Origin of the sequence: Amycolatopsis sp. NPDC059235, assembly GCF_042754125.1 — a bacterium.
Lineage (GTDB): Bacteria > Actinomycetota > Actinomycetes > Mycobacteriales > Pseudonocardiaceae > Amycolatopsis > Amycolatopsis albidoflava.
The window spans coordinates 1-114167 of the sequence record NZ_JBHZAG010000015.1; the positions used below are offsets into that span (position 1 = coordinate 1).

107 protein-coding genes (1 of these 107 running past the window's edge) are annotated in these 114167 nt (G+C 69.5%); 46 read left to right on the forward strand and 61 right to left on the reverse strand.

Translation table 11 applies throughout. From position 1 onward, the window contains the following. Window positions 1-79 precede the first annotated feature (79 nt). Together ACFXI3_RS13090 and ACFXI3_RS13095 are read right to left on the reverse strand one after the other, a co-directional pair. Entirely contained in the window at window positions 80-1462 is a 1383-nt protein-coding gene (locus tag ACFXI3_RS13090) for a S8 family serine peptidase (protein ID WP_378399662.1), read from the reverse strand. Window positions 1463-1539: 77 nt separating this feature from the next. Further along, complete coding sequence (locus ACFXI3_RS13095; protein WP_378399663.1) at window positions 1540-1785, reverse strand: SCO4848 family membrane protein; 246 nt, start codon at window positions 1783-1785, stop codon at window positions 1540-1542. A 42-nt stretch (window positions 1786-1827) separates the two neighbouring features. Here ACFXI3_RS13095 and ACFXI3_RS13100 point away from each other — a divergent pair, with 42 nt between their 5' ends. Then, window positions 1828-3057, forward strand: coding sequence for a D-alanyl-D-alanine carboxypeptidase family protein (locus ACFXI3_RS13100; protein WP_378399664.1), 1230 nt, complete (start codon window positions 1828-1830; stop codon window positions 3055-3057). Between the two features lie 70 nt (window positions 3058-3127). On the opposite strand, the gene yhjD is transcribed toward ACFXI3_RS13100, so the two are convergent. The 5 genes from yhjD to ACFXI3_RS13125 all read right to left on the reverse strand — a co-directional run bounded on the left by yhjD (window position 3128) and on the right by ACFXI3_RS13125 (window position 8552). Beyond that, a complete protein-coding gene (gene yhjD, locus ACFXI3_RS13105; RefSeq protein WP_378399665.1) occupies window positions 3128-4141 on the reverse strand; it encodes an inner membrane protein YhjD in 1014 nt (337 codons plus the stop codon). A gap of 54 nt (window positions 4142-4195) precedes the next feature. Continuing rightward, window positions 4196-5452 (reverse strand): hypothetical protein, encoded by a 1257-nt coding sequence (locus ACFXI3_RS13110; protein WP_378399666.1) that lies wholly within the window; start codon window positions 5450-5452, stop codon window positions 4196-4198. A 42-nt stretch (window positions 5453-5494) separates the two neighbouring features. After that, entirely contained in the window at window positions 5495-6514 is a 1020-nt protein-coding gene (gene trpS / locus ACFXI3_RS13115) for a tryptophan--tRNA ligase (RefSeq protein ID WP_344270578.1), read from the reverse strand. A 392-nt stretch (window positions 6515-6906) separates the two neighbouring features. Continuing rightward, the gene (locus tag ACFXI3_RS13120) at window positions 6907-7323 is read right to left on the reverse strand and encodes a hypothetical protein (protein WP_378399667.1); all 417 of its coding nucleotides are present in this window, start codon (window positions 7321-7323) and stop codon (window positions 6907-6909) included. Window positions 7324-7736: 413 nt separating this feature from the next. Next, window positions 7737-8552 (reverse strand): exodeoxyribonuclease III, encoded by an 816-nt coding sequence (locus ACFXI3_RS13125; protein ID WP_344270743.1) that lies wholly within the window; start codon window positions 8550-8552, stop codon window positions 7737-7739. A gap of 64 nt (window positions 8553-8616) precedes the next feature. Here ACFXI3_RS13125 and ACFXI3_RS13130 point away from each other — a divergent pair, with 64 nt between their 5' ends. Beyond that, on the forward strand, window positions 8617-9348 hold the full coding sequence (locus ACFXI3_RS13130; protein WP_378399668.1) for an MBL fold metallo-hydrolase: 732 nt from the start codon (window positions 8617-8619) through the stop codon (window positions 9346-9348). Between the two features lie 391 nt (window positions 9349-9739). Here the strand turns inward: ACFXI3_RS13130 and ACFXI3_RS13135 are convergent, their stop codons facing one another. Then, window positions 9740-10051 carry an SH3 domain-containing protein gene (locus ACFXI3_RS13135; RefSeq protein WP_344270570.1) on the reverse strand — a complete coding sequence of 104 codons (312 nt, stop codon included), beginning with the start codon at window positions 10049-10051 and terminating at the stop codon, window positions 9740-9742. A 191-nt stretch (window positions 10052-10242) separates the two neighbouring features. Continuing rightward, entirely contained in the window at window positions 10243-11466 is a 1224-nt protein-coding gene (locus tag ACFXI3_RS13140) for an NADP-dependent isocitrate dehydrogenase (protein ID WP_344270567.1), read from the reverse strand. A gap of 229 nt (window positions 11467-11695) precedes the next feature. Here ACFXI3_RS13140 and ACFXI3_RS13145 point away from each other — a divergent pair, with 229 nt between their 5' ends. The 3 genes from ACFXI3_RS13145 to ACFXI3_RS13155 are packed head-to-tail and all read left to right on the forward strand — an operon-like array spanning window position 11696 to window position 13207. Beyond that, complete coding sequence (locus ACFXI3_RS13145) at window positions 11696-12172, forward strand: hypothetical protein (protein ID WP_378399669.1); 477 nt, start codon at window positions 11696-11698, stop codon at window positions 12170-12172. A 37-nt stretch (window positions 12173-12209) separates the two neighbouring features. Beyond that, window positions 12210-12575 carry a DUF2203 domain-containing protein gene (locus tag ACFXI3_RS13150; protein ID WP_116201667.1) on the forward strand — a complete coding sequence of 122 codons (366 nt, stop codon included), beginning with the start codon at window positions 12210-12212 and terminating at the stop codon, window positions 12573-12575. A 29-nt stretch (window positions 12576-12604) separates the two neighbouring features. Beyond that, window positions 12605-13207: a class I SAM-dependent methyltransferase gene (locus tag ACFXI3_RS13155; protein WP_378399670.1), complete on the forward strand. Its 603-nt coding sequence runs from the start codon at window positions 12605-12607 to the stop codon at window positions 13205-13207. Window positions 13208-13444: 237 nt separating this feature from the next. Here ACFXI3_RS13155 and ACFXI3_RS13160 read toward each other — a convergent pair whose 3' ends face one another. Next, the gene (locus ACFXI3_RS13160; protein ID WP_378399671.1) at window positions 13445-13858 is read right to left on the reverse strand and encodes a DUF2000 family protein; all 414 of its coding nucleotides are present in this window, start codon (window positions 13856-13858) and stop codon (window positions 13445-13447) included. Between the two features lie 50 nt (window positions 13859-13908). Here ACFXI3_RS13160 and ACFXI3_RS13165 point away from each other — a divergent pair, with 50 nt between their 5' ends. After that, on the forward strand, window positions 13909-14670 hold the full coding sequence (locus tag ACFXI3_RS13165) for an AraC family transcriptional regulator (protein WP_378399672.1): 762 nt from the start codon (window positions 13909-13911) through the stop codon (window positions 14668-14670). A gap of 27 nt (window positions 14671-14697) precedes the next feature. After that, on the forward strand, window positions 14698-15279 hold the full coding sequence (locus ACFXI3_RS13170; protein ID WP_378399673.1) for an HhH-GPD-type base excision DNA repair protein: 582 nt from the start codon (window positions 14698-14700) through the stop codon (window positions 15277-15279). 1 nt (window position 15280) lies between these two features. On the opposite strand, the gene ACFXI3_RS13175 is transcribed toward ACFXI3_RS13170, so the two are convergent. Both ACFXI3_RS13175 and ACFXI3_RS13180 read right to left on the reverse strand, forming a co-directional pair. Then, on the reverse strand, window positions 15281-15925 hold the full coding sequence (locus ACFXI3_RS13175; protein ID WP_370932104.1) for a spermidine synthase: 645 nt from the start codon (window positions 15923-15925) through the stop codon (window positions 15281-15283). Window positions 15926-15938: 13 nt separating this feature from the next. Continuing rightward, the gene (locus ACFXI3_RS13180; protein WP_378399674.1) at window positions 15939-17129 is read right to left on the reverse strand and encodes an MFS transporter; all 1191 of its coding nucleotides are present in this window, start codon (window positions 17127-17129) and stop codon (window positions 15939-15941) included. Window positions 17130-17238: 109 nt separating this feature from the next. Here ACFXI3_RS13180 and ACFXI3_RS13185 point away from each other — a divergent pair, with 109 nt between their 5' ends. Together ACFXI3_RS13185 and ACFXI3_RS13190 are read left to right on the forward strand one after the other, a co-directional pair. Continuing rightward, the gene (locus tag ACFXI3_RS13185; protein ID WP_378399675.1) at window positions 17239-17562 is read left to right on the forward strand and encodes an ArsR/SmtB family transcription factor; all 324 of its coding nucleotides are present in this window, start codon (window positions 17239-17241) and stop codon (window positions 17560-17562) included. A gap of 185 nt (window positions 17563-17747) precedes the next feature. Then, window positions 17748-18926 (forward strand): MFS transporter, encoded by a 1179-nt coding sequence (locus ACFXI3_RS13190; RefSeq protein ID WP_378399676.1) that lies wholly within the window; start codon window positions 17748-17750, stop codon window positions 18924-18926. Between the two features lie 26 nt (window positions 18927-18952). On the opposite strand, the gene ACFXI3_RS13195 is transcribed toward ACFXI3_RS13190, so the two are convergent. Next, on the reverse strand, window positions 18953-19264 hold the full coding sequence (locus tag ACFXI3_RS13195; RefSeq protein ID WP_344270535.1) for a DUF3017 domain-containing protein: 312 nt from the start codon (window positions 19262-19264) through the stop codon (window positions 18953-18955). Next, the gene (locus tag ACFXI3_RS13200; RefSeq protein ID WP_378399677.1) at window positions 19264-20118 is read right to left on the reverse strand and encodes a bifunctional methylenetetrahydrofolate dehydrogenase/methenyltetrahydrofolate cyclohydrolase; all 855 of its coding nucleotides are present in this window, start codon (window positions 20116-20118) and stop codon (window positions 19264-19266) included. The genes ACFXI3_RS13195 and ACFXI3_RS13200 overlap by 1 nt, the downstream gene beginning before the upstream one ends. Window positions 20119-20383: 265 nt before the next feature. Here ACFXI3_RS13200 and ACFXI3_RS13205 point away from each other — a divergent pair, with 265 nt between their 5' ends. Continuing rightward, complete coding sequence (locus ACFXI3_RS13205) at window positions 20384-24922, forward strand: glycohydrolase toxin TNT-related protein (protein ID WP_378399678.1); 4539 nt, start codon at window positions 20384-20386, stop codon at window positions 24920-24922. A gap of 59 nt (window positions 24923-24981) precedes the next feature. On the opposite strand, the gene ACFXI3_RS13210 is transcribed toward ACFXI3_RS13205, so the two are convergent. From ACFXI3_RS13210 to ACFXI3_RS13230, 5 genes are all read right to left on the reverse strand, one after another. After that, window positions 24982-25569: a pentapeptide repeat-containing protein gene (locus ACFXI3_RS13210; protein WP_378399679.1), complete on the reverse strand. Its 588-nt coding sequence runs from the start codon at window positions 25567-25569 to the stop codon at window positions 24982-24984. 90 nt (window positions 25570-25659) lie between these two features. Continuing rightward, window positions 25660-28992, reverse strand: a complete 3333-nt coding sequence (locus ACFXI3_RS13215; RefSeq protein WP_378399680.1) for an error-prone DNA polymerase — start codon at window positions 28990-28992, stop codon at window positions 25660-25662. 2 nt (window positions 28993-28994) lie between these two features. Beyond that, a complete protein-coding gene (locus ACFXI3_RS13220) occupies window positions 28995-29117 on the reverse strand; it encodes a hypothetical protein (protein WP_378399681.1) in 123 nt (40 codons plus the stop codon). A 59-nt stretch (window positions 29118-29176) separates the two neighbouring features. After that, on the reverse strand, window positions 29177-30763 hold the full coding sequence (locus ACFXI3_RS13225; protein WP_378399737.1) for a DNA polymerase Y family protein: 1587 nt from the start codon (window positions 30761-30763) through the stop codon (window positions 29177-29179). Window positions 30764-30813: 50 nt separating this feature from the next. Then, window positions 30814-31407, reverse strand: a complete 594-nt coding sequence (locus tag ACFXI3_RS13230) for a hypothetical protein (protein ID WP_378399682.1) — start codon at window positions 31405-31407, stop codon at window positions 30814-30816. 1426 nt (window positions 31408-32833) lie between these two features. Between ACFXI3_RS13230 and ACFXI3_RS13235 the strand changes: the two genes are divergently transcribed. Next, the gene (locus tag ACFXI3_RS13235) at window positions 32834-33352 is read left to right on the forward strand and encodes a GNAT family protein (protein WP_344270514.1); all 519 of its coding nucleotides are present in this window, start codon (window positions 32834-32836) and stop codon (window positions 33350-33352) included. A 43-nt stretch (window positions 33353-33395) separates the two neighbouring features. Here ACFXI3_RS13235 and purH read toward each other — a convergent pair whose 3' ends face one another. The 8 genes from purH to ACFXI3_RS13275 form a co-directional block, all read right to left on the reverse strand. After that, window positions 33396-34958, reverse strand: a complete 1563-nt coding sequence (gene purH, locus ACFXI3_RS13240) for a bifunctional phosphoribosylaminoimidazolecarboxamide formyltransferase/IMP cyclohydrolase (RefSeq protein ID WP_378399683.1) — start codon at window positions 34956-34958, stop codon at window positions 33396-33398. After that, window positions 34955-35572, reverse strand: a complete 618-nt coding sequence (gene purN / locus ACFXI3_RS13245; RefSeq protein ID WP_344270508.1) for a phosphoribosylglycinamide formyltransferase — start codon at window positions 35570-35572, stop codon at window positions 34955-34957. Before purN ends, purH begins: the two co-directional genes overlap by 4 nt. A gap of 74 nt (window positions 35573-35646) precedes the next feature. Next, window positions 35647-37215 carry a DUF6350 family protein gene (locus ACFXI3_RS13250; protein ID WP_378399684.1) on the reverse strand — a complete coding sequence of 523 codons (1569 nt, stop codon included), beginning with the start codon at window positions 37213-37215 and terminating at the stop codon, window positions 35647-35649. Window positions 37216-37370: 155 nt separating this feature from the next. Next, window positions 37371-38102 (reverse strand): DUF5336 domain-containing protein, encoded by a 732-nt coding sequence (locus ACFXI3_RS13255; protein WP_344270502.1) that lies wholly within the window; start codon window positions 38100-38102, stop codon window positions 37371-37373. 216 nt (window positions 38103-38318) lie between these two features. Continuing rightward, a complete protein-coding gene (gene sucD / locus ACFXI3_RS13260) occupies window positions 38319-39209 on the reverse strand; it encodes a succinate--CoA ligase subunit alpha (protein ID WP_344270499.1) in 891 nt (296 codons plus the stop codon). 1 nt (window position 39210) lies between these two features. Beyond that, window positions 39211-40380, reverse strand: coding sequence for an ADP-forming succinate--CoA ligase subunit beta (gene sucC / locus ACFXI3_RS13265; RefSeq protein WP_182894576.1), 1170 nt, complete (start codon window positions 40378-40380; stop codon window positions 39211-39213). A 118-nt stretch (window positions 40381-40498) separates the two neighbouring features. Continuing rightward, window positions 40499-40753 carry a hypothetical protein gene (locus ACFXI3_RS13270; RefSeq protein WP_378399685.1) on the reverse strand — a complete coding sequence of 85 codons (255 nt, stop codon included), beginning with the start codon at window positions 40751-40753 and terminating at the stop codon, window positions 40499-40501. A 62-nt stretch (window positions 40754-40815) separates the two neighbouring features. Continuing rightward, window positions 40816-42351, reverse strand: a complete 1536-nt coding sequence (locus ACFXI3_RS13275; protein WP_378399686.1) for a hypothetical protein — start codon at window positions 42349-42351, stop codon at window positions 40816-40818. Between the two features lie 1895 nt (window positions 42352-44246). Here ACFXI3_RS13275 and ACFXI3_RS13280 point away from each other — a divergent pair. Further along, a complete protein-coding gene (locus ACFXI3_RS13280) occupies window positions 44247-44936 on the forward strand; it encodes a M23 family metallopeptidase (protein WP_378399687.1) in 690 nt (229 codons plus the stop codon). A 1501-nt stretch (window positions 44937-46437) separates the two neighbouring features. On the opposite strand, the gene pcrA is transcribed toward ACFXI3_RS13280, so the two are convergent. Then, entirely contained in the window at window positions 46438-48849 is a 2412-nt protein-coding gene (pcrA, locus tag ACFXI3_RS13285) for a DNA helicase PcrA (protein ID WP_378399688.1), read from the reverse strand. A 134-nt stretch (window positions 48850-48983) separates the two neighbouring features. On the opposite strand from pcrA, the gene ACFXI3_RS13290 reads away from it, so the two are divergent. The 7 genes from ACFXI3_RS13290 (at window position 48984) to ACFXI3_RS13320 (ending at window position 56512) form a co-directional block, all read left to right on the forward strand. Then, window positions 48984-49418 carry a DUF1707 domain-containing protein gene (locus tag ACFXI3_RS13290; RefSeq protein ID WP_344270480.1) on the forward strand — a complete coding sequence of 145 codons (435 nt, stop codon included), beginning with the start codon at window positions 48984-48986 and terminating at the stop codon, window positions 49416-49418. A 164-nt stretch (window positions 49419-49582) separates the two neighbouring features. Then, the gene (locus ACFXI3_RS13295) at window positions 49583-49879 is read left to right on the forward strand and encodes a chorismate mutase (RefSeq protein WP_378399689.1); all 297 of its coding nucleotides are present in this window, start codon (window positions 49583-49585) and stop codon (window positions 49877-49879) included. A 57-nt stretch (window positions 49880-49936) separates the two neighbouring features. Then, the gene (locus ACFXI3_RS13300) at window positions 49937-50242 is read left to right on the forward strand and encodes a hypothetical protein (RefSeq protein ID WP_344270474.1); all 306 of its coding nucleotides are present in this window, start codon (window positions 49937-49939) and stop codon (window positions 50240-50242) included. A gap of 347 nt (window positions 50243-50589) precedes the next feature. Continuing rightward, the gene (locus ACFXI3_RS13305; protein WP_378399690.1) at window positions 50590-52323 is read left to right on the forward strand and encodes a hypothetical protein; all 1734 of its coding nucleotides are present in this window, start codon (window positions 50590-50592) and stop codon (window positions 52321-52323) included. 256 nt (window positions 52324-52579) lie between these two features. Next, window positions 52580-53479: a hypothetical protein gene (locus ACFXI3_RS13310; RefSeq protein WP_378399691.1), complete on the forward strand. Its 900-nt coding sequence runs from the start codon at window positions 52580-52582 to the stop codon at window positions 53477-53479. 212 nt (window positions 53480-53691) lie between these two features. Further along, the gene (locus ACFXI3_RS13315; protein WP_378399692.1) at window positions 53692-55329 is read left to right on the forward strand and encodes a protein kinase; all 1638 of its coding nucleotides are present in this window, start codon (window positions 53692-53694) and stop codon (window positions 55327-55329) included. Window positions 55330-55345: 16 nt separating this feature from the next. Then, complete coding sequence (locus tag ACFXI3_RS13320; protein WP_344270463.1) at window positions 55346-56512, forward strand: serine/threonine-protein kinase; 1167 nt, start codon at window positions 55346-55348, stop codon at window positions 56510-56512. Window positions 56513-56519: 7 nt separating this feature from the next. On the opposite strand, the gene ACFXI3_RS13325 is transcribed toward ACFXI3_RS13320, so the two are convergent. Next, complete coding sequence (locus tag ACFXI3_RS13325) at window positions 56520-57422, reverse strand: LysR family transcriptional regulator (protein WP_116206532.1); 903 nt, start codon at window positions 57420-57422, stop codon at window positions 56520-56522. A gap of 106 nt (window positions 57423-57528) precedes the next feature. Between ACFXI3_RS13325 and ACFXI3_RS13330 the strand changes: the two genes are divergently transcribed. Beyond that, window positions 57529-58437: a DMT family transporter gene (locus ACFXI3_RS13330; protein ID WP_378399693.1), complete on the forward strand. Its 909-nt coding sequence runs from the start codon at window positions 57529-57531 to the stop codon at window positions 58435-58437. Here the strand turns inward: ACFXI3_RS13330 and ACFXI3_RS13335 are convergent. After that, window positions 58434-59102, reverse strand: a complete 669-nt coding sequence (locus tag ACFXI3_RS13335) for a response regulator transcription factor (protein ID WP_344270453.1) — start codon at window positions 59100-59102, stop codon at window positions 58434-58436. The genes ACFXI3_RS13330 and ACFXI3_RS13335 overlap by 4 nt on opposite strands. A gap of 44 nt (window positions 59103-59146) precedes the next feature. Next, entirely contained in the window at window positions 59147-60406 is a 1260-nt protein-coding gene (locus ACFXI3_RS13340; protein WP_378399738.1) for a PspC domain-containing protein, read from the reverse strand. A 253-nt stretch (window positions 60407-60659) separates the two neighbouring features. Between ACFXI3_RS13340 and ACFXI3_RS13345 the strand changes: the two genes are divergently transcribed. The 6 genes from ACFXI3_RS13345 to ACFXI3_RS13370 all read left to right on the forward strand — a co-directional run bounded on the left by ACFXI3_RS13345 (window position 60660) and on the right by ACFXI3_RS13370 (window position 66045). Next, window positions 60660-62117: a hypothetical protein gene (locus ACFXI3_RS13345; RefSeq protein WP_378399694.1), complete on the forward strand. Its 1458-nt coding sequence runs from the start codon at window positions 60660-60662 to the stop codon at window positions 62115-62117. Between the two features lie 37 nt (window positions 62118-62154). Further along, window positions 62155-62646 (forward strand): hypothetical protein, encoded by a 492-nt coding sequence (locus ACFXI3_RS13350; protein ID WP_344270448.1) that lies wholly within the window; start codon window positions 62155-62157, stop codon window positions 62644-62646. A gap of 425 nt (window positions 62647-63071) precedes the next feature. After that, a complete protein-coding gene (locus ACFXI3_RS13355) occupies window positions 63072-63203 on the forward strand; it encodes a hypothetical protein (protein WP_378399695.1) in 132 nt (43 codons plus the stop codon). Window positions 63204-63688: 485 nt separating this feature from the next. After that, a complete protein-coding gene (locus ACFXI3_RS13360) occupies window positions 63689-64372 on the forward strand; it encodes a hypothetical protein (protein WP_378399696.1) in 684 nt (227 codons plus the stop codon). 151 nt (window positions 64373-64523) lie between these two features. Then, the gene (locus ACFXI3_RS13365) at window positions 64524-65822 is read left to right on the forward strand and encodes a PspC domain-containing protein (protein ID WP_378399697.1); all 1299 of its coding nucleotides are present in this window, start codon (window positions 64524-64526) and stop codon (window positions 65820-65822) included. Next, the gene (locus tag ACFXI3_RS13370; protein ID WP_344270437.1) at window positions 65815-66045 is read left to right on the forward strand and encodes a hypothetical protein; all 231 of its coding nucleotides are present in this window, start codon (window positions 65815-65817) and stop codon (window positions 66043-66045) included. Before ACFXI3_RS13365 ends, ACFXI3_RS13370 begins: the two co-directional genes overlap by 8 nt. A 45-nt stretch (window positions 66046-66090) precedes the next feature. Here the strand turns inward: ACFXI3_RS13370 and guaA are convergent, their stop codons facing one another. After that, a complete protein-coding gene (gene guaA / locus ACFXI3_RS13375) occupies window positions 66091-67647 on the reverse strand; it encodes a glutamine-hydrolyzing GMP synthase (RefSeq protein WP_344270434.1) in 1557 nt (518 codons plus the stop codon). 117 nt (window positions 67648-67764) lie between these two features. On the opposite strand from guaA, the gene ACFXI3_RS13380 reads away from it, so the two are divergent. After that, window positions 67765-68310, forward strand: a complete 546-nt coding sequence (locus ACFXI3_RS13380; RefSeq protein ID WP_344270432.1) for a DinB family protein — start codon at window positions 67765-67767, stop codon at window positions 68308-68310. Here ACFXI3_RS13380 and ACFXI3_RS13385 read toward each other — a convergent pair. Beyond that, window positions 68243-68890, reverse strand: a complete 648-nt coding sequence (locus tag ACFXI3_RS13385) for a rhomboid family intramembrane serine protease (RefSeq protein WP_378399698.1) — start codon at window positions 68888-68890, stop codon at window positions 68243-68245. The genes ACFXI3_RS13380 and ACFXI3_RS13385 overlap by 68 nt on opposite strands. Before the next feature lie 128 nt (window positions 68891-69018). Here ACFXI3_RS13385 and ACFXI3_RS13390 point away from each other — a divergent pair, with 128 nt between their 5' ends. After that, window positions 69019-70464 (forward strand): aldehyde dehydrogenase family protein, encoded by a 1446-nt coding sequence (locus ACFXI3_RS13390; RefSeq protein ID WP_378399699.1) that lies wholly within the window; start codon window positions 69019-69021, stop codon window positions 70462-70464. 5 nt (window positions 70465-70469) lie between these two features. After that, window positions 70470-70922 carry a GNAT family N-acetyltransferase gene (locus tag ACFXI3_RS13395; RefSeq protein ID WP_378399700.1) on the forward strand — a complete coding sequence of 151 codons (453 nt, stop codon included), beginning with the start codon at window positions 70470-70472 and terminating at the stop codon, window positions 70920-70922. On the opposite strand, the gene ACFXI3_RS13400 is transcribed toward ACFXI3_RS13395, so the two are convergent. Then, window positions 70910-72373 carry an FAD-binding oxidoreductase gene (locus ACFXI3_RS13400; protein WP_378399701.1) on the reverse strand — a complete coding sequence of 488 codons (1464 nt, stop codon included), beginning with the start codon at window positions 72371-72373 and terminating at the stop codon, window positions 70910-70912. The two genes, ACFXI3_RS13395 and ACFXI3_RS13400, sit on opposite strands and share 13 nt — an antisense overlap. Then, on the reverse strand, window positions 72370-73014 hold the full coding sequence (locus tag ACFXI3_RS13405) for a TetR/AcrR family transcriptional regulator C-terminal domain-containing protein (RefSeq protein ID WP_378399702.1): 645 nt from the start codon (window positions 73012-73014) through the stop codon (window positions 72370-72372). The genes ACFXI3_RS13400 and ACFXI3_RS13405 overlap by 4 nt, the downstream gene beginning before the upstream one ends. Window positions 73015-73089: 75 nt before the next feature. Between ACFXI3_RS13405 and ACFXI3_RS13410 the strand changes: the two genes are divergently transcribed. After that, window positions 73090-73536 carry an ester cyclase gene (locus tag ACFXI3_RS13410; protein WP_378399703.1) on the forward strand — a complete coding sequence of 149 codons (447 nt, stop codon included), beginning with the start codon at window positions 73090-73092 and terminating at the stop codon, window positions 73534-73536. Between the two features lie 2 nt (window positions 73537-73538). Here the strand turns inward: ACFXI3_RS13410 and ACFXI3_RS13415 are convergent, their stop codons facing one another. The 3 genes from ACFXI3_RS13415 to ACFXI3_RS13425 all read right to left on the reverse strand — a co-directional run bounded on the left by ACFXI3_RS13415 (window position 73539) and on the right by ACFXI3_RS13425 (window position 77227). Then, window positions 73539-74228, reverse strand: coding sequence for a maleylpyruvate isomerase family mycothiol-dependent enzyme (locus tag ACFXI3_RS13415; protein ID WP_378399704.1), 690 nt, complete (start codon window positions 74226-74228; stop codon window positions 73539-73541). A 14-nt stretch (window positions 74229-74242) separates the two neighbouring features. After that, entirely contained in the window at window positions 74243-75949 is a 1707-nt protein-coding gene (locus ACFXI3_RS13420) for a GMC family oxidoreductase N-terminal domain-containing protein (protein WP_378399705.1), read from the reverse strand. Between the two features lie 138 nt (window positions 75950-76087). After that, entirely contained in the window at window positions 76088-77227 is a 1140-nt protein-coding gene (locus ACFXI3_RS13425; RefSeq protein ID WP_378399739.1) for a GuaB3 family IMP dehydrogenase-related protein, read from the reverse strand. Between the two features lie 171 nt (window positions 77228-77398). On the opposite strand from ACFXI3_RS13425, the gene ACFXI3_RS13430 reads away from it, so the two are divergent. Continuing rightward, on the forward strand, window positions 77399-78634 hold the full coding sequence (locus ACFXI3_RS13430; RefSeq protein ID WP_378399706.1) for an MFS transporter: 1236 nt from the start codon (window positions 77399-77401) through the stop codon (window positions 78632-78634). Here the strand turns inward: ACFXI3_RS13430 and ACFXI3_RS13435 are convergent. Both ACFXI3_RS13435 and guaB read right to left on the reverse strand, forming a co-directional pair. Continuing rightward, window positions 78586-79005, reverse strand: coding sequence for a DUF3574 domain-containing protein (locus ACFXI3_RS13435; protein ID WP_344270389.1), 420 nt, complete (start codon window positions 79003-79005; stop codon window positions 78586-78588). The genes ACFXI3_RS13430 and ACFXI3_RS13435 overlap by 49 nt on opposite strands. Window positions 79006-79075: 70 nt before the next feature. After that, window positions 79076-80587 (reverse strand): IMP dehydrogenase, encoded by a 1512-nt coding sequence (guaB, locus tag ACFXI3_RS13440; RefSeq protein WP_378399707.1) that lies wholly within the window; start codon window positions 80585-80587, stop codon window positions 79076-79078. A 139-nt stretch (window positions 80588-80726) separates the two neighbouring features. On the opposite strand from guaB, the gene ACFXI3_RS13445 reads away from it, so the two are divergent. Beyond that, on the forward strand, window positions 80727-81122 hold the full coding sequence (locus ACFXI3_RS13445) for a DUF5319 domain-containing protein (protein ID WP_009072430.1): 396 nt from the start codon (window positions 80727-80729) through the stop codon (window positions 81120-81122). A gap of 136 nt (window positions 81123-81258) precedes the next feature. Here ACFXI3_RS13445 and ACFXI3_RS13450 read toward each other — a convergent pair whose 3' ends face one another. From ACFXI3_RS13450 to ACFXI3_RS13475, 6 genes are all read right to left on the reverse strand, one after another. Then, window positions 81259-81555 (reverse strand): hypothetical protein, encoded by a 297-nt coding sequence (locus ACFXI3_RS13450; protein WP_378399708.1) that lies wholly within the window; start codon window positions 81553-81555, stop codon window positions 81259-81261. A gap of 68 nt (window positions 81556-81623) precedes the next feature. Further along, on the reverse strand, window positions 81624-82565 hold the full coding sequence (locus ACFXI3_RS13455; RefSeq protein ID WP_378399709.1) for an anti-sigma-D factor RsdA: 942 nt from the start codon (window positions 82563-82565) through the stop codon (window positions 81624-81626). After that, the gene (locus ACFXI3_RS13460) at window positions 82566-83138 is read right to left on the reverse strand and encodes a sigma-70 family RNA polymerase sigma factor (protein WP_009072423.1); all 573 of its coding nucleotides are present in this window, start codon (window positions 83136-83138) and stop codon (window positions 82566-82568) included. It lies immediately after the preceding gene. Between the two features lie 324 nt (window positions 83139-83462). Then, the gene (locus ACFXI3_RS13465) at window positions 83463-84059 is read right to left on the reverse strand and encodes a response regulator transcription factor (protein ID WP_020662719.1); all 597 of its coding nucleotides are present in this window, start codon (window positions 84057-84059) and stop codon (window positions 83463-83465) included. Window positions 84060-84190: 131 nt separating this feature from the next. After that, complete coding sequence (locus tag ACFXI3_RS13470; RefSeq protein ID WP_378399710.1) at window positions 84191-85168, reverse strand: hypothetical protein; 978 nt, start codon at window positions 85166-85168, stop codon at window positions 84191-84193. A gap of 9 nt (window positions 85169-85177) precedes the next feature. Beyond that, window positions 85178-86083, reverse strand: a complete 906-nt coding sequence (locus ACFXI3_RS13475) for a MerR family transcriptional regulator (RefSeq protein WP_344270731.1) — start codon at window positions 86081-86083, stop codon at window positions 85178-85180. A 247-nt stretch (window positions 86084-86330) separates the two neighbouring features. Here ACFXI3_RS13475 and ACFXI3_RS13480 point away from each other — a divergent pair, with 247 nt between their 5' ends. Further along, window positions 86331-86633, forward strand: a complete 303-nt coding sequence (locus ACFXI3_RS13480; RefSeq protein WP_037816439.1) for a WhiB family transcriptional regulator — start codon at window positions 86331-86333, stop codon at window positions 86631-86633. A gap of 6 nt (window positions 86634-86639) precedes the next feature. Here the strand turns inward: ACFXI3_RS13480 and ACFXI3_RS13485 are convergent, their stop codons facing one another. After that, a complete protein-coding gene (locus ACFXI3_RS13485) occupies window positions 86640-87281 on the reverse strand; it encodes a TetR/AcrR family transcriptional regulator (RefSeq protein ID WP_378399711.1) in 642 nt (213 codons plus the stop codon). Window positions 87282-87375: 94 nt separating this feature from the next. On the opposite strand from ACFXI3_RS13485, the gene ACFXI3_RS13490 reads away from it, so the two are divergent. Then, window positions 87376-88116 carry an SDR family NAD(P)-dependent oxidoreductase gene (locus ACFXI3_RS13490; RefSeq protein WP_378399712.1) on the forward strand — a complete coding sequence of 247 codons (741 nt, stop codon included), beginning with the start codon at window positions 87376-87378 and terminating at the stop codon, window positions 88114-88116. Window positions 88117-88321: 205 nt separating this feature from the next. Here the strand turns inward: ACFXI3_RS13490 and groL are convergent, their stop codons facing one another. Further along, window positions 88322-89938: a chaperonin GroEL gene (groL, locus tag ACFXI3_RS13495; RefSeq protein WP_378399713.1), complete on the reverse strand. Its 1617-nt coding sequence runs from the start codon at window positions 89936-89938 to the stop codon at window positions 88322-88324. A 98-nt stretch (window positions 89939-90036) separates the two neighbouring features. Then, window positions 90037-90366: a co-chaperone GroES gene (gene groES / locus ACFXI3_RS13500; RefSeq protein ID WP_020662728.1), complete on the reverse strand. Its 330-nt coding sequence runs from the start codon at window positions 90364-90366 to the stop codon at window positions 90037-90039. A gap of 346 nt (window positions 90367-90712) precedes the next feature. Between groES and ACFXI3_RS13505 the strand changes: the two genes are divergently transcribed. Beyond that, on the forward strand, window positions 90713-92635 hold the full coding sequence (locus ACFXI3_RS13505; protein ID WP_378399714.1) for an N-acetylmuramoyl-L-alanine amidase: 1923 nt from the start codon (window positions 90713-90715) through the stop codon (window positions 92633-92635). 46 nt (window positions 92636-92681) lie between these two features. Here ACFXI3_RS13505 and ACFXI3_RS13510 read toward each other — a convergent pair whose 3' ends face one another. Together ACFXI3_RS13510 and xrtP are read right to left on the reverse strand one after the other, a co-directional pair. Then, complete coding sequence (locus ACFXI3_RS13510; protein WP_378399740.1) at window positions 92682-94010, reverse strand: glycosyltransferase; 1329 nt, start codon at window positions 94008-94010, stop codon at window positions 92682-92684. Between the two features lie 53 nt (window positions 94011-94063). Beyond that, window positions 94064-94600: an exosortase P gene (gene xrtP, locus ACFXI3_RS13515; RefSeq protein ID WP_377926188.1), complete on the reverse strand. Its 537-nt coding sequence runs from the start codon at window positions 94598-94600 to the stop codon at window positions 94064-94066. A gap of 347 nt (window positions 94601-94947) precedes the next feature. On the opposite strand from xrtP, the gene ACFXI3_RS13520 reads away from it, so the two are divergent. The 3 genes from ACFXI3_RS13520 to wecB all read left to right on the forward strand — a co-directional run bounded on the left by ACFXI3_RS13520 (window position 94948) and on the right by wecB (window position 97147). After that, window positions 94948-95715: a choice-of-anchor P family protein gene (locus tag ACFXI3_RS13520; RefSeq protein WP_378399715.1), complete on the forward strand. Its 768-nt coding sequence runs from the start codon at window positions 94948-94950 to the stop codon at window positions 95713-95715. 19 nt (window positions 95716-95734) lie between these two features. Next, the gene (locus ACFXI3_RS13525) at window positions 95735-95914 is read left to right on the forward strand and encodes an LPXTG cell wall anchor domain-containing protein (RefSeq protein ID WP_344270349.1); all 180 of its coding nucleotides are present in this window, start codon (window positions 95735-95737) and stop codon (window positions 95912-95914) included. A gap of 69 nt (window positions 95915-95983) precedes the next feature. Next, the gene (gene wecB, locus ACFXI3_RS13530; protein WP_378399741.1) at window positions 95984-97147 is read left to right on the forward strand and encodes a non-hydrolyzing UDP-N-acetylglucosamine 2-epimerase; all 1164 of its coding nucleotides are present in this window, start codon (window positions 95984-95986) and stop codon (window positions 97145-97147) included. Here the strand turns inward: wecB and tsaD are convergent. From tsaD to tsaB, 3 genes are read right to left on the reverse strand one after another with little or no spacing between them, the layout of a single operon-like run. Continuing rightward, window positions 97128-98174, reverse strand: a complete 1047-nt coding sequence (gene tsaD, locus ACFXI3_RS13535; RefSeq protein WP_378399716.1) for a tRNA (adenosine(37)-N6)-threonylcarbamoyltransferase complex transferase subunit TsaD — start codon at window positions 98172-98174, stop codon at window positions 97128-97130. The two genes, wecB and tsaD, sit on opposite strands and share 20 nt — an antisense overlap. Further along, window positions 98174-98656: a ribosomal protein S18-alanine N-acetyltransferase gene (gene rimI / locus ACFXI3_RS13540; RefSeq protein ID WP_344270343.1), complete on the reverse strand. Its 483-nt coding sequence runs from the start codon at window positions 98654-98656 to the stop codon at window positions 98174-98176. The genes tsaD and rimI overlap by 1 nt, the downstream gene beginning before the upstream one ends. After that, a complete protein-coding gene (tsaB, locus tag ACFXI3_RS13545) occupies window positions 98653-99318 on the reverse strand; it encodes a tRNA (adenosine(37)-N6)-threonylcarbamoyltransferase complex dimerization subunit type 1 TsaB (RefSeq protein WP_344270340.1) in 666 nt (221 codons plus the stop codon). The genes rimI and tsaB overlap by 4 nt, the downstream gene beginning before the upstream one ends. Window positions 99319-99399: 81 nt before the next feature. Here tsaB and ACFXI3_RS13550 point away from each other — a divergent pair, with 81 nt between their 5' ends. The 8 genes from ACFXI3_RS13550 to ACFXI3_RS13585 all read left to right on the forward strand — a co-directional run bounded on the left by ACFXI3_RS13550 (window position 99400) and on the right by ACFXI3_RS13585 (window position 107854). Then, the gene (locus tag ACFXI3_RS13550; protein ID WP_378399742.1) at window positions 99400-99963 is read left to right on the forward strand and encodes a DUF3558 domain-containing protein; all 564 of its coding nucleotides are present in this window, start codon (window positions 99400-99402) and stop codon (window positions 99961-99963) included. 112 nt (window positions 99964-100075) lie between these two features. After that, window positions 100076-100567 (forward strand): hypothetical protein, encoded by a 492-nt coding sequence (locus ACFXI3_RS13555; RefSeq protein WP_378399717.1) that lies wholly within the window; start codon window positions 100076-100078, stop codon window positions 100565-100567. 4 nt (window positions 100568-100571) lie between these two features. Continuing rightward, entirely contained in the window at window positions 100572-101171 is a 600-nt protein-coding gene (locus tag ACFXI3_RS13560) for a DUF3558 family protein (RefSeq protein ID WP_378399718.1), read from the forward strand. Further along, window positions 101168-102469: a hypothetical protein gene (locus ACFXI3_RS13565; protein WP_378399719.1), complete on the forward strand. Its 1302-nt coding sequence runs from the start codon at window positions 101168-101170 to the stop codon at window positions 102467-102469. The genes ACFXI3_RS13560 and ACFXI3_RS13565 overlap by 4 nt, the downstream gene beginning before the upstream one ends. Window positions 102470-102472: 3 nt before the next feature. Then, window positions 102473-103219: an ESX secretion-associated protein EspG gene (locus tag ACFXI3_RS13570; protein WP_378399720.1), complete on the forward strand. Its 747-nt coding sequence runs from the start codon at window positions 102473-102475 to the stop codon at window positions 103217-103219. Window positions 103220-103328: 109 nt separating this feature from the next. Next, window positions 103329-104750 (forward strand): acyl-CoA synthetase, encoded by a 1422-nt coding sequence (locus ACFXI3_RS13575; protein ID WP_378399721.1) that lies wholly within the window; start codon window positions 103329-103331, stop codon window positions 104748-104750. Beyond that, window positions 104747-106063: a carboxyl transferase domain-containing protein gene (locus tag ACFXI3_RS13580; protein ID WP_378399722.1), complete on the forward strand. Its 1317-nt coding sequence runs from the start codon at window positions 104747-104749 to the stop codon at window positions 106061-106063. The genes ACFXI3_RS13575 and ACFXI3_RS13580 overlap by 4 nt, the downstream gene beginning before the upstream one ends. 390 nt (window positions 106064-106453) lie before the next feature. Then, window positions 106454-107854, forward strand: a complete 1401-nt coding sequence (locus ACFXI3_RS13585; RefSeq protein WP_378399723.1) for an MFS transporter — start codon at window positions 106454-106456, stop codon at window positions 107852-107854. Between the two features lie 117 nt (window positions 107855-107971). On the opposite strand, the gene ACFXI3_RS13590 is transcribed toward ACFXI3_RS13585, so the two are convergent. The 7 genes from ACFXI3_RS13590 to ACFXI3_RS13620 all read right to left on the reverse strand — a co-directional run. After that, entirely contained in the window at window positions 107972-108538 is a 567-nt protein-coding gene (locus tag ACFXI3_RS13590) for a hypothetical protein (protein WP_378399724.1), read from the reverse strand. Window positions 108539-108808: 270 nt separating this feature from the next. After that, a complete protein-coding gene (gene tsaE / locus ACFXI3_RS13595) occupies window positions 108809-109264 on the reverse strand; it encodes a tRNA (adenosine(37)-N6)-threonylcarbamoyltransferase complex ATPase subunit type 1 TsaE (RefSeq protein ID WP_378399725.1) in 456 nt (151 codons plus the stop codon). Further along, on the reverse strand, window positions 109261-110349 hold the full coding sequence (locus ACFXI3_RS13600; RefSeq protein ID WP_344270310.1) for an alpha/beta hydrolase: 1089 nt from the start codon (window positions 110347-110349) through the stop codon (window positions 109261-109263). Before ACFXI3_RS13600 ends, tsaE begins: the two co-directional genes overlap by 4 nt. Continuing rightward, complete coding sequence (alr, locus tag ACFXI3_RS13605) at window positions 110346-111467, reverse strand: alanine racemase (protein ID WP_378399726.1); 1122 nt, start codon at window positions 111465-111467, stop codon at window positions 110346-110348. Before alr ends, ACFXI3_RS13600 begins: the two co-directional genes overlap by 4 nt. Before the next feature lie 29 nt (window positions 111468-111496). Continuing rightward, window positions 111497-112597 (reverse strand): sn-glycerol-3-phosphate ABC transporter ATP-binding protein UgpC, encoded by a 1101-nt coding sequence (locus ACFXI3_RS13610; protein WP_344270304.1) that lies wholly within the window; start codon window positions 112595-112597, stop codon window positions 111497-111499. Window positions 112598-112600: 3 nt separating this feature from the next. Next, the gene (gene xylB, locus ACFXI3_RS13615) at window positions 112601-114034 is read right to left on the reverse strand and encodes a xylulokinase (protein WP_378399727.1); all 1434 of its coding nucleotides are present in this window, start codon (window positions 114032-114034) and stop codon (window positions 112601-112603) included. Further along, a protein-coding gene (locus ACFXI3_RS13620) for a DeoR/GlpR family DNA-binding transcription regulator (RefSeq protein WP_378399728.1) crosses the window boundary here: on the reverse strand, window positions 114024-114167 show its end. Its footprint extends 681 nt past the window's final position; only the last 144 of its 825 coding nucleotides appear in the window; its start codon lies off the right edge, out of view; it ends in the stop codon at window positions 114024-114026. Before ACFXI3_RS13620 ends, xylB begins: the two co-directional genes overlap by 11 nt.

A 114167-nucleotide genomic window follows, 5' to 3' on the forward strand; every position in this document is an offset into this window, starting at 1 on the left:
GTCTCCCTCCGCCCCGCTGGCTAGTACGTGAGGGGAACCCTGAGGGACTCTGAGTCCCTCAGGGTTCCCCTCACGTACGTCAGTGGACTGCGTCTAGGGCGTTCACTAGGCCGCGGCCGTAGTACGAGTTGTTTCGGGCCGGTCCGGAGCACGCCGAAACATCGCAAGCCACCGGATCCGCTTCCGCGGTAAGCAAAGCCGCCAAAGCGCGTGGCGGCGCGTTCCGGTGCGTAGAAGCCAACAGAGCCGCAACCCCGGCCGCGTGCGGGGAAGCCATCGAGGTGCCGCACTTAGTGCCGTAAGCGCCGTTGAACACCGTCGACAGCGGGCACCCCGCGCCTTGCCCGGCAGGCGGCTTCTGCGCCGAATCCCCGCCCGGCGCGGTAACCGTGACTGAGCCGTAGTTGGAGTAAGCAGACTTCGTACCCGCGTAACCAACCGCAGACACCGTCACCACGCCGTCGATCGCCTTCGGCAGGATGCCGCACGAAGAGTCAATCTTGTGTGGACGGTTCGGGTCCACAGTCTGCGTACGCACGTCGAAGCCGGAGTTACCCGCTGCAGCGACATTGAGAGTCCCGCGCTGCGTCGAGTAAGTGACAGCGCGCCGTACGGCCTCGTACGCGGCAGCGTCGCCTGCTTCGTTGCGGCAGTAGAACATCCCGGGGTCGATGTAGTAGCTGTTGTTCGTCACCTGGAAGCCGTGCTGTCCGGCCCAGACGAAGCCACAGACAGCCGCCTCCGGGAAGATGTAGCCGTCGTCGTTCACCACCTTCACCGACGCCAAGCGCACGCCCGGCGCGATGCCGGTGAAGCCGCGCGCGGGGTCCTTGCCTGCGATGGTGCCCGCGACGTGCGTGCCGTGGTCGGAGTTCGTCGGCGTCCACGCGGAAGCGTCCGGTGCGCCGGTGACGCAGCCGGTCGACGACCGCGCGTCTACCGCGTGCGCGAGCGCGGGGTGATTGGCGTCGATGCCGGAATCCAGCACGCCGACGGTGACCGATCGCGAACCGGGGTTGATCTTGTTTGCCTCAGGAGCGTGGATGGCGCGCATGTCCCACTGCTGAGTCGACAAATCGTCACCGGCGGCGACGCTCTCCGTCCGCTCCAGCATGCCGACCGCCGAGCGCAGTCCGGCGCGGGCGGCGGCCTTCGCGGCGACGTCCTTGCCCGCCGAGTACGCCCGCTTCACGCCGAGCCGGTCGGCGAAGTCCGCGTTGCGCGAACTGGCGACCGCGACGCCGATCTCCGGGTAGTACGCGATCCGCTTGCCGCACTTGGCGCTCAGCTCCGCGTCGACCGAACGCTGCTTCTCGCCCGGTTGATACAGCACGACGTAGCTGTACTGCGTGCTGGTGGTGTCACACGACGGCGCGGGCGCGGCGGACGCTGGCACGGCCACCGCGCCGGCGGCGACCCCAGCCACCGCGATGGGGACGAGCAATCGACGTAAACGGGACATTTAGCCTCCATGGTCGGTCGCCCGAAACTAAGCCAGCCCCGGCACGCCTCGCCACCGACCAAAGGACGGTCACCGCATCAGGTGTTCGCGCGGTCCCGGGAAGTCGCCCGGATGCCGCGCCAGCCGAGCACCCCGATGGCGGTGCCGAGCACGAACGAAACAACCGTCAGCACCGCGTGCACGATGAAGTACCCAGTGGGTGAACCGTCGGCCGCCCAGGACTGGTTGCTGGCCCACAGGTTCTTGGCGAACGTGATCCAGATGATCCAGGACCAGATGCCGAAAGCGAACAAGGCCATCGCTGTACCTCGTGAAATGCGCATGTCTCGAGTATGCCGCCGGGCCATCGGCGCTAGATTGCGTGGGTGCACCCTGCTTTCGCCCGGTCGCTGCGAGCATTCGCCGCGCCACTCGCCGCAGCCCTCGTAGCCGTCGCCGCGCCTGTCGCCTTCGCCGCCCCGGCGTTGGCGGAGCAATGCACCGAGCACGCCGCGCCGCCGGCCCCGGTGGACACCTCGGAGAAGCCGAAGCCGGGACAGACCGTCCCGCCGCCGCTTCCGGTGCCCGCCCAGCCCGTCGGCGGCGACCGGTTGGGCGGCTGCGGCCCGATCCTCCCGCCGGGCGCGCCCGCGCTGCCCCCTGGCGACACCTCGGCGTCGTGGGTGCTGCAGGACCTCGACACCGGCGCGGTCGTCGCGGCGAAGGACCCGCACGCGCGGGAGCGGCCGGCGTCGCTGATCAAGACGCTGCTCGCGCTGGTGGTGGTCACCGAGCTGAAGCCCGAGCAGGGCATCGTCCCGACGAAGGAGGACGCCGAGCAGGAGTGCACCTGCGTCGGCATCGCCGCGGGCGGGCACTACACGATGGACCAGCTGCTGCACGGCCTGCTGATGCACTCGGGCAACGACGTGGCGCACGCCTTCGCGACCGCGCTGGGCGGCGCCGACGCGGCCGTCGCCAAGATGAACGCGCTCGCCGCCCGCATCGGCGCGACCGACACCCGCGCGGCGACCCCGTCCGGCCTCGACGGACCGGGCATGTCGACCTCCGCGTACGACCTGAGCCTCGTCTTCCACTACGCGATGAAGCAGCCGGAATTCGCCAAGGTGGTGGCGACGAAGAATTTCACGATCCCGGCGATTGACGGGAAGCCGCCGATTCCGGTGTTCAACGACAACAAGCTGCTCGGCGTGTATCCCGGTTTCCTCGGCGGGAAAACAGGCTTCACGGACGACGCGCGGCACACCTACGTCGGCGGCGCGGAACGCGACGGCCACCGCCTCGCGATCGTGATGATGCGGGCCGAACAGCGCCCGACGAAGGTGGTCGACCAGGCGGCGAAACTGCTCGACTACGGCTTCGCGCTGGAGAAGAACGGCGCGCAGCCAGTGGGCCAGATCGCCTACCAGCCGCTGAGCGCGGACTCCGCCCCGATGTCCGACAAGCAGGTCACCCCCGCGGGCGCGACTACCGCGGCCGCGGAGAAGCCGGATCCGTTCGGGACGACCGGCTGGATCCTGACGGTGATCGTGCTGGTGATCATCGTGGCCGGGTTCGTCATCAGCTATCAGCGGAAACGCAACTCCCGGGCATAGCGACCGGTTAGGTCCGTGAAGGGCCCCTTGAGGGAATCTCATTCCCTCAAGGGGCCCTTCACGGCTTCAGTCAGCCCTTTCGGCGGCCCAGCCAGGCCAGCAGCGCGCCCGCGCTGAACGCGCCGGCCACGGAGCCGAGCCCCAGCCCGTGCTGCACCGTGATCCGCGGCTCCAGCAACACCGGAGCGGGCGGCTGAACCACGCGGCGCTGGTTCTCCCGCGCGGTCGCCGTCCACGCCGTCACCAGCAGCAGGAACCGCGACACCAGGTTCGCGAACACCAGCAACCCGATCACCGGCCCGAAGATCGCTGCCGACGGGGACTTCGTGACGCTCGCCAGGTAGACCGTCGCGACCTGCTGCAAGACCACGAATCCGACCGCGGCGATGAGCGCGCCCTTGACCGCGCTCCGCAGCGCGACGTGCTCCCGCGGCAACCGCGCGATCACCCACAGGAACACCAGCGCGTTGGCGATCAGGCTGAGCACGATCGTCGCGAGGTGCAGCAGGAACTTCGCCCACCCCTGGCCTTCCAGCCCGACCAGCTTCAGCAGCAGTTCGCCGAGACCGCTGCCCGCCGCGGTGATCGCGAACGACACCACCAGCGCCAGCCCGAGACCGAGCAGCGACAGCAGATCCTTGATCGTCCGGCCGACGAACGGTTCCGTCTTCTTCTCCTGGCCCCACTGCGCGGTGAGCGCGTCGCGGAGGTTGGCCATCCAGCCGATGCCGGAGTAGAGCGCCAGCAGCAGCCCGAAGACCCCGATGCCGCTGCCGGACTTCAGCGCGGCGTCGGTGATCTGCTTGACCAGGCCGCGCAGGCCTTCGGGGACCGAACTGTCGATCCCGTGCGTGATCTGGTCGATCACCGCGGTGTTGTGCCCGAGCGCCATGCCGACGATCGCGAACGCCACCATGAAGATCGGGAACACCGACAGCACGCTGAAGTACGTGATCGCCGCCGCGTAATGGTTGCCGTAGTTTTCGTTGAAGGAATCGTTGGCGCGGATCAGGTGATCCAGCCACGGGTACTTCCGCCGCAGCCGGGGCAGCAGCTTTTCCTTGTCACCGGTCTCTTTCGCCACCGGAAAACGCTAACCACGGCGACCGGGCCCCGCAACGCGAGCGTGCCCGCGCGGTTACTGGTCGTGGAAGGCGGAGATCATCTTCTGGGCGGCGGGCACCAGCAGCCGGGTCGCGTCCGCGCCGCTGACGCCGTCCGGTGCGGCGTTGTGGTCGGCGAGGTAGAGCTTGAACACGAAACGGCCTTTGCGGAACAGCACCTCGCCGTGGGCCTGGCCCTTGCTGCGCACCTGCCCCTCGTCCCCGACCTGCGCGGGCGCGGACTGGCCGTCGTTCGGCGCGGATCCGAGGTAGCTCTTCGCCGCGTCTTCACCGAGGAAGCTGATCGCGGTCAGGTGCAGCGCGCGCCGGTCGATGCCGTTGTCGTGACCGGTGCCGCGCTCGCAGTCGATCTGCACGTAGTTGTGCTCGGTGCTGTTGGTCATGATCATGTCGCCGACAGCGGTGGCGGGGGTTTCGGCGACCATCGGCGAAACGTCGGTGCCGATCGCCGGGGTCACCGCGTCGGGTGTGAGCATCGGGCAGGGCTGCGCGACCGATTTCGGGAATGCCGCGCTGTCGTAACCGATGACGTTCGCCCCGGCCGGCGCGCTCACCTGCTTCGCGAAGTTCTCGGCGACCTTCTTGCCGAGATCCTGCAGCTTGCCCGCGCTCTTGTCCGCCTTCAGCTCGAAGTCCAAGTCGACCAGCGTGTCTCCCAGGACCAGCGCGGCGTCGCCGGAAGCGTCCGACGGGCTGTCCGTCTTGCGGCGCTTGGAGAAGATCTTCACCGGGCCGACTGTCAGGCTGGGATCCGCGTCGTCAAGGTAGGGCTTGGTGTTCACGGTCGGCACGTAGGCCGGCTGGGACACCGCGACCGCCAGGTGCTCGTGCGTTTGATTGCCCTGATTGTCTTGCAGGCTGTACACACAGTGGTTTACGCCCGAGGTCAGCGCCTTGGCGTAGGTGTTTTCGGACGAGCGCAGCGGTCCCGAACCGTCGCCGACCAGGTAGCGGCGCTCGAAGGTGGCCCCGTTCGGGTCCGGCCGCGAGTCGACCCTGATCCCGAGCGCGACGAGGTCCGCGACGGTCAGCAGGTTGCACGCCTGGACCACCGGCTTGCCGCCGATCCGCACCGCTTGCGGGTTCGCTTTTTCCTTGATCGGAGCGGGGTCCGGATACTGCGAGTTCGCATAACCCGGCCGTTGCACGGTCTGGCCGTCGCCGTTCGGGTCCTTCGCCTTCTCGCTGCCCGATCCGGACATTCCGCTGCACGACGTGACCAGCGCCAGCGTCGCGACACTGATCGGCCACAAACCAGTTTTGAATTTCACGCTATTCCGTCCCCCCTGGACTTTGTTGTGTGTGCGCCTCACTCAGCTCGCGGGCAGGAACCCGATCCGCTCGTAGACCGACGCGAGCGTGGCCGACGCGACCTCACGAGCCTGCCGTGCCCCAGCGGCGAGGATCCGGTCCAGCTCGGCGACATCGTCCAAATAGGACTGGACGCTTTCCTGAAGCGGCGTGACCCAGTCGACGAGCACCTCGGCGAGGTCCTTCTTGAGATCGCCGTAACCCTTGCCCTCGTAAGCGGTTTCGAGGTCGGCGACGGTGCGGTCGGTCAGCGCGGAGTAGATGGTGAGCAGGTTGGAGACGCCCGCCTTCTCCTCGCGATCGAACCGGACCTCGCGGCCGGTGTCGGTGACCGCGGACCGGATCTTCTTCGCCGAGCGCTTCGGGTCCTCGAGCAGTTCGACGAGCCCGTTGGCGGTCGCCGCCGACTTGCTCATCTTCGCCGTCGGTTCCTGCAGGTCGTAGATCTTCGCGGTGTCCTTGACGATGAACGGCTCGGGCATCACGAACGTCTTGCCGAACCGGCTGTTGAACCGCTGTGCGAGGTTGCGGGTCAGCTCGAGATGCTGCCGCTGGTCCTCGCCGACCGGTACCGCGTTGGTCTGGTAGAGCAGAATGTCCGCGGCCATCAGCACCGGGTAGGTGAACAGGCCGACGCTCGCGTGGTCGCTGCCCTGCTTGGCTGCCTTGTCCTTGAACTGCGTCATCCGGCCGGCCTCGCCGAAGCCGGTCTGGCATTCGAGCACCCAGCTCAGCTGAGCGTGCTCGGGCACGTGGCTCTGCACGAACAGCGCGCTGCGCGCCGGGTCGACCCCGATCGCGAGCAGCTGGGCGGCCGAGCGCCGCGTCCGCTCGAGCAGCACCTTCGGGTCCTGCTCGACGGTGATCGCGTGCAGGTCGACGACGCAGTAGAAGGTGTCGTGGGTGTCCTGCAGCCGCACCCACTGACGCAGGGCGCCGAGGTAGTTGCCGAGGTGGAAGGAGTCGGCAGTCGGCTGGATCCCGGAAAGCACCCGCAGGCGCCCGTTCTGTTCGTCGGACACGCCAGGATTCTTTCAGGCAGCGAAGCCGCCGCCGCCGCGGCCCCGCCGGTTCGCGGTGCGGCCGGGCAGCCGGGACGCCTTGACGGCCTCCACCCGAAGATCCGCTTCCGGGGAGGAGCCGCTGCTGGGCGATTTCCAGAGCCGCCGGGCTCCGGCCCCGAGTTGAGCGCGGTTCGGGGCGGCCGACGATCCAGCACCGCCGCGAGACCCCAGCTCCGAACTGCACGCAGCTTGGAGCCGCCGACGATTCAGCACCGCCAGGGATTCAGGTCCAGGCACGCTGCGAACTGGGCCGTGCCTCGTCGGGGCTGCTGGCGGCTCAGTGGCGACCAGGCCGTAAGAAAGTTCTGGCGGGGAAACTCACCGCCGCTGCCGGAGAATCGGCCAGGTGACTAGGACTGCCGCACGGGCAGCGCGGCCGGAGCCGGTTCCAGCGGGCGGGTCGGCTCCTCGTCGATAGTCCTGGCGGCGGCCACCGCCTCGATCGCCTTCGCGCGGGCCTTGCGCCGCTGCCGGACGACGCCCAGCGCCATCCCGATGATGCCGAAACCGACCGCGACCAGCCCGACCGGTCCGAGCATTCCGAACCCGGTCGAAGTCGTCTCCGCGCGGACGACACCGGTGTCCGCGAAAGCCGTCGCGCCCGTTCCGACGGCCGCGACCAGCATCGTCGCGAGCACCGCCAAGACTCGCCCGCCCGCGACCGCCCACGAGCGGCCGGAAGCGGCCGTACGGGTGCTGCCGCCCGCCAAATCGTCGCGCGCCGAGCCGCGAACCGGAGTCCGCTCGGCCGCCTCCGCGCCGGACACCCCCGATGGGGTGACGGACGCGTGAAGCGCTGGACGGCCAAGAGCCAGCGTGGACCGTGTCACGAACCGGCCTGGGTTGCGCACCGGAGTGCCTCCCGCGAGGTGACTGTTCTGAGTGAGCGTCTCACCCGTAAGGATGAGTTCTCGACGTGCTACTGGTCAGAAAACTACCGAGCGTGTCAAGACCTGTCGGATCTGATCAACTCGGGTGCCGAGGCTAGCGCCCACTCGGGGAGTAACCATGGGCACCCCTGCCGTCTCGGTGTCGTCGGTGGTCAGCGCCGTGCGCGGCTCGCGGGACCACGCACAGTGTCCTCAACCTCGGCGAAACCGGACAGAATCACCCCTCGGAACAAACCCGAACTACTCTCAGCAGGTTATTCACCAGCTAGTCACCAGCGGGACAACCCGGCTCAGCCGGGGAACGGCACGTCGTACTTCGCGGTGACCGGCGCGTGGTCCGACCAGCGCTGGTCGTAGGACTCTGCCCGTTCGACCACCACGGACGTCACCTTCTCCGCGAGACCGGGGGTCGCCAGCTGGCAGTCGATGCGCCAGCCCGAGTCGTTGTCGAACGCCTTGCCCCGGTAGGACCACCACGTGTACGGCCCGGGACCCTCGGCGTCGAGACGACGCTGGACGTCGCTGTAGCCCGCCTCGTAGACGCGGCCCATCCACTCGCGTTCCTCGGGCAGGAAGCCGGAGTTCTTCTGGTTGCCGCGCCAGTTCTTGAGGTCGACCGTGTCGTAGGCGATGTTCCAGTCGCCCACCACGACGACCTCCCGGCCCTCCGCGGCCGACTTCGCGCGCAGTTCGACCAGGTACGGCAGGAACGCGGCCATGAAGCGTTCCTTCTCGTCCTGGCGCTCGGTGCCGACGTCGCCGCTCGGCAGGTACAGGCTCGCCACCACCACGCCGGGCAGGTGCATTTCCAGATACCGCCCGCTGTCCTCGAACTCGGGCTCGCCGAACCCGGTCCGCACCTCGTCCGGCTCGACGCGGCTGTACAGCGAGACCCCGTTGCGCCCCTTCGCGGCCGAAGGCGCGTGCGCGGCGAACCACCCCTCCGGCGCGACGACGGACGCGGGCAGCTGCGCGGCCTCGGCCCGCACTTCCTGACACGCGACGACATCCGCCTCAGTGGCGGCCAGCCACTCGACGAAGCCCTTCTTGACGGCGGCCCGGAGACCATTGACGTTGACAGTGGAGACGATCAGCACCCCGCGCACGCTACCCGCCGGGTCCGACAATTTTCCGCGCACGGCAGGTCCGGCGAGGTCCAGAATGACTGCCATGCCCAGACTGACTGTCCTCGGCAGTTGCGGAGCCTGGCCGGAACCCGGCCGCGCCTGCGCCGGTTTCCTGCTGTCCCACGAGGATTTCCACGTCGCGCTCGACCTCGGTTACGGAGCCGCCGCCCAGCTCTTCCGGCACGTCCCCGCCGACCGGCTCGACGCGATCGTCGTGACCCACGAGCATCCCGACCATCTCGCGGACGTCAGCGCACTCGGCCGGGCCCGCCACTACACAACCGACCGCAAGCTCCCGCTGCACTGCACTCCCGGCACCGTGCACCGGCTCGCCGCGATGGAGCCCGATCCGGCCCCCGGCGAGAACTTCGACCTCCACAACCTCGGCCCGGAGACTGACCTCGGCCCCTTCCGGCTCACCGCCGCGCTCCTGCGGCACCACGTGCCGAACTACGGAGTCCGGCTCAACACGCCCGGCTACACCGTCGCCTACACAGGCGACACCGGTCCCACTCCGCAACTAGCCGACTTCGTCCACGACGCCGACGTCCTCATCTGCGAAGCCACCCTGCAGGGCGCACCGCCGGACGGTCCGCGCTACCTGATGACCGCCGCGGAAGCAGGCCGGCTTGCCGCCGCGGCGAATGTCCGGACGCTGCTGCTCACGCATTTCTGGCCCGGTTCCGACCGCGCGGTTTCGGTGGCCGAAGCCCGCGCCGAGTTCTCCGGAGAAGTGCTCGCCGCGGAAGAAGGACTCATGCTGAATCACGCATAATCGCGCACCGGATAAAAATCGCGATCACCCACCGCACGTTTCGCGCCGGTACCGAGCAGTTCGGAGAGCAAACCGAACCGGAGCGGGTGCCGTAAAGGAATCCGGCAATCGCGAAGGTTCCGAGCCGCACGGGGGCATCGGCTCGGCCGATCGGCGGCAATCCCGGTTGGACAACCGAAACCGTCCCACCACATGGGACGCACCAGCGAACGACCATCAGAGTCGAGACACCACACCGGACAACGCCCGGAACCAAGCTCAGCGACCGGCCGGTCCCAGCCGAACCACGCGCCGCATCGAACCCAGCAACCACACGAACCCAAGCGCGGCAAGCAGTCCGTGCGCACAGAGGACGATCAGCGCCTGACCCAGGCACCCGTACGAACCGGACTCAGCACTTGGCCCCTTGCACCGGCGTCACGAAGCTGTCCGCGACCCACTTGCCGTCGGCGATCTTCCGGAACCCGTTCTGCACCACGGGTTGTGCGTCGAATTCCGCGCCGCGCAGGTACTTCCCGATGACTTTCCCGTTACCCGCGGCGGTTTCCCGCGCGTTGAGCACGTCGGCGGTCACCGAGACCTTGCAGCCGGTCGGGGATCCCTGCGCGTCCGCCTGACCTTTCTGGCCGAACGCGTAGATGACCACGACCGCAGCGATGACGCCGATAATAATCAGTGTCTTCTTGGGCAAACCCAGAATCACGGCCGCTCCTCAGTCGCGAAAAACCCCTCGTCCAGAGTAGGCAGTCCGCCGTCGCCCGGACAGGTTTCCGACCCCATTCCACCCGGAGGTGCCAATCCTGTCACCGACACAACACGAAGAGTGACAAAAAAGAGAAGGGCACCTCGGAAGACTCCTCCGAGGTGCCCTTCTCTCAAACGGCTAAAGAAAGATCAGCCCTGCGCGATCTTCTTGGCCAGGTTCTCGTCCAGCGTCGCGAGGAAGTCCTCGGTCGTCTGCCATTCCTGGTCCTTGCCGACCAGCAGCGCGAGGTCCTTGGTCATCTTGCCACCTTCGACGGTGTCGACGACGACCTGCTCCAGCTTGTTCGCGAAGCCGATGAGCTCCGAGTTGCCGTCCAGCTTGCCGCGGTGCTCGAGGCCACGGGTCCACGCGTAGATCGAGGCGATCGGGTTCGTGGAGGTCGGCTTGCCCTGCTGGTGCTGGCGGTAGTGCCGGGTGACCGTGCCGTGCGCGGCCTCGGCCTCGACAGTCTTGCCGTCCGGCGTGCGCAGCACCGAGGTCATCAGGCCGAGCGAACCGAAGCCCTGCGCGACGGTGTCGGACTGGACGTCGCCGTCGTAGTTCTTGCACGCCCAGACGTAGCCGCCCTCCCACTTGAGCGACGCGGCGACCATGTCGTCGATCAGCCGGTGCTCGTAGGTGATGCCCTTGGCGTCGAAGTCGGCCTTGAACTCGGCCTCGAAGATGTCCTGGAACACGTCCTTGAACATGCCGTCGTAGGCCTTGAGGATCGTGTTCTTGGTGGAGAGGTAGACCGGGTACTCGCGGTCGAGGCCGTACTGCAGCGACGCGCGCGCGAAGTCCTCGATCGACTTGCGGTAGTTGTACATCCCCATCGCGACGCCGCCGCCCTCGGGGAAGTTCGCGACCTGGAACTCCATCGGCTCGGAGCCGTCTTCGGGGGTGTAGGTCATCGTCAGGGTGCCCGGGCCGGGGACCTTGAAGTTGGTGGCCTTGTACTGGTCGCCGTGCGCGTGCCGGCCGATGATGATCGGCTTGGTCCAGCCGGGTACCAGCCGCGGCACGTTCCGCATGACGATCGGCTCGCGGAAGATCACGCCGCCGAGGATGTTGCGGATGGTCCCGTTCGGGGACACCCACATCTTCTTCAGGCCGAACTCCTCCACGCGCGCCTCGTCGGGCGTGATCGTGGCGCACTTGACGCCGACGCCGTGCTGCTTGATGGCGTTGGCGGCGTCGACCGTGATCTGGTCGTCGGTGCGGTCCCGCTCCTCGATGCCCAGGTCGTAGTAGTCCAGGTTGACGTCCAGGTACGGGTGGATCAGCTTGTCCTTGATGAACTGCCAAATGATGCGGGTCATCTCGTCGCCGTCGAGTTCGACAACGGTGCCCTGGACCTTGATCTTGGCCATGAGCAGCGGTGCTCCTTCCGCGGATCTTCGCGTTCGCTTCTTCGCTCTCCGATAGCGGTACAAGCGTACTGCTTAACAGAGCTGGATGGTTCCAGAAGTGGTCGGAATCAAGTCTCTACCACCCTTGACGCGGCTCTCCGACCGGGCACGATCCGGGAGCCCGCTCGAGGGGAACCGGACGAGCCCGGCGATCATCCCATCGCGTAACCACAGCCTGGGAGGTCACACCATGTCGTACCCCGCGCCCTACCCCGCCCAACCGGCGATGGCCGGCCAGCCCGCCAGCCGCGCCGTCGCGCGCGTGCTGAGCGGACTGTGCGGGCTGGTCCTCACGCCCATCGCGGTCGGCGTGCTGGCCTTCGGCGGCTACCGCCAGCAGACGCAGGTGTCGGCGACCTTCGGCGAGCACGGCGACGGCCTCGGCACCGCGCTGATGGTGGTCGGCGCGCTGCTGCTGGTCGGAGTGGCCGCGCTCGGCGCGTGGTCGTCCGCCGGACCGATCGTCGGCGGAGTGGTCTGGGGCGTGCTGCCGGGGGTCGCCACGCTCGTGTCGCCGCGGACCGGAATCGACCTGCTGCGCCTGCTGCCGGGCGACGAGCTGGCGGCCGGATTCGGCGGCTGGCTGGTGTCCGGCGCGCTGCTCGGCGCCGGATTCCTGCTGGTCGGCACGGGCCTGGCGGCGACGCTGGCGCGACGACGCAGGTAGCGGCGAGACGGCGCGGGCCCGGTGAGACTATTTGCAGATGGGATTGTTCACCGTAGCCGAGGCCCGCACCGAACTCGCCCGGCTGCTTCCCGTTCTCGCCGAACTGATCCGGGTCCGCGCCGACGCCGCCGAGCTCGCCGCGTCCCTGCGTCCGGGCGGGCGGGACACCAGCCTCGGCGGCCTGCCGGAATGGAAGGCCGCGCAGGCCCGGCTGGACGACCTGATGACCGCGATCCAGGCGACCGGGGCCGAGTTGAAGGGGTTCGCCCCGCTGCTGGTGGACTTCCCGGCCTCGCTCGACGGCGACGACGTGCTGCTGTGCTGGCTCGAGGGCGACCGGGAGCTGACCTGGTACCACCGGGCCGACCTCGGTTTCGCCGGCCGTCGCCGATTGCCCGGATAATCACTGGTCAAGCCCACTACGGTGGCTGGGTGAGCACACTTTTCGACGCCGACGCGGCGGGATACGACGAGGACACCTTCCACCCGTATGTGGCCGAGCAGCTGATCGGCGGCCTGGCCCCCAAGCCCACCCTGCTGGTCGACGTCGCGGCAGGCACCGGCGCGGCTGCCTACGCGGCGCTCCGGCAGCTGGACCCGACCGCGGTGTTCGCGATCGACCTCTCCCCCGCGATGATCGAGATCGCCCGGGGCAAGGCCGCCGACCGCGATCCGGACGGCCGGATCTCCTGGCACGTCGGCTCCGCGGTCCCGCTGCCGATCGGCGACGGCGAGGCCGACGCGGTCGTTTGTGCCTCGGCACTGCACTTCCTGGGCGCGCGCGCCTTGGCCGACTGGCGGCGAGTGCTGCGCCCGGGCGGGAGGCTGGCGTTCAGCGTGGTGTCGTCGGAACGCTTCAAGCCGACCGGCAGGTTCGCCGACGTGTACCCGCGAGACCTGCGCGTCCCGGGCACCCTCGACGAAGCCGCCGCGCTGGCCACCGACGCCGGATTCAGCTCGGCGACGGCGCAGCACGTAACGCTCGATCAGGGCGACCGGGTGCGGCAGGTTTTCGCGGTTTTCGCGGAGGCCTAAGCGGCCAGGCGGGAAACGGTGAAATCGGCGGCCGCGCAGGCACCTCCGGGGTCTGCGCGGTCCCGCGAAACGCGATGAAGCTCGGCGTCGCGACCTGCGGCGAGTTCGGTTCTCGGACGCTGACGCCCGAGTAGGTGCCCTCGTGCAACTGTTGTCCGGCAGGCGCGCTGAGTTCGAGGCGTGCCCAGTCCCAGCCGTCTGGCAGGATTCCCTTTCGCTGCGGCGAAAATACTCCGTTCAGCCGTGCAGCTGCGCACCCTTGAGGATCTTGTCCACCGCGTTCTTCGGCCCGTGCACAGCCATCCCCGCCAACGCCAGTTTCTCCGTCGGCACCGCTCGCACCGCGGCGCGATTGTCGAGGTCATTGCCGGTCTGGAACAGCTCGTCGGTGAAGATCGAGAACCGCAGACCCCGCGTGAGCGCCCGGCTGTGCGCCAGCGCGAGCGTCTCGGCGGTGCCCGCGAACACGAGTACCGGCTGGCGGAACATCGGCAGGTACTCGGTTTCGTCGGCGTCGAGGTAGGGCTCGCCGATCAGTTCGGGCGTCGTGTGGGCCACGCCGCTCACCAGGAACGCCGTGACGTTCAGCCGTTGCCACGAGGCCAGGTCGTCCCGCAGCAGCACGGCGATCTTCGTGTCGAATCGGTTCATGCGAGACAGCATCGGCTCGGCGCCGCGCGCGGGTCTTGTACGTTTTGAACATGACGGTGTCGGCCTGGCGTCCTTCGGTGCCTGGGATCGCCGAGGCGTTCCACGCCCGGTTCACCGATCACGCTTACCCCGCGCACACGCACGACACCTGGACGCTGCTGATCGTCGACGACGGCGCGATCAGCTACGACCTCGACCGGCACCACCACGGCGCACTCGGCACGGCCGTCACGCTGCTGCCGCCGAACGTCGCGCACGACGGCCGCGCCGCCACAAGCCAGGGCTTCCGCAAGCGCGTGCTCTACCTCGACGCCGACGTGCTCGGCGTCGACCTGATCGGGGCCGCCGTCGATCAGCCGAGCCTGCCGGATCCGTTGCTGCGCACCAGAATCCACCAGTTGCACCAGTCGCTCGCCGAACCGCTGGAAGCCGAAAGCCGCCTCGCCCTGGTCGCCCAGCGGCTGCGGTTGCACCTCGGCCGCCCGGCCATCACCCCACCCGACCGCAGCCTGGCCGACGACCTGCGCGACCTCCTCGACGAACGCCTGCCGGATTCGCTGACGCTGGCCGACGCGTCCGCCGTCCTAGGCGCGCACCCGGTCCACCTGGTCCGCGCCTTCGGCCGCCGCTTCGGGCTGCCGCCGCACCGGTACGTCACCGGCCGCCGCGTCGACCACGCCCGAAGGCTCCTGCTCGACGGCACCCCGCCCGCCGCCGTCGCGACGACCGCGGGCTTCACCGACCAGGCACACCTGACTCGGCACTTCCGCCGCTACCTCGGCACCACCCCGGCGCGCTTCGCACGCGGCTGACCGGGCGGTTTGTGCGAAGATGGCACCATGCTGCGCGAACTGCACCTGACCGGCGACCCGGCGGCCGACAAGCTGCTCAACGACGACCCGTTCGCCCTGCTCACCGGGATGCTCCTGGACCAGCAGTACCCGATGGAGCACGCCTTCGCGGGCCCGCGGAAGATCGCCGACCGGATGGACGGCTTCGACCTCGCGAAGATCGCCGCGACCGACGTCGAGGCGTTCGTCGAGATGTGCGTGGTCCCGCCGGCAATCCACCGCTACGGCGGCTCGATGGCCCGCCGGGTGCACGCGCTGGCGCTGCACATCATCGAGAACTACGACGGCCGAACCGAGGGCATTTGGCTCGACGGCCGTCCCAAGCCGGACGGCGAAGAGGTGCTCAAGCGGCTCAAGGCACTGCCCGGTTTCGGCGAGCAGAAGGCGAAGATCTTCCTGGCACTGCTGGGCAAACAACGCGGTGTAGCCCCGAAGGGCTGGCGCGAAGCTGCCGGCGCGTACGGAGATCGCGGGTCCCGTCGGTCTATTGCGGACGTGACAGACGCGAAGACGCTCGGCGAGGTGCGCGCGTTCAAGAAGGCCGCTAAGGCCGCCGCCAAGGCGAACTGACTCAGCCCCGCGCGAACCAGACCACGTCCGGTTCCCCGCGCGGCACCGGAATCTCCACCACGTCCACCTCGGCGAACCGTTCCCGCAACCGAGCCGTGAACCCCGGTGCCGCGCCCGCGCTCCACACCGCCAGCACCCCTCCCGGACGAAGCAGCTGAGACAACCGGTCCAGGCCGGAAGCCGCGTACAGCGAGGCATTCCCCTCGGTGACCGTCCACTCTGGACCGTTGTCGATGTCCAGGCACAGCGCGTCGAACGTCTCGCCGGTCGTCCGCAGCCACTCCAGCAGATCCGCCTCGACCACGGTCACCCGCGGATCGTCCAAGGCCCCGCCGTGGACCTCGCGCAGCGGACCGGTGCGGTTCCACGAGATCACCGCCGGTTCGCGTTCCACCACGACCACGGAGCCGACCGCGGAATGATCCAGCGCGGCGCGCAACGAAAACCCGACGCCGAGACCGCCGATCAGCACCCGCGCACCAGGGGCGAGCCGGTCGGCCGCTCCGGTCACGAGCAGCCGTTCCGACTCGCCGTTTCGGGTGTCCATCAGGAACATCCCGTTTTCGATCACCTCGAACTCGGCGCCATCGCGCCGCAGCACCAGTTCTCCGCCGTGCCCGGGCACGGTCTCCAGTACCTCCGCCACGCCCGGCAGCTTCTCAGACCGCGACCTCCTCGCGGACCTCAACCCGCTTCCTCGTGCCCCAGAAGAACACGACCACCAGCGCGGCCGCGGCGGCGAGGATCGCGGCGATCTCCGGCAGGACAGTGGCCCCGGCCGAGGTCAGCACCGCGCCGCCGACGACGCCGGACAGCCCGACGCCCAGGTAAATCGCCGACGCGTTGAGCGACAGCGCGAGACCGGCGTGCCCCGGAGACAGCTCGATGAGCCGATGCTGCACCGGCGGGCTGAACGACCAGTTCGCCACGCCCCATACGAACAACGTGATTCCGGCCCCGACGACGGTCGTCGCGGTGAACGGCAGCAGCACCATCACAGCGGTGAACACGGCGAGGATGATCAGCAGCGGCTTGCGCGGGCCCCACCGGTCGGCCGCGCGGCCGCCGGCGAAGTTACCGATCGCGCCGCCGATGCCGTAGCAGAACAGCAGCACCGTGACCGTCCCGCCGGAAACCCCGGCCGTGGCGGACAGGACCGGCGACACCAGCGTGTAGACCATGAACGCGGCGAGGCAGGCGAGCGTGGTGGTGACCAGCAACGCGACGATCCGCTTGTCCCGGGCGACCGCGAACCGCTCGGCCAGCCCGACCGCCGGCGGCGGCGCGACCTTCGGCAACGCGACCCGCACCCCGAGCGCGCCGAGCGCCGAGAGGACGCCGACGAACAGGAACGCGCCCTCGTAGCCGAACTGCTGGGAGATCACGCTGCCCAGCGGGACGCCGAAGATCAGCGCGATAGTGAGCCCGCCGAACACCAGCGAAACGGCTCGGCCGCGACGGTCCGGCGTGGTCAGCTCCGCGGCGACCGCGGTGGCGGCCGGGGTGTAGACGGCGGCCCCGATCGCCGTGACGACCCGCGCGATCAGCAGCGTGGTGTACCCCGGCGCGACGGCCGCGAAGATGTTCCCGACCGCGGCCACCGCGAGCGCGGCGACCAGCAGCGTCCGCCGTTCCCACCGGCCGGTGGCGGCGGCGAACAACGGCGAGCCCACCGCGTACGCGATGGCGAACGAGGTGACGAGCTGCGCCGCGGCCGTCGCGGAGATGTGCAGCTCAGAAGTCAGCGCCGGCAGCAGCCCGGCCACGATGTAGCCGCTGGTGCCGACGCCGAAGGCCCCGAACGCGAGCACCGAGTTCCGGGCCGCCGCCGAGGACGAGACGCTGGACATGAATGTCCCCCCAATGAGACCTGAACGGATAGTTCGATGAACGTCGTAGTTCGATGACGACCGTACACGGCGGCATCGACAATTTCGACAGCCGTCGTACTATGGACGCATGCCCGCCTCCGCGCCGCTCCCGCCGCTCGCCTATCCGGACCGCGACGAGATCACCGTCGAAGCGGTGCTCCGCGCGCTGGCCGACCCGGTCCGCCTGGCGATGGTCCGGCAGCTCGCGAACTCCGAAACGGAGATCTCGTGCAGCGGTTTCGAGGTGCCGGTGACCAAGTCCACACTCACCCATCACCTCGCGACGCTGCGCCAGGCCGGGGTGATCGTCGGCCGCCAGGTTGGCACCACCCGGTACAACGCGTTGCGCCGCAACGATCTCGACGCGCTGTTCCCCGGCCTGCTCGACGGCGTGCTGGCCGCGCCGCGCTGAGCGGTCGCGCTACGTGGCGGGCCTCACCCGAATACCGGGATGACAAGGCCGCCCTCCATCGGTTCAACTAGAGCGAGACAGCACGACGACGTCGGGGCTGTCTAGTTTTTTGCCCTCGTTCTAAAGCGCTTCAGAAGCCTGCGACCCAGGCGCTGAGAAAACGATTTCTCCAGGAAGGGAGAGCCGTGCCCGTCGCGTTGCTCGCGCTCGCCGTCGGTGCCTTCGGCATCGGTACCACCGAGTTCGTGATGATGGGTGTGCTGCCCCTGACCGCCGCGGACTTCCACATCGACATCCCGTCCGCGGGCTACTTCATCTCCGCCTACGCACTCGGCGTGGTGGTCGGTGCGCCGCTGCTCACCGCGCTGGCCGTCCGGCTGCCGCGCAAAACCATGCTGCTGGCGATGATGGGCCTGTTCACGGTCGGCAACGCGCTGTTCGCGCTCTCGCCGAACCAGGACTTCGGCATCGCGTTCCGGTTCCTCGCAGGCCTGCCGCACGGCGCGTTCTTCGGGGCGGGCGCGGTCGTCGCGTCCAGCCTCGCGCAGCCGGGCCAGCGCGCGAAGGCCGTGTCGATGATGTTCATGGGCCTGACGCTGGCGAACGTCATCGGCGTCCCGCTCGGCACGCTGCTCGGCCAGCAGGTCGGCTGGCGCGCGACGTTCGGCGTCGTCGCGGTGATCGGCCTGCTCGCGATCGCCGCCATCGCGAAACTGGTGCCGCACCAGGGCCGCCCGGCGGACCCGTCGATCCGCGGCGAACTGGGCGCGTTCCGCCGTCCGCAGGTGTGGCTGGCGCTGGCGATCGTGATGTTCGGCCTCGGCGGCGTGTTCGCCTGCATGTCCTACATCGCGCCGATGCTGACCGACGTCGCCGGATACTCGCCCGCCAACGTCACGGTGCTGCTCTCGCTGGCCGGCGTCGGCATGACGATCGGCAACTACCTCGGCGGACGGCTCGCGGACAAGGCACTGATGCCGAGCCTGTACGTCGCGCTGCTCGCGCTGGCGACCGTGCTCGCGATCTTCACCGTGACCGCGCAGGGCAAAGTCGGCGCGGCGGTCACGATCTTCTTCGTGGGCGTCGCGGGCTTCATGATCGGCCCGATGATGCAGGCGCGGATCATGGAGAAGGCGGGCGGCACGCCGTCGCTGGTTTCGGCCGCGGTGCAGTCGGCGTTCAACATCGCCAACTCGATCGGCGCGTACCTCGGCGGCCTGGTCATCGCGGGCGGCCTCGGGCTGCTGGCCCCGAACTGGGTCGGCGCGCTGCTGGCTGTGCTCGGGGTGTCGATCGCCGCGGTGTCCGGATTGCTGGACCGGCGCGAGGCGCGGGTCCAGAAGGAACTCGCGCTCGCGTCCTGACCTGGTTCCTTTAGGACCCGGTTCCTTTAGGACGATGCGTCGAACGGGCCGCCGACGATCGACAGCGAGATGTAGAGCACCGCGGCGCACAGCGCGCCGTAGGTGAGGATGTCGACGACCTTGCCGCGGATCGCCAGCAGCCCGGCGCGCTCCTCCGGCAGCACCGCGCGCAGCACGCCGGCCACGAACAGTGCTACGCCGACCAGCGCCGCGCCCTCGCGCCAGTGGTACTGAAAGGCCCGCACCACAGCCACGGCCAGCAGCAGCATGATCACCGCGAACGGCATGTGGACGAGCCAGGGGCGAGCGCCGCGCTGCCGTGGACCGGTCATCGCCATCAGCGGGCGGCCGCGCGTTCCGCGGCCTCGACGACGTTGGTGACCAGCATCGCCCGCGTCATCGGGCCCACGCCGCCGGGGTTCGGCGAGATCCAGCCGGCCACCTCGGCGACCGCCGGGTCGACGTCGCCGGTGAGCTTGCCGTCCACATGGGAAACGCCGACGTCCAGCACCGCCGCGCCGGGCTTGACCATGTCCGGCTTGATGATCCCGGGCACGCCCGCCGCGGCGATCACGATGTCCGCGCGGCGCACCTCGGCGGCGAGGTCACGGGTGCCGGTGTGGCAAAGCGTGACGGTGGAGTTTTCGCTGCGCCGGGTGAGCAGCAGGCCGAGCGTGCGGCCGACGGTGATGCCGCGGCCGACGACGGTGACCTGCGCGCCGTTCAGCTCGACACCGTGCCGCTTGAGCAGCTCGATGATCCCGTACGGCGTGCACGGCAGAGCGCCCTTTTCACCGAGCACGAGCCGGCCGAGGCTGATCGGCGCGAGGCCGTCGGCGTCCTTCTCGGGGTCGATGCGCTCCAGGATGCGGTTCGCGTCGAGGTGCTTCGGCAGCGGCAGCTGGACGAGGTAGCCGTGGCAGGCCGGATCGGCGTTCAGCTCGTCGATGACGGCCTCGAGCTTCTCCTGCGAGATGTCCGCGGGCAGGTCGCGGCGGATCGAGTTGACGCCGATCTTCGCGCTGTCGGCGTGCTTCATCTTCACGTAGGCGTGGGAACCGGGGTCGTCGCCGACCAGCACCGTGCCCAGCCCAGGGGTGATCCCCTTCTCCGCGAGCGCGGCCACTCGCGGGCGCAGCTCTGCGAAAATGGCGTTCTTCGTGGCCTTGCCGTCGAGAATCTTCGCCGTCACGGCGGCCATTGTCGCAGAGACACTATCCATCACTATCCACTAGTGCGCCCTACACCCTGTGTGTCCACGACACCACCCGATCGGCCCGCGCGTCTTCCGTCGAATCAGCCTTCCCGGGTCTTAAGCTGGAGGGGCTCCACCGCATCACCCACCCTGGCGTGTGACCCGTGCCATATCGCGTCCGTCGAGGTCAGCGGGCACGTCCACCGGCCCTCGGGTGGCAAATGCCCTATGCGGGGTGCGTTCGCGCGCGCGAACAGTCAAAATGTTCTCTGTGGCACAACCGACGACGCAGCTGAACGCGACGGAGCAGGACACTCTGGTCAAGCAGATCGGACTGGCCCTGCTGCGCGCCGCCCCGCGCGACTGGCGCAAAGTCTCCGCGGAGTACCGAGCCGTCGGCAGGTACCACGAGCTGACCGGCGAGATCGTGCTCGAAGACGGCACCGCCCAGGAATGGATCGCGACGCACGACATCGCGACCCTCTTCGGCAGGCTCCGCGCGGGCATGTACCGAGACGGCCGCGGCACCTGGTTCAACGCGCGGTACCAGCTGGACCACCCCTCCAGCTACAACCTCGAGTACAACCGCGACGAGCCCGGCTGGCACCTCGCCCCGCCGCCCCAGGCGTACTCCGACGAGCTGCGCATGTTCCCGCGCACCGAGGAGAACGTGCCCGAGTGGCTGATCCGCCGGATGTCCGGCCTCGGCCCGGAACAGCCCGGCCCGCACTTCCGCATCGCACGGATCTTCGACACCATCGGCCCCGCCGGCCGCCCGGTCATCAACCGTCCCGACCTGGACGTCGACGAGCAAGACCGGCTGCTGGACTATCTGGACCACGCACCGCTCGTGGTCCAGGACCGCGGCTACGACATCGACCGGCTCGCCCAGACTCCCGAGGCGACGGTGCCGGTCGCCTTCCACAGCGACGGCCACTGGATCTGGCCCGCCGCGGTGAACTTCTACCTCCGCACGTACGGCGTCTCGCCGGAAGCGGACCTGATCGAGCACATCCGGGCCAATGGCTTCCAGCGTCCGCAGGTCGATGAACTGACCCTGCAGGGCGCGGCGGCTTACCTGACTCGCGGGAGCCAGACTCCCCAGCAGCGGCCCGCTCCTGGGGCTGGTGCTCCTGGTGGACCTGGCTCGGGCGGACCGGGTGGTGGCGCGCCGGGCGGTGCGGCTGGACCTGGCGGACCTGGCGCCGCTGGTGCGCCGGGCGGCCCTGGCAGTCCGAACGGCCCGGCTAACGCCGGCGGCCCCGGCGTTGCCGGTGCGCCAGGCGGACCGAATGGTGCCGGCGGCGGACCCGGCGGTGGCTTCGACTCCCACGGACCAGGTTCCGGTGGAGCTGGCGCTGACGGCCCCAGCGGCGCTGGTTCCGGAGGACTCGGCGCAGCCGGAGTCGGCGCGGCCGCGGCCGGACTCGGCGCAGCGGGCCTGGGCGCAGCCGCACTCGGCGCAGCGGGCGGCAAGGGCGGTAGCCCCGACAACTTCCACCCGGCCGACGAGTTCGGCTCCCCCGAGTCCGGCAGGCCCGAACCAGCCGGCCGCCCCGACGACTTCCACCCAGCCGACAACTTCAGCGGCCCCGGCTCCGGCGGCCCCGGCCCCGACAGTTACGACCCGAGCGAGTTCGGCGCCTCGGGCTCCGGCAGGCCCAGCACAGCCGGTCGGCCAACTGCCCCCGAGAACTACGACTCAGCAAGCGAATTCGGCGACCCCGGTTCCCGCAGGCCCGGCACCGCAGGCGGGCCGAGTGGTCCCGAGGGTTTCGACTCGAACGAGTTCGGCACCCCAGGCTCCGGCAGGCCCGGCGCCGCCGGTCGGCCGGACGGCTTCGACTCAGCAAGCGAATTCGGCGACCCCGGTTCCCGCAGGCCCGGCGCAGCCGATGGCCCCCGCGCGACCAGCGGCCCAGACGATTTCGGCCACGACGGCCTCGCCTCAGCCCATGAATTCGGCGGTCCCGAATCCGGCAGGCCCGACACCACCGGCCGCCCCGACGGGTTCGGGCGAGCCGATGAATTCGGCAGGCCCGGCGAGCCCGGTGCGGCGGATGAATCCGGCTTCGACGAGCGCGGCGGTCCCGGCGCACGTGGCGGTTCCGACGTTTCCTTCGAGCCCAACGGACCAGCCGCACGTGGCGGTTCGGACAGGCCGGGCGCGCAGGATGTGCAGGGCGGTCCCGGCGCGGCGAACGGTCCGCAGGGCACGCGAGTGTCCGCCCCGGTCTCCGGCGGGCCGGACAGCTCCGGTGGATCGCACGGACTGGGCGTCGCCGCTGCTGCCGCGGGAGCTGCCGGCGCGGCGGGAGTTGCCGGATACGCCGCCTCGCGCGGGACTAGCCAGCAGGCCGACGCGAACGGCACCCACGCCGAACCCGGCCACCCGCACGAAGCCGGCTACGACGAGCACTCCGACGCGTCCGGCTACGACGAACGAGCCCACGACGCCGCCGGTTACGCCGAACCCGGCCACCACGACGCCGACGGCTACGACCAGCATGGCCACGCCGAGGGTTACGACCAGCACGACCAGGCTTACGACGAGTCCGGCCGCGAAGGCGGCTACCGCGACCCTGCCTCCCACGGCGACTACGACGAATCCGCACCGCACGACGCCCGCGGGTACGACGCCGAGCCGCACGGGTACGAGGGGCACGAGAGCGGCTATTCCGACCAGCACGGGTACGAGGACTCCGCCCACGAGCAGTACGCCGAGCCGCACGGATACGACGAAGCCGTCGGTCAGCGCGGGCACGGCGAAGCGGGTTACGACGAGCCCGCGCACCACGCCGAGGACGCGGCGAGCGGCTACGACGACGCCCACGGGTACGACGAGCACCTCGACGCGCACGGGAGCAACGTCCCGGGCGTCGGCGCGTTCGAGCAGCCGGCCCCGCAGGCGGAGGACGGGCTTGTCGGCGCGGATGGCCTTATCGGTGCCGACGGGCTCATCGGCGCGGACAGCTCCGCCGACGAACCCGCCGCCTCGAACCGGCACACCGCCGAGCCGGACGCGGGTCGTCGCGGCGCGGCAGCGGACGCCGACCAGGAGGGCGGCCGTCGGCGAGCCCAGCCGGATGCCGAAGCGGACGACAGCCGTCAGGAGGACGTGCGGCTGAACGCCGAGGCCGGCGGACGGCGCGGCGCGGAAACCGACAGCCAGGCCGAACCGGCGGACGAGCACGGCAGCAGTCACGTCGGGGCGGCCGCGGCCGGGATCGCAGCGGCCGGTGGCTTGGCCGCGGCCGGGCTGGCCGCCGCGCACGGCCGGGGGCGCGAGAAGGAGGCTGAGGGCCGCCACGGCACCGCGCCGGAGCGTCCCGCGGAGCCGCCGTTCGAGCAGGACTTCGACGGCGCGCAGTACGACCGCTACGACGATGGTCACGATGGTCACGACGGTCATTACGACGACGAGGACCACACCGACGTCCACCACGACCTCGTCCCCGGTCGCAACGGCACCGGTCCGGGACACCCGGACGACGACGAGGACCAGACCGACGTCCACCAGCCGGTCGACGCCGGCGACGAGCCGGTGCTCTTCACGCACGGCAACGAACCGTCCCGCGACGACGACGAGCAGCGGGCGGAACTGTTCACGCACTCCAGCGGTTACGAGGACGACAACCGCCGCGAGGCCGAGTACGACTCGGGCCCGCCGACCGCGATGATCATGCCGGGGGCCGAGATCCCCGGCGGGCTTCCGGTGCCGGAGATGCCGGTGCCCCCGCCGTCCGGCGGGCGGCGCGCGGCACGGGAGCAGGCCGAACCGGCTCCGGCGCCGCGGCGGGAGCAGCCCGCCGAACCGGAGCTGGCCGACCTGCAGGCGAAGCTCGACGAGCTGAACGTGCCCGAGGCCGCGTACCGGCTCGGCGGCCCCACCGAACGCGGGTGGAGCGTCGAGCAGGTGGGCGAAGGCTGGCGCGTCGGCTGGTACGACGGCGAGCTGATCAACCCGGCGGTGTTCGGCGACGCGGAGGACGCCGCGGCGTTCATGCTCGGCAAGGTGCTGCTGTACCCCGACGGGTACGTCGCGCCGGAAGCCCCCGCGCCGGCTGAGCCCGTCGCGGACACGCCGAAGCCGCCGGTGGTGGCGACGTTGTCGCCGGAGGTCGCGACCGGCTCGTTCCCGGTCCGGCCGCGTGAGAACGTGCCGCCGCAGGAGCAGACCGCGTTCACGCCGGCAGATCAGCTGCTGGCCGACGACGAACCGCCGGCCCGGCAGACCCCGCCGCCCGCTCCGCCGACGCAGATCGCGGCACCGGTGAGCCCGCCGACCCAGGTGGCCCCTCCGGTCAGCGCCCCGCCGACGCAGATCGCCTCGCCGGTCAGCGCTCCGCCCACCCAGGTCGCGCCGCCGGTCAGCCCGCCGCAGCGCCGAGAACCGCCGGTGCGGCGCGAGGAACCGGTGCGCGCCAACGGAACCGGCGGAGGCGGGCAGTGGCCGATCGCGCCGTTGTCCGGAGAACCGCCGCTGACCCTGTTCCGCGGCAAGGAACTGCGCGAACTGCCCGCGGGCAGCGAGCTGGACCGCTTCGGCGGCCCGAACGGCAACCTGACCTACGCGGCGGGCACCCCGTTCGAGGAGCGTTCGCTGGTGCCGGAGTGGGTGAACCGGCCTTACCACGTGTACCGGGTGCAGCGGCCGCTCGAAACCCTTGCCGGGGTGGCGATCCCGTGGTTCAACCAGCCCGGCGGCGGGTCGGCGTACCTGCTGCCGGCGAGCATCGAAGAACTGCTCGCCGAGGGCGACCTGATCGAACTCGACCCGGGCGAACCGCCGATCGACTGAGGACGCGGAAGAGGGGCGGGGCCAGCGGGCTTCGCCCCTTTTTCGTGCCCGGAAACGGGCTACTTGACGACCAAGCCATGAGCCGCGGCGAACGCCACCGCCAGTTCGACGTCCACGTACGCGCCGCGCAGATCGGCCTGCACCAGCCCGTTCGCGTCGACGACCGCGCCGCGCAGGTCCGCGCCGGGAAGCTTCGCGCCGATCATCCGGGCTCCGGACAGATCCGTGCCCCGCAGGTCGGAATCCGTCAGATCCGTCTCGTTGAGGTTCACTTCCCGCATCCGCAGACCCGACAGGTCCAGTTTCCGCAACCGGCCGCGCGCGAACGACGCCAGCGACAGATCGCATTCGGTCAGCGCGATCCCGGTGTATCGACAGTCCACAAAGGACGAACCAAGCAGCGAGCACGACGACCAGCGGCTGTCGGCGAGCACTGAGCGGTCGAACGTGCACGAGCGGAACGCCGACGCGTCGTGCCGCGAGCCGGCGAGATCGACCTTGGTGAAGTCGCAGTTGTCGAAGGTGCAGCCGCGGGTGCGCAGGTCGCGCAGGTCCGCCTCGGTGAAGTCGCAACCCACGAACTGGCGTTTTTCCCACCACTGGCCGGAAAGTCGTGCTTCGGTGTAGTCCTCGCCGGTCTCCGTCACCCCGACAGGATGACATCAGCCCCGGCGCCGCCTCGTCGACGGGGTGGCTGCGAGCCGCCGGAAGGCGTGTGTCCACGAACTGCCCGCCGGTCATCGGAAGTCCCGCGATCTCGTGGGAATCCGCAGCGTCAGCTGCTCGAGTTTCTGTGCGCGCACGCTCGCCACGCCGTCCGCTTTTTCGAGCACTCCGTGCACCAGCAACGCCGCGCTGCCCCGCGCGATCCGGTGGAACCGTTGCCACAGCCCGAGGGTGCAGATCACGTTCACCATGCCGGTCTCGTCCTCGAGGTTCAGGAACGTGACTCCACCGGCGGTCGCAGGGCGCTGGCGGTGCGTGACCGCTCCCCCGACGAGCACCCGTTCCCCGTCGTCCCGGCTCAGCAGCTGGTCGGCGGTGATCACCCCGAGCGCGTCGAGCCGGTCGCGGATGAACTCCGTCGGGTAGCTGTCCGGCGAGATCCCGGTGGCCCACACGTCGGCGGCGGCGAGGTCGAGCCCGTCCATCCCGGGCAGCATCGGCGCGTCCACGCCGACGCCGGTGCCGGGCAGCTTCTCCGGCCGGTCCTGCGCGACCGCGCCCGCGGACCACAACGCCTGCCGCCGATCCGGGCCGAACGCACTGAACGCGCCCGAGGTGGCCAACGCCTCCAGCTGTGGCGTGCTGAGCCGGACGCGCCTGCCGAGGTCGGACATGCTCTCGTAGCGGCCGTTCGCCCGCCGTTCCGCCACGATCTCCTCGGCCAGCGTTTCGCCGATCATCCGGACGGTGCTGAGCCCGCCGCGCACCGCGTGGAGTTTTCCGTTGTCCGGCAACGCTTCCAACGTCGCGTGCGGAAGGCTCAGGTTGAGGTCCGGACCGAGCGTGGTGACGCCGTGCCTGCGCGCGTCCGCCACCAGCGACTGCGGCGAGTAGAACCCCATCGGTTGCGCCCGCAGCAGCCCAGCGCAGAACGCGTCCGGGTGGTAGTGCTTGAAGTACGCGCTCGCGAACACCAGATGCGCGAAGCTCAGCGCGTGGCTTTCCGGGAAGCCGAAGTTGGCGAACGCCTTGAGCTTCTGGAAGATCTTCTCCGCCAGCTCCGCGTCCACCTCGTTGGCGATGGCTCCGTCGAGGAACCGCTTGTGCAGCCGTTCCATTTTCCGCTGCGACCGTTTCGACCCCATCGCGTGCCGCAACTGGTCGGCCTCGGCCGGGGTGAAGTTCGCGACGTCCAGGGCGATCTGCATCATCTGCTCCTGGAACAGCGGCACCCCCAGCGTCTTCTCCAGAGCGTTCTCCAGCAGCGGATGGTCGTACTCCCACTTCTCGCGCCCTTGTTTGCGGCGGATGTACGGGTGCACCGAACCGCCCTGGATCGGGCCGGGGCGGATCAGCGCGACTTCCACGGCCAGGTCGTAGAATTCCCGCGGCCGCAACCGCGGCAAGGTCGCCAGCTGGGCCCGGCTCTCCACCTGGAACACGCCGATCGCGTCGGCGCGGCAAAGCATGTCGTAGATGTTCTCGTCGTTGAGGTTCAGCTCGGCGAGATCGATCTTCTCGCCCTTGTACTCCTTGACCAGGTCGAGCATGTAGTGCAACGCGGAGAGCATGCCGAGCCCGAGCAGGTCGAACTTCACCAGCCCCGCCGCGGCGCAATCCTCCTTCTCCCACTGCAGCACACTGCGGTTCTCCATCCGCGCCCATTCGACCGGGCACACCTGGCTCACCGGTTCCCGGCACATCACCATGCCGCCGGAGTGGATGCCGAGGTGCCGCGGGAAGTCTTCGAGCGCGAAGGCGAGCTGCACGACGTCGCGCGGGATGTCGTGGTCGTGGTCCTTTTCCGTGCGTTGCAAGGCGCCCCAGCGGTCGATCTGCTTGCTCCACGCGTCCTGCTGGCCGGGCGAGTAGCCGAGCGCCCGGGCGGCGTCGCGGATCGCGGAGCGGGCGCGGTAGGTGATCACGTTCGCGACCTGTGCGGCGTTGAGCCTGCCGTGTTTGCCGTAGACGTATTGGATCGCTTCCTCGCGCCGGTCGGACTCGATGTCGATGTCGATGTCCGGGTAGCCGTCGCGGTCGGGCGCGAGGAACCGTTCGAAGAGCAGGTGGTACTCGATGGGATCGACATTGGTGATCCCGAGCGCGTAGCACACCGCCGAGTTGGCCGCTGAACCCCTTCCCTGGCACAGGATTCCGCTATCCCGGCAGAACCGGACGATGTCCCAGACAATCAGGAAATACCCGGGGAACTCGAGTTTCTCGATCACCCCCATCTCGTGCTCGATCTGCTGCCAGGCCTTGTCTTCGTGCTCTTTGCCCGAGTAGCGCTCTTTGAAGCCTTTCTTGACGAGGGTTCGCAGGTGCGTGGTCTCGGTCTCGCCAGGCGGGACGTCGAACGGCGGCAGCTCCGGCGCGAGAAGCTCAAGCGGGAAGGCGCATTCCATGCCCAGCAACGCCGACCGCTGCACCGCGCCCGGGTACCGCTGGAAGACTTCCGCCATTTCGTTTCCAGAGCGCAAGAACGCGGCGGCGTCGCCGGGCAGCCAGCCTTCGAGGTCGTCGATGCCGCGCCGGGCTCGGATGGCGGCGAGCGCGTCAGCGAGACGGCCGCGTTCCGGGCGGGCGTAGTGCGCGGCGGTGGTGGCGACGGTGGGCAGTTTGAGCTCGCTGGCCATCTCGGCGAGCAGGTCGTTGTGCACGCTGTCGAGCGGCTGGCCGTGGTCGATCAGCTCGACGTATACCTGGGTCTGGCCGAAGAGGTCGACCAGCCGGCTCAGTTCGGCGAGCGCGGCGTCCGGGCCTTCGCGCATCAACGCCGATCGCACGGATCCCTTGCGACAGCCGGTAAGCACCGCGCATTTCCCCGCGACTTCTTCTGCCACCGCGTGCAAGTCGTAGATCGGACGGCCTTTTTCGGCACGTTCCGCTTTTTCGTCTTCGTGGCCGCGCAGCTGTCCGGCGGTGATCGCGCGGCACAGGCTGCGGTAGCCGTCGTCGCCGCGGGCCAGCAGCAGAAGGTGTTCGCCTTCGGGGTCGGCGACGCCGTTTTGCGGGCCGGACAGCCCGAAGCTCAGCTCGGTGCCGAATACCGTTGCGACGCCTAGCTCTTTGGCCGCTTCGGCGAACCGGACCACGCCGTACATGCCGTCGTGGTCGGTGAGCGCGATCGCGTCGAGCCGCAGCCGCGCGGCCTCCTCCACCAGTTCCTCGGGGTGGCTGGCACCGTCGAGGAAACTGAAGTTGGAGTGGCAGTGCAGCTCGGCGTACGCCACTCGCGGCCCGGCTTCCAGGTCGCTGCGCGGCGGTGGGATGTCAGCCGGTCGGCGATACGCCTCGCGTTTGCGCCCCCATGCCGGACTGTCACCGTGGTCGCCAGGCGGCATCCCGCCCGACAGCGCCCGCGCGAGGTCCTTCCACGGGACCGGCGGGTTGTTCCAGCCCATCGTCAGTCCACCCGGTTCTCGGGCGATCGACGGGGTTGCGGGATCAGCAGCGCGAGCAGCGCCGGGTCGAACGGGCACGGCGGTTCGACCGGAACGCGGGGCGTCGGCAGGTCGTGGTCCATCATCTTCGGCTTCCTTTCGTTGTCTTCACAGGATTTTTCGGCAAGCGTCGGGCAGCTTTCCGTCAGTCGTAACTTCCCTCCACAGTCCACATTGGATTTTCAGTTCCGGAACAGAGGACGAGCACCGCTTCCGGTGCTTCGTTTTCCCCTGCCGCGAGCAGCAATTGCAGCCGGGCTTGCTGCGGCCCGGTCGACCGACGGCCCGACGTGACCGGCCACGGGCCCGCCCATCCGGTGATCGGCCGCGGCGGCCCGCCCGCGACGCGAAGTCCGTGCGGCGGCGCGGTCAGCCGTTTGCGCGCGGTGAGGCCGACTGGCCGCCCCTGTTCGTCGATGACCTGGACTGGCAACGGTTGTTCCAGCACCGTCGCCGGAGACGGGGAAGGCAGCCGGGCCGGCCACGTGGCGTCCGGTGGCCCGGCGGCTTCCCGCGGGTCGCCCCACGGAATGAGCCGGACCCGGCTCGCCGGATCGCGCCCGCCGTCGAGCAGCGGTGTGACCACGCCTTCCGGGCCGAGCAAGCCTTGCACTCGCACGAATGCCCGGCCCGCCCGTTCGGCAGCCAATTCCTCGTCCTCGCCGGGGCCGGCTCCGGGATCGCTCCCCCGCCACAGCCCCAGCTGCAATGACCTCCCTTCGACAGTCTCTTCCGGTTCGAGCCGCAACCGCGCGACCCCGGCCGTGGGCCGTTCGCCGGGCGCGGCCTTGAGCCATCCCTCGAACTGCCACCGGACCCGGTCCGCAACCCCTTGCGGCGTAAGTGGTTCCGCACAACGCCAGACGCGACCGAGCTGCTCCCCGTTCTCGGTGGTCGCGTATATACCCAATCGTGTGCACGCGAGCCCGCGATCCGCGAGCGCGGCATGGAACCGCGCGCCGAGCTTTTTGGCCATGAACGCGGCGACATCCACCCGGGCGAGCACTGGGTCGAACGATTCGGCGAGCGACAATTCCGGCGGCGGACTGCGGCGCAACGGCGGCCGGTCGGACAGCCCCCGGGCCAGCCGATGCGCGAGCACCCCGGTGCGCCCGAACCGAGCGGCGACGTCCCGCTCGCCGAGTTCGGCGAACGCGCCGAGCGTGCGCAGCCCGAGCCGGGCGAGCAGGCCGACCAGGTCCGCTCGCTCAGAACCTGGCTGGTCCAGTTCGATCACCGGCAACGGAGCGAGAAATTCGGCCGTCCGCCCAGTTTCGACCAGCGCGCCCTGCCGTGCGGCGAGGGTCGCCGCGAACAACCCTTCCGCCACGCCGACCTGACATTCGACCCCGGCCGCCGCGGCCACCTGGTCCACCAGCTTCTCCGCGAGCTGCGGTTCGCCGCCGAAATACCCGGCCGCACCCGCGACGGGAACCGCGAGGAGCCCCGGCCGCACCACTTCCAGCCCGACGACCAACTCCTCCACCGCAGACGCGACATTCTCGAACAACCGCGCGTCCCGAGCGTCGTCTACGCCGAACACCGCCAAGTCCGGGCATTGGGATTCCGCTTCTCGCCGCCGCATCCCGCGCCGGATGTTCCGCGAGCGCGCGACCGCGGTGCACGCGACGACCCTGTTCGCATGGAACACCGCCGCTGGCCGGGTAAGCACACTCCCCGCCGCGGCGACCGCAGCGACCGCGGGCCAGTCCGGACACCACAAGACCAGCATCCGCGTCGGATGGCGGCGTGGGTCTTTCTGTCCTTTGTGGACACTTCCGGTCATCCGACTGCTTCTTCCCGTGCTGCGGCGCGCTTCTCGCCCCGGGAAACCCGCCCGTCCGGACCGGGCAGAAACACCGACGCCGACCGAGGCCGGGCCGCCGCGCCGCGTCCCCGGGCGTGCACTTCGACGGGGCGGGAACGGAGATGTCCGGCACCGTGCTCAAGCACCCCGGTCCAGGCTCCCGGGGCGCAGTGCAGCTCGACGTCGGCGGAAGGCCAAGGCCCCAACGAAAGCAGCACCGCCCCGCGATTCCTCGCCCGCGCCGCGAGCCTGCGCGCGACGTCCGGCCGGACCGAGCGAGGCTCGGTGACCACGAGGTCGACGCCGTCGAGCAACGCGGCCATCACGGCTTGGTATTCGGCCCCCGGCTGAGGAACCAACGCGAGCCGCGAGACGGCGACCCCGTGCTCAGCCGCCGCGACGATCCCCAGCGACGGGGCACCGACGACCGCCGCCCACGCCCCGGCGGCGGTCGCTTCCGCGAGCAACGCGAACAGCAACGAAGTGGAGTGGTGGACCGCGACGATGCTTCCGCGGCGCAATCCGGCCCCGGGGAGGAGGTCGGCCAGGGCTGGGGCCACGGGGAGCATCCGCCCGGCGGCTTGGCCCCAGTCGGCCCGGGAAGCCCGCTCGGCCGCGACAGTGCTGGCAGTGCTGACGCCGGGGAGGGCGGTCAGTTTGGCCAGCGGGTGCGAGGGGTCCGCGGGTGCGGGCGGGTCGGCGGGCGAGGGCGGGTCGGCTGGGTGGAGCCGGGTTGGAGGGCGGAGTTTCGGCGAGTCGGGAGCTTCGGGGTTAAGCGGGGTTGCTGAGTCGGGTGGAGTTGCGGGGTGCAGTGGGGTCGGAGGAGCGAGCGGACTCTCGGGCGGAGTTTTCGGACCGGAGTTAGACGGAGTTGCGGGGTGCAGCTGAGTCGGAGGGGTGAGCGGGGCCGGGGAATCAGGTCCGCTGGACATACGCGCGCCAGCAGACTCCGCAGTCCTGGCAGGAAGTTCACGACCGGATTCGACCGACGGACCTGACCGTGCCCGTGAACGAAGCGTCGACGAGCCGGCTTCTGCCGTTCGGCCGAAGTTGGCCGGCGTCCATGGCTCGTACGCCACGTCCAGAGAACTCGGCCGGGCATGAGATCCGTTCTCCCCCAACGAAAACATCGACCTCGGCGACCCTGCGGACATCGCGGCGACCGGCGTTCGTTCCTTCGCCAAGGCTTCGATCGCCGCCCATGGCACCGATACTTCCCACGAGCGTGCCGGCCGCGCCTCCGGCACGCTCGTGGCGGCGGAAGCTAAGACTTCCGCGTCGGAGAAGTTCTTCCGAGACGGCCTGGCGGGTTTCTTCGGCTTCGCTGGAATCCCCGCAATGCCAAGGAGATCGGCAGAGGCAGCAGGCAGTATCGGCACGTCCAGGTCCTCGGCCGTCACCGAAGAACCGGCTGCCCCGGGAACAGCCTCGGACAGAGACCAAGCGCCGCCCACCCCGGCCGCGGTCGAACCGCCCCGCGCTCCGGAAGCCCCCGAAGCCATCCCGGCCAGAGCCGAGGCCGCACCCGCCCCCGAAAAACCAGCCGCGACCGAACCGTCCGCAGAAGTCCCCTCGGCTCCGGAAACCGCCCCCGCGGCCTCTGAAGCTCCCGGTTCTCCCGCGATCTCCGAAGCAGCCCCCGGAAAAGCGAGCTCCGAAGAAGCAGCCCCCGAAGCCACTCCGGTCGTCACCGGTCCCCTCCTTCCTCCGAGATCGACCGACAGCCCGCCCCGGGAGCAGGGTCGTCAAACCCAGCCCGGGACGGACGTCGGCACACCGCGGGGAAGGCGGTTCCGCATCCTCATCCGCGCGGAATCCGCACGGTCACCCAACAATCGCACCCAAAAACACACCACTGCGCCGAACAGGATCGAACACCCGTTCGACACCATCCAGTCTCACTCGCCCCCTCCCCGGCTGTCAAGCGCGGACGAAGGAAGAACCCGAAAGATCACCGGGACACCACGAAAACAGCTCTTTACACTGGGAACCCTGATGAAGACAGGACACATCGCCCTGCGGGGTTTCGCCGAAGCTGACCTGCCGGTGCTCGACCGGTTCTCCACGGACCCGGACGTCGCCGCGGCCTTCCAGTGGACGAGTTTCACCGGGCCGCGGGCACGACGCCGTTTCGCTGAGGACGGGTTCCTCAGCCCGGCTTCAAGCGCGGTCGCGGTGACTGCCGACTCGGCCGTCGCGGGGATGGCGACCTGGGAAGCCGCCGATCGGGGCGGGCCGGCCGGTGGGTGCTTCCGGGTCGGCGTCACGTTGCTGCCGGACTACCGCGGGCACGGCATGGACAAGGCGTACCAGCTGCTCGTCGACCAGCTCTTCCGGCACACCCGCGCGCATCGGCTCGAAGCCTTCGTCGACAGCGACGACCTCGACGGGCAGCAGGCGCTCGAGAAGACCGGCTTCCATCGCGAAGGTCTGCTGTGCCAGGTCACCTGGCGTGACGGCGGCTACCGCGACGAGGTCGTCTACGCGATCTTGCGCGAGGGACACGAGGGATGAAAAACCGGCCGGGACCCGAAAGTCCCGGCCGGCCAGCACAAAATCAGTGCGCGAAGTGGCGCGTTCCGGTCAGGTACAGCGTGATCCCGGCGGCCTCGGCGGCGGCGATCACCTCGGCGTCGCGGATGGACCCGCCGGGCTGCACGACGGCGCGCACGCCTGCCTCGATCAGCACCTCGAGCCCGTCCGGGAACGGGAAGAACGCGTCCGACGCGCCGACCGAGCCCTTCGCCCGGTCGCCCGCCCGCGAGACTGCCAGCCGCGACGAGTCGACGCGGTTGACCTGGCCCATGCCGACCCCGACGGTCGCCTGCTCGTGCGCCAGCAGGATCGCGTTGGACTTCACCGCGCGCAGTGCCCGCCACGCGAATTCCAGGTCCGCCAGGGTCTGCTCGTCGGCGGGCGAGCCGGTGGCCAGCTCCCAGTTCGCCGGGTTGTCGCCGGGGGCGTCGATCGCGTCGGCGGTCTGCACGAGCACGCCGCCGGAGATCGGCCGGAACTCCACCGGGGCCGCGTTCTCGATCGCGGGCAGCTTCAGCAGCCGCACGTTCTTCTTGCGCTGCAAGATTTCCAGCGCTTCCGGCTCGAAGTCGGGGGCGAGCACGACCTCGGTGAAGACCTCGGCGATCTGCTCCGCCGCCGCGACGCTCACCGGGCGGTTCGTGGCGATCACGCCGCCGTACGCGGACACCGGGTCGCAGGCGTGCGCCTTGCGGTGCGCTTCGGCGATGTCCACGCCGACAGCGATCCCGCACGGGTTGGCGTGCTTGATGATCGCGACGGCTGGCTCGGAGAAGTCGAAGGCGGCCCGGCGCGCGGCGTCAGTGTCGACATAGTTGTTGTACGACATCGCCTTGCCGTGAAGCTGCTCCGCGTGCGCGAGGCCCGGCTGCGCGCTGCGGTACAGCGCCGCCTTCTGGTGCGGGTTCTCGCCGTAGCGCAGTACGTCCGCACGGTCCCACGTCGCGCCGAGGAAGTCCGGGAAGCCGCTGTCGTCCGAAGGCGCGTACGCGTTGGCGAACCACGAAGCGACAGCCGTGTCGTACGCAGCCGTGTGCGCGTACGCCTGCGCAGCGAGCCGCTTACGGTCCGAGAGTTCGAAGCCGCCCGCGGAGACCTGCTCGAGCACCCACGCGTACCGCGCCGGGTCCACGACGACAGCGACGCTGCCGTGGTTCTTCGCGGCCGCGCGCACCATCGCGGGGCCGCCGATGTCGATGTTCTCGACGCAGTCCTCAGGGCTCGCGCCGGACGCGACAGTCGCCTGGAACGGGTACAGGTTCACCACGAGCAGGTCGAACGCCGCGATGTCGAGCTGCTTGAGCTGCGCGACGTGGTCGTCGTTGCCCTGGTCGGCGAGCAGTCCGGCGTGCACGCGCGGGTGCAGCGTCTTGACCCGGCCGTCAAAGGACTCCGGGAACCCGGTGACCTGCTCGACCGGCGTGACCGGGACCCCGGCGTTCGCGATGACCTTCGCCGTGCCGCCGGTCGACACGATCTCCACGCCGGCCGCGTGCAGGCCGGTCGCGAGCTCGAGCAGGCCGGCCTTGTCCGAGACGCCGATCAGCGCGCGCCGGACCGGGCGCCGTCCCTGTGCTGTGCTCACGAAAACCTCACCTTTCGTCCGTCCACGGTGCACCCACCACGGCCGAGTCGCTCGATCGTTTCAACCAGCAGCCTGCGTTCCACGGCTTTGATCCGCTCGTGCAGGACGTCTTCGGTGTCGTCGGTCTCCACCGGCACCGCCTCCTGGGCGATGACCGGGCCAGTGTCCACCCCGGCGTCGACGAAATGCACCGTCGATCCGGTGACGCGCACGCCCGCGGCCAGCGCGTCGGCGACCGCGTGCATCCCGGGGAACGACGGCAGCAGCGCGGGGTGGGTGTTGATCACGCGGCCCGCGAACCGCGACAGGAACTCCGGTCCGAGGATCTTCATGAAGCCCGCGGACACCACGAGGTCGGGCCGGTAAGCCGCGACGGCCTCGGCGAGCGCGCGGTCCCACGCGGCCCGGTCCGGATGGTCGGCGACGCGCACGGTGAACGACGGCACATCGGCCCGCTCCGCCCGCGCAAGCGCCTCGATGCCGGTGCGGTCCGCGCCGACCGCGACGACGGAAGCCGGGAACCCGGGCTGCCCGACGGCGTCGAGCACTGCCTGCAGCAGCGTGCCGGACCCGGACGCGAGCACGACGATCTTCACCGGAGTGGGCAGTTCCAAGCGGCTGGCCAGAACGGGCTCCTTGCACGGCGGTACGCCTCGGGCGCACGGCGCTTCACCAGGTCGCCCCAACCCTAACGGTCGTCCTCGGCGGGCTTCGCGTCGCCGGAGTCCTCGGTGGACTCGGTCACAGCGTCCGGCTCTTCGGCAGGGGCTTCGGGCTTGTCTTCGGACTTGTCTTCAGCCTTGTCCTCGGTCGCGTCGGCCTCGGTTTCCGGCTCGTCCTCCGGCAGGTCGAGGCCCAGTTCGGCGTCGGCCTCGGCGTCGAAGTCCTCGTCGTCCGGGGAGTCTTCGGCGTCTTCAGTCTCTTCGGAGTCTTCGGCCAGGTCCGAGTCTTCTTCGGATTCCTCGGCCGCAACGTCCTCATCGGACTCGGACTCCTCCGGCTCGCCATCCTCAGCCGCATCCGACTCGGCTCCGGCTTCCGGCTCCTCGTCCTCCACCTCAAGCGAACCGACCGGCCGCATCGGAGAGTGCGCCCCCGCGAAGAACGCCACGAACCCGGCCGGAATCACGATCCAGCAGAACGCCACGATCGACGCCACCCCGACCGGCACGCTGACCGGGTCGAACGGACCGTCGCCGAGCCGTCCGCCGGCGAGCGTGCCCAGCAGCACGCAGCCGAACCCGACGACCGCTCCCGCCACGACCACGACCCGCAGCCGCGCCGCCGGGTCCTCGTCCACCGCGCGGACCGACCAGCCGACCAGCACCCCGACGGCCAGCGGCAGCACCAGCAGCACCGGCCACCACGACGCGGCGTGCTCGGGAATGCCGCCCAGCAACGGAACCCCTGGGACGGAACCGCCGCGGTAGCCGATGAGGTGCACGTCGAGGGTCCCGATGCTGAACCCGGGCCCGCTCACGAACGACATCGCGGCGACCACGGCGTTTGGCAGGTACAGCACGGAAAGCAGGAACAGTCCGAAGCTGCTGCCGAAAGACGGCTCGAACAGGCTGGACACCGTGCGCGCGGACAGCGCCGTGGCCGCGGTCAGTGTCAGAGCGCCCGCCGCCAGCAGAGCGAACAGCCCGAGCAGGCCTGCGCGCAAACCGCGAAGAGCCAATGGATCGAGCCGATCGGCGAGCACCTGCGGCATCCCGAAACGGCGAAGCACCCCGCCGGTAGCCGCGAGTCCGGAGATCACAGCGGGCACCACCGCGGCGAGCCAGAAGTTCGCCCGCACCGGTTCGCCGATCGACAGCAGCGAAATCAGCACGCCGAACACCAGGTGTGCACCGGAAATCGTGGCGATCAACGGGACCGCGTGTCGCAGCCGGGCGCAGCGCAGCTGTCGCACCGCCTTGGCCGCCGCCCGCGCGACGAGCAGCACCACGCCGACCGTCGGCAGCAGCGGCAGCATCCCGAGCGGATGACCGCCGATCCCGAGTTCGACCTGGTAGGCGGCCAGCCAGCCGGGCCCCGCCGACAGCAGCACGCCGCCCGCGGAGAAGATCGCGTGCTGGGCGGTCAGCGTGACAAGCGCGAGCAGGGTGGCGACCGCCGCGTAGCCGGTGACGAGCGGGCCGAGAGCCGCGACGAGCAACACCCGCAACCGGGGTGCCTGCGGGACATCCTGGTCAAGGGAGTCGCCCACCGGCTCGTCGCCCGCGGGGCGTCCGGGACTGGTGAGCACCTGCATGTCCCCGACCATGACATCCGCGCTCGGCCGTCCGGGTGAGGCACGCCGCCCGGCGGACGTGGCGAATCCAACGCCCACCCGGTCGTGGCACGAGGGCAATAAAAACACCCGCTGTGACACGGAGAGTCACAGCGGGTGGGTAATGCGCAGGGGTATCAGCCTTGCTGTCCGAAACCTCCGGGCGGCGTGCCCGGTTTGTTCTGGTCGGCGGGCGGCTGGAAGAACTGGCCCTGTTGCGGCGCGTACGTCGTGGCCTGTCCGCCCGGAGGCGGCGTGGCGGGCGGCTGCTGCGGGGACGGCGGCTGCTGCCCCGGAGCCTGCTGAGGCGTCTGCTGTCCGGGAGCAGGCTGGTACTGCGTCGGCTGGTACTGGCCCGGCTGACCGTAGGGCTGCTGGTACGCCGGGGCAGCCGGCTGCGCTGTCGGCGGCTTGAGCACGCCGTACTCGAACAGCAGCACGGCGACCGCCGCGGCCATCTGCAGGAGACCGAGGATCAGCACCACGATCACGATGGCGGACGAGCGGCCGGAAATGACGCTGTCGAGCGCGCCCAGCCCGCCGAGCACGCTGAACAGCGCGGCGAACGGCAGCGTCTTCGGCCCCTTGGGCAGCAGGTTCATCGCCGACAGCAGACCGCCGACGAGCAGGAACAGAATGGCCTGCCCGGCCGTGCCCGCCTCGGCGGCGAAGCCGAGGAAGTACTGCACCAGCCCGAGTCCGGCGACGCCGAGGGACAGCAGCAGCGGAAGGTTCGGCGGCGTTCCGGCACCCGCGGCAGGCGGGCCCTGCTGCGGCTGGGGCTGCTGCGGGAACCCGCCCGACGGGGGCGGTCCCTGGGACGGCTGGCCCTGCTGGGGGTAGCCGGGCCCGCCACTGGGGAAGGTCATCGGAAGGTCTCCTGTCTCATCGACCGGCGGTTCGAGATCCTGCGGTGCCCGGGCGCGCCGGCGGCGTCCCCCGCTCACGAGTGACTGCACGCTAGCGCATCCGCCCTTGGCGTCCGCGAGGTTGGACGCACCGAGCGCCGGATCGGTTGCGGGCGGAAACGGCGAAGGCCGGGCACCGTGTCGGTGCCCGGCCTCCGCCGTTGGAGTCGCTGCTGGTCAGCCGAGGCTGTTGTACAGCTCGCGCGCGAGAACCGCGGTCTCGCTCGGGGTCTTGCCGACCTTGACGCCGGCGGCCTCGAGGGCCTCCTTCTTCGCCGCGGCGGTGCCGGACGAACCGGAGACGATCGCGCCCGCGTGGCCCATCGTCTTGCCCTCAGGGGCGGTGAAGCCCGCGACGTAGCCGACGACCGGCTTGGTCACGTTCTCCTTGATGTAGGCCGCGGCGCGCTCCTCGGCGTCGCCGCCGATCTCGCCGATCATCACGATGACCTTGGTATCGGCGTCCTTCTCGAACGCCTCGAGGGCGTCGATGTGGGTGGTGCCGATGACCGGGTCGCCGCCGATGCCGACCGCGGTCGAGAAACCGATGTCGCGCAGCTCGTACATCATCTGGTAGGTCAGCGTGCCCGACTTCGACACGAGGCCGATCGGGCCGCCCTGGGAGATGTCGGCCGGGATGATGCCCGCGTTCGACTTGCCGGGGCTGATCACGCCGGGGCAGTTCGGCCCGATGATCCGGGTCTTGTTGCCGGTCGCGACCGCGTGCGCCCAGAAGTAGGCCGAGTCGTGCACCGGGATGCCCTCGGTGATGACGACGGCCAGCGGGATCTCGGCGTCGATGGCCTCGATGACCGCGTCCTTGGCGAACTTCGGCGGCACGAAGATGACCGACACGTCGGCGCCGGTCTCCTTGATGGCCTCCTCGACCGTGCCGAACACGGTGAGGTCCTTGCCCTCGACGGTGACCGTCTGGCCGGCCTTGCGGGCGTTGACGCCGCCCACGATGTTGGTGCCGGACTTCAGCATCTTGGTCGCGTGCTTCATGCCCTCGGAGCCGGTGAGCCCCTGGACGATGACCTTGCTGTTCTCGTTGATCAGGATCGACATCTCACGCACCTGCCGCGGCGAGCTCGGCAGCCTTGTCGGCCGCGTTGTCCATTGTGTCCACCACGGTGACCAGCGGGTGGTTCGCGTCGGCCAGGATCTGGCGACCCTCGACGACGTTGTTGCCGTCCAGGCGGACGACCAGCGGCTTGGTGGCCTCGTCGCCCAGGATCTTCAGCGCCTCGACGATGCCGTTCGCGACCGCGTCGCACGCGGTGATGCCGCCGAAGACGTTCACGAACACGCTCTTGACGTCGGTGTCGTTGAGGATGACGTCCAGCCCGGCCGCCATGACCTCGGCCGACGCGCCGCCGCCGATGTCGAGGAAGTTGGCGGGCTTCACGCCGCCGTGCTTCTCGCCCGCGTACGCCACGACGTCCAAAGTGGACATCACGAGGCCCGCGCCGTTGCCGATGATCCCGACTTCGCCCTCGAGCTTGACGTAGTTGAGGTTCTTGGCCTTGGCCTTCGCCTCGAGCGGGTTCTCGGCCTGCTTGTCGACGAGCTCCTCGTGCGCCGGGTGGCGGAAGGAGGCGTTCTCGTCGAGGGTGACCTTGCCGTCGAGGGCGATGATCTTGTCCTGCGGGTCGCGGACCAGCGGGTTGACCTCGACCAGGGTGGCGTCCTCGGAGACGAAGGTCTCCCACAGCTTCACCACGACGTCGGCGGCCTCGTCGATGATCTCGGCCGGGAAGTTGCCGGCCTTCAGGATCTCGAGCGCCGTCGCCTTGTCGACGCCCTTGATCGCGTCGACCGGGATCTTGGCGAGCGCGTCCGGGCGCTCGACCGCGAGCTGCTCGATCTCCATGCCGCCCTCGGACGACGCCATCGCGAGGAAAGTGCGGTTGGCGCGGTCGAGCAGGAAGGAGAAGTAGTACTCGGACGCGATGTCCGAGGCTTCCGCCACCAGCACGCGGTGCGTGATGTGGCCCTTGATGTCGAGGCCGAGGATGGCTTCCGCCTTCTCCTTCGCCTCGTCGGGCGTCTGGGCCAGCTTGACGCCGCCCGCCTTGCCCCGGCCGCCGACCTTCACCTGCGCCTTGACGACGACCTGGGTGCCGATCTGCTCCGCGGCGGCCTTGGCTTCTTCCGGGGTGCTTGCCACGGCGCCCGGCAGAACCGGTACTCCGTGGGCGGCGAAGAGATCCCTCGCCTGGTACTCGTAGAGGTCCACTACTCCAGTCTCCTGACGACACGCCACTGTGGTGGTCCGTTTTCCGGACCGCGCTGTCGGACCAGTCGAGGTTAGCGACCAGCGCAGACGCAGGGGACGCCGCACCTGGTGAAGTCGGTCACCGTGCGCGGTCAGAGGGTGTGCCGAGGGTGTGAGACCGCCCACCGACAAGCATTTCGACGGCCTTTTCGAGGCTTTCGGCGCCCAGTTCGATCACGTCGGTGCCGTGAAGCGCTTCAGCGAGGCCCTCGGGCATCGGACCGCCGAGGAGGCCCAGAATGTCTGGATCCTCCTGTTCGGTTGTCCGCACGATCTTTTCCGTGGTGTCCAGGTGTCCAACGTGGACGACTTCGAGACCGGCGTCGCGCAGCATTCTCGCCAAGGGAATTGCCGCGGTTTCTTTAGCGAGTTCCACTAGGACGACGCGCCGCGGACTCACTTCTTCGCACCGGCGGCCGCGGTGACGGCGGCAACCACTGCCGCCGCTGTCGCGGCGAGCCCGAGCCAGAAACCCAGGCCCGGCTTCGCTGTGGAGAACAGAGAACTGACCAGTGGAATCTCGGCGACGTGCAAGGCGAGGAGCACCGCCGCTCCGGTCAGCCCCGCCGCCGCGGCGCCGGGCCGCGAACGCACGCTCAGCCCGAGCGTCCCGAGAACGACGAGCACCGCGGCGAGCAATCCCCACGACGGAGTGTCGAAATCGGACCAGAGACCGGGCGGCGCGTAATCCTGCGCGGTGAACACCGGCGTGCCGAACGTCGCGATCGCCAGCACAGCGGTGATTCCGGCCGGAAGCAGAACTCGGGACCGCGGCCCTTCGGTACCGGTGTCGTCGCGTTCCACGACGCCGGTCACCACCGCGGCCAATCCGGTAAGCCCGGCGAGCCCCAGCGCGATCGCGGTGAAAACGGCTCCCGCGCCGAGGTGGTAACTGATCGCGCCGCCGAGCCCGCCGAGTCCCGTCGCCTCGGAAGCGGTGATGGCGGTACTGAGCACGGCCGTTCCCGCGAGAACGACACCGGCCCACAACACCGCGAGCACCCCGCGCGCGAACGACGCGATGCGGCTTGCGAGGAGGAAAGGTGTTGGCAGCACGACAAGAACTGCCGCGATCAGCAGTTGCAAGCGGGCCGGGCTGTCCGTGCTGTTGCCGAGTTGCGGAGCGTACGCGCCGATCGCCGCGGCGATTCCGGTCAGCAATGCCAGCAACGCGGTGAGCGCGCGCCACATGGTGAGCCCAGGGACGCGGGCCTCGCCAGCCAGGTCGGTGCGTTCGGTTTGGGTCTGCTGCGGTGTCGCAAGTGGAGTGAGGACGAGGACCAGCACCATCGGCACGACGGCGAGATACGCGCCGGTCGACACCCCCAGCCCCGACACGGCCAGCCCAGCGACGAACGTCGGCACCGCGACGGCGAGCACCGCCGCGACGATCCCGCCGAGCGTCCCCCGAGCGACCCCGTCGGACCCGGCGGAAACCCCGAGCACGGCGGCGACCGGCAGCGCGCCGGCGAGGAGAAGGTAACCGGCGAGCGCCAGCCCAGGACCCTCAAACGCTGACCGCGCAAGGAGAAACGGATCGTCGGAGAGGACCGGAGTCATCAGCAATCCGACCGCGGCGACTACGGCGAGCAGCGGAATGATCAACCGCCAGCGGCGTTTGTCGTCCCCTCCGGCGATCTCGTTGCGCTCGCGCACGACTTGCGCGGCCACGATTCCGGCGACGAGCGTGAGCAGGTGCCCGGCGATCAGCAGCCAGAACCCGATGCCTACGCCGCTGCGGTCGAGCAGCCGGTCCGGGAGATACAGCTCGGGGCGGATGGTTTTGGAGCCGTTGACGAGGAATTGGAGATCGAGGATCAGCCGTCCCGGCGCGAGAGCGGCGAGACCGGTGACGAGACCGGCGGCCAGGCCGTGCCGCCCGCTGCGAGCCGCCGCGAACGCGATTCCGGCCGGGACTACGGCGAGGATCACGAGGAGCGGCCAGGAGAGGTAGCCCGGCCCGGCGTCGGGCGAGACGGGGGCGATGGCCCCAGCGGCGAGGGCCAGGGCACCGAGTGCAAGGAGGGCAGTGGCGGCCCGGAGCCTTGGGGAGGGGGTTTGGTCGGCGAGGTCTAGGAGGGGCGGGTTTTCGCCTTGGCTCGAGGCTTTGCTGGGGATGGTGCGAGGCGCTGGCTTCCGCGCGATCGGGTCAGCGTCGGGTTTTTGGCGGCTGGTCAGGCCTGCCGGTGCGGCCTTGTCGCGCGGGTCCTTGGCAGGGGGCGCGTCGGAGGTCTCGGGTGACGCGCCTCCTCCGCCGGACTGAGTAGCCGGGTCTTTCGCTGAGGACTCGCTGCTGCTGGCGGGGGCTGAACTTTCCGCGGTCGTCCCGGCACGGCGGGATGAGTCGGCAGGACTGTCGGCCGGGTCCGATTTCGCGCGACCGGCGTCACGGCGGGCTCGGGCGCGGGCGGCGGCCTTGCGCTCGGCGAGGCTGGGACGCCGGGATCCGGCGGGACGGCCCGGGGTGTCCGGGGCGGAGTCGCCGTCGGGAGGCTCTGGGGTCGGCGGAGTCATCGCTCGCGACGCTAGCAAGGACCGGTCCCGGCAGGCGGACGGCAGGGCCGCCTCGACCAGGCCGGAACGCACTTGCGGGTGAATTCCGCGCCGGATGAACCTCGGGCCGTCCCCGTGCGTCTGACAGGTGCGAAGAAAAAATCCTCCGATCCGCGTAAGAGGGACGCGGGCCGGAGGTCTCGACGGCAGAGGGACCGGAGGCCGGAGGGAGCGTCGAGGAAAAACTTCGGGGAAGTCGCGTAAGGGAGTGGCGTTCGGGGCGTCACTCCGGCGCGGGACGAAGCACGGGGACACATCGCGGGGGCGATGGACGAGGTCGGATGCCTGTTCGTGGCAGGCGCCCGACCAGGCCGCGGAGGGGAGCCGCGGCGGGTGCCGGCAGGTCGTGGGGACGACGTGCCGGGACCGAGGTGGAGACGGCCGAGACCTGCCGGGGAGGGCAGGTGAACGGCCACCTCGCGGAGGGGAGCCGCGATCTCCGTCCCGGTCAGGCCGGGGAGGGCCTGACCAGGACGGAGACGGTCCGGTCGCCTGCCGGAGAGGACAGGCGACCGGGCCGGGTCGCGGAGTTGCGACAAGAACTGGCGGATCGTGGGGACGATCCGCCAGAGACGGGATGGCCAGGACCTGCCGGGGGCAGCACGGACCGGGTCTCGGGCCTGGTTCACGTGGTTCCGGGGAGAGATCCGTCGCCGGAGAGTGGGCGCGAAGTGTCGCGAAGCGAAGCCGTCCAAGAGGGTCCGGCGAGCCTGGCGGTGTCGCGAAGCGAAGCCGTCCATGAGGGTCCGGCGGGCCTGGCGCGAGTGAGCGCCATCACAAAACTCGGCGTGAAACTCCTTCAACGCACCTGGGCGGCCGGTTATTTCGTCCGCTAAGCCGTCAGGAGTGCCCTCAGGGCGTTGGGCCATCCGAAGGTATGTGACTCAAGCCACATCCAGTGAAGTAGTTCCCGGTTAACTTTGGGTAGTTTCCACAGCTAGAAGCTCGATGCGTGCCACTCGTTCGGCCGAAAGCCCGGTCGCGCCTTGCTCATTGAGGCGCCGCTTCGTTACTGTCCTCCGGTCCCCATTACAGTCAGGTCACGAAGCAGAACGCTGAGCGAATCACCCCCGAGGTTCGTTCACGGGATCCCCCGCCCGAGTTCGCTTCCGCCCGGCTCCCCGACGATGGAAGGCCCTGTCTTGGCTTCACACCGCTCCCCCGGCGGCCAAGCCCCTTCCCCGGCGCTGAAAGACGCACTGGACGGTGCAGTCATCCGCGTCCGGGGACAGCACCGCATCTCCCCGCCCTCCTCCGCCCTTCGCGGACGGGTCGTGGTCGCCGCCGTCGCGGCCGGCGCGTTCGCCGCAGCCGCCGCCGGGCAGACCCTCAAGTCGACCAGCGGCGGGGACTCCGACGCCGGGGTCACCCCGCTCGCCAACGCACAGAACGCGAGCGCCTCGTTCACCCTCGGCAGCGCGGGCTCCGGGGGAGCTCCCGAACTGCTGCCGACCGGCCACGCCGTCGACGCCTCCGCCGAAGCCGCGAAGATGGCCGACAGCGCCAAGGTCACCAAGGCCCGCGTGCAGGCGGAAACCGAAGCCGCGCGCCAGGCCGCCGAAGAGGCCGCCCGCCCGAAGACCTGCATGCCCGCTCACGGCACGTTCACCTCCGGCTTCGGCGCCCGCTGGGGCACGAGCCACCTCGGCATCGACATCGCCAACTCGATCGGCACCCCGATCTACGCCGCCTCCGACGGCACTGTCATCCAGGCAGGCCCCGCCAGCGGTTTCGGCCTCTGGGTCCGCGTCCAGCTCGACGACGGCACCATCCAGGTCTACGGCCACATGAACAGCTTCTCCGTCCGCGAGGGCCAGAAGGTCAAGTGCGGTGAGCAGATCGCCGAGATCGGCAACCGCGGCGAGAGCACCGGCCCGCACCTGCACTTCGAGGTGTGGCAGGACGGCAGCAAGAAGATCGACCCGCGCCCGTGGCTTGCTGCCCGCGGCGTGAACGTCAACTGACCTGCTCGTCTCGTCCGCCGTCAGCCGACCTGCTCGTCCGCCCGCCGGGCAACCGGTGCAGCGACATCCGCTGTCGCGCGACGGGTGCCCTCTGAGCGTGAACGCACGTCTCGCACGCTGTGCAACCCGGCGCATTGGCTCTCTCTGCCGCCGCGCGACGCACGCCATCTGAGCGTGGCAGCACGTCTTGCCTGTCGGACAGCTGGCGCATTGGGCATCTACTGCCCCACCGCGATCATCGCCTGAGATTGAGCCGGACGGAGCGCCTGCCAGGTAACCAGTGCAGAGGGGCAACTGCTGCCGCCTCGATGGTCGCCATCTGTGCCTGAACCGCGCGGAACGATCCCTGCGGCTAGCAGTGGAATCTGCTTCGCACGCAGCTGGTAGCGCTGAACCGCGCCGCGGGTGCACAGTCCGCATGCCGCAGCAGAATATCGGTCAATCGGCCCTGCTTTCGTCGTAGTGCATCGTGTGGAAGTCGCTCCGAACAATCTGGTGCCGCAGGGAATCTGCGGCGATCTCCGCCAGGCCACGCGTGAGCGTCTGGGATAGGCCTAGGCCGTCAGCGGGCATCACGGATCGTTGCCCGGAAGGCGACGGACGAAGTAGGCGACTGCCACCTGCCACACGGTGCAGAGGTCCGCGCGTCTTCGCCACGGCATCCAGCGCGCGATCCCCTCGTCGGCGCGCGACGATCCTCCGCAGACGACGCATCTGCCGTCTGGCCCCAATGCGTGTTGCCTCAGCAACGCGCGCCACGCCGCGGTCAGCCGTGCCACATCCCCTGGCACGTCCCGAGCTGGCCGGATTGCCGTCCCCACAGCAACCGTCCCCGCAACTCTCCTCAGGTACTCCTGTACCCCAGCGGCAAATACCCCAAACAGCACCGCGTCCATCCCCCTGCGTCCCTTCCACAGCATACCGCATTTCATCGAACTTGTGTTCGATATAGCTCAGTATGCCGGAGGGGACCGACAAGATCGGCTGATCGCTGGAGGGTTCACTCGGTCCGGCGAAAGTTGTCCAGAACGGGGCGGGAGAGGGCGTCGGGCATGAGCGGCTCGCTGTGCCTTGGGAGCAGAGCAGCGTCAGGAGCCGGAGGTTCAAGGGCTAGCCCCGAGAGGCGTCCGGTGGCGGCGGGACGGCACTGCGCGGAGGGGAGACCTGTGCCGTGTCGGGGATCTGCGCAGGCCAGTCTCTGCCTAGGCAAGCTGACTGACGCCTTGGGTGGGACGGAGAAATCCGGGAGGACGATGGGCGGCGAAGGGCGGGGAGAAGGTGCGCCGGCCGGTTTGACGGGTTGGGCTGGAGCGTGGGTTGGGCTGACCGCTATGACTCCCGCTGGGGTGAACGCACCACGGCACAGCACAGCAGGGCAGGGCAGGGCACGGCACGGCACGGCACGGCACGGCACGGCACGGCACGGCACGGCACGGCACGGCACGGCACGGCACGGCACGGAGAGATCAACCCACCGAAACCGCCGAAATCCCAGCAGTTCTCAGAGTTTCACCATCGGCACGCTGCCGATCAGCATCAGCCGGACCTTGCCGGACGCTCCGAAGTCGATCGTCGCCGTCGCGCGCGGGCCGATGCCGTCGCACGAAATGACTGTGCCCAGGCCGTACTTGTCGTGGCTCACCCGGTCTCCGACGTCCAGCTTCAGGGCCACTGTCTCCTTCCAGCCCTTTCCAAACGGCGAGCTCGAAGACGTCGACGTCGAGGACCGGCGGCCCCACGTCGTCGCGGCACGCGGGCCGGAGGAGGAACCGGAAGACGAGCCGAAGTTGCCGAAGCCCGGCGAGGACGGTTCGAGGCGCCGCCAGTCGACGAGATCGGGCGGCAGTTCGTCCAGGAAGCGGGAGGCCGGGTTCATCTGCGGCTGTCCCCATGCCGACCGAGTCAGGGCTCGTGACACGTAAAGTCGTTGCCGCGCACGGGTAATCGCCACGTAGGCCAGGCGGCGTTCCTCGGCCAGCTCCGCGGGATCGCCCAGGGCGCGCATGTGCGGGAACACGCCGTCTTCCCAGCCGGTGCAGAAGACGACCGGGTACTCCAGGCCCTTCGCGGTGTGCACGGTCATCAGCGTGACCACGCCCGCGCCGCCGTCGCCTTCCTCGCCACCGTCTGCCGCGGGGATCGAGTCGGCGTCCGCGACCAATGAAACCCGTTCCAGGAAAGCGGGCAGCGAACCAGGGGCGGGGACGCCGTCGTCCAGGACCAGTTCCGCGTTTTCGTCGTTGGTGACCTCGGCGGTGAACTCCGCGAATTCACGTGCCACCGTCACCAACTCAGTGAGGTTTTCGACGCGCGACGCGTCCTGCGGGTCGTCCGACTCCTCGAGTTCCGCGCGGTAGCCGGTGCGTTCCAGGACCGCTTCGAGCAGGTCGTGCACCTCGGTGCCGGACGACGCCATCTCCTGCAACTCGTCCAGCAGCGTCACGAACCCGGTGATCGCCTTGGCCGAGCGCGGGTTCAGCAGCGCCACCTTGTCCTCGACCGCGTCGCGCAGCGCGGCCCAGAACGAGATCCGTTCCCGCTCCGCGTGTGTGGCCACGACGGCTTCGGCACGGTCGCCGATGCCGCGCTTGGGGACGTTGAGAATCCGCCGCAGGCTGACCGTGTCGTCGGGGTTCGCGAGGACGCGCAGGTACGCGATCATGTCCCGCACTTCGCGCCGCTCGTAGAACCGCACGCCGCCGACGACCTTGTACGGCAGGCCCAGCCGGATGAAGATTTCCTCGAACACTCGCGACTGGTTGTTGGTGCGGTAGAACACCGCGACGTCCGAGTAGTCCGCCTCGCCCTTCTCCGCCAGCGAGTCGATCTCCCCCGCGACGAACGCGGCCTCGTCGTGGTCGTTGTCCGACACGTAGCCGACGATCTTCTCGCCGTCGCCCGAATCGGTCCACAGCCGCTTGGCCCGCCGGTTGGGGTTGCGCGCGATCACCGCGTTGGCCGCGGACAGGATCGTTTGCGTGGAGCGGTAGTTCTGCTCCAGCAGAATCGTGTGCGCGTTCGGGAAGTCGCGTTCGAATTCCTCGATGTTGCGGATGGTCGCGCCGCGGAAGGCGTAGATGGACTGGTCCGCGTCGCCGACCACGCACAGTTCGGCGGGCTCGATCCCGGTATCCGTGGCCTCGGTGCCGGCGAGCACGCGCACCAAGGTGTACTGCGCGTGGTTCGTGTCCTGGTACTCGTCGACCAGGACGTGCCGGAAACGCCGCCGGTAGTACTCCGCGACGTCCGGGAACGCTTGCAGCAACGACACTGTCCGCATGATCAGGTCGTCGAAGTCGAACGCGTTCGCGCTCGCCAGCCTGCGCTGGTACTCGACGTAGACCTCGGCGACCCGGCGTTCCAGGTCGTTGGCCGCCTTCGAGGCCGCCTCGTCCGGATCGACCAGCTCGTTCTTGAGGTTCGAGATGTGCACCGCGAGCGTGCGCGCGGCGTACTTCTTCGGGTCGATGTCGAGATCGCGCGCCACGAGCGTGATGAGCCGCTTCGTGTCGTCCGAGTCGTAGATCGAGAAACTCGACGACATGTCGAGGGTTTTCGCCTCGCGGCGCAGGATTCGCACGCACATCGAGTGGAACGTGGACACCCACATCGCGTTCGCGCGTTTGCCGACGAGCGCCGCGACGCGTTCGCGCATCTCGGCGGCGGCCTTGTTGGTGAACGTGATCGCCATGATCTCGCCCGGATGCACGCCGCGCTGCCCGAGCAGGTAGGCGATCCGGCGCGTGAGCACGCGCGTCTTGCCCGATCCGGCTCCCGCGACGACCAGCAGCGGACCTCCGGCGTGCGTCACCGCCTCGCGCTGGGCGGGGTTGAGGTCCTCGAGCAGGTCTGCGGTTCCCGGCCGGGCAGCGCGGGCGGGCGGGTCTGCGGGGAGATCGAAGAGGGTGTCCATCGTCTGTCAACGCTACCCCGGGGGTACGACAGTCCCGGAACAGCCACGGGGTCGGCCTGCGCTTGTCGACGTACGCCTCAGTGTCGCCTCGCGTCCGACGCGCGAGGCCGCCGCGGCGCGGAGCATCGAACGGTATGGACGACAAGATTCCCGCCCGGCTGAGGGCTTCCGACGGCGACCGCGAGCGCGTCGCCGAGACCATCCAGGCCGCCGGTTCCGAAGGACGGCTCACACTCGAAGAGGTGGAAGAGCGGCTGCGCGCGGTCTACGCCGTCCGCTACACCGACGAACTCGGCGAACTCACCTCCGATCTCCCCCGCCCGACGCCCGCCCGGCCGCGCGGCGGCGGTTGGCCGCTCACCCGGGCGGCCTTGCGCGAACATCCGGCGTTGCGCGTTCATCTCGGGATCGTCGCGGTGCTCGCGACCTTGCTGATCGTCCGCTGGGCGATCGGCGGCGCGCTGTTCTTCTGGCCGGCGATGCCGTTGTTCTGGCTGTTCATCAGCCTTGTGCTGCACGCGCGGGTGCGGGCGTTCCGGCGGCGACCGGGCGCGCCTGTGCCATACTGAACCCGTGCGGCACAGCAGCGAGCGATTTTTTTACGGGACCCGGACTCCGGCTCCCGTGATCGCGTAGTGCCCCACCCGCCATCACCCGCAGCCCCGGAGTCCACTGGACCCGGGGCTTTCGCCGTCCCTGGGCCACAGGGAGTCCGGACTTCAGAGAGGTCCCGATGAACGCGCAGACGCAGAACGCCGACGACCAGCCTTCCGAGCACACGCCGGCGGGCGAGGACATCTCGTCGCTTCGCGAGGAGATCGACTTCCTCGACTCCGAAATCCTCCGGCTCGTGAAGCGCCGGGTAGAGGTGTCGAAGACCATCGGCGCGGCCCGGATGGCCGCGGGCGGCACGAAAATCGTCTACAACCGCGAGATGGACGTGCTGGCGCGCTACCGCGAACTGGGTCCGGAGGGCCGTCAGCTCGCGATGCTTCTGCTGAACCTCGGCCGCGGCAGGCTGGGCCGCTGACGCGGTATCCGGGGCATCCCCGATTCGCGCCGCACGGAAACCGGGCAGACTGGACACATGATTAACATCATCGCCGTCATCATCGCTATCGCGAGCGTGCTGGCGTCCCTCGGCCACGTCGGCTACCTGGCAATGCTGAACAACGCGGCGGGCAAGCGGGCGGGCGGGGCTCCGGTGGCGCAGTACGTGCGCAGCCGCTGGGCGCTGGCCGGCGGTGCGACCGCGGCCTCGCTGTTCGCCTGGCTGCTCACTTCCGGCAACGTCGTGCTGGACATCCTCGCCATCGTCATCGCGGTCGGTAGCGGCGCGACGTCGGTGAAGGCCCTCCAGTCGACGCAGGCGAAGTACCGCAGCGGCGGCTGATTAGCCCCCGAACTGGGGAAATACCGGACGGCATGCTGCGCTGCGTGACGTGCCGCCCGTTCGGGCGCGCCCGGTCGAGTGAAACCGGTGCAAGTTGCAGGATGGGTGAAGACATTCGCCTGCCGGTTTCCTACTGTGAAGTCCGTGAGGACCCTGGCGTCTGCGCCGGGCTATGCCCGGAGGACGCGCGGGAGCTGCGGCTCCGCGCGCCGTTCTCCGCGTGCGCGTGCATTTGCTCGGGAGTTCGCAAGTGTGGACGCAAGCGTCGTTCTCTTCCTCCCTGCTCCGTTCGGGTTGACGACCGCCCCGGCGCCGTCACGCCCCTCTCGCGGAGGGGTCGGACCGGCATGACGGGAAACACGATGGGCGGTTCGCGGCACGCTGACCGTCCCGGCGCGGTGTCGGACGCCGAGGTCACCGTCCCCGGGCGGCACCGCGTCCGCGCCGACGGCACCTGGACTCCCGTGGTGCCCGCCCGCGCCGCCGGACATCACCGGCACCGCACCGGCGGCGGCCCGGCCGCTCCGGCGCAGCGGGGCAGCGAGAACCCGCAGCAGCGCGGCGCACCGGCCCCGCGCGCGAACCGGGCGCCCGACGACGGCAACCGCCCGGCCCCGAACCAGCCCGTCTTCCCCACCTCGAGCGGCACATTGCCGATCGGCGAGCCCCCGCTGCCGCAGCCGCAGCGCCGCCGGGCTCCGGTCGAGCCGCAGGGCCGCCGGGCCCCGAGCGAACCTTCACGCCGCCAGGCCGCCGTCCCGGATCGGCTGGCCGAACCCCGCCAGACCGTCGTTTCCCCTGGCCAGCCGAGCCGCACCGCCGAATCGCAGAGCCGCACCGTCGCACCACCGAGCCGCCCGGCCGCACCACCGAGCCGACCGGCCGAATCGCAGAGCCGCACCGCCGAGCCGCAGAGCCGCCAGGCCGCCCCGCTTGGCCGGCAGCCGGAAGCCCAGAGCCGCCGCGCCGAATCGCGCGCCGCCTTCGCGCCCCCGCAGGACCGGATTCCTGAGGAGCACCGCGCCTTCGCCCCGCCGGAGAGCGCGCTCCCCCAGCCGACCCGGCGCACCCGGCAGGAACGCGTCGCGACCACCTCCGCCGCGCTGGCCAGCCGGCCGGAAAGCCCCCGCGAGCGCGTCGAGCTGAACCCGGTCTCCGAAGAGCCGCCCCGGCGCCAGCGCGTCACCCTCGGCGAACCGGCCGTCTCGAAGCAGGAGACGCAAGAACAGCAGGACGACGAGGTGCGCGTGTACGCCGCGCCGCTGCTGGACGGCCTCGGCACCTTCGACCTCGGCTCCGTGCCCGCTTCGGTCACCCCGCCGAAGACCTGGCGCAAGGCCGCGTGGTTCGCCACCGGCGCGTCCGGTGCGGTGGTCGTCGGGCTGCTGTTCGCCGGGACGTTCCTGGTCGGCGGGCCTACCACCACGACGACCGACGCGGTCGGCGGCGGAGGCTGGCCCGGCAGGCAGAACGGCGGCAACCCGAACCTCAGCGCGCTCATCCCGAACGGGCAGCACGGCGGGGTCGGCGGCAACGTCCCGCGCAGCGGCGCCAGCACCAGCCCGGACGGCGTCACCTCGGACAACGGCACGCACCCGCAGCAGGGCCCCGGTCCGAGCAGTTCCGCGAGCAGCAGCTCCGCCGGCGTGACCACGTCCGCGGGCCCTGGCACCGGCAGCAAGACGTCCGCGCCGACCACCACGGACACGCCCTCGTCCAGCGAGCCGCCGGAGAAGCCGCCGGTCACTCCCGCTCAGCGGGAAACGAAGGACCCCTACTTCACCGCCGCCGACCCGAACACCATGGGCAACAACTCGGAGAAGTTCTTCAACAACGTCACCACCGACCCGTCGGAGGCCTCGTCGGTCACGTCCGGCGACCTCAAGCAGCAGGGTCCGCAGGGCCTGCGCAAGCGCTACGCCGGCGTCGCGTACTTCGAGGTCAAGAAGGTCACCATCGACCCGCAGCACGGCACCACGGTGAACACCGTCGAGGTCACGCACGAGGACGGCAGCAAGAGCACCGAGCAGCGCACGCTCACTTTCGACGACAACGGCAAGATCACCGACGACGGGCGCTGACCAGCGCACTGTCTGCAAATGCCGATGCACGTGCGGAGCGGTGAGCGGTTGTTCCCTCGTCCGGTTGGGTGACATAAGCTGCCGTTCGTCGTACGACGGCGGCATTCCGGCGACGGAGTCTGGCGGCAGCCGGTCGGCACAGGGTTACCTGGCGACTACAAGGCCCGGCGCCGACCACGAATCGGCTGTCCGGACCGCCCCGGGGACACCGCCACCGTGTCGTGTCCTGCCCCGAACCCCCAGAGCGAGGACTTTCGTGCTTGAACGGCAGCGAACCCGGCGAGAACCCGACGCCGTGCGCGTCGAGGACGTGATCCCGCCGGAGCTGCTCGAGGACGTGGCCGAAGCCGACCGCGAGTATCTCGAGCAGGTGTTCCGCGAACCGCAGAAGTACCTGCCGCCGCGCAGCCGCCGTCCGGTCGTCCGGGCCGCGGAACCCGTGGAAGAGCCTGAGAGCAAGCTCGCCCGCCGCGCGAAGCTGGCCGGGCTCGTCGGGGCGGGCGCGCTCGTCGCCGGCGCCGTCGTCACCGCCTCGCTGCTCAGCGGCGGACCGCGGCCCACCGTCCCGGTCGCCGAGGAAACCGCGATGCCGGCCGGGTTCAGCGGCGCGGCAGCGCTCGGCGGCCAGGCCGTCCCGCAGCAGCGCAAGAGCCACTCGTCCGGCGGCACGACGTCGGGGCAGAGCGAAAGCACGACGCAGTCCAAGCACACCGACTCCGCGGCCACGACGCCGTCGAGTTCGGGTGCCACGACTCCGCAGACCACCTCCGGCACCTCGTCGTCTTCGGCGCCGAGCGCTCCGTCGTCGGCGGAGTCGCACAAGAAGTCCGCCACCTCGTCGGCGGCCGCGCCGGATCCGGTGAAGCTCGAAGCGGTGCGCAAGTTCTACGCCTCGATCGACCACCAGCCCGAGAACGCGCTTTCGCTGCTCGCCCCGAACGTCGCGCGCGGCGAAACGGGCGATCTGGTCCGCGCGTGGAGCGGGGCCGATTCGATCGACGTCCAGGAACTGCACGTCCAGGACGACGGCTCGGTCTTCGCCGTGGCGCTGGTCCACCAGGCCGACGGCACCCTGGTGCGCGTGACCCAATTGTTCGACGTCGTCGAGCAGGATGTGATCTCCCAGGCCCGCGTCCTGTCCGCGGTCTACTCCTGACCTGCGCGAACGTGGTTGTGCCGGGTCGTCGGAAGTGTGCCGCGTGCGTGTGCGCAGAGTGAGCGCCTAGCCTTGTCACGGGTCGGTCTCGGCAAAACCGGCGCACGGTCCACAGCAGGTGCCTACGCTCCGGTGCTGCGGCGGGTTCGAACTCACCCCTTTGGGGTAGACAAGTCCCGCCCCGGCAAGTCGGAGCCCCAAAGGGAGGTCGCGTGAGCGACGAGGGTCGTCTGGTCGCCGACCGGTACCGGATCGTCGGAAAGATCGGTTCCGGCGCGATGGGGGCCGTCTGGCGCGCCCACGACGAGGTGCTGGGCCGTACGGTCGCCATCAAACAGCTTCTGCTCCAGCCCGGGCTGGAGAACCACGAGGCGGAGGACGCCCGGCAGCGCACCATGCGCGAGGGCCGGATCGCCGCCCGGCTGCACCACCCGAACGCGATCACCGTGTTCGACGTCGTCACCGACGACAACGGCCAGCCCTGCCTGATCATGGAATACCTGGCTTCCACCAGCCTGGCGCAGGTGCTGCAGGAAAAGGGCACGCTGCCGCCGCTGGAGGTCGCGCGGATCGGCGCGCAGATCGCCGCCGCACTGCGCGAGGCGCACGCGGTCGGCATCGTGCACCGCGACATCAAGCCGGGCAACATCCTGCTCGCCGGCAACGGCACCGTGAAGATCACCGACTTCGGCATCTCGCGGGCCAAGGACGACGTCACGGTCACCAAGACCGGGATGATCGCGGGCACCCCCGCTTACCTGGCCCCCGAGGTCGCGATCGGCGGCGACCCTGGCCCCGAGTCGGACGTCTTCTCGCTCGGCTCCACGCTGTACGCCGCCTGCGAGGGCCAGCCGCCGTTCGGCCTGTCCGAGAACACGCTGAGCTTGCTGCACGCGGTCGCCGCCGGGCAGATCAACCCGCCTCGGCAGTCCGGTCCGCTGGCGAGCGTGCTCGCGGTGCTGCTGCACCCGGAGACCCAGCACCGGCCCACCGCCGAGGAATGCGAGGAGTTGCTGTCCGCCGTCGCGCGCGGCGAGACCCCGCTCGGCGGCCCGGACGGCGAGACGATGATGGCCTCGTCCTCGGGCACCCTCGGCGCTGCCGCACTGGGCGCGGCGGGCGGCGCGGCCGCGGCCGGTCTGCTGCACCACGACGACGAGCAGGGCCACTCCGGCACGCTGCTCGACGACCCGGGCGCCACGCAGCAATACGACCCGAGCGCGCAGCAGTACTACGGCGAGGACCCGTACCCGCCGGGCTCCGGCTACCCGGAGGACGACTACGACGACCACGGCTACCACCAGGACGGCTACCAGGAACCGCCGCTGTACGGCGACCCCAGCCGCAACGGCCTCGCCGCCACGCGCGCGGTCCCGGTGCCGGACCACTACGAGGACGACCCGTACGACGAGGACCCCGCGCCTCGCACCCGGGTGCAGACCGCGCCCGAGGACGACGAGGACGAGAAGCCCGGCGCTTGGAAGAAGCCCGCGCTGATCGGCGGCGTCGTAGTGGTCGGCCTGGTCGCGCTCGGCGTGTGGCTGCTGACCCCGGGCAATCCGCCGGACGCCTCGCAGCCGGCGCCGCCCGCTTCGTCGTCGGCGGTCGCGCCGACGTCCGTCACACAGCCGCCTTCGGAAGCAACCACTACGTCCCCGCCTACGTCTTTCCGGGAAAGCTCAACACGAGAGACGCAGTCGACGCGGCACTCGCGGAAGTCCACCACGGCGGAGGACACTCCGACGCAGGAGCAGCCGTCGCAGACGCGGGTGTCTCAGACTAAGCAGTCGCCGACCAAGCCGCCGGCGTCGGAGACCTCGGCGACCGCGCCGCCGACTGCGACCAGCTAGCGATCCAGGGACAGCATTGAGTTCAGAAGGCAGCATCGTCGGCGAGCGGTACCGGCTCGACCAGCCGATCGGGCGCGGCCGCGCGGGCATCGTGTGGCTCGCGTTCGACACGCGGCTGTTCCGGACCGTCGCCGTCAAACGCATGTACCTGCCCGTCGGCCTGCCGACCGACCGTGCCGAACAGGCCCGCGCGATGGCGATGGAAGAGGGCAAGGCCGCGGCGCGGATCGACCATCCGTGCGCGATCACGGTGTACGACGTGCTGCCCGACGGCCAGGACGTGTGGCTGGTGATGGAGTACATCCCGTCGCGCGGGATGTCGGTGTTCCTCGCCGAGCACGGCCGCCTCACCCCGGAGCAGGCCGCGTTCCTGGGCATTCAGCTGGGCGACGCGATGGCGTCGATCCACTCGGCGGGCATCGTCCACCGCACGCTCGAACCCAACACTGTGCTGCTTGCCGACGACGGCAGCGTCAAGCTGACCGACATCGGCATCACCGGTGGAGGTCCGCACGCCGCTTACCGGGCGCCTGAGGTCACCCGGGGCGCTCCTCCGTCGGCAGCTGCAGACGTGTTCTCGCTGGGCGCGACGCTGTACACGGCGGTCGAGGGCGTGCCGCCGTTCGGCGACGACGGCCAGTCCCCGGAACGGCCGCCCGAGAACGCGGGTCCGCTCGCCGGGGCGCTGCAGAAGATGCTGCGCGCCGAGCCGTCAGCTCGGCCGACCATGGACGACACCGTGCACGCGCTGAAGGCGATCACCGTCGGACGCGAGCAGACCGCGTTCATTCCGCCAACCGCACCCGCGCTGCCGACTGTCCCGGCGTCGCGGCCGGTGCCGACGCAGCAGCCAAACCTGGCCGAGGCCACTCAGCAGATCCAGCCGGACGCCACCCAGCACATCATGCCGCCGCAGCAGCCGATGCCCGCGCAGCAACCGGCTCCGCTCATGCAGCTTCCGGTCCAGCAGGTGCCGCAGGCCCCGGCTCCGGCGCAGCCGATGCAACAGCAAGCGATGCAGCAGCCGACCGCCCGCTACACGCCCACCCCGGCACAGCAGGCCGCGTCCGCACAAGCTGTTCGCGAGAAGGCGGCCGCGCGTCGGCGGATCATCCTCACCGTCGCGGCGATCCTGTGCGCGATCCTGATCGGGATCGGCGTTTCGCAGCTGCTGTTCGTCTGAGCCGGCGTCAGGCGACGTTCTCGGTCGCCTCTTGCATGGCTTCGAGGAAGGTCTGCACTGCTGGGCTTCCCGCGACCCGCGCGGCCACCGCTGCGTGAATGTGCCTGCTCGGCTGCGGATTGCGGACGCGGCGCACCACCACGCCCGGATGCGGTGTGCCGAGACCCAGCTCCGGAACCAGCCCGACGCCGAGCCCGGCGGCGATGAATCCTTGCGCCGACGGATAGTCCTCGGACTCGACGACGACGTTCGGGTGGAACCCGGCCGACGCGCAGGCGCCTTCGAGGATCGCCCGGCACGCGCCGGGGATCGGGTCGACGCCGACCCACGGTTCGTCGGCGAGGTCGGTCAGGTCGAGAACCCGCTTGCGGGCCAGCCGGTGCGCACGCGGCAGCACCGCGCGGTACGGATCGTCCAGCAGCGGGACCAGCTCGATGCCCCGGCCCGGCTCCGACGGCCGCGGGTACACGATGATCGCCAGGTCAGCGCGGCCTTCTTCGACCTCGGTGAGCGGGTCGCCCGGGTCGATGAGCTTGAGATCGAGCCACACGCCGGGGTGTTCGCGGCGCAGCGCGGCCACCGCGTACGGCACCATTGTCGCGCCAGCCGTGGCGAAGTAGCGGATGGCGAGCTTGCCGGTGCGGCCTTCCTTCAGCTCGGTGAGCGCGGCCTCGGCTCGGGCCAGCTCCGCGCTGAGCGTCTCGGCGTGTTCGGACAGTAGCGTCCCCGCCGGAGTCGGCTGGACGCCGCGGCCGACGCGTTCGAGCAACGGCGTGCCCGCTTCGCGTTCGAGAACCGCCAGCTGCTGACTGATCGCCGACGGCGTGTACCCAAGATTCCTTGCCGCAGCAGTGATCGAACCGCTCGTGATCACCGCGCGCAGCACCTGCATGCGCCGTACATCGAGCATGGCCTCGATCCTACAGCTTTGCTTAATCGTCCCTGCAGTTATTTTCGCTTGTCCTTACACCTCGTCGCGGCGAAGCTGGCGGCAGAGGCGAAGGAAGGAATCTGGGGTGGGCGAGACGAAGACGCTGCTGAGGATCGCGGCGCTCGCGTTGATGTGGGGTTCGAGTTTTTTCTGGATCAAGCTCGGGCTCGCGGCGTTTTCGCCAGTACAGCTGGTGCTCGCGCGGCTCGTGCTCGGCGCGGCGGTGCTGCTGGCGCTGTGCCTGATCGGCCGCCGGAGCCTGCCCGCGGAGCGACGCACCTGGGGACATCTGCTGGTCGCGGCGTTCTTCCACAATGCCTTGCCATTCCTGCTTTTCGCGGTCGGCGAGACCACTGTGGACTCCGGCATCACCGGGGTGCTGAACTCCACCACGCCGCTCTGGGTGCTCGTGGTGGCCCCGTTCCTCGGGGTGTCGAACCGGATGAACGCCACGCGGATCGCCGGCCTGGTGATCGGGCTCGGCGGGATCCTGCTGATTTTCGCGCCGTGGCAGGCGTCCGGATTGCTCAGCTGGGGCGCGCTGGCCTGCCTCGCCGCCGCGGCGAGCTACGGGTTCGCGTTCGTCTACGAAGGACGGTACCTGTCGAACACCGGCTCCTCGCCGTACGCGATCGCGGCCGGGCAGATGCTGCTGGCCACTGGGTTTCTGGTGCTGGCCATGCCGTTCGGCGGGTTCACGCCGGTGCACCTGAGCCCGGTCGCGGTGATCGCGGTGGTGATCCTCGGCCTCGGTTCGACCGGGATCGCGTTCGCCCTCAACTACCAGCTGCTGGCGAGCGAAGGCGCGGTGGCCGCGTCGGTGGTCGGCTATCTGCTGCCGGTGGTTTCGGTGCTGCTGGGCGCGGTGTTCTTGCACGAACAGCTGAACCTGCGCGTGATCGCGGGCATGCTCGTGGTGCTGGTCGGCGTCGCGCTGACCAGGTTGCAGCGCAAGCCGGCGGTGGCTCCGGAAGAAGAACTGACTCCGGCTTAGACGAGGCGGCGATCCGAGGCCCAGCGGGACAGCTCGTAGCGGTTGGACAGCTGGGTCTTGCGCAGGACGCTCGACACGTGCGTCTCGACCGTCTTCACCGAGATGAACAGCTCGGACGCGATTTCCTTGTACGCGTAACCGCGGGCGAGCAGGCGCAGGACGTCGCGCTCGCGCGGGGTGAGCAGGTCCAGCTCGGGGTCGTTGATCGGCGCGGAGCCGGGACGGTCGGCGAAGGCGTCGAGGACGAACCCGGCAAGGCGCGGGGAAAACACCGCGTCGCCGTCGGACACCCGGACCACCGCGCGGACGAGTTCCTTCGACGAGATCGTCTTGGTGACGTACCCGCGCGCGCCGGCGCGGATGACCGCGATGACGTCCTCGGCGGCGTCGGACACCGAGAGGGCGAGGAACACGACGTCCGGCAGCTCCGGGCGCACGCGGCGGAGCACCTCGGCTCCCCCGCCGTCGGGCATGTGGACGTCGAGCAGCACGACCTGCGGACGGGTGCGCGCGATGCCGGCGACCGCCTCGGCGACCGATCCGGCCTCGCCGACGACCTGCACCTCGTCGGTGATCGAATCCAGCTCCGTGCGCACTCCCGCGCGGAACAACGCGTGGTCGTCCACGAGGAAGACCTTGACCGGTTCCCGCTGGCTCTCCGTCACGACTGCCCACTCCCTCGCTTCGCCTGCCCCCGAGCATAGCGAGGTCACGCCACCCCTTTGCTCGCTTTCACCGGCATGGCGAGCTGGACCTCGGTGCCTTCGCCGGGCGCGGTGCGCAGCTTGCAGGTGCCGCCGTGGCGTTCCATCCGGCCGCGGATCGAGTCGGCGAGGCCGTGCCGGTCGGCGGGCACGACGTCCGGGTCGAAGCCCTTGCCGCGGTCGCGCACGAACACGGTGACCTCGGTGGGCTCGACCTCGGCGAACACGCTGACCTCGGCGACGCCGGCGTGCTTGGCCGCGTTGACGATCGCCTCGCGGGCGGCCTGCACCAGCGCGGTGAGCGGCGGGTTCAGCTCGGCGTCGCCGACCACGACCTGGCCGACCGAGATCGCGAACTGGTCCTCGACCTCGCCGCACGCCGCCGCGAGCGCCTCGGACAGCTGCTGGCGAGTGCCTTCTTCCTCTTCCTTGGTCCGCTTGTCGCTGGGTTTGCCGTAGCCGCCGGGGCCGTACAGCCAGCCGCGCAGCTCGCGTTCCTGGCCGCGCGCGAGGCGGGCGACCTCGGCGGGCTGGTCGGCCTGGCGCTGGATCAGCGCGAGGGTCTGCAGCACGGAGTCATGCAGGTGCGCGGCGATCTCGGCGCGTTCGTCGGTGCGGATGCGGGCCTGGCGTTCCTCGCCGAGGTCGCGGACCAGCCGCAGCCAGAACGGAACGGTGAGGACGGCGACGCCGATCAGCGTCGCGAGCACCGCGATCAGGGCGAACTTGACCTGGTCGAAGTCGCCGCTGGCGAACACGACGAAGCCGATGCCGGTGGCCACCAGCGCGACCCCGGCGAGAATCCGGACGATCGCGGCGAGCCGTCCGCCCTCGCCGACCAGGCCGTCCCGGGCCCCGACGCGCCAGCGCCGCCGCTGCGACTCGTCCGCCTCCCGCCAGACGACCGCCGCACCGAGCGCGGCGAGCGCCAGCGGCACCGCGACCCAGCCGCGGATGGCTCCGGTGAGCGTGCTGCTGGCGATCGCGAGGCCGATGCCGAGCGCGATCAGCCCGTACGCCTGCTGCCGGTCGCGGGCCTTGGGCGCGGTCTCGCTTTCCTCGGAGCTCTGCGGCACGAACACCCAGAGCAGGCCGTACGCGAGCAGGCCTGCTCCGTTGAGCGCGGCCAGCAGCGCGAACACGACGCGGACCCAGACGACCGGAACCCCGAGATGGTCCGCGAGCCCGCTCGCGACGCCCGCGACGGCCCGCCCGGAGCGTCGCCGGTACATCTTGGGCCGCGGTTCGGGTTCGGCGACCTCCATCGCCTGGGCGGACACGAGCGCCGAGGGCTCCTCTTCGGCCGAGGAAACCCGCCCTGGGGCACTGATGTCGAGAAAGTCCTGCACGAGGTCCATCGTCACACGCGGGAGCGGCGCGGACATCGGGGAAGGCCCTGATCAATTCCCCCAGACGGCCGCCCGGGGCGAAATTCCGCGAACCCTCCTGCCGCCCGCCGGGACTCGGTACGATGCAGAGGGCGAGTGATCACAGTGCGTAAACGGGCGGGGAGGCCGGATGACCGAGCAGCATCGCGCGGAGCACGTCGAGTCCGCAGGCGATTACTACGCCCGGACGCAGAACGTGAACCAGATCTTCTCCGTGGGCGTGGACTCGCCGGAGACGCGCGGAGCGACTGAGCGGGACGCCTCGCAGTACTCGGTCCAGCAGGGCCAGCAGCTGCTCGAGGGCCAGCAAACCCGCGGCGACGCGCCCGCGCCGGACGCGAACTACGCGTCGTACAGCCACGAAGACCTGCACAAAATGGTCAACGAGGGCTTGGACTTCAAGGGCATCAACGAACGCAGCCGCGTGACGAACTTCTACGGCAACTGGCTCGCCGACGTGTCCAACCAGTTCCGCGACGCGGCCAGTACCGCGGGTGCGGAGTGGCAGGGCACGGCCGCGACGCAAGCGCATTCGTTCTTCCAGAGCACGGCCGATCACACGGAGAAAACCGGCAGCGCGATGCAACTGGTGTCGAACCGCTACTCCCAGCAATCCGCGGCGGCCGACTACGCGCACAAGAACATGCCGGAACCCACTGGGTTCGACCAGAAGGCCGAGATGGCCAAAGCGACGGAGCAGTTCCAGAACGGCAACCCTCTGCAGGGCGTGATCGCGATGGGCGACGTGGCGGCCAAGCAGCAGCAGGCTGACGCGGCGCACCAGCAGGCGGTCCAGGTGATGCACGGGTTGGACACGACGTACCACGAGACTTCTACTACGCAGCCGGTTTACTCGCCGCCGCCGCAGATGAACAACGACAGCACGCATGCGAGCAGTGCCTCGCCGGTGGCTGTTCCTGGCGGGGCTTCGAGCGGACCTTATTCCGGTCCTGGTGGGTCCGGCCCGGTGACTGGCGGGCCCGGGAATGGGTTCACGGGCCCGAATCCGCCGGTCGGCAATCCTCCGCCCAACTCCTTCCCGCCTCCGGGAGGAGGGAATCCTCCGGGTGTTCCTTACAGCCCCGGGCCGGGGATCAACACTGGTACTGGGCCGCTGAGCAACCCCTCGGTGCCGGGGGGCGGGAACAACCTCCGGACCACGCCGGGCATCGGCGGGCGACTTTCTCCGGAGGGGCTCGCTTTGGGCGGGGGCTCCGGCCCCGGCTCGGGCTCCGGTTCCGGCGAGGACACGCCGCGCAGCCGGTCAGGCAGCGCTGGTCGAGGTGGCGCCGGTGGTCGCGTGACCGGCGGTGCCGGTTCGGGTGGCTCCGGGAAGCCGAGCGAGTCCGGCGGCAAGGGTGCCGCCGAACGGCTTGAGCGCGGCGCTACCGCTGCCGCGAACGCTGGAAAGGCCGGGAAGTCCGGTGCGGCGGGAGCTGGTGCGGCGGGCGCCGGGAAGAAGAAGGAAGAGGACAAGGAACACAAGAACAAGATCCCGACGCAGATCGATCCGGACGAGGTCTTCGAGGTCAAGCCAGAACGAGGACCGGACGGGGAAAAAATCACTCCCCCGGTTCTCGGCGGCTGATTCCCCTCACTCGAACAGACATATCTAGGAGCAATCGATGGCAACCGCTTGGGACCCGAAGCCCTCGGCCGGAAGCTCTCCCGCCGCGGGCACCGCAGGCAACGACTTCCTGGCTGGGCTCGCCGAAGGCCCGGGCAGCCACGAAGCCGCGGAGAAGATGAAGACCGCTGGAAACGCACTGAAGACCTTGGCTCAAAACGGCTCTTTCGCAGTCAACGAGGCCGGCTTCAACGCATACCTGAAAGCATGCGATTTTTTTCTCAGCGGATACAATCAGATGGCGCACGACCTGGCCGTCCTCGCCCAATTCGCTGAGATGGGAAGCTCCCAGTACGCAGTCTTAGTAGCGGGTTTCAATGTTGAAGTGGCAGCGGTAGGCGACGACGCAATGCTGCCCAACTTGATCCTGATGAGGGACGCCGTCGAAACCGCCAAAGAAGCCCTTGCCATTGCGCGCAAAAACTACCGGGAAGCTGAAAGCGCGCACACCCAGTCCTTCGAGCAGCTGAACAGGAAACTTGACAACTAGTGATCACATCGCGAACCTCTAGCCTCCTAGTTCTGCTCGGTGCGAGCGCGATCGCGCTGACTGCGTGCGACAACTCTGTCGGCGGCACCGCGACACCAGGACAAACGGCCTCCGCAGCTCCTTCCGCACCTCCGCCTTCCTCGGCAAATCCCTTCTCCGCAAGGAACCAGTGCGCCCTGCTTGACCAGCTTCTAGCAGGGCAGGGGTACCCGAAAGCAATCCCTTCTGTCGCTGATTCAGAACGCTCCTGCGCCGCCCAGAAGCCCGGAGACGGTCTAGACGCGACCGTTGTCGGACTCACCCTGCAAGACGGCCAGCGCTACACCGACAATGTCGTCAACCCCAGCAAAACCCGCACCGGCAAGGTCAATGGCACTCGCCCCGTTCTCGAAGAGCGGGAGCCACTGGGCTCAAGCGGTCAATGCATGCTGAAGCTGGCCGTTGAACCCAATTCGCGAGCAATCATCGACGTCACCAGCGGTACCGACACCGACGCCGCGTGCAAGACCGCGGAAGGCCTGGCTGACAAATTGGATCCGCTCCTTCCGAAAAGCTAGCAGACGGAAGAAGCACAATCAAAACTATCCATCGAAGACGAATTGCGACAACGCCACGACGAACCCGCATCGCGCTTCAACATGATCAAAAGCACAGGGACAATATCCAGAACCCCGCCTCGGCGCACGACGGGAAGCCTATCGAGCAACGTGACTTGCCCGGTTCGCCAGGCGGTTGCCAGATAGACATGGAGGTTGGACCAACGCGCGCAACTTGGCGATAGTACTGACCGGCGAAGATGCCGCAGCCGCCTGATGTTGCGACCGCACCGGACAAGCAACTTCCCCAAAGCTATAATTTACAAGAATCCGACTAGCGCTCGACATGTCTGGATAACATAACTTGCGAGCCTCGATAATATTCGGCGTCGCTTGACGCAATCGCGGGAGTGCTGACCGCATGCGACAGCACTGTCCCACGCCGGCAACGTCAACGGTGCCCCCTGATCGAGGAACGCCAGCCCATCGACTCGAGTGGATCATGTTTGATCACGCTGGCTGTCGCGACCAACTCTCGTACAGTTATCGATGTCACAAACGGCAGCGACACTGACATAGAAGGCGAGGCAGTGCGAAAACTGGCGGCCAACTGGATCCACTTCTTCAGAAAAACTGATCTAGCCATATGGGAAGTTGCATTGCGAATCTTAGGTTTTCTTCTCACGTTGGGCGCTGCAGCCATCCTGGTCACCGCGTGCGACAACGCCGTCAACGGCAAAGCAGCTCCGAGCACACCAGCTTCTCAATCCGCCTCCGCCGGAAACCCCTTCGTAGCCCGGAACCAGTGCGCCCTGCTTGATCAAATATTGAGCGGGGCAGGCTACCCCCCAGCGAAACCCTCTATCGCACAAGAACGCAAAGCCTGCGTCACCCAAAAATCCAGCGGCGGCTTGAACGCCACCAACGTAGGGCTGCTCCTGCAAGAGGAACAGCGCTACGACAGCGACGTCAAGAACACCGCGCAAGCTCGCAGCGGAAGCCTCGGCGGCCGGAAGTTCGTCGAAGATCCCGCCGAGCTGGGGGCAGCCGGCCAGTGCACGATATCCATGTCGGCCCAGACCAGTTCTCGCGCGATCATCACCGTGACCGGCGGCAATGACACTGCCGCCTCTTGCAAGACCGCGGAGGACCTGGCGACCAAACTGGACCCGCTCCTCCCTAAGGGCTGACCCTCCCGCGCTCCCCGCGAGGCCGCCGCCTCCCTCGGTCGGCCAGTCAACGCAAAACCCACGACCGCACCGCGTCAGGGACCGATCTCGGGGACAACCTCAGGGACCTTCCCCGATGTGCCCGCCCCACCCGTCCAGCATGCTGTGAGGCATGAGTGGTGCGAACGACGTGCGGCCTCCCCGTACGAACCCCCTGAACGGGTTCGAGGAGACCGTCAAGGACTTCTGGGCCAGCAGGCCTCGGCGGCCGCACTCGGGGCGGAAGGTCGCGGGGGTCGCGGCGGGGCTGGGGGATCGCTACGGGATCGATCCGGTGGTGATTCGGGTCGCGTTGGCGGCGGCGACTGTTTTCGGGGGCTTCGGGCTGGTGCTTTACCTGCTCGGGTGGCTGTTCTTCCCCTCCGAGGGCGACGAGGTTTCCGGCTTCGAGGCGTTGATCGGGCGCGGGCAGTCGAGCATGACGAAGGCCTTCGCGGCCGTCTTGACCGTCGCGGTGATTCCGGTGGTCGGGTGGACTTTCGGCGGCGGCTGGTTCGACGGCGGCGGTCTGATCGGGTTCGCGTTGCTCGCCACGTGCCTTTATCTCCTGCATCGCACCCGCGGGCAGGACAACCGACCGGCGCCGGTCGTCGCGTTCGCGGCGGACGGAACCGCTTCCGGAACCGGAGCTTTCACGATGAACAGCGACACCCCGACTCCCGCGGCGGCGGCACCGGGCTGGGATCCGCTGGCCGCCGACCCGGCGGGCTGGGATCTGCCTGACCCGGCAGCGCCGGCGCCGCCGCCACCGCCGTCTCCGGCCGACGACTACAACAACTACCAGCACCGGCCGCCGCGCCGGCGCTCCAAGATCGGGGCCGCCACGCTCGGGGTCGCGGTGATCGTGGCCGGCATCGGGGTCGCGCTCTCGCTGAACGGGTTCGACTGGTTCTCGTTGCGGCACATCATCGGCATGACGCTCGCTGTCCTCGGCGTCGGGCTGGTGGCGGGGGCGTTCGCTCGCGGCGCCCGCGGCCTGATCGGGCTCGCGATCCCGCTGTCGGTCGCCGGGCTGGTGCTCACGACCAGTACGTTCGACAACCTCGACGTGCGCGGCGGCGTCGGCGATTTGAACGCCACCCCGCGTACTGCGGCCGAGCTGCAGCCGGTGTACCGGCACACTGCCGGCAACATGAAGATCGACCTGACCCAGCTTGCCGCGAGCGAACCGGTCGCCACCACGGTCTCCAACGGCGCCGGGAACACCGAGGTCATCGTGCCGCGCACCGCGGACGTGACCTTCACCTGCGAGAACAGCGCCGGCGACGTCGACTGCCTGAACCGCACGTCCAGCGGGGTCGGCCAGCCGGCCATCACCGGGACCGACAACGGCGACGACAACGTCGGCGGACAGAAGATCACGCTCCACGTCACCAACGGCGTGGGCCAGGTGGAGGTGCGCCGTGGCTGAGAACCCGTACTCCTACGACGAGCCCGAAGCCCCGGTCCGCCGCCGCGGGGTCGACTGGATCACGCTGATCGTCGGGGTCGCGACGCTGCTGGTGTCCGGCTACGTCCTCACCGACGGCTCCAGCTGGCTGCCCACCTTCGACTTCCGCTGGATCATCGCGGGCGGCGCGGTGTTCTGCGGGGTCCTGATGCTCGGCGCGTCGTTCCGCAAACGAAGGCCGTAAGACACAAAAAACGGGGCCTGGATTTCCAGGCCCCGTTTTTTCACGTCATTCCCACTCGATGGTGCCCGGCGGCTTGCTCGTCACGTCCAGCACCACGCGGTTGACCTCGGACACCTCGTTCGTGATCCGGGTCGAGATCCGCTCCAGCACCTCGTACGGCAGCCGCGTCCAGTCGGCGGTCATCGCGTCCTCCGACGACACCGGGCGCAGCACGATCGGGTGGCCGTAAGTCCGGCCGTCGCCCTGGACGCCGACGCTGCGGACGTCCGCGAGCAGCACCACCGGGCACTGCCAGATCTCCTGGTCCAGCCCGGCCGCCGTGAGCTCCTCGCGGGCGATCGCGTCGGCCTCGCGCAGCGTCTCCAGCCGGTCCGCGGTCACCTCTCCGATGATCCGGATGCCGAGACCCGGCCCGGGGAACGGCTGGCGCTGCACGATCGTCTCCGGCAGCCCCAGCTCGAGCCCGACGCGGCGGACCTCGTCCTTGAACAGCAGCCGCAGCGGTTCGACCAGCTCGAACTGCAGGTCGTCGGGCAGGCCGCCGACGTTGTGGTGGCTCTTGATGTTCGCGGTGCCCTCGCCGCCGCCGGACTCGACGACGTCCGGGTACAGCGTGCCCTGCACGAGGAACCGGTAGTCGCCACGGGCCTTGAGGTCGCGCTCGGCCTGCTCGAACACGCGGATGAACTCGCGGCCGATGATCTTGCGCTTCTGCTCCGGGTCGGTGACCCCGGCGAGCGCGTTCAGGAACCGCTCGCGCGCGTCCACGGTGACCAGGTTGACGCCGGTCGCGGCCACGAAATCGCGTTCGACCTGGGTGCGCTCCCCCGCGCGCAGCAGGCCGTGGTCCACGAACACACAGGTCAGCCGGTCGCCGATGGCGCGCTGCACGAGCGCGGCCGCGACCGCGGAGTCGACGCCGCCGGACAGGCCGCAGATCGCCCGTCCGTCGCCGATCTGCGAAGCGATCGCAGCGACCTGCTCGTCCACAATGGACGAAGTGGTCCAGCCGGGCCGGACGCCGGCGATCTCGTACAGGAACCGGCGCAGCACCTCCTGGCCGTGCGGCGAGTGCGCCACCTCCGGGTGGTACTGCACGCCCGCGAAGCGCCGCTCGACGTCCTCGAAACCGGCGACCTCGGCACCGTCGGAGCTGGCCGTGACGACCGAGCCCTCAGGGGCCTTGGTGACGCTGTCGTTGTGGCTCATCCACGCCGTCTGGTGGTCGGGCAGCCCGGTGTGCAGGACGCCGCCCTCGCCGACGATCCGCACGTCAGTACGGCCGAACTCGCGCACCCCGGTCGGCTCGACGACGCCGCCGAGCGCGCGGGCGAGCAGCTGGTGGCCGTAGCAGATGCCGAGGATCGGCACGCCGGCTTCGACCAGCTTCGGGTCCATCGCGGGCGCGCCCTCGGCGTACACGCTCGACGGGCCGCCGGACAGGATGATCGCGGACGGGTTCTTGGCGAGCAGCTCCTCGACGGTCGCGCTCGACGGCACGACCTCGGAGAAGATCTGCGCCTCGCGCACGCGGCGGGCAATCAGCTGCGCGTACTGCGCCCCGAAGTCCATGACGAGTACCGGACCGGTGGGAGTGGCCACCCAAGACCTCCAGGTATCAGCGCTTTTGCCACCATCGTCCCAGGTGGGCCGCGTCACGTCGGCAATGCCCCCGTAATGAGGACAGCCACCGTCCGCGAACCGGCTTACCGTGCCCGCATGACCAACGACTGGACCAACGAACTGTCCGAACAGCTCGACTGGCACTGGCAGCACCACGTGCGCCCGAAGCTGGAGGGGCTCACCGACGACGAGTACTTCTGGCAGCCGGTCGCGGACTGCTGGACGGTGCGTCCCCGCACCAACGACGAACAGCCCGGCACCGGCGACTTCACCATCGACTTCTCGTTCCCGGAGCCGACTCCCCCGCCGGTGACCACGATCGCGTGGCGGCTGGGCCACATCATCCCGGGTGTGCTGGGCATGCGCTCCGCGTCGCACTTCGGCGGGCCTCCGACGTCCTACCAGGACTTCCCGTACGCGGGCACTGCCGACGAAGCGCTGAAGCAGCTCGACGACGCGTACGCGACCTGGATCGCCGGCGTACGCAGCCTCGACGCCGAAGCGCTGGCCCGCCCGTGCGGCCCGGCTGAAGGACCGTACGCGGAGCTGTCGATGGCCGCGCTGGTCTTGCACATCAACCGAGAGATGATCCATCACTGCGCGGAGATCCTGCTGCTGCGCGACCTTTACCGAAACCGCTGACCAGCAGTCCCAACGCGACCCCGAGCAGCGCGGGCATGCCGTGGTTGTCGTGCAGCACGGTGTCGAGCACGGCGAGCGGCACGATCAGCAGCGCGGCGAGGTACAACCCCTGCGGCGGCTGGGTGGCGCGCGCTCGCAGCACGATCACGGCAAGCGCGCCGAGCAGCCCGGCGACGCACATCGAGTTCCCCGCCCCCACCGGATTTAGCCAGACGTAGCTGAGGAACTGGCCGAACAGTCCGCAGCCGAAGTACAGGACGAACCAGGAGACGCGGCCGAAGCACCATTCCGCCAACGTGCCGACGACGGCGAGGGCGACCAGGTTGAAAAGCCCGCCGAACAGCTTGCCGTCCTGGAAGAACATCCCGGTCAGCAGTCGCCACCACTCCCCGGCGTCGATCGCGGTGGCGTCGCGCTTGAAGCGGTCGAAGAGGGACGGGTCCGCCAGTTGGGCGATCAGCACGGCTGCGGTCGCGAGGAACACCGCGCCGGTCAGCACCGGACGGCGCGGTGTTCCGACGCGGGCGAAGAAGACCGCGGCCGGGTTGGCGGACCAGCGAGAGGCAACCGAGTTGGTCATGGGCCGACGATATGACGGCGGCCGGCCGGAGACCCCCGACAAATGTCATCTCCGCACCGGGACAGGTGCCACAAAAGAAGGACCTGGTCCGGCGTGCCGGGCCTGGTGCTGCCTAATACCTTGGGCGCATGGACACGATCACCCCACAGCCGCGGGCCGCGTGGATCGCCGGCCAGGCTGAGCAGGGCGCGAGCACCCTCGTGGTGCACCACCCGTTCGACGGCAGCGAAGTGGCGACGGTCGCGGTGCCCGGCGCGGACCAGGTCGAGCGGGCGGTGGCCGCGGCGGCCGCGGTCGCGAAGGAGTTCCGGCGCACTCCGGCGCATCAGCGCGCCGCCGCGCTGGAGCACGTTTCGCGCGGGCTCGCGATGCGGGCCGAGGAACTCGCCGAGGTGATCACGGCCGAGAACGGCAAGCCGTTGAAGTGGGCCGAGGCCGAGGTGAAGCGGGCGATTTCGGTCTTCCGGATCGCGGCCGAGGAAGCGCGCCGGTTCAGCGGCGACGTGCAGCGACTCGACGCCGACCCGTCCGGCGACGCCCGCCTCGCGCTGACCCGCCGCGTGCCGCGCGGTCCGGTGCTCGGGATCGCGCCGTTCAACTTCCCGCTGAATTTGGTGGCGCACAAGGTCGCGCCCGCGCTCGCGGTCGGCGCGCCGATCATCATCAAGCCCGCGCCGCGTACGCCGCTTTCGTCGCTGGTACTCGGCGAGCTGCTCGCCGAGACCGACCTGCCGGAGGGCACGTTTTCCGTACTGCCGCTGGGAAACGAGGAGACTCAGGCGCTCGTCGCCGACCCGCGGCTGCCGGTGGTGTCGTTCACCGGATCTGGCCCGGTCGGCTGGTCGATCGCGGACGCGGCGGCGCGCAAGCACGTGGTGCTTGAACTGGGCGGCAATGCCGCGGCGGTCGTGCTGCGGGACTGGCCGGACGTCGAGGGCGCCGCGCAGCGGATCGCGACGTTCGGGAACTACCAGGCGGGCCAGTCGTGCATCGCGGTGCAGCGGGTGATCGTGGACGCGGCTATCGCGGACGAGTTCGTGCCCGCGCTGACCGAAGCTGTCGAGGCGCAGGCAACCGGCGATCCCTACGACCGCAACACTGACGTCGGCCCGGTCGTTGACGAGGCGGCTGCGGAACGGATCATCGCGTGGGTCGAGGAAGCAGTGGCCGGTGGCGCACGAGTGCTGACCGGCGGAACCCGTTCGGGCGCAACGGTTGCGCCGACCCTGCTGACCGACGTGCCCGCGGACGCCAAGGCCTGGTCGGAGGAAATCTTCGGACCGGTGCTGGCCGTGTCCATTGTGGACGGCGTGGATGAGGCTTTCGCTTCGGTGAACGCGTCGGCGTACGGGCTGCAGGCCGGAGTGTTCACCAGTGACGTGCAGCTGGCTTTCCACGCGTCGGCGGAGCTGGAAGTCGGCGGCGTGATCATCGGCGACGTTCCGTCGTATCGCGCGGATCAGATGCCATACGGCGGCGTGAAGGGCTCGGGCGTCGGTCGAGAGGGCGTGCTGTCGGCGATGCACGACCTGACCGAGGAGCGGGTCACCGTGTTCACCGGGGTCGACCTCTGACCACAGTGGACTTGCGACGGGCAACGGTCGCTGACGCACGCGACATCGCCGACGTGTGGCTGCGGTCGTTTACCGCCGCGCTGCCGACCGTCCGTCGCGCCCACGACGATGACGCAGTGCGGTGGTGGTTCGCGAACATCGTGGTACCGCAGCAAGAAACCTGGGTGGCGGCAGTCAAGTCCACTGTGGCCGGGCTGCTCGTGCTCGACGGACCGGAGCTGGCGCAGCTCTACCTCGACCTTCCGTGGCGCGGCCGCGGAATCGGGGATCAGTTGGTGGACTTGGCCAAACAGCTCCGTCCCGACGGGCTGACACTGTGGACGTTCCAGATCAACGAGCCAGCGCAACGGTTCTACCGCCGCCACGGTTTCGTCGCCGTCGAATACACCGACGGGCAGCGAAATGAGGAGCGCGAGCCAGACGTGCGTTACGTCTGGCCCGCGCCTCAAGCAGACTGAGCGAACTTGAAAACCCCGTTGGGGTCGTACTTCTTCGCCACCTGGTCCAGCCGGGCCGCGTTGTCGCCGTAGTAAGCCGACTTCCAGTCCGGCAGGTCCGGGTCGATGTAGTTCACGTAGCCGCCGCGCGCGCCGGCGTCCGCCAGCCCAGCGACCACAGTGGACACCGACTTGCGCGCGCTCTCCTGGCTGCTCGCGGTCGCCGGAGCGTAAACCTGGATGCTGGCCAGCGCTTTCCGGTGCGGGAACGCCGTGTCCGCCGGCGCGATATCCCCCACCGCGCCGCCGAGACCGTCGATGAGCAGGTCCATTCCCTTGTGCCCGGACGCGAGATCGGCGATCTTCCCGCCGTCGACCGGATCGGTGATGATCCGTGACGACGCCACGAAAGTCTGCCGTTCCGAACTGCCGGAGAAGTAGTTCATCGCCGCGCCGTAGCCGAGGGTCTTCATCGTGCGGCTGGACGGCGACACCGACAATCCGCTGAGCGCCGACGTCAGGCCCGCCGAACCGCCCACGAACGCCCCGCCGATCCGGCACGCCCCGCCCGGACCGCCGGAAACCACGCAGTTCGACCACAATTCGGGCGGCGCACTCGGCAGCCAGCGCTGCCACGCGTCGACCGCGTCGCTCGCCGATCCGGACGGGAACTTCAGCGAAAACACCGTGACAGTCGGCGCTTCCACAGTGCTGAAGGTGAACGACGTGACCACACCGAAGTTTCCGCCACCGCCGCCGCGCAGTGCCCAGAACAGGTCGTCGTCCGCTTGCGCGCTCACCGTGCGCAGTTTGCCGTCCGGCGTGACGATCTGCGCGGACTGCAGCCGGTCGCACGTCAAACCGTATTTACGGGTCAATACCCCGATTCCGCCGCCGAGCGCGAGCCCGGCGATGCCGACCGTGGGGCACGAACCCGCGGGCAGGCAACGACCCGCCTTCGCCAGTTCCGAATAGACGTCCCCGAGTTTCGCGCCCGCGCCGATCACGACCTGGTCGCCCTGGACGTCCACGCCGGCCATGCCGCCGACGTCGATGACCAATCCGCCGTCCGGCGCGGAATACCCGGCATAGCTGTGTCCGCCGCTGCGCGCGGCGAGCGGGACCCGGCCGCCAGCCGCTTCGACGCACGCCTGCACGTCCTCCGGCTTCGCGCATTTCGCGACCGCCGCGGGATTCTGCCCGTCGAAAAGCGGGTTGAACGCACGCTTCGCGGTGGCGAATCCACTGTCGGCGGGCAGCACCAGGTCCCCGGAGAGCTTGCCGCGCAACGCGTTCCAGTCCGGCGGGCCGGACGGCTTCGAACTGGTGCTCGGCGGCACGGTCGCTCTCGACGTCGGGCTGGTCTGCGGCACCGACGGCCCCTGTTTCGCGGTGCACGCCGCGGCCACCGCGCCGACCGCCGTCAATCCGGCGGCGCGCAAAAACGTCCTTCTCCCGACTGTCATGTTCATTCAGACGCCTCAGACCTCGGGTCGGTTGCGAAAAGTCCGGTCAGCAATGCTTCAAGGGCGAATTCAAACCGCTCGTCGTGCCGGGCACCGTCCCGCAGCGCCTGCGCGAGCAGCGGAAAGCGGTCCGCGTCGAGGTGCGCCAGACTGTCCACATCGGACCTCGCACCGGGCGCGCGACCGGCCTCGGCGAGCGTGTGCCCGAGGACGAAGGTCATCACGGCGTTCACCATGTCCAGCCCACGGGCCGGGGGAAACTCGAGCAGCCCCAACGCGGTTTCGATCACCCGCAGCGAATCCGGGCTGACCGCGGGGCGGGTCGCTGCGAGCGGCAACACGCCCGGATGCGCGAGCAACTGCGCCCGGTACGCCCGCGCCACGCGGCCCAGCCACTGCTGCCCGTGTTCGTCCGGCCCCGGCGCGATCCCGGCCAGCGCCGAGACGAGCCGGTCGATCAGGGCGTCGAGCAGCGCTTCCTTGTTCGGCACGTAGTGGTAGAGCGTCATCGCCTCCACGCCGAGTTCCGCGCCGAGCTTGCGCATGGACAGCGCGGCGATGCCGTGCTCGTCCACGAACGCGAGCGCGGCGTCCACGACCCGCTCCCTGGTCAGCCCGGCACGCGGCCGGGCCCTCCGGTCGGACACTGGCCCCCCTTGACGTTTCTTACAGCGTAAGGTACCACTGTCCTCGTCTCTTACAGCGTAAGAATCGAGGAAGCGATGACTGACCCCAAGACCGTCCTGCGGCAGTTCCTTTCGATCGTCAACAGCCACGACCTCAGCGACCTGGACACCGTGGTGGCCGACGACGTGACCGAATCCGGCCCCGTCGTGGTCGACGCGCCGACGGGCGGGCTGGCCGCCTTCCGCACCGGCTGGACGCAGATGCTGACCGCGTTCCCGGACCTGCACGTGGACCTCGATTCGCTGCTCGCGGAAGGCGATCGGGCCGCGGCCACGGTGACGCTCACCGCCACCAACGCCGGCTACTACCGGAGAGGTTCGGCGACCGGCAAACGCGGAACGTGGCGCGGTTTCGTCCTGGCGCGGGTGACCGACGGCCGGATCGCCGAACTCGACATCCAGACCGACCGGCTCGCCATCCTGCAACAGCTGGCCATCGTCGGCGATGACGACGAACTGGCCGCTGACCGGCAGTCCGGCTGAAATCAGAGCAGCGGGGCCATTTCGGGCACCGGCCCGGAAAGCGCCGAAGCGTCGCCACGTCCGGTCAGCCACGCCAGCACCGTCCCCGGCGTCCCGGTCACGAGATCGCCGCCCTCGCCGAAAGTCCAAGTACGGACGCCATCGGTGAGCCGGAACGAAGGCAACGGACGCGGACACATCCGGATCAGCGTGGCGACCACCGCGTCGAGATGCTCGCCGAGCAGCGCGGTGGCGCTGTCGAAATCATGGCCGGCGTCAAGGTCGACCAGGTGAATCGTGGTCTCCGAAAGCCGCAGCGTGAGCACGTCCGCGCCGGTCAGGTCACCGCCGTGCCGGTGCCGGACGCGCGCTGACCAAGTCTCGTCCGAAAGCCGCGCGGCGTGGTCGGTCAGCCGTTTCCCGGACGCCACCAGGTCGGCCACGATCTCCGCCGAAGCACGGCCCGCGCCAGCCTCGATCTCGTCGTCCCGGGCGTTGCCAGGGCCGTACATCGACCGCTCGACCCCGGTTTCGGCCCAGGTCAACAGGTTCCCGAGGGCGTCCGCGTTGCGCGCGAGGTGGGTGAGCAGATGCGCGCGCGTCCAGCCGGGCAGCGCGCTCGGCTCGGCGAACGCCGTCTCCGGCATCGCCTCGGCGATTCGTGCCCATTCGTCGTGCAGTTTCCGGATCCGGTCCAGCGCCGCAGTCGTCACCGGACGATCTTAGGTCAGCGACGCAGTGCCGCGGGGGCGTTCGCCGGAACCGCCGGGTTCTTCGGCGCGACCGGCTCCATCCTGGCGTACCCGCTGCTCTGCTCGGGCCGCTCGTCGGCCTCGCCCTTGTTGGGCCAGAACGAGAACGCCCGCTCCGCCTGCGCGGCGATGGTGAGCGACGGGTTCACCCCGAGGTTCGCGGTGATCGCCGAACCGTCCACAACGGACAGTCCGGGATAGCCGTAAACCCGGTGGTACGGGTCGATCACGCCGCTGTCGGCGCTGTCGCCGATCGGCACGCCGCCGATGAAGTGCGCGGTGAGCGGGATGTCGAACACCTCGCCCCAGGTGCCGCCCGGCATGCCGCCGATCCGTTCCGCGGTAAGGATGTTCGCCTCGTGCCCGGCCGCGATGAAGCTCGGGTTCGGCTCGCCGTGGCCCTGTTTCGACGTGTACTTCCGCCGTCCGAACAGGCCGGGCCGGGTGTAAGTGGTGATGGAGTTGTCGAGGCTCTGCATCACCAGCAGAATCACCGTGCGCTCGCTCCACCGGTACGCGTTCAGCAGTTTCGCCGACTGCACCGGGTGTTTGACCAGGAAGGTGAGCGCCTGCTGCCAGCGCGGAACGCTCGAAGAACCGTCGGTGGCAACGGTTTGCAGCAGGCTCATCGCGTTGCTGCCCTTGCCGTACCGCACCGGTTCGATGTGCGTGTTCTCGTCCGGATGGATCGACGAGGTGATCGCGACCCCGCGGCTGAAGTCCCGGTTTTCGTCGACAGTCGTCCGGGCCGCACCGATAATCGCCTCGGAGTTCGTCCGCGTCAGCTCGCCGAGCTTGCCGGACAACTTCGGCAGCGCGGCAGTGTCCTTCATGCGGTGCAACAGGTTCTGCGTGCCCCAGGTGCCGGCGGCGAACACCACTTGCGACGCCGTGACCGTGGTCCGGAAGCGCCGCGAACGGGTGCCGGTCTTCTGCAACGTGATCGCGTAACCGTTGCTGCGCGGGCTCACCGACGTCACCGTGGTCAGCGGAATGACCTTCGCGCCGTCTTGTTCCGCGAGGTACAGGTAGTTCTTCACCAGCGTGTTCTTCGCGCCGACGCGACAGCCGGTCATGCACGCACCGCATTCGGTGCACCCGACCCGATCCGGCCCGGCTCCGCCGAAGAACGGGTCCTTCACCGTCTCGCCGGGCTTGCCGAAATACACCCCGACCGGCGTGGCGTGGAACGAATCCTCGACGCCCATGTCCTTCGCGACGTCCCGCATCACCACGTCGGACGGCGTGATCGTCGGGTTCGTGACGACGCCGAGCATCCGGCTGGCCTGGTCGTAATGCGGCGCGAGTTCGCTTTCCCAGTCGGTGATGTGCGCCCACTGCCGGTCTTGGTAGAACGGCTTGAGCGGCCGGTACAGCGTGTTCGCGTAGACCAGCGACCCGCCGCCGACGCCCGCGCCGGCCAGCACCATCACGTCGTTGAGCATGTGGATGCGCTGGATGCCGTAACAGCCGAGCTGCGGGGCCCAGAGGTAGCGCTTGAGATCCCAGGACGTCTTGGCGAACTCGTCGTCGGCGAAGCGCCGGCCCGCCTCGACCACCGCGACGCGGTAGCCCTTCTCGGTCAGCCGCAACGCCGCGACGCTGCCGCCGAACCCAGACCCGACGACGAGGACGTCGTAGTCGGGTTCTTGCCGCGCGGTGGTGGTGTTACTGGCAGTCACAGGAAAGAGGGTAACCCCCAGGCGCCCGCCAGACCAGAGGTAAGTTACTGACGAGTTACATCACCTGGGCAAAGTCCGTGAAGGACTCCTTGAGGGAATCTGATTCCCTCAAGGAGTCCTTCACGGACAACTAGGGCTTCAGCCGCGGACGGTGAGCCCGACGCGCTGGAACTCCTTCAGGTCCGAGTACCCCGTCTTCGCCATCGCGCGACGCAGCGCGCCGAACAGGTTCACCACGCCCTCCGCGTCCGAGGACGGGCCGAACAGCAGCGTCTTCAGGTCCACCGCGTAGTCCGAGTCCGGGCCGGCCACCACGCGCGAGCGCGGCAGCGACGGGTGCGCCGCCGCGGCGGTCCAGTACAGGCCTTGGCCCGGGGCGTCCGACGCGGTCGCCAGCGGGGCGCCGAGCATGACCGCGTCCGCGCCGCAGGCGATCGCCTTCGCGATGTCGCCGGACGTCGTGATGCCGCCGTCGGCGAGGACGTGCACGTAGCGGCCGCCGGTCTCGTCCAGGTAGTCGCGGCGGGCGGCGGCCGCGTCCACGATCGCCGTCGCCATCGGGGTGCCGATGCCGAGCACGCGGTCGGTGCTGGTGACGCCCTCGGTGTAGCCGTGGCCGACGATGACGCCCGCCGCGCCGGTGCGCATCAGGTGCATCGCCGTGCGGTAGTCGCTCACGCCGCCGGCGATCACCGGCACGTCGAGACGGCCGATGAACTCCTTGAGGTTGAGCGGTTCCGCGTCGCGCTGCACGTGCTCGGCGGAGATGATCGTGCCCTGCACGACCAGGATCTCGACGCCGGCGGCGATCAGGTCCGGGGTCAGCTCGGCGGCGTGCTGCGGGCTGACCCGCGCGGCCACCGTCACGCCGGATTCGCGGACCGTCTTGATCGCCTCGGTCAGCAGGTCGAGCCGGATCGGCGCGGAGTGCAGCTCCTGCAGCTCGCGCACGACCGCGGTCGGGTCCTCGCTGTCCTCGGCCGCGCGGACGAGGCGGAAGATCGCTTCTTCGACGTTCGCGTGCCGGGCCCACAGCCCTTCGGCGTTGAGCACGCCGAGGCCGCCGAGCTCGCCGACCGCCACCGCGGTCCCCGGCGACACGATCGCGTCCGTCGGGTGGGTGACCAGCGGCAAGTCGAACCGGTACGCGTCGATCTGCCAGGCAGTGGACACCACCGACGAGGACCGCGTCCGCCGCGACGGCACGATCTCCACGTCATCGAGGTCATACGCCCGCCGCGCCGTGCGGCCCATGCCGATCTCGACCAGATCCCGCACGTGATGTCCCTTCTCGCGCCTGACGCCTTCGCGGTCCATTGTCGCGAGTCGGCACGGGTGACCTGCGCGCGGGGGACCGTTGCGGTGGCGACAACCACCGGTTGTGCGCGCGGTTGTTTGCCACCGGCGCGGGCGGGTGGTTGGCTGCCCGGCTGAACGAGGGGGACGGATTTGGCGCTGGGCAAGGACTTTCACCGGCTGTGGCTGGCGTACGCGGTCAGCGTCGCGGGCACCTACTTCGCCCTCGACGCCTTCTCGATCATCGCGGTACGGGTGCTGCACAGCAGTGCCGCGCAGGTGTCGTTGCTGGCCGGAGCCGGGCTGGCAGTGGGTTCGCTGGCCGCGCTGCCGCTCGGTCCGTGGGTGGAGTTCCGGCGGAAACGGCCAGTGCTGATCGCCATGGACCTCGTCCGGTTCGCCGCCCTGCTCACGCTGCTGCCCGCGTATCTGCTCGACCTGTTGACCTTCGCCCAGCTCGTGGCGGTGTCGGTGATCGCGGCGGCGGCGAACATCGCGTTCACCTCGGCGAGCGGCGCGTATCTGAAGTCACTGGCGGCTGGTCCAGACCTGCTCACCGCCAATGGCCGGTTCGAGACGACACTGTGGACCGCGACCGCGCTCGGCCCGCCGGCGGGCGGCGCGGCGATCGGGTTGTTCGGCCCGCTCGCCACTGTGATCCTCGACGCGATCAGCTACTTGCTCTCCGCACTCTCGCTCTCGACGATCCGCACCCGCGAGCCCCAACCGCCCCGGCCCGCTGCCTTCCGCGCGACCGACCTCGTCGAGGGCTGGCGGTATGTGTTCCGGCACGTCCGGCTGCGGATGCTCTTCCTCAGCTCCTGTCTGGTCAACGGCCTGATCATGGCCACCTCGCCGGTGCTGGCGGTGCTGCTGCTCGGCGAACTCGGCCTGCCGACCTGGCAGTACGGGCTCGCGTTCGGCGTCCCGTGCCTCGGCGGCCTGATCGGCTCCCGGCTCGCCCGCCGGCTGGTGCCGCGCTACGGCCGGGTCCGCCTGCTGCCGATCCTCGGCGCGGTGCGGACCTGCTGGGTCGTGCTGCTGGCGTTCGTGCCGCCCGGGATCGGCGGGCTGTTCTGGGTGATGGCGGTGGAGTTCGGGCTGATCATCTGCGCGGCGGCGTACAGCACCGTCCTCGCGACGTACCGGCTCGAAGAGACTGAAGACGGGTACGTGAGCCGGATGTTGTCCGCGTGGCGGATCAGCAACGGCACCACCACCGCCGGGTTGACGCTGGTGTGGGGTGTGGTGGCGACGTGGCTCGGCACGCGCGGCGCACTCGGGCTGGCGGGCGCGTTGATGCTGGCGACGCCGTTGCTGCTGCTCGGATGGAACCGCGCTCAGAACGAGACGCGTGCGGTGGAATCGGTCCGCAGCACGGATTCCTGATCGAACAGGTGCTTGTAGTCGGTGCGGATCTGTTCGAGGTCGGCGTTCGCGTGCTGGTTCGTCGGCGGATACAGCACCACGAGCACGATCGAATGCTCGCGGACGACCGCGCCGCCGCCGGACCGCCATTGACCGGTGCCCTCGAGCTGGGTGAAGCCGTCCGGGAACCGCGGCGTGATGTCCTTCGCCGAGAAGTCCGCGAACTCCTTCTCGGTCACTTCGCCGCCGCCGGGCTTGGCGGTGCCGAAGTACAGCTCGGTGCGCTTCCACAGCGAGCTGTCCGGCGAATCCGCCGCGGCCGCCGAAGCCGCCCCTCCTCCGAGCACCATCGCGGCAGCCGCCGTCAGCACGAACCTCCGGGAAAACCGCATTCGCCCGCTCCCCTCGCCGTCACCTGGAGATCCAGTGTGGCGGGAGGAAGGAGCGGGCGAACAGGGTCGATCAGCGGGTCGTGTAGTTCGGAGCCTCGACCGTCATGGTGATGTCGTGCGGGTGGCTTTCCTTCAGCCCGGCCGCGGTGATCCGGACCAGCTGGCGCTCCTGCAGTTCCGCGATCGTGCGCGCCCCGGTGAAGCCCATGCCCGAACGCAGCCCGCCGGTCAGCTGGTGGACCACGTTCGACAGCGGCCCGCGGAACGGGATCCGGCCTTCGATGCCTTCCGGCACCAGCTTGTCGTCGGAGAGCACGTCGTCCTGGGCGTAACGGTCCTTGGAGTAGGACTTCGCCTCACCGCGCGACTGCATGGCACCCAGCGAGCCCATGCCGCGGTAGACCTTGAACTGCTTGCCGTTCACCAGGATCAGGTCGCCCGGCGACTCAGCGGTGCCCGCGAGCAGGCTGCCCAGCATGACGGTGGACGCACCGGCTGCGATCGCCTTCGCGATGTCGCCGGAGTACTGGATGCCGCCGTCGCCGATCACCGGGACGCCCGCCGGACGACAAGCCAGGTCCGCCTCGTAGATCGCCGAGATCTGCGGCACGCCGACGCCCGCGACGACTCGCGTGGTGCAGATCGAGCCCGGCCCGACGCCGACCTTCACTCCGTCCGCGCCAGCGTCGACCAGCGCCTGTGCGCCGGCCCGCGTGGCGACGTTGCCGCCGACGATGTCGACGGTCTCGCCCAGTTCCTTCTTCAGCAGCCGCACCGCGTCGATGACCGCGCGCGAGTGTCCGTGCGCCGTGTCGACCATCAGCACGTCCACGCCGGCCTCGGCCAGCGCCATCGCGCGCTTGTGCCCGTCCGGGCCTACGCCGACCGCGGCGCCGACGACGAGGCGGCCGTCCGGGTCCTTCGAAGCCCGCGGGTACTGCTCGGTCTTCACGAAGTCCTTGACCGTGATCAGGCCGCGCAGCTTGCCCGCGCCGTCGACGATCGGCAGCTTCTCGATCTTGTGCCTGCGCAGCAGCCCGAGCGCGGCTTCCGCGGTGACGCCGACCTGCGCGGTCACCAGCGGCGTCCGCGTCATGACCTCGCTCACCAGGCGCGTGTGGTCGACCTCGAACCGCATGTCGCGGTTGGTGATGATGCCCACGAGCGCGCCGGAGGCGTCGGTGACCGGGACGCCGGAGATCCGGAACCGCGCGCACAGCGCGTCGACCTCGGCGAGGGTGTCGTCCGGGGCGCAGGTGACCGGGTCGGTGACCATGCCCGCCTCGGACCGCTTGACGACCTCGACCGCCGCCGCCTGTTCGTCGATCGGGAGGTTGCGCTGCAGCACGCCGATCCCGCCCTGGCGGGCCATGGCGATCGCCATCCGCGCCTCGGTGACCGTGTCCATCGCGGCGGAGACCAGCGGAACGTTGAGCTTGATGTTGCGAGTGAGCTGCGTGCTCGTGTCCACCGCGCTGGGCACCACGTCCGATTCCGCGGGCAGCAGCAGCACGTCGTCGAAGGTCAAGCCGAGCATCGCGAACTTGCTGGGCACTGCGGGGGTGATGCTTTCGCTGGTCATGAGGGGCGAAGGGCCTTCCTGGCGGGAGCGGGCTGGAGTCGCGGGCAGCGGTGCCTGGCGTGGGCCGAGGGTGATCGGACCTTCCCCTCATGATATCCGGGCCGGGGCACTGGCCCGGGTGGGTGGCCTGGCGGGTAGCGTGCAGGCCGTGCCGCACGATGTGTTGCCCCCCGATCCGTTCGCGGACGACCCGGACGATCCGGCCCGGGCCATCCCCGACCCCGACGACCACCTGGAAGAGCCGATCAGCGCGGACGAGCGCACCGAGCTGCTGGCCGACCTGTCCGACCTCGCCGTGTACCAGGCTCTGCTGGAGCCTCGCGGGGTCCGCGGCATCGTGGTCGACTGCGGCGAGTGCGACGAACCCCACTATCACGACTGGACGCTGCTGCGCGCGAGCCTGGAGCAGCTGCTGTCCGACGGCCGGATGCGTCCGCACGAGCCGGCTTTCGACCCGAACCCGACGGACTACGTGAGCTGGGACTACTGCCGCGGGTTCGCGGACGGGGTCACCGCGAACGAAAGCGCGTACTGACTTCTTCGGTCCTGAACAGCCTTGAAAGCTTGAAAAGAAGGCCCTGGTGAGTTTGGCCACCAGGGCCTTCTTCGTGTGCGCGGACAAGTTGTCCACAGGAGTTGCCCACAGCTGTGTCGACTTGTGGACAACCCGCTCAACGCCGGTGCTTCGGACTCTCCGCCAGCGCGATCATCGCCCGCTCGGTCAGATTCGGCCACGGTGGACGGTGCACCACGGCCAGCGTGGCGAGCGCCGCCGCCACAAAGCCGGTGCACGCCCCGATCAGCGCGATCCGGCCCCCGTCGACCGCGGGCGTCCAGGTCACGCCGTCGGAGTCGATCGTGTACAGCCCGACCGCACGCCCCGGCCCGCCTCGACGGCATTGCCGGGTGACCGTGATCAGCACTGTCCCGCTGGAGGTCTCGTAGGGATCTCCGAAAACCAGCACCACGCCTCCCCCCTTGAAACCGGTGAACGAAAAAGGTCCCGGCACTGTCCGTGCCGGGACCTTCGTGAAACCTAGGAACCGCTGGTGCCGTTCGGCGCCTGTACCCCTTGCGACGACTCGTTGCGCGGGCTGCTGCCCGTGCCCGGATCGTTCGGGGTGGCGCTCGGCGACGGCGGCGGCGAACTCGGCGTGGACGTCACCGGCGGAAGCGGCGTCGCCGAGGTGACCGGCGGCGGATTGGTGTGCCCGCCCCCGGTGCCGGGCAGGGACGTCGACTGGCCGGGCGGCTGCGCCGCGCTGCTGACCGGGTCGTGCACCGGCGGAACGGCGGGCGGCGTCGACGGCTTCTGGTCCGCGGGCGGGGCCGTCGGCTGGCCGAGCTGAGCGGCCAGTTCGCGGTGCTGCTGCAGGAGCTGGTTGCGGTTGTCCGCGTCGGTGACCTGGGTGAGCGCGGCCTGCGCGTCGGCGAGCGCGCGCCGGGCGTCCGCGAGCCGGTTGTCGGCCAGCGCCAGGTTCGCCTTCTCCAGGTCGAGCTTCGCCGCGGCGGCGGCCTCGACGGAGCGGGCGTGGTCGGCGTAGAGCACCTTCGTGAGGCCCCACAGCGTGTCGCCGGGCTGCGCGTCGCGCGCGGCGAGACCGGTGCCGGTGAAGGCGATCGCGGCGGCGGCGCACGCGGCGGCCACCGGCACGAGATAGCGGCGGCGACGGCCGCGGCTCTGGTACTTGCGCGCCAGCGTGGCGGTCTTCACCGTGGTGACCGCGGTGTCGACGTCGACCAGTTCGGCGAGCGGCTCGCTGTCGATGTCGCGGCGCCACGCGAGCAGCAGCGCGTTCAGTTCCTGGTCCCCGAGCCCGTCGGCGACAGCCGGATCGGTCCCGCCGAGCGCGTCGAGCAGCGCGTCGTCGGCCTGGATGGCCGTCAGGTCGCCGTCGGCTTCCGCTTCGTACCCGGTCAGGCCGCTGGCCTGCGCGGAAGGTGACAGGTCTCTGTCCCGGTCTTCGCGATCGGTCACTCAGATCACCTCCTCGGCGGCAAGCACCTTGCGCAGCCGGGCGAGCGCCCGGTGCTGGGCGACGCGGACGGCGCCCGGCGTGGAACCGACGGCTTCCGCCGTCTCCTCCGCCGACAGTCCGACCACGACCCGCAGAACAACGATTTCCCGCTGTTTGTCCGGCAGCACCTGCAGCAACTGCGCCATCCGCTCGTTCAGCTCACCCTGCAGAGCACGTTGCTCCGGGCCGACGCCGCCCTCGATCTCGTCGGGGATCTCGGCGACCGGCTCCGCCCGGTTGCGAGCCGCGGCGCGGTGCGCGTCGGCGACCTTGTGCTGGGCGATGCCGTAGACGAACGCCAGAAAGGGGCGGCCCTGGTCACGGTACGAAGGCAATGCCGTGAGCACCGCGAGACACACCTCCTGCGCAACGTCGTCTGCCGAAGCGAACGAACGCTCCTGCCTGCCTACCCTGGCGCGGCAATACCGCACCACAAGGGGACGAATGGCGGCCAGCAACCGCTCCACTGCCTGAGGGTCTCCCTCGACAGCGGCGGCGACCGGCTCGTCCAGTCCATCCCCCACAGTGGCCATCGCAGACAACAGTCCCAGCGTTACGTGTAGGCGTGCAAAGAATCCGGCGCGTGGTCGTCCCCGTCCTGCGCCGGTCACAGCTACCGTACCGTCGGAGTCCTACCAGACAACCGCCAGAGGTGGTGACCGGCGCGCCGGGCGCGGCCGGACGGCGATTGTCGCAGGCAGACGGGCTGGGGCAGTGCCGTCACGCGGTGGGGACGCGGGCGAGGCACGCGGAGCAGGGGCCAGGACAACAGGTACGGGCCAGGGCTTGGCTGCCCTGGCCCGTTCGTCACCGCGGGAATCGGATCGGAAGTCCCGTACTGGCTTGCTCTGCCTCGGTCAGGACACGAGACCGCGGCGGAAGCCGTGCGCCACGGCCTGCGCGCGGTCGCGGACGCCGAGCTTGCGGAACAGCCGCCGCGCGTGCGTCTTGACCGTGTCCTCGGAGAGGTACAGCTCGCGGCCGATCTGGCCGTTGCTCTTGCCCTGGCTCATGCCGCGCAGCACCTGCAGCTCGCGCTCGGTGAGCTGCACGCCCGGGTCGGACGGCTGCCGCGGCGCTGGCACCGAGGTGCTGGCCAGGGTGTGCGCCAGCGCGGCGACCAGTTCGGGCCGCGAGGCGTCCCAGCGCAGGTAGCCACGCGCTCCGCCGGCGATGGCGGCCGCGATGCTGCCCGCGTCGTCCGGGGCGCCGAAGACGATGACGTTCGCCTGGGGGTTCGCGGAGACGAGCCGGCGGGTTGCCTCGACGCCTGTCGGGACCGCGCGTTGCGTCCCGACCAGCACGACGTCGACCGGCTGACGGGTGTACCGGGCCAGCAGCTCGTCACCGTGCGCTACGCAGTCGATGCGACTGACCCCAGGCACCGCGGACATCACACGGGTGAGCCCTTCGCGGACACTGCGTCGGTCGTCGCAGATCAAGACCGTCGTCACGGGGTTTCCTTCCTGCAGCCGGGTGACATTCCACTTCCCCTATCGGACGCTTTAGTCCGAACCTTGACACGATCCGGTGGCTTTTTTTGAAGTTTCTTAGCCCGGATGCCGGAACGCCCGTTCCCGCAGGCCTACCCGGGTCCGACGGGCACCCACGGCGATTCGTGTGCGATGCGCATCACGCAAGGATCCGCGTGCCGTAACACTGCGTGCAACACCTGGCGACTCCTGAATCGATACTCCTCGGCCCGGTCGGGCTCCAGATCAGCGGCGACGCGAGTAGCCACCCAATTAAGTGAATCGAGTTCATATTTTTCGCCGTCGGCGACCGCGGTACGGATGAGTTCCCGGGCACCGCTTTGCCCGGCGGCGAGCAGGGCGACGCCGAGGACGATGCCGGACTTCACGACGTGTCGCTGAGCGTGACGGGCGACGGCGGTCTCGTAGGCGAGGCGGGCCGGGGCGACGGCTGCTTCGGGTTGTCCGTCGGCGAGTTCGACCTCCGCGCCCACCCAGCCGCCCCGGACAGTCGCCCGCCAGCGACGGTCCGCCTGGGCCGCCCGGACGGCCAGCCGGCGGGCGGCGGAGATGCGGCCGAGGGCGAGGTTGTCGGCGGCCAGTCCCAGGAGGGCGTCGGCTCTCGCGCCTTGGCGGTCCAGGCCGTTGGGATCTTCGGAGGGGGCGCTGTCGGGGCTGTCTCGGCTCGCGGATGAAGCGTTGGAGCTCGCGGTGGCGGGCAGCGGGGACGGTGTTGGGGAGTCAGTAGCTGCCAAGCCGCCTGCCAGTCCCGGGGCGTCGCCAGCCCCTCGCTCTCCCATTCCGCGCAGCCCGACTGCCAGCAGCGCCTCCCCGTCCAGCTTCCGCGCCGCCAGGTGTCCGCCCAGTTGCCGTCGGTGCGACGCGAGCGTGGTCGCCGCCAGTGAGGCAGTCAGTGGATCCCGGCCGCGCCGGAGCGGGCCGAGCAAGGCCGCGGCCGCCGCGTATTGGCCGCGGGCGCCCAGCACGATCGCCGCCAGGAGGCGTTGCCTTGGCGTGCCGTCGCGAGGTATCGAGTCCGCCGGCCCGGCGTCCGAGCCGAACGCGAGGGCCGTCAGCGCTTCTTCGTCCACCTCACCTTTCTAGCGTGGAGCACCGACAAGAACGTGCTCCACGCGGTCGGCCGCCGCGGGAAGATCCGCGAGCAGCTCGACCTTCGGCGGCAGCAACGCCGGATCCCAGCCGGGGCCGCAAGCGAACAGGCGCGTCCGCTGCCGTCCGCGAGACACGCGCGCGAAGAGCCGAGGGTCCGCGTTCGCCCGATTCGCCCACAGCACCACCGCGGCGGGCGCGCTCCGCCTTACCGCGACTGCCAGCACTTCTTGTGGCAGCGCGAGGCCGAAGAGCTGCGCGCCGATCCGACGTCCTGCGAGAGCGGCCGCGAGCGCGTACACCGGCATGTTGTCCCGTTCGTCGGGCACGCACGCGAGAAGGACCGGCCGTTGGTTGCGAGGCTCGTCGAGGACCGGCGTCGCCCGCACCAGCGCCGCGTACACGCACTCGGCAAGCAGGTACTCCACTTCAGCGCCCGCGTGCACGCCTCGCCATCGCGCGCCGAGCGCGGTGAGGACTGGGTCAATCACGCCAGTCCACGCCTGAAGCACGCCTAGCTCGCAGATGGCGTCAACGAGCATTCGCTGCACCGCGCCGACGTCCATTGCCAACGCCGCAGTGCTCAGTCGGCGCGCGAGTCGCGAAGGGACTTCGACGTCGTCAGCCGCAGACTTCGCCTCCGTCGCTTCAGCGGGCTCCGCAGGCGCTGGCACGAAGTCCGCGCGCGGCATCTGCTCTAACGCGTACTGCGCGGCCTCCGCCGTTGAAGCGCCGCGAAGGAGCGCGCGCTGCATAAGTTCGAGACGGCCGATGTCGGAGCTGCCGTAGCGGCGATGTCTGCCGTCGGTGTGGCGACTGGGACCGAGGCCGTAGCGCCGGTCCCAAGTACGCAGGGTGGACGGCGCGACACCGAGCCGGCGGGCGACCGAGGCCACCGGCAGGGTGGGTTCTCCATCGCCTGATCCGGATCCCACCCGGTCAATATCCAGCCAGCTCGCAGTAACGGCAACCCGAGCCAAAAGCCCAGCTCACACATCTGGGGGATGCCTAACGGCTGAATCGCCGCCGATCTATTGAACAACTATTGGCGCGCTTCTAACGTTACCGCCGTTGCACCGAATGGAGTATCGGCACCACAGCAGAGCAGCTAATGGCATCGACCGGATGACGGAGGCGGTCAGGATGGCAGACACGCGCAGGCTCCCCGGCCCCAACGCAGACATGTGGGACTGGCAGCTGGAGGGGTCGTGCCGGGGGATGGACAGCGGATCCTTCTTCCACCCGGACGGAGAGCGGGGACCGGCGAGGGCGCGGCGCGAGGCCAGGGCCAAGGCGATCTGCCTGTCGTGCCCGGTGCTGGAGATGTGCCGCAAGCACGCGCTCGCCGTGCACGAGCCCTACGGCATCTGGGGCGGGCTGTCCGAATCGGAACGAGACCACATCATCAAACAGGACAAACGCGCGTTGACCATGGCGCACATCTGACTTTTCTCACGGCGCGGAAGGGGCGGTGTCCACAGTGGACGCCGCCCCTCCGCCGTTTCCGGGCCACATCGACAGTGCCAGGTCGATCACGGTCATCATCGAGTCAAGGCTGACGCCGTCGCGCGCCTGCATGGTCAGTCCGTAAAAGACAGTCGCGTACAGCGCGCCGAGCGCGTCAATGTCCACAGTGGCCGCGAGTTCGCCTTCTTCCACTCCGCGACGAAGGCGCTCGCGAAGCGCGCGTCGCACGTTGTCGCGCGAAGCAGCGAGAAACTCCCACACGGACGCGTTAGCCGGCGTGCAGTTGGTGGCCGCGAGAACGACCATGCATCCCTTGGGGTGTCCGGGTTCCACATACGCGCAAGCGTTGTTGCGAAGCATCGCTTCGACCGCCGCGCGCGCTGTCGGCTCTTCGGTCAGCGCGCGCATCGTGTGCCGCCCGTGCGCGGATTGGTAGTGCTCGACTGCTTCGCGGAACAGTGACTCCTTGTCCCCGAAGGCCGCGTACAGGCTCGGCGGCTTGATCCCCATCGCCTCAGTCAGCTCCGCGAGCGACGCGCCGTCGTAACCGCGCTCCCAGAACACCAACATGGCCTGCGTGAGCGCCTGCTCGCGGTCGAACGCGCGCGGGCGGCCGCGGGGTGACATGGACCACCTTCTTTAGCGAGCGATACAGAATCCTTGACCTCGCCCATCGTACGCGGCTATTTATTTAGCTATCACTACAGAAAGAGGTGGGGGCATGGGCACCCTGGACGGCAAGGTCGCACTGGTCACCGGCGGAAGCCGCGGGATCGGCGCGGCGATCGCACTCCGGCTGGCCGAGGACGGCGCGGACGTCGCGATCACCTACGAACGCGCCGCGGACCGGGCGGCGGACGTGGTCGCGTCCATCGAAAAACTCGGCCGGCGCGGTCTTGCGCTGCAGGCGAACGCCACCGACTCCGACGCCGTGACCAGCGCGGTCGACCGGACCGCGGCTGACCTGGGCGGACTGGACGTGCTGGTGAACAACGCCGGAGTGTTCGAGGTGGCGCCGGTCGACGAACTGACGCCGGAGGCGATCGACCGCACGCTGGCGATCCACGTAAAGGCCCCGCTGGTGGCGGCCGGGGCAGCAGTGCGGCACATGGCGCGGGGCGGCCGGATCGTGACGATCGGCAGCGACCTGGCCGAGCGCATGCCGTTCGTCGGAATGAGCCTGTACGCGGCGAGCAAGTCGGCCGTGGTCGGGATGACCAAGGGCCTGGCGCGAGACCTGGGACCCCGCGGAATCACGGCGATGGTGGTCCACCCGGGCTCGACGGACACCGAGATGAACCCGGCGGACGGGCCGCATTCCGGTGACCAGCTGGCGCATATCGCGTTGGGGCACTACGGAAATCCGGCGGACATCGCGGCCGCGGTGTCGTACCTGGCGGGGCCGGACGGGCGGTATCTGACGGGGACTTCGATCACGGTGGATGGCGGGTTCACTGCCTGATCGTCTTGTTGGGAGGCCGCGGTTTCCGGACCGCGGCTTTCACCCCAAGGCATCCACAGCGAATCCAGCCCAAGCGCCACCGCCAGGTCTCGAAGCCCGTCACCAACGCCGCAGCTTCCCGTTTCCAAAGCACCGCAACAAAAAGCGGGGCGGCACTCCCCCAAAGGGAAGCACCGCCCCGCCCAAAGACGCAGCCGGAACTACATCAGTGCGAGTGGCCGTGGCCGTGTCCGGCGTCCGGCTCCTCCTCGACCGGCTTCTCGACCACGGAGCTTTCCGTGGTGAGCACCAGCCGGGCGATGGACGCCGCGTTCGCGACGGCCGAGCGGGTCACCTTGACCGGGTCGACGATGCCGCCCGCGATCAGGTCGGTCAGTTCGCCGGTGGCCGCGTTGAAGCCCTGGCCCCAGGTCTGTTCCTTGACCTTGTTCACGATGACCGCGCCCTCGTGGCCCGCGTTCGTCGCGATCCAGTGCAGCGGGGCGGTGAGCGCGTCGCGGACGATCGCGACACCGGTCGCCTCGTCACCGGTCAGGCCGAGGTTGCCCTCAAGCTCCTTGACCGCGTGCACCAGCGCCGAACCACCGCCGGGCAGGATGCCCTCTTCGACGGCCGCCTTGGTGGAAGCCACGGCGTCCTCGATGCGGTGCTTGCGCTCGTTCAGCTCGGTCTCGGTGGCCGCGCCGACCTTGATCACGGCCACGCCGCCGCCGAGCTTCGCGAGCCGCTCCTGCAGCTTTTCGCGGTCCCAGTCGGAGTCGGTGGTCTCGATCTCCTTGCGGATCTGCGCGGTCCGGGCGGCGATGTCGTCCTTCGTCCCCGCGCCGTCGACGATCGTCGTGTCGTCCTTGGTGACGACGACCCGGCGGGCCTTGCCCAGCGAGCCGAGGTCGACCTCGGACAGCTTGCGGCCGATCTCCGCGGAGATGACCTCGCCGCCGGTCACGACGGCCAGGTCGTCCAGGAACGCCTTGCGGCGGTCGCCGAAGAACGGGGCCTTGACCGCGACCGCGGTGATCGTCTTGCGCAGCGAGTTCACCACGAGGGTGGACAGCGCCTCGCCGTCGACGTCCTCGGCGATGATCAGCAGCGGCTTCTTCGCCTCGACGACCTTCTCCAGCACCGGGAGCAGGTCGGCCAGCGCCGAGATCTTCTCGCGGTGCAGCAGGATGTAGGCGTCCTCGAGGGTCGCCTTCTGGTCCTCCGGGTTGGTCGCGAAGTGCGCCGACAGGAAGCCCTTGTCGAACTGGACGCCCTCGGTGATCACGAGCTCGGTCGCCAGCGTGGACGACTCCTCGATGGTGATCACGCCGTCCTCGCCCACGCGCTCGACGGCCTCGCCGAGCAGCGCGCCGATCGCCGCGTCACGCGAGGTGACGGTGCCGACCTGGGCGATGTTGTCGCGGCCCTTGACCGGGGTGGCCTTGGCCTTGAGGACCTCGATGACCTTGTCCGCGGCCGCCTCGATGCCCTTGCCGACCGAGGTCGGGTTGGCGCCGGCGGCGACGTTGCGCAGGCCGTGCTTGACCAGCGACTGGGCCAGCACCGTGGCGGTGGTGGTGCCGTCGCCGGCGACGTCGTTGGTCTTGGTGGCGACGCTCTTGGCGAGCTGCGCGCCGAGGTTCTCGAACGGGTCGTCGAGCTCGATCTCGCGAGCGACGGTGACGCCGTCGAGGGTGATCGTCGGGCCGCCGAACTTCTTGTCGAGGACGACGTGGCGACCGCGCGGGCCGAGGGTGACCTTGACCGCGTCGGCGAGCTTGTTCACCCCGCGCTCGAGCGCGCGACGAGCGTCCTCGTCGAAACTGATCTGCTTGGGCATAACGCTTTCCGCTTACCTTTCGGTTGTCGTGCGACGCAAAACGCCCCGCACCCCGGCATGAGCGGGGCCCGGGGCGTCCTTGCGCTGCGAGTGACGCGTCAGTTGATGACGGCCAGCACGTCGCGGGCGGAGAGGATCAGGTAGTCCTCGCCGTTGTACTTGACCTCGGTGCCGCCGTACTTGGAGTAGATGACGACGTCGCCGACAGCCACGTCCAGCGGAACGCGGTTGCCCTTGTCGTCGATGCGGCCCGGGCCAACGGCCAGAACCTTGCCCTCCTGGGGCTTCTCCTTGGCGGTGTCGGGGATGACGAGGCCGGAAGCGGTCGTCTCCTCGGCCTCGCTCGTCTGGACAACGATCTTGTCCTCGAGCGGCTTGATGTTCACGCTCACCGGGTTGACCTCCACGGTCGTCGAAAGCGTCGGCATGATGACTGGTTACGGCTCATACCACCCCCGCCGTCGCGGGTGCCGGGGCGTGTCCGGGCCGTTCATTTAGCACTCTAGCCACGTGAGTGCCAGCTTCGCAAGGAGGGTCCGCTCACGAGCCGGAACTCGGGACGGAAGCCGCTGACCGGCGGCTTTGTTCCAGGCGGATTCCGCACCCCCGGCCGGGCGCGGCGATGAGCTGCGCACACCCGCCTCGTCCGCAGGCCCAGGCTCCCGGGGCGCCGCCGCGTGCCCGTTCGGCCCCATCCGGCGGATAAACCCCACCAACTCCCCCGGTGACTGGTTGGATCCGCACAGACAGGCATCTCACTCCTGGAGTCCTCCTATGCCCCGATCACTCCCGTGGCGCCTGGCCGCCGCGACCACCGGGCTGCTGGCACTCGCCGCGATCGCGGTCACCGTCCCGGCCTCCGCCCAACCGGCCAACGACGCCCGTCAGCGCGCCTTCGCCGACGCCGCTCGCGAATTCGGCGTCCCGCTGAACGTCCTGCTCGGCGTCTCCTACCTCGAATCCCGCTGGGACACCCACTCCGGCGCTCCCAGCACCGCCGCCGGCTACGGACCGATGCACCTCACTGACGTCCGCACCACCGGCCTGCGCACCAGCGAGTTCGACAACCCCGACGAAGACCCCCGCGGCGACGACTCGCGTCCGACCCTGCGACTGAAGGCGCTCAAGCCCTCGGCTCCCCCGCCCGGCAGCCAGACCATCGACAAGGCCGCCGAACTGCTTCACACCGACGCCGCGAAGCTCCGTACGGACGCCGAAGCGAACATTCGCGGCGGAGCGGCACTGTTGGCCCAGTACCAGCGAGAGCTCGGCGTCAAGAGCGACAATGCGAAGGACTGGTACGGAGCCGTCGCGCGGTACAGCGGCTCCGAAGACGTCACCGGCGCGCGCACCTTCGCCGACGAAGTCTTCGCCACCATCAGCAGCGGCATCGCGCGTACGACCGACGACGGCCAGGCCGTCAAGCTCGCCGCGGCGTCCGGCGTCACCCCGGACCGTGCCCAGGCAGACCGCCTCGGCCTGCGCGCCGGACAGCCGCCGGCCACCGACTGCCCGCGGTCGATGTCCTGCGAGTCGGTGCCCGCGCCGTTCCAGAAGATCGGCGACAGCTACGGCAACTACGACCAGGCCGATCGCCCGCGCGACCAGAAGATCGACTACATCGTCATCCACGACACCGAGGGCACCTGGGACTCGGTGATGAAGCAGGCGCAGACCCCGGGCCAGACCGCGTGGCACTACACGGTCCGTTCCTCGGACGGCCAGGTCGCCCAGCACGTGCCGACCAAGGACGTCGGCTGGCACGCCGGGAACTGGTACCTGAACGCGAAATCCCTCGGCGTCGAGCACGAGGGCTTCGCCGCGCAGGGCACCTGGTTCACCGAAGCGATGTACCGCCAGTCCGCGAAGCTCGTGCGCTACCTCGCGCACCGCTTCGGCGTTCCGCTGGACCGCGCGCACATCCTCGGCCACGACAACGTGCCCGGCCCGAACGCGGACAAGATCAAGAGCATGCACTGGGATCCGGGTCCGTACTGGGATTGGGCGCACTACTTCGACCTGCTCGGCGCCCCGCTGGAGCACGAGGGCGCGCCGGATTCCAGCCTGGTGATGATCGCGCCGGAGTACTCCGCCAACCGTCCGGTGTTCACCGGCTGCGACAAGATCGGGTCCGGAAACCCTTGCCCCGAGCGGAGTTCGGGTTCCGTCGTGCTGCACACCGAGCCGAGCGAATCCGCGCCGCTGCTGTCCGACGTGGGCATGCACGGGCCGAATCCGTCCACAATGGACGTCGCGGACATCGGCAGCCGCGCGGCCACCGGCCAGAAGTACGCCGTCGCGGACACCAAGGACGACTGGACCGCGATCTGGTACCTCGGCCAGAAGGGCTGGTTCCGCAACCCGGGCGACGCGCCCACCGCGTACCCGGCCGACGGATTCGTCGCGACTCCCAAGGAGGGCAAGGCGACCGTGCCGGTCTACGGGAGCGCGTACCCGGAGGCCGGGGCGTATCCGAAGGACATTCCGGTGCAGGAGCTCAAGCCGCTGCCGTACCAATTCGGCGCGGGCCAGAAGTACTCGGTCGGCGGGCTGACCGGCTCGGAGTACTACTCGGCGTCCTTCGACGTCGCGACCAACAAGGTCGTGAAGGGCAAGTCGCGGTACGTGGAAATCCAGCTCGGCCACCGCGTGGCGTACGTCAGCCGCGACGACGTCGACCTCGAACCGGCGTCCTGACCGCAACTCGTCGAATGCCCGGGCCGACCGCGCGCGGCCCGGGCATTCACGCGTCCAGGGCCACCTTCACGCCGGCGCTGGCCTCGGTGTTGCGCCGAGTTTTGGCCCAGCCGTTGCGGCCGCGCACCAGCCGGAACAGCGCGCGCCACGACGTGATGTAGAAGGTGTAGATGTAGCCCGCGTACAGCAGGCCCATGCCGATGCCGCGGAAGATGTTCTTGCTGCGCAAGCATTTCATCTGGTAGATCGGGCCCCACACGACGAACGGCAGCAGCCCGAACGAACCGTAGATCGCGAACAGGATCCACGCGCCGCCGGTGAACCACGTCCACACCTGACCGGGATCGCCCGCGGTGCTCACGAGAAGCAGGATGAACGGCACCGGGTACAGCAGCGAGCCGAGCAGCTGCATCCACGGCTGCGCCAGGTAGTACATCATCTCCGCGGCGCCCAAAGTGGACACGTGCGGCGAGTCCCAGATCCGGCGCAGGTACCGCATGCACTGCATGGTCCCCTGGCCCCAGCGTGTGCGCTGCACCAGGAATCGGCGGAGGCTGTACAGACCTTCTTGCGCCACATGCGAATCCGGCGTGAACCCGGTGCGCCAGCCCGCGGTGAGCAGGTGCACGCCGAGTTCGAAATCCTCCAGCAGCGAACCGCGCCACGGGGCCAGTTCTTCGCCGGCGATCGAGTCCAATGCGGACAGCCGGGTGAACTGTCCGTTGCCGCCCATGGAGATCGTGCCGGTGAAGCCGCGCGACGTCTGGATCGCCGCGATCGCGGTACGGAACTCCAAGTCCTGCAGCTGGGCGAGCTTGAGCCCGAACGCGCGGGAGAACCACGTGCGGCCGGGCGGGCGGCTGCGGAAGTTGCTCATCCGCACGTCGAGCTGCACGGCACCGACGGTTTCGTCGCCGAACAAGTGGTCCGCCGCGCACACTTCGAGACAGTTGGGCGCGGGACGGCCGTCCGCGTCGACCACCACGACCACCACACGGTCGCGATCCGCGTCCGGGCCGAGCCACTCGTCCAGCTCGCGGTAAGCGGCGTTGAGCGCGTCTCCCTTGCCAGTGCGCGCTTCCGGGCGCTGGCGGGCGACGAGGTGCAGATTCGCGTCGTAGCCGCCGTTTCGCCGCCACACCGAGCGCACGACGCGCGCGGTTCGGTCGTCGGAGTCGTCGTCCACGACCCACACGTGCGCGCGGCGGAAGGTGCTGCGCAGGTACTTCACCGTCTCGCGGATCACCACCTCCTCGTCGCGGCAGGGGACCAAGAAGTGCCAGGAGAAGTCGGCCGGATCGCCGACCGGAGCGGGCTTGCGGCGCAGGTACGGCACGACGATCACCACGACGTACACGAGGAACGCGACGCTCATGGTGAGCGCGAACGCCTGTGTGACCGACAGCAGGATCTTCAGGCCGGAGTCGCTCACGCCGCGGCCTGCTTCTCGGCCTTCGTCTTCCGCGTCGCCAGCCAGACGAAGAGCACCAGCGAGATCGCGCCGCCGATGACGCTGACCAGCGAGCCGAGCAGGGTGTGGCCCCAGTAGTAGCCCTCGTCGGTGCCGAGCCCGTTGACCAGCCCGACGATGGTAAGGATCCGTAACTGATTAACCAAAATCACCGCGATCGCGGAAATTCCCAGCGAGAAAAAGAGCCTGCGGGCATTCTGTGGCCGGAACCACAGAAGTGCGGCGGTTACTAATAGCAACGGCAGAAGAAGGAATACCGACGAGCATTCCGGAGTCATCCGCAACCCGAATGGAGTATCGCCGGACAACCCGAAGTAGACCGATTCCCGGTTTCCGGCCACATAGACCCCCGATGAGGTGACAACCCGGAGGATGGCACCGGCCAGTTGCACTTCCAGCTCGCGGTACCCGCGCTCCACGAGCACCAGCACGACCCCCGCGGCGAGCACCCCGAACACCGCCATACGCAGCGGAAACCGGGATGCGCCAGACATCGGCGCGTTGACTGCTGTCACGACGACCCTCTCGAGAAGAAACCCAGCGGAACCGGGGCGGAACCGGCCACGGTCGTGTCCGCGACAGTTCCCGCCCTTCCCCGGGCAGCCCCTATCCGGGGATACCCGAGCAGCTTTCGGCATATTCTTACTCAAGCTTGCTAGTCCGTTCGAGTGATACTTCGCGCAACCTGGGAAAAAGTCGAATTCGTATCACCCGATGTGGTGATCCACCGAAAAAGCTGTGCCATTTCGGAAACGTCCGCCGATAACCGATCCGCGTGCCGACTCTTGCTCAGCGGGTTTAGTCCGCGCGGCGGCTCGCCCTGAGAAAATTCGGAGGACCAGTGAAGAGACACCTCGTGCGACGAGGCGGCATGCTCGCCGTTGTCGTGGCGAGCATCGCCCTGGCCGGAGCCGCTCCGGCCAGCGCCGCTCCCGGCGACGGGTCGGCCTACGGCGTCAACGTCAACGTGACGCTGCTCGGCCAGCCCGCGGTGCACCTCGGCCCGCTCGCGGCCGCGAACACCAACGGCCCGACGGAAAACACCGCGGTCTCCGCGAACGTGCCCGGCGTGCTCACCACCGGCGTGATCAACACGTCCGCCGTGCGCGACGACAACTCCGGCGCGGTCACGGCGAAGGCGTCCACCGCCGACGTCGGCCTGCCGCTGCTCAAGGCCGCTGTCGGCAACGTCGGCGCGAAGGCGGTCGAAGCCGTCTGCACCGCGACTCAGGAAGGCGTCAAGGGCAGCACCACGCTGGTCGGCGCGAACCTCGGCAGCCTCGGCAAGGTCGACGCCACCCCGGCGGCGAACACCGAGCTGAAGGTCCAGGTCGGCCCGCTGCACGTGGCGACGCTGATCCTGAACGAGCAGATCAAGAACCCGGACGGCAGCCTCACCGTCAACGCCCTGCACCTCAAGCTGCTCGGCGGCGACGCGCTGGGCGCGCTCGGTTCGGGCGACGTGATCCTGTCGTCGGCGACCTGCGGCCCGGCCGCTCCGCCGATGCCGCTCGCCTCGGGAGCAGGCATGTGGATCGGCTTCGGCGTGCTCGCCGCCGTCGCGGTGCCGGTCGGCCTGCGCTTCACCCGCCGTCGTTCGGCCGCCTGACCGGTGAGGTGATGGATCGATGTACAAGATGCCTGGTGCCGGGGTCGGCGTCGCCGGTGGCGGGGTGGGCACCCTCGCCGCCACCGGCGCCGACGTCGGCTGGTGGCTCGCGGTCGGCATCGCGCTGGTGATCCTCGGGATCGCCGCGCTGATCGCCGTCCGCCGCCGGAATCGGCGGTTCTCCCGCCTGGACGGCTGAAGAATCCGGGCTGCCGGCGTGATCCCGCCGGCAGCCCGGTTTTCCGGGACACTCGAAAGGGTGAAAACGTTGGACGTGATGCTGCTGGCCGGGACGCGGCCGGAGGCGGTGAAACTCGCGCCGCTCGCGCTGGCCTTGGACGCCCGTCCAGGGCTGCGGCCGCTCGTGGTGCACAGCGGACAGCACCAGGGCATGGTCGAACAGGCGCTGGCCCCGTTCGAGGTGGCGATCGACGCGTGGCTCGACGTGCCGCCGCGAGTGTCCGGCACGCAGGCGGAACTGGTGTCCGGCCTGCTGCCCGCGCTCGACGCCGCGCTGCGCCGGTACCAGCCGTCGGCGGTCGTCGTGCAAGGCGACACCACCACCGGGCTGGCCGGCGCGCTCGCCGCGTTCTGGCTCGGGATCCCGGTGGTGCACCTCGAAGCCGGGCTGCGCACGCACGACCTGGCGTCGCCGTTCCCCGAGGAGGGAACGCGGCAGATGATCTCGCGGATCGCGGCACTGCACCTGGTTCCGACCGCGGCTGCGGGCGCGGCGTTGCTGGCCGAGGGCGTGCCGGCGGAGCGGATCACGCCTACTGGCAACACTGTCGTCGACGCCGTACTGGCGGTGGCCGCGCGCGATTTGCCCGCCCGCGATCCGGCGCTTGCCTTGCTGGAGATGGGAATCGCTGAAGCTGGCGAGCAGTTGGTGCTGGTCACGTCGCACCGTCGCGAGTCTTGGGGCGAGCCGTTGGCTCGGACGCTGACGGCGGTGCGACAGATCGTCGACGCTCATCCGCTCGTGCAGGTGCTGTTCCCGGTGCATCCGAATCCGGCCGTGCGGGAGCAGGTCGAGGAAGTGCTGGGCGGAGTCGCGCGGGTGACCGTCACCGAGCCGTTGGAGTATCCGGATCTCGTGCGCGCGCTGCGGTTGGCGTCGCTCGTGCTGACGGATTCCGGTGGTATCCAAGAGGAAGCGCCGACGTTCGGTACGCCGGTGCTGGTGCTGCGCGACACGACGGAACGCCCGGAGGCGGTAGAAGCCGGTTGCGCTTGGCTGGTCGGCACCGATACCGAGCTGATCACCGATACCGCCGCGCGCATCCTTCGCGGCGAGATCAGCGCTGCCGCGTCAGCGAATCCCTATGGAAACGGCTCCGCGGCAGCGCGGTCGGCTTCGGCGATCGAGGCACTGCTGGGGGTATCCCTTGATGCCGCGGCTCTCGTGAGTCCTAAAGGGACACAATGTTGACCGGCAGGCCCGGGTTCGCCGAGAAGTCCAACGGCGCCACCGCCCGGCCTGCCGCCACCACGTGCGCACCCAGCGCCGCGATCATCGCGCCGTTGTCCGTGCACAACCGCGGCCGCGGCACGCGCAGCTCGATCCCCGCCTCCGCGCAGCGCTCCGCCGCCAGCTCCGAAAGCCGCGAATTCGCCGCTACACCACCGGAAATCACCAAGGTGCCGATGTTTTGTTCGCGCGCGGCACGGATCGCCTTCGCGGTGAGGACGTCCGCGACCGCCTCCTGAAAGGACGCCGCGACGTCGTTCACCGGCACGGCGTCGCCAGCGCGCTCGGCGTTCTCCACCCAGCGCGCCACAGCCGTTTTCAAGCCAGAGAAGGAAAAGTCAAACTTTGCGTCGCGCGGACCGGTCATCCCGCGCGGGAACGCGATCGCCTTCGGGTTTCCCTGCTTGGCCGCCTTGTCGATCGGCGGCCCGCCCGGATACGGCAGGTCGAGTACGCGCGCGACCTTGTCGTACGCCTCGCCCGCCGCATCGTCCACAGTGGACCCAAGCTCGGTGATGCTTGACGCGATGTCGTCCACTCGCAACAGCTGCGTGTGCCCGCCGGAAACCAGCAACGCCAGCACCGGCGTCGGCAACGGCCCGTGCTGCAACGTGTCCACCGCGATGTGCCCAGCGAGGTGATTCACGCCGTACAGCGGCACATCCAGCGCCGTCGCATAGGCTTTCGCCGCCGAAACCCCCACCAGCAACGCGCCCGCGAGCCCGGGCCCGGCCGTCACCGCGATCGCGTCCACATCGGACAGTTTCAGCCCGGCAGTGGCGAACGCCCGCTCCGCCGTCGGCACCATCGCCTCGAGGTGCGCGCGGCTGGCGACCTCCGGCACGACGCCGCCGAAGCGAGCGTGCTGGTCCACACTGGACGCGACCTCGTCGGCGAGCAGCTCCACCGTGCCGTCGTCGCGCAGCCGGACGAGGCCGACTCCGGTCTCGTCGCAGGAGCTCTCGATGCCCATGATGACGCGCGCCATCAGCCGGCCACCTCGTCTCGTGCCGGGGCCTGCGCGGGGCGGGCCATGGTGAACGCGTCGGCGCCGGAAGGCTGGTAGTAGCGCTTCCGGATGCCGAGTTTCTGGAAACCGTGTGCCTCGTACAGCGTCACGGCCGGGTCGTTGTCCGTGCGCACTTCGAGGAAGACAGCGGCGTGCAGCTCGTCGGCGCGGGTCAGCAAAGCTCGCAGCAGCGCTTTGCCGATGCCCTGCCCCTGCGCCTCCGGCACGACGCCGATCGTGTGGACGTTCGCTTCGTAGTCACCACGCCGCCCGACCACCGCGAGCCCCGCGTATCCCAGCAGGGTCTCCCCGTCGTCCGACCGCGCCGCCAGGTAGTAATGCCCCTGGTCAAGCTCGGAATGAAACGCGCGCGCACTCCACGGGTCGTCGCCGGGAAAGAGGATCTTCTCGATCTCCGCGCACCTCGCGACGTCAGCGCGGCGCAACTGGTCGAGCTTCACAGCGCGGTCACCCTCTTGCGCGCCGCGGGCTCGACAGCGTCCGGACGACGCAGGTAAAGCGGCGTCAACGGCTCCGGCTCCGCGCGCTCAAGAAGCGCCGTACGCGCCACGCGCACCAACCCAGCCGGCGAAGGAAACCGCGGCTCGATCGGCACCACACCCACCGCCGCCGCGTACTGCAACGCCCCGTCGCCCGCTGCGACGCGAGTGTCCGTTTCGATGTCCGCAGGCCGCTGTACGTGCGGACCGTCAGTGCGCGCGCCCGAAGCGTCGTACGCAGCCCAGTAGACCTCGCGACGCCGCGCGTCCGTGAAGACGAGGAAGGGCTTCTCCGTGCGCACCACGTCCGCAGCGATCGCGTCGAGACTGCACACCGGATACGCCGGAATGCCGAGCGCGTGCGCGTACGCGGCCGCCGTGGCCATGCCCGCGCGCAGCCCGGTGAAGGGGCCCGGCCCGACGCCGCACACGATCGCGTCGAGCTCGCGGAGCGTGACCCCGGCCTCCTCCGCGGCAGCCAGCGCGTGCGGGGCGATCAGCTCGCCGTGCGCCCTCGGATCCACCGTGACGCGGTCCGCCCGAGTGACGAGCTCAGCCTCGTCGAGGGCGACGATGCCCGCCGTCACCGCCGGAGTAGCCGTGTCGATCGCCAATACCAGCACGATTTCCCAGGATAGCTCTGGTCCGAAGGAGACCGGGGAGCGGGCGGGGCGGATGGGGGTTCGGGAAAGATACGTTCCGTGATGAAGCTGTCTTTCGTGGCCGTGCTCGGCGGAATGCTGCTTTTGGCTGGTTGCTCGGCCGCGCCCGCCCCAGCGACGGAATCCTCCACGCCATCCTCCGCGCCGCCCGAGGTGTCGCAGGGTCCGCCACCGCTCAACGTGCGGAAATACGAACAGGACCCGTGCGCCCTGCTCCCCCAGCCCGAGGAAGTCTTCAACGCCGTCCGCAACCGCAAGACCACCGGTGCCATCCTCCCGGCCTGCATCTGGAACGACAGCAAAAACAGCACCCTGACCATCGGCTTCCTCCCCGCGCAAGGCGGCCTCGCCGCCATCGGCCGAAACCTGAGCAGCACCGGCTACTTCGACCCGGCCCCCGAGATCGACGGCTACCCGGCGGCCTACACCAACGTCCTCGACAACCGAGGACAAGGCGGCTGCCAAATAGCCGTCGGCGTGCAGGCTGACGAGGCATTCACCAGCTCAGTCATGCTCCTCCCGAGGTCCCCGTCCTATGGCGACCCGTGCTCGGTCGCGCTCAAGGCCGCACAGGCGGTCGTGGCCACCCTCAAGGCAGGTTCCTGACAACTGCCCGGCTTGGGGGATTTTGTCCACGCGCGGAACCTCGACCGATTAAGCTCAGTCAAAGCGTCGGCAGTCGGAGACAGTGCCGCCGGGAACGAGGGGGAGCGTCGTCGTGGGCAATGGGGAGTCGTCCAGCAGCAGCCAGCCGGTAGACGGGCGCGCGGGGTACGTCGACCCGGAGGAGCAGGCCAAACGCGACCGCCAGGACAAGCAGTTCGGCGAAGCGATGAACTCCAACGGCGTGCGGGTCTACCAGCAGCGCGCGGCCGAGGACGCCAAGGTGAACGCCGCGGCGGCGGGTGGCGGGTTCAACATGGACATCGACGCGATGAAAACTCTGCAACCGGAATGGCAGAGCATCGCCGACGGCCTGAATGGCATGATCAGGTCAGGTCGGCAGTTGCGCGCGGTAACGCCGCCAGCCAGCGACGACGGCAGCTCCCTGCAGAAGCGGGCAGCGGATATGCATGCGGACGCCTACCTCACGAGTCTTCAGCAACAGCAGACCTACGCGCAGGGTTATGCCGACAGACTGAAAGAAGCCATCGGCAAGTACGAGAAGCAGGATCATGCCAATACGACCAGCATGAGCAAGCAAGGATGACCCGGTGACGAAGACCAGCCTCCGCGCCGCGGCGACAGCGATCCTGCTCCTCGCCCTAGCCGCCTGCACGTCCAATCCGGGTTCTCCCTCGCCGTCGACTCCGAGCGCGCCACCGGCGACGTCTTCGGCCGCGCCCGATGTTCCCCAGGTAGCCAACCCGCTCGACGTCGCCAAGTACGAGCAGGCACCCTGTTCTCTTTTCACCCCGGCCCAAGCCGCGGAGGTCATCGAGTCGGTCCGCACCACCACCGACGCCGGGGCCGGAGCACCGATCTGCAGCTGGTACGGCCCGGACAACAGCAGCGTCGGAATCGGATTCGTCCCCAACGGCGGCGGACTCGCCAGCGCCTACCAGTACAAAGACAGCTCATCCGGGTACTTCGAGAAAGCACCCGACACCGACGGCTACCCGACCGTGCTCTCCGGCCCCACCGACGACCGCAAAAAAGGCGGCTGCCAGGCCATCGTCGGCGTGAAGAACGACGAGACCTTCACCAGCTCGGTCATCCTCCGCGAATCCTCCCCGCATTACAGCGACCCGTGCGCATTGGCAATCACAGCGGCTACCGCAGCGATCAAGACGATCAAGACAGGTGCGCGATGACTAATTACACTCCGCAGCAAATCGTCGGCTTCGTCAAAAGCGGCAAGGGATCCGGCGGGATGTACACCGGGGCCGACCTGTCCTCGGGCCTCTCCCGCCAGCACCAGGAAATCGCCGGCCGGATGCAGCAGCTGCAAGGCAAGATGAGCCAGTACTGGCAGGGAGATTCCGCCGGTCAGGCTTTTGCCGGCGCGGGCCCGCTCGTGCAGGCGTCCGAGGTCAGCGGACAGCATCTCCAGCAGGCGCAGCAGCTCTACCACGGCCAGGGCGGCTCGTTCCAGCAACTGCACAACAGGATCCAAGACATCGGCGACGTCGGCGAGAAACCGGCAGGCGACTGGGTTTCCGGAACCCCTCTCTCGTTCCTTTCGAACCGGCAGAACGAGATTGACGACTGGAACCGGAAAGCGCAGGCGATCACCGAAAGCTACGACGCTTACCACCAGCAGTCGTCGGACAATTCGAGTCGTTGGGCGGACCCGTCCCAGTACGGGCAGCTCGCGATGCCCTCCGCGGGCGGGGACTTCACCATCACCCAGCCCGGCAGCACTGGTACCGCTCACCTGCCCACTCACTACACCCCGGGCGGACCAGGCGGCACCGCCGGCACGTACTCCGAAGGCGGCTACGTCGCCGACAACAGCACCAGCAGCACCGGCGACAACAGCACCAGCCACCGTGATCACACCAACGATCGCACTGGGCCGCCGGGGGTGACGCCTCCTTCGGACACCCATCGGTGGGAAGCGGAGCCTCCGCCGCACCACGATCCGACTGAGACGCCGGGCAAGTACCGCCCGCCGCACAGCGATTTGCCGGATGACACTCGGACCTCCGGCTACGTTCCGCCGGACCTGACCAGCACCAGCAATCCCAACAGCACCAGCAACCCCAACTCCTGGTCGTTCAACAGCAGCAACCCCAACACCGCCAACCCCAATGGCGGCAGCAGCAGCCTGTACACGCCGGGGCTCCCGGGAACCGGCAGCGGTTACGCGGGCGGCAACGGCAGCGGAAACGCGGGTAACCCAGGCAACAGCGTCGGCCGCGGAGCCGGTACCGGCACCGGGCCGTTCGGCGGGAACGCCGAAGCCGCCGGGCGAGGCGGCGCAACGGCGGGAGCCAACGGGCGCGCGGGGGCGCCGGGCATGGGTGCCGGTGCGATGGGCCGCGGGCAGAAGGGCGAAGGGGAAGACGACCTCGTCCACGAGACCGCCGACTACCTGGTCGAGCAGGACCCGGACGCCGCCCTCATCGGGGACCTTCCCAAGGCGGTTCCGCCGGTGATCGGGCTCTGACGGATGCTGGTGCTCGCCCGCGAGGTGGTGCTCCCTGCCGATTGCCTTCCCGTCGCGGCGGAGCTGGCTGGGGTTTCGCTCCCGGCGGCGCTCTCGCCTGACCCGATCTGGCGCGACCCCGAGGAGACGCACGCGTATCGCGAAGCCGCGGTGAACGCCATGGCCGACCAGGGCGTCTGGGGTCGCGGCGGTCCGGACGAGACGTTCGTCCGGACCATGACCGTGTTGTGCCGCGGGGCCAGTGAGCTGTCGGCGACCGTCGAAAGCGGAAGGGATCGGCGGTATTGGCTGGTCGTCGCGGCGTTGAACAAGGACGCGGTGCTCGCGTGCCATATGCCGTCCACCGGCACTGTGGTGTTGCGGCCGGCCCGGCCGGAAGCGCTGGCGGAGGACTTGATCCGGGAGTTGCCGCGCGTCCAGCCCGCGCAGGGCCAAGCAGTGTCGGTGCCGGAATCGGCGTTGAATCTGGCCATCGACGGCGGGCCGGCCAGGCAGGACGTGCGGCATTTGCTCGACGTCGCCGCTCTCCCCCGCGTCGGCGGCGGGCAGATCACCGCGGCCGTCCGCGACGGGCTTGGCGGGCGGCGGATCAGCGGGCGCGACATCTGCACGTATTACGACACCGAGCACGGCCGCTACCTGTTCTCGTTCTCCGAAACCGAGGGCGGCGAGCGGTACGTGAACGTCGCTCCCGGCCGCTACGAAACGATGGTCGAACGGGTGCGCGCGCTGCTCGATAATCTCGCCTGAACCTGGGTACCCCTGACAATCAGGATCTGTGAATCGCGTCGCAGGTGGCCACCGCCACAAGGCGGTACGGTGCGGTTCCAGGTGCCGGTGACGCAGGAGGTCCGCGAAAGTGCCCGATCCGCTGTTCCCCGCAGTCGCCGCCGGATCCGGCAAGGAAGCGCTGCGCTTCGGCGACCGAAAACTCACCTATGCCGAACTCGGCGCGGTCGCCGGGGCATTGGCCGCCGAACTGCCCCGAGACCGCCGGGTCGCGGTCTGGGCGACGCCGACGCTGCACACCAGCGTCGCGGTGGTTGCCGCGCTGCTCGCCGGGGTTCCGGTGGTGCCGCTCAACCCCAAGATCGGCGAACGCGAACTCGGGCACATCCTCGCCGACAGCGAGCCCGCGCTGGTGCTCGCCGAACCCGGCGCCGAACTGCCCGCCGCGCTCGACCTGCCGCGTCGTGACATTCCGCTTGAAGGCGACGGGAAACCGCCGGCCAGCGAGCCGGACGCCGAGGCTCCCGCGTTCATCGTTTACACCTCCGGCACGACTGGGCCGCCCAAGGGCGTCGTACTGCCTCGCCGCTCGATCGCGACCACGCTCGACGCGCTTGAGGACGCTTGGCAGTGGACCGCTGACGACGTGCTCGTCCACGGCCTGCCGTTGTTCCACGTGCACGGCTTGATCCTGGGCATCCTCGGGCCGCTGCGGCGCGGCGGTTCGGTGCGTCACCTTGGGCGATTCTCCCTTGAGGGCGTCACGGAGGAACTCGCGAACGGCGCGACGATGCTGTTCGGCGTCCCGACGATGTACCACCGGATCGCCGAAACGGTCGAGACCGACGAAGGCCTCGCCAACGCGCTCAAGTCCGCCCGGCTGCTGGTCTCCGGCTCGGCCGCGCTGCCGGTGCACGACCACCAGCGCATCACCGCCGCGACCGGGCAGCAGGTCGTGGAGCGCTACGGCATGACCGAGACGCTGATGAACACCAGCGTCCGCGCCGACGGCGAGCGCAAGCCGGGTTCGGTCGGCGTCCCGCTCGCCGGGGTCGACCTGCGGCTGGTCGACGAGACAGGCGCCGAAATCAGCGAGCCGGACGCGGTCGGCGAGATCCAGGTCCGCGGGCCGAATCTGTTCACCGAATACCTCAACCGGCCGGACGCGACAGCCGCCGCGCTCGACGGCGGCTGGTTCCGCACCGGCGACATGGCCACCCGCGACCCCGACGGCTACGTCCGCATCGTCGGCCGCAAGGCCACTGACCTGATCAAGAGCGGCGGGTACAAGATCGGCGCGGGCGAGATCGAGAACGCGCTGCTGGAGCACCCGAAGGTCGCCGAGGTCGCGGTGACCGGCGAACCGGACGACGACCTCGGCGAGCGCATCGTCGCCTGGGTCGTGCCGGACGGCGAGCGCCCGGCGCTCGAAGAACTCGCCGACCACGTGTCGAAGCTGCTCGCTCCGCACAAGCGGCCGCGCGTCGTGCGATACCTGGATGCGTTGCCGCGCAACGACATGGGCAAGGTCATGAAGCGAGCGCTGGGATGAACATCACCGCGCGCGAGCTGCTGGCCGCCATCTCCGCCGGGTTCGCCGACCTGTCGCTGGCGGACACTCCGGCGGACGATCCGCTCGGCTGGCCGGGATATCCGGAGGCCAGGGCGGCGGCCGCCGCGCGCACCGGCGAGACCGAATCGGTGGTCGTCGGAGAAGCGAAGATCGGCGACGTGCCCACGGTGCTGATCGCCTGGGAGTTCGGCTTCCTCGGCGGTTCCATCGGACAGCAGACCGGTGACCGCGTCGAAGCCGCCTTCGCCCACGCGAAAGAGCGTGGGCTGCCGGTGGTGTCGCTGGTCGCGACTGGCGGCAGCCGGATGCAGCACGGCATGCGCGCGCTTTCCCAGCTCCAGCGAATCGCGCGCGCCTCCGCAGACGCGCGCGCGGCGGGTGTCCCGCAGATTTCCGTTCTGCGCAACCCATCCACCGGCGGCGGCTGGGCGACGCTCGGTGCCGGTTCCGACGTCGTGTTGGGACTGCCAGACGCGCAAGTGGGCTTCGCAGGTTCTCGCGTACGGCCTGCGACGTCGCCTGCGGAGGCGTACACCGTCGAGGCGAAGCTGGAATGGGGTCAGGTCGACCGTCTCGTTGAGCCAGACGAGCTGGGTGACGTGCTCGCACGATGGCTACAGCTGTTGGCTTCGCCGTCGACAGAACCCGCGCCCCCGCCTAACGCCCGTCGCGACACCGCGCTGCCCGAAACCGGCTGGGAAGCCGTACGGACGGCGCGCGCTTCTTCGCGAGCGCGCGCACCCGAGTACCTCGACGCGTACTTCGAGTGGCGAGAGAACGTCCAAGGCGACCGTGCCGGTCACGTCGACGAAGGCGTCCAATGTGGCTTCGGCTGGCGAGAAGGTCGCACGATCGCGTACGCAGCACAGTGCGGCACCGCGACGCGTCCAGCTGGCTTTCGGACCGCAGCGCGGCTCGTCCGGCTGGCGTCCCGGCTAGGAATTCCGGTTTTGACGCTTGTGGACACTCCCGGCGCGGCAAACGACGCGGAAGCGGAAGAAGGCGGTGCCGGGCCGGCGATCGCGGAACTGTTCGAGGCGATCGCGACCGCCGCGGTGCCGGTGACCACGCTGGTGATCGGCGAAGGCGGTTCCGGCGGCGCGCTGGCTTTCGCCGCTCCGGGCACGACCTGGATCGCCCCGGACGCCTACTTCTCGGTCACTTCGCCGGAAGCGGCGGCGGCGATCCTGAAACGCCCGATGACCGACGTGCCGGCCGTGGCCGACCAGCTGCGGTTGCGTCCGCAGGATCTGGTCGGCCTCGGCCTGGCAGTCGGAATTGTCGAGCCCTAGAGACCTAGAGCTGCGAGAGTCCTAACGGGTCACGCCTCGACGGCGCGGACCCGCCACTTGCGCTGCGCGTAGGACGCGAGGGTAGCCGCGACAGCGACTCCCGCGGTTGCACAGCTTGCGATGGCCACGAATACTGCCGTCATTGCGGCTCCTCCTCACGGGGTGCGCACGCCGATGCCGTCGGCGAATCCGGGTGATCCGCTGGCCGACGTGTGCGAGTTGATGGGGTTTAACAGGTATCTACCTGCTATAACGCATGGTCCCCGCTACGCGTTACCTGCGCTACCCCCGTGCGGGAGTGAGACGTATCACGTTACGCTTTGGATCGCTCGCGGTAGGTGATGTCGGGGGCTCTGCGCAGTGAGTCCTGGAAAACGCGAAAGGAGCGATGTGACAGAGGCAGCAGACGGGAGGGGGCCGTCGGGCGGCGCCACGGTCACGGACGACGCGACGATGCGCCGGGCAGTCGGCGCGGCCGCGGTCGGCAACATCACCGAGTGGTTCGATTTCGGGGTCTACGGCTACCTCTCCACCACCATCGAGGCACAGTTCTTCCCGCCCGGCAATCCCGCGCTGGCCCAGCTCGCGACGTTCGCGACCTTCGCGGTGGCGTTCCTGGTGCGTCCGCTCGGCGGCCTGTTCTTCGGTCCGCTCGGCGACAAGATCGGCCGGACCAAGGTGCTCGCGGTGACGGTGATCCTGATGGCGACCGGCACCTTCCTCATCGGACTGATCCCGTCGTACTCCTCGATCGGGCTGGCCGCGCCGATCCTGCTGGTGTGCGCGCGGGTCCTGCAGGGCTTCTCCACCGGCGGCGAGTACGCGGGCGCGATGACCTTCATCGCCGAGTACAGCCCGGACCGCCGCCGCGGCTACTTCGGCAGCTTCCTGGAGTTCGGCACCTTCATCGGGTACGCGCTGGGCGCGACCGTCTCGTCGGTGCTGCCGCTGGTGTCGACGCCGGCCTTTATGGACACCTGGGGCTGGCGGATCCCGTTCATGGTGGCGCTGCCGCTCGGCATCGTCGGGGTTTACCTGCGGACGAAGCTCGAGGAGACGCCCGCGTTCCAGCAGCTGCTCGACGAGTCGGGCAAGCGCGAGGACGCCGAGGCCAAGCACGTGGTCCGCACGATCTTCGCGAAGTACTGGCCGACGATGCTGCTGGCCGGCGGGCTCGTGGTGACCTGGAACGTCACCAACTACATGCTCACCAGCTACATGCCGACCTACCTCAAGGACGACCGCACGATGTCCGCGAACGGCGGACAGGCCATCTCGGCCACCGCGGCGGAATGGCTGCAGATCGGCGTGCTGTGGCTGGGCGTGCTGCTGATCCCGTTCCTCGGCAAGCTCAGCGACCGCTACGGCCGCAAGCCGATCCTGTGGGTCGGCGCGGGCGGGCTGATCGTGCTCGGGCTGCCGATGGTGCTGCTGCTCAAGAGCGGGTCGCTGATCTCGGTGCTGCTCGGCCTGGTCCTGATGGGACTGCTGCTGATCTGCTTCTCCTCGACCTGCCCGTCCACGCTGCCCGCGCTGTTCCCGACCGAGGTCCGGTACGGCGGGTTGTCGATTTCGTTCAACATCTTCGTGTCGGCGTTCGCCGGGACGGTGTCGCTGGTGATGAGCGCGCTGGTGCTGGCCACCGGGGATCTCAAGTGGCCTGGGTATTACCTGATGATCGCCGGGGTGGTCGGGGTGATCACGCTGCTGAAGCTGAAGGAGACGGCGCGGAAGCCGTTGCCTGGCTCGGCTCCGTCGCTGTCCGCCAGCGAGGAAGCCGGAGCGCGGTAGGCCAGCTCCTCGCAGACGGCAAAGGGCTCGTCCAGGAGTTCCCGGGCGAGCCCTTTGCCATTGCGTCGCTCAGGGCGCGCAGCTCTGTCCGCCCCCAGACTCTCGCCGAGATATCGCCTATATCCACCTTGCGATTTCCTCGCGGCTGGCGAAGATCCTTCTCTTGACGGACCTTATTTTCAGAGGATTTATCAAGTCTTGCCGGGCAGTTTCGATGAAATCCGTGGTCGCGACCCGCAAAGCACTTTGATAAGCAAGCTCTTCTGCATTATTTTCATCGACCGCCAAGTCTCCAAGGCAGTCATCTCCAGCCAACTGCCATGCAGTGATCGTTCGATCTAACAGCACTACACTAAGTTTCCTGGCCGCTACAACAACTGAGTGGGGTGCAATCAACATTATCTCGTCCTCGATCGCTCCCAGCCGATAACTATTCCGGTCATGAATATTGGGCAGTTCACGAGGGTCGTCTTCGTTGGCTGCATCGGAGATCTTATCGTCTATTTCACGCGCGTGAGCCATGAACTGCGCGTAGAGAGATCTCCGCTCACTGTGCCACCTGCGCATGTCCTCAGCGAGCACCTTGCTTCGCTGCATCCATACGATCACCAGTTGCGCCACAAGAACTCCGACAAACGCGAAGCTTCCAGTGAGGACCGGAATAATAAGGTTGGCACCATCCATGGTGGAAGTATCGCGATTCTTGGCCGCTATGTTTCGAGGCACCGGTCGCTCTATCTGGCGAACCTAGAAGGGCTTTCCGCTCCCGCTACAAAGCCCTACGCATCACGTCTTGTCCAGGCCCCAGTCCGGTCCGCGCCGCTGGCGCACCCGCTCTCGCCGCCTACGACTTCCCCCCGGCCCGCTGGCACCCTGAGGATCACCAAGCACGATCGAAGACAAGCCAACCTGCTCGTAACACAGCACAGCCGTCACTGCGGCAGCAGTGCGCGGTCAAGCAGCCAAGACCTCGTCGACCCGGCTGGTCCAGGAGCCGTGCGGTTCCAGCACGACAGTCCGGGTGTCGTCGTCGTGACGGGTCAGCCGGACCACCAGGTGGTCCTCCGACAGCCGTTCCGCGCTGCCCTCGCCCCATTCGACGACCACCGCGGACGACTCCAGGTCGGTGTCCAGGTCGAGGTCGTCCAGTTGGGATAGATCGCCGCCGAGCCGGTAGGCGTCCACGTGGATCAGCGGGACCCCGGCCGCGCCCGCGGCGTGCACTCGCGCCAGCACGAACGTCGGCGAACTGACCCGGCCGCCGACGCCGAGGCCGTCCGCGATGCCGCGGGTCAGCGTCGTCTTCCCGGCCCCGAGCGGACCGTCCAGCAGCACCAGGTCGCCCGCGCGCAAAGCCGCGCCCAGCGTCCGCCCGAAGGCCATCGTGTCCTCGGGGGTTTCCAGAATCACCTTGTCCACCACCAGTTTCGCCGGTTCGGCGCGGCGCTGCCACCACAGCGCTGCAGCAGGTCGATGAGATGGCTGTTCACCAGCTCGGGCTGTTCGAGCTGCACCATGTGCCCGGCCCCGCGCACCCGCACCAGCTCGGCGTCCGGCAGCTCGGCGGCGATCCGCTCGGCGTGCGCGTACGGCGTGAAACGGTCCGAGTCGCCGCCGATGACCAGCACCTGTGCGTGTTTCAGCCCGGCCAGCACAGCGTAGCGATTGTGGCTGCCGAGAGTGTCGACGAAGTTGAGCAGCCCGCGCACCGGCGTGACAGCCAGCATTTCCAGCATGAAGTCGACCAGGCGCGGCGAGACGTCGCGGCTGCCGAACGCGAGCCGTCGCACTGCCTGGCGGGTCAGCTGACCGCCCGCTGCGCGCACGAACTCCACCAACCCGGGTTGCCACCCAGCCAGCTCACCGACGCCGCGCGTGAGCGGGTTGTACTTGGACAACAACGGTCTCGGCAACCCGCGTGCACCGACTTCGCCCGCCGCGGTCGCGATGAAGGCGACGCCGCAGACGCGGTCCTCGAAGAGGTCTGGCCGTTGCGCGGCCAGCTCCATGATCACCATGCCGCCCATGGAATGTCCCATGAGGACAATCGGTCCCTCGGGCACCATCGCGCGCAGCACGCTGTCGAGGTCGTGCGCGAGCTGCTCGATGGTCGACGTCTCGGTCGAAGCCTCTCCGGACAGACCGTGGCCGCGATGGTCGTAGTAGACCTGCCGTACGCGCGGCAGACGCAGCGAAGCGACGTCGCGGCGCTGGAAGTGCCACGAGCGCCGCGAAAGCGCGAAGCCGTGTACGCCGACGAGAGTCAGCTCCGGTTTCTCGCAGTCCTCAGGGTCGATCTCCTCGACCGACAGCGGCGTACCGTCTTCGGCCGCGACAGTGGACGTACGGTCTGGCTTCAGCTCGCCTAGCGGCTCGTCGGCGAAGGGGTCTTCGGTCGGTTTGCGTTGCTGCGTCGCGACAACTGCCGCCGCCGCGCCCGTCACCACCGCTCCGACTCCGCCGACGATCGCCCACAGCCGCGCCGAAGGAGTCACGCCCGCTCCCCCACGTACCGGCGCTGTACACGCGGCCGGTACATCGAGGTGACGATCTCGTAGTCGATAGTGCCGAGCTTGTCCGCCCATTCGCGCGCGGTCGGCTCGCCGGAGCTACCCGACCCGAACAGCACGACCTCGTCCCCGACGCGAGGCACGTCCTCGTTGCCGACGTTCACCACGAGCTGGTCCATGCAGACCCGCCCGACCACCGGACGCCGTCGCCCGCCCAGCCAGACGTCCATCCGGCCGGACAGCGTGCGCGGCACCCCGTCGGCGTACCCGGCGGGCACGAGCGCGAGCGTGGTGTCCTCCCCCGCGGTCCAGGTGTGGCCGTAGGAGACGGATTCGCCGGCGGCCAAGGGCTTCGTGAGGACCACGCTGGAGCGGAACGTCATCGCCGGGCGGAGGTCGTCGTCGGTGGGCACCGGGTTGAGGCCGTACATCGCGATGCCCGGGCGGACCAGCTCGAAGTGCAGGTCGGGCCGGGTGAGCGTGGCCGCGGAGTTGGCCAGGTGCCGGAACGGGTCGAGCCCGGCGGCGCGGGCGGCGTCGTAGGCCTCGGAGAACAGCTTCGCCTGCGCGTCGATCGACGCGTGGCCCAGCTCGTCGGCGCAGGCCAGGTGCGACCAGACGGCCACCACCTCGACGCCGCGGGCCTTGGCCGCCGCCTCGACCAGCGCGGGCCAGTCGGCGGGCGGGCAGCCGTTGCGCGACAGGCCGGTGTCGATTTTGAGGTGCACGCGGGCGCGCTTTCCGGCGAGCTCCGCGGCGGCGTCGACCCGGGCCAGCTCGCCGAGGGAGCTGACGCCGAGGTCGATGTCCGCCTCGATGCCGGGCGCGAAATCCAGCTCCGGCACGTCCAGCCAGCTGAACAGCCGCACCGACAGCCCGGCGGCCCGCAGGTCGAGGGCCTCCTGCAGCGAGCAGGTGCCGAGCCAGGTGGCCCCGGCTTCGACGGCGGCGCGGCCGACGGGCACCGCGCCATGGCCGTACGCGTCGGCTTTGACCACGCACATCACGGCCGCACCGGGTGCCCGGTCGGCCAGCAAGGAAACGTTGTGGCGCACAGCGCCGAGATCGACCACGGTCTCGGCGTGCGGAGAACTGGCAGTCATAACGACTGCCAGTTTCCCACGCCATCGGCTCAGGAGAGACGCTGCCCGGAAGTCCCGGAGAAGACGTGCAGCTCGTCCGGACGGATCCGCAGGTGCAGGGTGTCGCCCATGCGCGGCGGCGTACGCGGGTCGACGCGCGCGACCACGTTGCGTGACGCACCCTCCGTGGACTCCTCGACGCCGGCACCGAGCTTGCCGTAGACGTATGCGTCCGAGCCCAGCTCCTCGACCAGTTCGACCTTGATCGGCAGCGTGCCGTCGGTGTCGGTGGTGGCTTCCAGCGACTCCGGACGGAAACCGATGGTGACCGTGTCGCCGTCGGCCGCGGACCGGACCTCGGGCTTGAGCGGCACCTGCACGCCACCGACCTCGGCGCCGTCCGCAGTGAGCTTCGCGGCGACCAGGTTCATCGCCGGGGAGCCGATAAAGCCCGCGACGAAAACGTTTGCGGGCCGGTCGTACAGCGCGCGCGGGGTGTCGCACTGCTGCAGCAGGCCGTCCGACAGCACCGCGACGCGGTCACCCATCGTCATGGCCTCGACCTGGTCGTGGGTCACGTACACGGTGGTGACGCCGAGCCGACGCTGCAGCGCGGCGATCTGCGTACGGGTCGAGACGCGCAGCTTCGCGTCGAGGTTCGACAGCGGCTCGTCCATGAGGAACACCTGCGGCTCACGCACGATGGCGCGGCCCATCGCGACGCGCTGGCGCTGACCGCCCGACAGCGCCTTCGGCTTGCGGTCCAGGTACTGCTCGATGTCCAGCAGCTTCGCCGCGTCGAGCACCTTCTGCTTGATCTCCGACGCCGGCCGCCCGGCGATCTTCAGCGCGAAGCCCATGTTCTGCGCGACCGTCATGTGCGGGTACAGCGCGTAGTTCTGGAACACCATCGCGATGTCGCGCGAACGCGGCGGCAGCTGCGTGACGTCGCGGTCGCCGATCCAGACCGCGCCCTCGTCGATGTCCTCCAGGCCCGCGAGCATCCGCAGCGCGGTGGACTTGCCCGAACCCGACGGCCCGACCAGCACGAGGAACTCGCCGTCGGCGATTTCCAGGTCCAGCGCGTCGACGGCGGGACGCTCGGTCCCGGAGTAGCGCCGGGTCGCCTTGTCGTAGGTGATGCTGGCCATCGGTCAGTCCTCTCCCAATTTCGCGGAAACCCCGTGCGCGGCCTCGCGCGCCTCGAGGTGGCGTTGCTGGATCTCGATGCCGGCGGCGCGCAGCGCCCCGGTCGGCTCGTCCAGGACGAGCTGGCTTTCGGTCCCGTGCCACACAGGCGGTTCGGCGGCACCGGAGAGCGCCCAGGCGGCCTGTCGAGCGGCGCCCTGCGCGACGTACTCGCCGACCTCGGGAATCACCACGGGCAGGCCGAGCACGATCGGCGCGATCGCCCGCACCGCGGCGGACTGCGCGCCGCCGCCGATCAGCAGCACGCGCTGCACGGCCATGCCCTGCGCGCGCACCGCGTCGAGCCCGGCGGCCAACCCGCAGACCATGCCCTCGACGGTCGCGCGCGCGACGTTCTCCGGTGTCATGTTCGCCCTGGTCAGACCGTGCAGCGAACCGGTCGCGCCGGGCAGGTTCGGGGTGCGCTCGCCGTCGAGGTACGGCAGCAGCGTGAGCCCGCCCGCGCCCGGTTCGGCGGCCAGCGCGAGCCGGTCGAACTCGGCCAGGTCGACGCCGAGCATCGCCGCGCCCGCGGTGAGCACCCGGGCGGCGTTGAGGGCGGCGGTCAGCGGGAGGAAGCGGCCGGTGGCGTCGGCGAATCCGGCGACCAGGCCGCTCGCGTCGGCCGCGCCGGTCTCGGTGATGCCGAAAACCGTGCCGCTGGTGCCGATCGAGATCACCGCGTCGCCCGGAGCCAGCCCGAGAGCGAGCGCGGCGGCCATGTTGTCGCCGGTGCCCGCGGAGACGAGCATGCCGTCGCTGGTGTGCCCGGCGACGTCGGAGGGACCGAGCACCGTGGGCAGATCCGGGGTGCGGCCGCCGAACGCGTGGGCGAGGACGTCCGGGCGATAAGTGTTGTCTGTCGGCGAGAAATAGCCGGTGCCGGAGGCGTCGCCGCGATCGGTCACCGCGGTTTCCGGACGGCCGAGCAGCCGCCAGGTGAGCCAGTCGTGCGGCAACAGGACGCGGGCGACGCGGTCGGCGTTCTCCGGCTCGTGCTCGGCGAGCCAGCGAAGCTTGGTGACGGTGAAGCTGGCGACCGGGACCAGCCCGACCGACTTCGCCCACACGCCGGGTCCGCCCAGCTCCTCGGTCAGGTCTTTCGCCGCCTGCGCGGAGCGGGTGTCGTTCCACAGCAACGCCGGACGGACTACCTCGCCCGCCTCGTCGAGCGTGACCATGCCGTGCTGCTGACCGCCGACGCCGATGGCCTTCACCCCGTCGAGGACGTCGCGAGTGGCGTCCGCAAACGCTTGCGCCCACGCTGCGGGGTCGACCTCGGTGCCGTCCGGGTGCGGCGCGCGACCGGTGCGCACGATCTCGCCCGTGCGCGCGTCGCAGACCACGACCTTGGTCGACTGCGTCGACGAATCGACCCCGGCCACCAGCTCAGCTGTCATAGGGCTGCCCCTCCTCGACGTACTCCGCGGCCTCGACCGCCGTTCCCTCGTTCAGCGCGGCCTCGATCTCCTCGGTCGGAGTGGCTTCGCTGGTGATCAGGAGGTCGTAATCGCCGACGGTGCCGTGCGCGTA

Coding starts and splice junctions, on each gene's coding strand:
- groL (WP_378399713.1), bottom strand. CDS start 89,938: ATGCCCAAGCAGATCAGTTTCGACGAGGACGCTCGTCGCGCGCTCGAG.
- ACFXI3_RS13145 (WP_378399669.1), top strand. CDS start 11,696: ATGTCGTACCCCGCGCCCTACCCCGCCCAACCGGCGATGGCCGGCCAG.
- ACFXI3_RS13270 (WP_378399685.1), bottom strand. CDS start 40,753: ATGCTGCGCGACGCCGGTCTCGAAGTCGTCCACGTTGGACACCTGGAC.
- ACFXI3_RS13435 (WP_344270389.1), bottom strand. CDS start 79,005: ATGCGGTTTTCCCGGAGGTTCGTGCTGACGGCGGCTGCCGCGATGGTG.
- ACFXI3_RS13225 (WP_378399737.1), bottom strand. CDS start 30,763: ATGCTGGTCTTGTGGTGTCCGGACTGGCCCGCGGTCGCTGCGGTCGCC.
- ACFXI3_RS13550 (WP_378399742.1), top strand. CDS start 99,400: ATGAAGCTGTCTTTCGTGGCCGTGCTCGGCGGAATGCTGCTTTTGGCT.
- ACFXI3_RS13485 (WP_378399711.1), bottom strand. CDS start 87,281: ATGTCACCCCGCGGCCGCCCGCGCGCGTTCGACCGCGAGCAGGCGCTC.
- ACFXI3_RS13325 (WP_116206532.1), bottom strand. CDS start 57,422: ATGCTCGATGTACGGCGCATGCAGGTGCTGCGCGCGGTGATCACGAGC.
- ACFXI3_RS13385 (WP_378399698.1), bottom strand. CDS start 68,890: ATGACCAACTCGGTTGCCTCTCGCTGGTCCGCCAACCCGGCCGCGGTC.
- ACFXI3_RS13355 (WP_378399695.1), top strand. CDS start 63,072: ATGCTGAAGCTGGCCGTTGAACCCAATTCGCGAGCAATCATCGACGTC.
- ACFXI3_RS13365 (WP_378399697.1), top strand. CDS start 64,524: ATGAGTGGTGCGAACGACGTGCGGCCTCCCCGTACGAACCCCCTGAAC.
- ACFXI3_RS13610 (WP_344270304.1), bottom strand. CDS start 112,597: ATGGCCAGCATCACCTACGACAAGGCGACCCGGCGCTACTCCGGGACC.
- ACFXI3_RS13185 (WP_378399675.1), top strand. CDS start 17,239: ATGCCCGCCTCCGCGCCGCTCCCGCCGCTCGCCTATCCGGACCGCGAC.
- tsaD (WP_378399716.1), bottom strand. CDS start 98,174: ATGGCGCGCGTCATCATGGGCATCGAGAGCTCCTGCGACGAGACCGGA.
- ACFXI3_RS13350 (WP_344270448.1), top strand. CDS start 62,155: ATGGCAACCGCTTGGGACCCGAAGCCCTCGGCCGGAAGCTCTCCCGCC.
- ACFXI3_RS13140 (WP_344270567.1), bottom strand. CDS start 11,466: ATGGCCAAGATCAAGGTCCAGGGCACCGTTGTCGAACTCGACGGCGAC.
- ACFXI3_RS13215 (WP_378399680.1), bottom strand. CDS start 28,992: ATGGGCTGGAACAACCCGCCGGTCCCGTGGAAGGACCTCGCGCGGGCG.
- ACFXI3_RS13250 (WP_378399684.1), bottom strand. CDS start 37,215: ATGCAGGTGCTCACCAGTCCCGGACGCCCCGCGGGCGACGAGCCGGTG.
- ACFXI3_RS13165 (WP_378399672.1), top strand. CDS start 13,909: ATGACGGTGTCGGCCTGGCGTCCTTCGGTGCCTGGGATCGCCGAGGCG.
- xylB (WP_378399727.1), bottom strand. CDS start 114,034: ATGACAGCTGAGCTGGTGGCCGGGGTCGATTCGTCGACGCAGTCGACC.
- ACFXI3_RS13095 (WP_378399663.1), bottom strand. CDS start 1,785: ATGCGCATTTCACGAGGTACAGCGATGGCCTTGTTCGCTTTCGGCATC.
- ACFXI3_RS13580 (WP_378399722.1), top strand. CDS start 104,747: ATGAACATCACCGCGCGCGAGCTGCTGGCCGCCATCTCCGCCGGGTTC.
- xrtP (WP_377926188.1), bottom strand. CDS start 94,600: ATGTCTGGCGCATCCCGGTTTCCGCTGCGTATGGCGGTGTTCGGGGTG.
- ACFXI3_RS13390 (WP_378399699.1), top strand. CDS start 69,019: ATGGACACGATCACCCCACAGCCGCGGGCCGCGTGGATCGCCGGCCAG.
- ACFXI3_RS13220 (WP_378399681.1), bottom strand. CDS start 29,117: ATGATGGACCACGACCTGCCGACGCCCCGCGTTCCGGTCGAACCGCCG.
- groES (WP_020662728.1), bottom strand. CDS start 90,366: ATGCCGACGCTTTCGACGACCGTGGAGGTCAACCCGGTGAGCGTGAAC.
- ACFXI3_RS13490 (WP_378399712.1), top strand. CDS start 87,376: ATGGGCACCCTGGACGGCAAGGTCGCACTGGTCACCGGCGGAAGCCGC.
- ACFXI3_RS13300 (WP_344270474.1), top strand. CDS start 49,937: ATGATTAACATCATCGCCGTCATCATCGCTATCGCGAGCGTGCTGGCG.
- ACFXI3_RS13255 (WP_344270502.1), bottom strand. CDS start 38,102: ATGACCTTCCCCAGTGGCGGGCCCGGCTACCCCCAGCAGGGCCAGCCG.
- ACFXI3_RS13400 (WP_378399701.1), bottom strand. CDS start 72,373: ATGAACATGACAGTCGGGAGAAGGACGTTTTTGCGCGCCGCCGGATTG.
- ACFXI3_RS13380 (WP_344270432.1), top strand. CDS start 67,765: ATGACCAACGACTGGACCAACGAACTGTCCGAACAGCTCGACTGGCAC.
- ACFXI3_RS13570 (WP_378399720.1), top strand. CDS start 102,473: ATGCTGGTGCTCGCCCGCGAGGTGGTGCTCCCTGCCGATTGCCTTCCC.
- ACFXI3_RS13130 (WP_378399668.1), top strand. CDS start 8,617: ATGCCCAGACTGACTGTCCTCGGCAGTTGCGGAGCCTGGCCGGAACCC.
- ACFXI3_RS13150 (WP_116201667.1), top strand. CDS start 12,210: ATGGGATTGTTCACCGTAGCCGAGGCCCGCACCGAACTCGCCCGGCTG.
- ACFXI3_RS13590 (WP_378399724.1), bottom strand. CDS start 108,538: ATGGATGGTGCCAACCTTATTATTCCGGTCCTCACTGGAAGCTTCGCG.
- ACFXI3_RS13295 (WP_378399689.1), top strand. CDS start 49,583: ATGAACGCGCAGACGCAGAACGCCGACGACCAGCCTTCCGAGCACACG.
- ACFXI3_RS13305 (WP_378399690.1), top strand. CDS start 50,590: ATGACGGGAAACACGATGGGCGGTTCGCGGCACGCTGACCGTCCCGGC.
- ACFXI3_RS13160 (WP_378399671.1), bottom strand. CDS start 13,858: ATGAACCGATTCGACACGAAGATCGCCGTGCTGCTGCGGGACGACCTG.
- ACFXI3_RS13340 (WP_378399738.1), bottom strand. CDS start 60,406: ATGGAGGTCGCCGAACCCGAACCGCGGCCCAAGATGTACCGGCGACGC.
- ACFXI3_RS13195 (WP_344270535.1), bottom strand. CDS start 19,264: ATGGCGATGACCGGTCCACGGCAGCGCGGCGCTCGCCCCTGGCTCGTC.
- ACFXI3_RS13510 (WP_378399740.1), bottom strand. CDS start 94,010: ATGAGCGTCGCGTTCCTCGTGTACGTCGTGGTGATCGTCGTGCCGTAC.
- ACFXI3_RS13480 (WP_037816439.1), top strand. CDS start 86,331: ATGGCAGACACGCGCAGGCTCCCCGGCCCCAACGCAGACATGTGGGAC.
- alr (WP_378399726.1), bottom strand. CDS start 111,467: ATGACTGCCAGTTCTCCGCACGCCGAGACCGTGGTCGATCTCGGCGCT.
- ACFXI3_RS13460 (WP_009072423.1), bottom strand. CDS start 83,138: ATGGCCACTGTGGGGGATGGACTGGACGAGCCGGTCGCCGCCGCTGTC.
- ACFXI3_RS13505 (WP_378399714.1), top strand. CDS start 90,713: ATGCCCCGATCACTCCCGTGGCGCCTGGCCGCCGCGACCACCGGGCTG.
- pcrA (WP_378399688.1), bottom strand. CDS start 48,849: ATGGACACCCTCTTCGATCTCCCCGCAGACCCGCCCGCCCGCGCTGCC.
- ACFXI3_RS13290 (WP_344270480.1), top strand. CDS start 48,984: ATGGACGACAAGATTCCCGCCCGGCTGAGGGCTTCCGACGGCGACCGC.
- ACFXI3_RS13170 (WP_378399673.1), top strand. CDS start 14,698: ATGCTGCGCGAACTGCACCTGACCGGCGACCCGGCGGCCGACAAGCTG.
- ACFXI3_RS13565 (WP_378399719.1), top strand. CDS start 101,168: ATGACTAATTACACTCCGCAGCAAATCGTCGGCTTCGTCAAAAGCGGC.
- ACFXI3_RS13090 (WP_378399662.1), bottom strand. CDS start 1,462: ATGTCCCGTTTACGTCGATTGCTCGTCCCCATCGCGGTGGCTGGGGTC.
- ACFXI3_RS13525 (WP_344270349.1), top strand. CDS start 95,735: ATGTACAAGATGCCTGGTGCCGGGGTCGGCGTCGCCGGTGGCGGGGTG.
- ACFXI3_RS13230 (WP_378399682.1), bottom strand. CDS start 31,407: ATGCTCCCCGTGGCCCCAGCCCTGGCCGACCTCCTCCCCGGGGCCGGA.
- ACFXI3_RS13180 (WP_378399674.1), bottom strand. CDS start 17,129: ATGTCCAGCGTCTCGTCCTCGGCGGCGGCCCGGAACTCGGTGCTCGCG.
- ACFXI3_RS13235 (WP_344270514.1), top strand. CDS start 32,834: ATGAAGACAGGACACATCGCCCTGCGGGGTTTCGCCGAAGCTGACCTG.
- ACFXI3_RS13205 (WP_378399678.1), top strand. CDS start 20,384: ATGTTCTCTGTGGCACAACCGACGACGCAGCTGAACGCGACGGAGCAG.
- guaB (WP_378399707.1), bottom strand. CDS start 80,587: ATGACCAGCGAAAGCATCACCCCCGCAGTGCCCAGCAAGTTCGCGATG.
- ACFXI3_RS13345 (WP_378399694.1), top strand. CDS start 60,660: ATGACCGAGCAGCATCGCGCGGAGCACGTCGAGTCCGCAGGCGATTAC.
- sucD (WP_344270499.1), bottom strand. CDS start 39,209: ATGTCGATCCTGATCAACGAGAACAGCAAGGTCATCGTCCAGGGGCTC.
- ACFXI3_RS13410 (WP_378399703.1), top strand. CDS start 73,090: ATGACTGACCCCAAGACCGTCCTGCGGCAGTTCCTTTCGATCGTCAAC.